This window comes from Actinomadura violacea (genome assembly GCF_017573465.1).
GTDB classification, from domain to species: domain Bacteria; phylum Actinomycetota; class Actinomycetes; order Streptosporangiales; family Streptosporangiaceae; genus Spirillospora; species Spirillospora violacea.
Genome location: NZ_JAGEPF010000009.1, coordinates 167,432 through 282,414, shown reverse-complemented (window position 1 = coordinate 282,414; position 114,983 = coordinate 167,432). Strand labels below are relative to the sequence as shown.

Genomic DNA, 114,983 nt, shown 5'->3' with positions numbered 1-114,983 from the left:
CGGGCACCTCGCCCGGCTCGCGCGCGCGGGCGTGCGCGGCGCGCGGCCCGAGAACTGGTACGCGATCACCGCGCTGTCGGACCAGGGCCCCGCGTTCGCCGACGACGAGCAGATCGCGATCTCGCCGTCGCAGGTCGAGGCGTTCACCACCTGCGGGCTGCGCTGGCTGCTGGCGTCGGCGGTCGGCGCGCAGGAGGGCGGCCCGAACGAGTACAGCACCATGGGCAAGGTCATCCACGCGGTCGCCGAGATGGCCGGCGCCGACGACGGCGTCACCGAGGTGCACGTCGCCGAGCGCCTCGACCAGATCTGGAACGACCTGGACTTCCGCAGCACCTGGTACTCGGAGAAGCAGCGCGAGCAGGCCACCGCGATGGTCGACAAGTTCCTCACCTGGCACCGCGACAACCCGAACGAGGTCGTCGCGCTGGAGGAGTCGTTCAAGGTCGACCTCGGCCGCGTCGTCATCAAGGGCCGCATCGACCGCGCCGAACGCGACGAGCAGGGCCGCGCCGTCATCATCGACATCAAGACCTCCTCCACCGCCGTCCCCAAGGACGACCTTGCCCGCCACCCCCAGCTCGGCGTCTACCAGTACGCGGTGATGCTCGGCGCGTTCGAGCGGCACGGGCTGATCGAGCCGGGCGGCGCGAAGCTGATCCAGGTCGGCAAGGCCGCGTTCACCGCGAAGGCGCGCGAGCAGGAGCAGCCGCCGCCCGCCGAGGACGAGGACCCGGAGTGGCCCAAGAAGCTGGTCGAGATCGTCGCGGCCGGGATGGCCGGCGACGTCTTCCAGGCGCGTGCGAACGACAAGTGTCGGACGTGTCCCGTACGCTCCTGCTGTCCCGTCCACGACGAGGGCGGGCAGGTAGGCGACTGATTGGCTCGGGGGGAGCGAGGTGATCACGCCGGGGGAGCTGGCGCGGCTGCTGGAGATCCCCGAGCCGACCGAGGAGCAGGCCCGGGTGATCGAGGCGCCGATGGCGCCGATGGCGGTGATCGCGGGCGCCGGGTCCGGCAAGAGCGAGACGATGGCCGCGCGGGTGGTGTGGCTGGTCGCGAACGGGTTCGTCCGGCCCGAGCGCGTCCTCGGCCTGACCTTCACCCGCAAGGCCGCCGCCGAGCTCGGCGTCCGGGTCCGCAAGCGGCTCGACAAGCTGCGCGAGGTGCTGCCGGCCGACGAGCTGGAGCGGCTCGGCGGCGAGGCGCTGTTCGACGGCGAGCCGATGGTGTCGACGTACCACTCGTACGCGGCGCGGCTGTTCGGCGACCACGCGCTGCGCGAGGCGCTCGAACCGACGATGCGGCTGATCTCCCCGGCGGTCGCGTGGCAGATCTGCTCCCGGGTCGTCGACGCCTACGACGGGCCGATGGACCGCATCGAATGGCAGCCCGACACCGTCACCAAGGCCGTCATGGAGCTGTCCGGCGACCTGTCGGAGCATCTGCGCACCGCCGACGACGTCCGCAAGGTCGGGGCGTGGCTGGACGAGCGGTTCGCCGCGCTGAAGAAGCCGCTGAAGGCGCAGCGCGACATCCTCGCCAGGCAGGCCGTCCGCGAGCAGATGATGCCGCTGATCGAGAAGTACGGCCGGGCGAAGGCCGACCGGGAGGTCATCGACCACGGCGACCAGATGGCGCTCGCCGCGCGCATCGCCTACAGGCATCCCGAGGTCGGGATGATCGAGCGGTCCCGGTTCTCGGTCGTGCTGCTCGACGAGTACCAGGACACCAGCCAGGCGCAGCTCGTCCTGCTGAAGTCGCTGTTCGCGGGCGGGCACCCGGTGACGGCGGTGGGCGACCCGTGCCAGTCGATCTACGGGTGGCGCGGCGCGAGCGCCGGGAACCTGCTGCGGTTCGCCTACGACTTCCCGGCGCAGCCCGCGGTGGGGTCCGGGCGGCCGGTGCCGGCGCCGGTCGTGCAGCTGAGCAGGTCGTTCCGCAACGGCGAGCAGATCCTCGAGGCCGCCGCCAGGATCCAGGAGGAGCTGCGGGCGGAGACCGAGGCCGTGCCGCGGCTGATCCCCGGCGCCGGGCGCGAGGGGCGCGGGCGCGTCGAGTGCGCGCTGTTCGAGACCGTCGAGGACGAGGCCGACAGGATCGCCGGGCGCATCGCCGGGCTGATGACCGGCGACCCCGGCGTCGCGCCGGACGGCGGCCCGCAGCCCGAGCCGCTGAAGTACTCCGACGTCGCCGTCCTCGCCCGGAAGCGGTCGCAGTTCCCACTGGTCAGGCGGGCCCTGGAGGCGCGCGGCATCCCGGTCGAGGTCGTCGGGCTCGGCGGGCTGCTGACCGTCCCCGAGGTGCAGGACGTCGTCGCGACCCTGCGCGTCATGCACGACCCGACGGCGGGCGCGTCGCTCGCCCGGCTGCTCACCGGCCCGCGCTGGCGGCTCGGCCCGCGCGACCTGGTCGCGCTCGGCCGGCGGGCGCGCGCGCTGGCGCAGGAGTCGGCGCGCGACGTCACCCCGCCCGAACGTCCCGCGGACGAGCCGTCCGAGACGGCCGGCGACGCCCCGGACGCCCCCGAGGCGCCGGACGACCCGCTCCGGCAGCTCGTCAGCGAGCTGAACCAGGAGACCGGCAGCCTCGTCGACGCGCTCGACGACCTCGGCGCGCCCGAGGCGTACTCGCCGGAGGGGTACGGGCGGCTGCGGCGGCTGCGCGACGAGCTGCGCGGGCTGCGGAGCCAGGTCGGGCTGCCGCTGCCCGACCTGGTCAACGAGGTCGAGCGGGCCCTCGGCCTGGACATCGAGGTCGCCGCCCGCTCCGGCCTCGACCCCGTCACCGCGCGCGCCGACCTCGACGCGTTCATCGACGCCGCCGCCACCTTCGCCGGCGACGCCGAGGACCCGACGCTCGGCGCGTTCCTCGCCTACCTCAAGGCCGCCGAGACCGAGGAGTTCGGGCTGGAGGCGGGCCGCGTCGGCGAGACCGACAGCGTCAAGCTGCTGACCGTCCACGCGTCCAAGGGCCTGGAGTGGCCGGTGGTCGTCGTGCCGGGCCTGTCGTACGTGCCGCAGAAGAACGGCGGGCCCGCGAAGGGGTCGATCTTCCCGTCGCCGCCGCAGAACGCGACCCGCTGGACGGCGAACCCGCGCGTCCTGCCGTTCATGCTGCGCGGCGACCGCGCCGACCTGCCGCCGCTGAACGGCCTGGAGAAGGACGACCTCGCCGCGTTCGACCAGGCGTGCTCCGAACGCGACCTGCGCGAGGAGCGGCGGCTCGCCTACGTCGCGGTGACGCGCGCGTCGAGCCTGCTCATCACCACCGGATACTGGTGGGGATCGTCCGGCCGCCCGCTCGGCCCCTCCCCGTTCCTGGAGGAGGTCCGGGCCGTGTGCCTCGCCGGCGCCGGGACGGTCGCGGTCTGGGCCGACCCGCCCGAGGAGGGCGAGACGAACCCGCTGCTCGCCGACCCCGAAGAGGCGCAGTGGCCCATCGCCCCCGGCGAGCGCGGCAGGACCGACGCGTCCGCCCGCGAACGGTACGAGGCCGTCGTCGAGGCCGCCCGCATGGTCGAGGACGCGATGGCCGGACGGAACCGGCTGTGGGCCGGCGACGACGGCCTGTCCGGCGCCGACCGCGGCCGCATGACCGCGTGGGCGCGCGACGTCGAGCTCCTGCTCGCCGAACGCGACCGGGGCCGCGGCGGCGACGGCCTCCTCGTCGAGCTGCCCGCGCACCTGTCGGTGTCGTCGCTGGTGTCGCTCGCCCGCGACCCGGCCGCGCTCGCCCGGCAGATCCGCCGCCCGATGCCGCGCCCGCCCGCCCCCTACGCGCGGCGCGGCACCGCGTTCCACACCTGGCTGGAGGGGCGTTGGGGGCAGCAGCGCCTCCTCGACCCCGACGAGCTGCCCGGCGCCGCCGACGAGGGCGCCGCCGACGACGCGCACCTGGTCCGCCTGCAGGAGCGGTTCGAGGAGTCGGAGTGGGCGGCCCGCGAACCCCTCGACATCGAGGTCCCGTTCGAGACCATCATCGGCGACCGGCTCGTCCGCGGCCGGATGGACGCGGTGTTCCGGCGGCGCGGCGGCGGCTACGAGGTCGTCGACTGGAAGACCGGCCGGCCGCCGTCCGGCGACGAGGCCCGCTTCGCGTCCGTGCAGCTCGCCGCGTACCGGCTCGCGTGGGCGGAGCTCGCGGGCGTCGACGTCGGCGAGGTCAGCGCCGCGTTCCACTACGTCGCCGCGAACACCACCGTCCGGCCCGCCGACCTCCTCGACGCCGCCGGCCTCACCGCCCTCCTGGAGTCCGTCCCCGCCGCCTGACGCGTGCTTACCGTCCGTCAGTGAAGAGTGTCACCACCCCTGGTCACCGCACCCCGTTTCAGGGATGATCCGTGGAACCGCATCGAGGGAGGCGACGTGACGGTGACCCACGGCGACAAGGTCGTACGCGAGTTCTCCAAGCAGGCGGCCGGGTTCACCGACCCGCGGCTGAACGTCGCGTTCACCCGGCACCTGGACGACCTCGTCCGCTTCATGGACCCCGAACTCGACCTGGAGGACAACGTCCTGGAGGTCGCCGCGGGCACCGCGATCGTGTCGCGCGCGATCGCCCGCCGCGTCCGGCACGTCACCGCCCTCGACCTCACCCCGGCGATGCTCGCCGAGGGCAAGCGGGAGGCCGACCGGCAGGGCGTCACCAACGTCACCTTCACCCGCGGCGACGCGACCGCGCTGCCCTACCTCGACCGGACGTTCACCCTGGTCGTGACCCGTTTCTCGCTGCACCAGGTGGCCGACCCGGAGGCGGTCGTGCGGGAGATGGCGCGGGTCAGCCGGCCCGGCGCCGCGCTGATCATCGCCGACCTCGTCCGGCCGGACGGCCTGGCGGGCGACCCCGACCGGATCGAGCGGCTCCGCGACCCCTCGCACGGCGCCATGCTCACCCGCGAGCGGATCGCGGACCTCGCCACCGCCGCCGGCGCCGAGGTGAAGCGCACGCAGTGGATCGACTTCACCCGCCCGCTCGAGCCCTGGCTGGAGCTGGCGCGGACGCCCGCCGACGAGGCCGCGCGGATCCGCCGCGAGCTGGAGGACGAGCTGTCCGGCGGCCCCGCGACCGGCATGCGGCCGAGCCGCGAGGACGGCGCGCTGCACTTCACGCACTCGTATCTGTTCCAGCACGCGATCGTCGGCTGAATCGCGGCGTTTTCGCCGGAATGTTTTCGAGCGAATGTTCGACTTGCATCGCTCATGTGTTCTATCTTATCGGCCATGGGTTCCAGCACCGTGCGCCCCCTCGACCGCGAGCCGGCCGCGCTGGCGATGCGCATCGGGGTGGTGGCCGCCGAGGCCGCGCTCGCCACCTTCGCCCGCAACCTCGACCTCGACGACCTGGAGGACGGCATCGACTTCCAGGGCGCCATCGGCCCCGCCGAATGGCCGGTGTTCTCCCTGGTCATCGACACCCTCGCGGAGGCGGGCCCGGGCGACCGCCGCAGCCTCGACGAGCGCCGCGCCGACGCCCTCAACGACCTCGCCCGCATCTGCATGGCCGCCAAGACCCGCGCCGGCGCCGCGTAGCCCGTCGCGATCGCGGCGCCGGGCCGGCCACGTCCGGGTTCGGCGGCCCTGAGCCCGGACGTGGCCTCAGCCCTGCAGCTGCTTCGACCGCACCTTGCCGGTGCTGGTGCGCGGCAGTTCGTCGACGAAATGGACGTCGCGCGGCACCTTGTAGCGGGCGAGGTGCCTCTTCACGTGGGCCTTCAGGTCGTCCTCGGTGACCTGTGAGTTCTCCTTGCGCACGACATAGGCGGCGAGGCGCTGGCCGAACTTGTCGTCCTCGACGCCCTTCACCGTCACCTCGGCGACCTCCGGGTGCTCGCCGAGCAGGTTCTCCACCTCGCCCGGGAACACGTTCTCCCCACCCGAGACGATCATGTCGTCGGCGCGGCCGTCGATGAACAGCCGCCCCTCCGCGTCGAAGTGGCCGAGGTCGCCGGTGCCGGTCAGGCCGTCGCGGACCTTCTTCCCGCCGCCCCCGGTGTACCCGGCGAACCGCAGGCCGCCGCCGGTGTAGATCTCGCCGGTCTCGCCGTCCGGCACCTCCTCGCCGTCCTCGTCGAGGATCTTGACGGTGAGGCGGAACGACGGCCGTCCGACCGTGCCGGGCGCCGCGCGCAGGTCCTCCGGCGTCGCGATCGTCGCCCAGCCCGTCTCCGTCGCGCCGTACACGTTGATCAGCACGTCGCCGAACTCGTCCATGAACGCCTCGGACAGGTGCGGGTGCAGCGCCGACCCGCCGCACACGACGACGCGCAGCGACGGCGTCCGCCGCCGCTCGCGCCGCGCGGCGTCCAGGATCCGCTGCAGCATCACCGGCACCGCGACCAGCGTCTCCGCCTCGCGATCGGCGATCGCCTTCAGCACCTCGTCCGGGTCGAAGCGCCGGAACAGCACGAGCGGCATCCCCATGCCGAGCCCCACCGACGTGTACGCGAACCCCAGAATGTGGAAAAGCGGCGGCGCCACCACAAGGGGCGCCCCCGACCGCACCGGGACCCGCATCAGATGGCTCAGCGCGGCGGGCAGCAGCGACGACACCGACAGGTCGTGCTGCGCGCCCTTCGGCGTCCCCGTCGTCCCGGACGTCATCACGATGACGTTGCTGGTCCGGTCGGGATTCAGCGGCTCGGCGCCCGTCGCCGCGACCAGCGCGTCGATCGACTCGCCTTCGCCGCCGCCGTCCGTCCAGCCGAGCACCCGCTCGCCCGCGAACCCGGACTCGTCCACCGCCGTGCCGAATTCCTCATCGTGGACGAGCAGCTCGACGCCTTCCCGCTCGGCGACCTGTCCCAATTGCGTCGCGGAGAAATCGGTGTTCAGCAGCACGACGTCGTTCCCGAGCCGCGACGCCGCAAGAACGGCCTCGACGAAGCCGCGGTGATTGCGGCACAGCACACCGATCTTCCCGTCGCCGACCCGCTCCTTCAACGCCGTCGCCAGCGCCGCCGCCCGCTCCTCCAGCTCCGCGTACGTCAGCGCGCCCCGCTCGTCGATCAGCGCCGTCCGCCCGGGGAACCGCAGCGCCGCCATCGCCCCGACCGTCGCCGGAACGGGCCCGAACCGCACGTACGGGAACAGCAGCCGCGCCGCCCGGTCGGGCCGCACCGGGTGCATGATCCCGGTATCGCGCACGGCCCGCGTCGCCCGCACGCCCAGACTCGCCACCGACCGCACCCGCTCGAGCACCGCAATCTCCTCACATCGCCCAGCACATACGTTGCCGCGACAAACACTTTGTAACGCATGCCGGGCCGCCGGCACGACGGCCGCGGTGTCGGACCCCGCCCTTAGGGTGCCGCCATGCTGTCCGTCTTCCTCGCATGCGAGGACCCGTACGCCACCGCGGATCTCTTCACCGGACGCCTCGGCTGGCGTCTGGTCTTCGCCACCCCGCGCGACTCCGCCGACCGTCTCGCCTGCGTGTCGCTCGGCGACGCGCAGGTCATGCTCGGCACCGACGACGAGGAGTTCCTGCCCGCGGCGTCCCGCGAGCACCGCGGCGCCGGCGTGACCGTCTACGTCCGCCTGCCGGACGCCGCCGACATCGCGGCCGTCCACGCCCGGCATGCCGAAGCGGGCGTGGCCACGGCTCCGCTCTCCACCCGGGAATGGGGCGAGGGCGCCTTCGACGCCCGCATCGCCGGCTACCGCTTCCTCATCACGCAGGAAGGTACGGTCGGCGGCATGCCCTCTACCATCACCGCCGACGACCTCGAGTCGGCCGTCCGACTCGCCGTGACCGTGCTGGAGAAGGCCCCCGACGGGGCGTGGGACGGCAAGGCGGGAGGGCTGGAGTGGACGTGCTGGGAGACCGTCGAGCACCTGAGCGATGACCTGTTCGCCTACGCGGCGCAGCTGGGCGCACGGCCCAAGAACCGCGAAGTGCCCTTCCTGTGGGAGAGCCGGCGTCCCGGCGGCCCCGCCAACGTCACCTACGCGGACCGCGACGCGGGGCCGAGCGGGCTGCTGGAGGTGCTGGAGGCATGCGGCGCGATGCTGGTCGCGCTGGTCCGGACGACACCGCCCGACGTCCGCGCGCACCATGTCTTCGGGGCGTCCGACCCCGAGGGCTTCGCGGCGATGGGGATCGTGGAGACGCTCGTCCACACCCACGACATCGCGCAGGGCCTCGGCCTCACCTGGGACCCGCCCGCCGACCTGGTCGCCAGGACGCTCGCGCGCCTGTTCCCGGACGCCCCGCGCGACACCGCCCCCTGGCCGACCCTCCTCTGGGCGACGGGCCGCGGCGACCTCCCCGGCCACGCCCGCGTCACCAAATGGCGCTGGACCGGCACCCCCCACCTCAACTGAGCAACCAAACCTCCGGATCATGCTCCACCGGCTGCCGCGAGGCGGACGGAACCGCCGGGACGTCCGGCCGGGGCGAGGCGGCGGAGCCGAGCTGGGCGGTGACGGCCTCGACGTCCTCCTCCGTCACCTCGAGATGGAGTTCGCCGCTGCGCCACTGCTCCTCATGCTCGGTCATGTCCGCGACGAGGGCCGTCTCCTCGTCGCGGAGACGGGCGGCCTCCTCGAAGTGCTGAGCTTCGATCTCGCGCTCCTTCACGGCGCGGACGTCGGCGAGCCTGCGCCGGAACTCGGTGAGCTGCGGGGCGCCGACCGCCCGTTCGACGCGCGCCCGCGAGCTTGCCTCGTCGATCAGCCAGATCGCCCCCTCCGGCAGGAAACGTCCTGGCAGGCGCGTCCCGGCACTGTCTGCGGCGGCCCGGACGGCGGCGTCGGTGATGGTGAGCCCGTAGTGCCGCTCCATGCTGCCGCGGAGGCCCTGGAGGATCTCCAAGGTCGTGGTGGCCGATGGTTCCGGGACGGTCACCGCCTCGAAGCACCGCATGAGCCCCGGGTGCTCGGCCACGGAGGGGAGCCCGCCGGGCGTGGCCTCGCCGATCAGCCGGAGCCGACCCTCGGCGAGCGCGACCCTCAGCAGGCCCCCGGCGCCCGCGATGCCGAGAAGTTCGGGCAGGTCGTCCACGTACAGGACGAGACTCCTGCGGGTGCCCGCTTCAGCGATCACCGTCGTCAGCCGCTCGGCGACCTGTGCCTCGTCGCGCGTCCCGGCCACCAGCCGGGGCAGGTCGAGCGCGAAGACGCGCGCCGCCTTGAGCCGCTGCGGAACGGCGCCCGACGCGATGCGCACGGCCAGCCCGGTCACGACGGACGTCTTCCCGACCCCCGGCGGCCCGACCAGCAGCGGGTTGCTCCGGGTCCGCCGTGACAGCACCCGCAGGACGGCGTCGATCTCCGCCCGGCGGTCGACGAGAGGCCCGAGGCCGTCCCGCGCTTCCTGCGTGAGGTCGCGGGCGTACCCGTGCAGAGGGGGCGGCGGAGCGGGCACGTCGGCCACGGTGCTCTCCATCGGATACCCCATCGCCCTCATGACGTGCCGCCGGATGCGGCGCGGCTCGGCGTCCAGTGCCGCCAGCACGCGCGTGGCGGTACAGGCCGGGTCCTCCACGACGTTGAGCAGGCCGAGGAGGATGTGTTCGGTGCCGATATAGGAAAGACCCCGCTGGAGCGACTCCTGGTTGCCGCTATTGAGCGCGTTCTTCGCCCGGGGCGTGAAGGGCAGGTGCTCGGGCGAGGACTCGGCACCCTCACCGACGAGTGCCGCGACCGTCCGGCGCAGGGACGGCAGGTCGGCCGCCTCGTCGGCGAGCACCTGGGCCGGGATGCTCTCGCCCTCCGCGACCAGCGCCAGAAGCAGGTGCTCGGTGCCCATGTGCTCGTGCCTCAGCAGCCGGGCCTCTTCCTGCGCAAGGACCACGACGCGCCGTGCCCTGTCGGTGAACTTCTCGAACATGTTCCGTCCTCTAGGCCGGCTAATTCGACAGGGCGTCGAGGTCGCGGCGGGTGCGGGTGGTGAGCGGGTGGTCGCCGCCGAGGAGGTGCTCGCGGGCTTCGAGCAGCTCGCGCAGCAGCGCCGCGGCTTCGTCGCGAGCGCCGGTGAGGGTGAGATTGCGGGCCAGCATGTGGCAGGTCCGGAGCGTGTCCGGATGCTGGTGGCCGAGGACGCGGCGCCGGTCGGGCAGCAGGACGCGGAGCAGGGCGATCGCGCGATGCCGGTCGCCCGCCTCGCCGAGGTTCACGGCGAGGTACTGGCGGGTCCGCAGGACGTCGTCGTGGTCGGCGGGCAGGGTGTGCGACTGCTCGATGAGCAGTCGGTCCAGATCCTCGGCGGCGCCGCGCGGGTCGCCGGCGTGGCCCCGGCCGTGCGCGATGTACTGCCGGGTCCGCAGCGTCGCCTCGTCGGTGTCGCCGAGGAAGCGCCGCTGGTCGTCCAGGATGGCACGCAGCAGGCCGGCGGCCTTCGTCCAGTCGCCGGACTCGGCGAGCGCGATGGCCTCCGCCTGCCGTTCGAGCAGGACCGGCTCGGCGGACAGGGCCCGGTTGCGGCCGAGGGTGAACTGCTCGGCGGTGCTCGTGCCGAACCGTTGCGGCTCCGGCAACCCGGCGCCGCGCATGATCGTCCGGAGCTGGCCGTAGAGGAAGTCGAGGGTGAGCAGCTCCGGCCCTTCCGGCACCCCGTCCGTGAGCAACCGCAGAAGCCGCCCCGTGAACGCGGTGTGCCGTTCGCCCTCCGGCGCGAGCGCGACCTGTTCTCGGTCGGCGGACACCAGGACGTAAGTGCCGTCGACGTCGAGCATGTCGGCGACGGACGTCACGTCGGAGAGCGTCTGGGCGAAGGCGCGTGCGGAGAAGCAGCAGTCGAGGATCACGATCTTCGTCTTCGCGGGGCTGTCCAGGATCGCGCTGCGGAGCTTGTCGTACTCCAGCGCGTTGAACAGCGGGTCCTCGGCGTCGGTGCCGGGCAGGGCGAGATAGAGGTCGTGGCGGCGCCCGGCGGTGAGGCCGTGGCCGCAGTAGTAGACGATCAGGGAGTCCTCGGCCTCCCGGAAGACGGACCGCAGGGTGGCGCCGAGCCGGGACAGGTCGCTCTCGTCGAGGATCTGGACACAGCCGTCCGCAGCGACGATGCCGTGGTCGGGGTCGGTGAAGACGGCGGCAAGGTCCGCAAGGTTGTCGCGGACCGCCGGGACGTCGGGCAGCCTCTCGTCGGCATAGGAACCGCTGCCGAGAAGCACCACTCTCGACTTGTGGGGGTGCGGCAGCCGCATGCTCAGTCGGGCCCTCCGTCCAGCGCCCGGTTCAGGATCGTCTCGACGCTGCGGTCCTTGACGTTCTTCGCGTCGATGGTGAGGGTCTCGCCCTTCTCCGTCTTGAGCTGGATCTTCACCGACGCGCGGCGCGGCTGCGCGAACCATCCGCGTAAGGAGGCGGCGAGGACGGAGACCGCCCCGCCGCTGCCGAGTGTGACCAGCAGGATGTTGGACAAGTCGCCGAGTTCGCCGGGCGCCGGCTGCGGCGCGGCCGGGCGGACCCGGCCCTGGAGTTCCCGCTCACCGGCGAGCCAGTCGTGCAGGTTCTCGAGGTCGGCGGACTGGCCCCGCAACGAGATGGTCGCGCTCACATGGCCCCCAGGCGCTTCGGCGTGACGAGCGAATACCGAATCCTTCCATGTCCACGCCCGAGAGCGGGACGTGTCTCGGGCCCGAGTCCATTAACGGACATGGGGGCGCTGTTTCCCGGGGGGCGGGGGTCAGCGGCGTAGGAGTTTGAAGTCGTCGATGACGAGGACGCGGTCGATGGTGTTGTCCTCGTACCAGCGTTCGTGGCCGACATAGTTGCCGGCGCCGCCGCTCTTCGTGGTGCCGTCCGGGGCCATGTAGTCGTAGTCGGCGCGGGCGGCGAGCCATTCGAGAAGCGGCTCCACATGGTCGTAGTAGTCGGGGTGGAGTTCCTGGCGGGCGGTGAGGGCCCAGCCGCCGTTCTCGCGAGGTTCGAGGGCGGCGAAGAGCGCGCCGCCGATCTTCCAGGCCGGGCCGCGTTGGGCGAGCTGCGGTTCGGGGGTCTGGACGGTGGTCGGTTCGCCGTCGTCGCCCGTGATGACCTCGGAGAAGTCGATCGGGATCGCCAGCTCCGCGGGCTGCGGGCCGAGGCCGAGATGCCAGCGGAGTTCGGCGGCCTCGGCGTCGGGGAGGGCACGGAGGTTGATCGCCAGGAAGAAGTCGTAGATGTCGGCCACGGGCGGTGACCTTAGCGGATGTAGTGGAACGCCGGTTCGGGATGCATGAGGAAGTCGTGGTGGGAGATGTTCCACGCGTAGGCGCCGGCCATGGCGAAGGCGATGACGTCGCCGGGGCGCAGTGGTGGGACGGGGACGTTGCGGGCGAAGACGTCCTTGGGAGTGCAGAGCTGGCCGACGAGGGTCGCCGGTGATTCGGGGCCGTTCGCGGTGAGGGCCTTGAAAGGCTGGTCATGGCCTTTCGTGACGGGAGTTCTCAGGTGGTGGGTGCCGCCTCGGAGAATGACGTAGGTCTCGCCTCGCGTCGTTTTCACGTCAAGGACGTCGGTGACGTACCAGCCGTGGTAGGCGGTCATGGACCGGCCCGGTTCGATGCGCAGGCGGGCGGGGATGTCGGCCAGTCCGTCGCCATAGGTCCGCCAGTCGAAGCGGGTCTCGGGGGAGGTGTAGTCGACGGCCATTCCGCCACCGATGTTCAGTTCGGGGTCGTCCACGCCGTGGGTTTTCAGCCAGGGGATCGCCCATTCGGCTATTCGGCGGGCGAGGTCGAGCATGGTGGGGGCGTCCAGGCCGGAGGCGAGGTGGGCGTGGACGCCGCGGAGGGCGATGTGCGGGTTCTCGGCGATGCGGTGGGCGCATTCGTTGAGGGCGTCCTCGTCCATGCCGAAAGGGCCGCTCATGGTGAGGGCGGCACCAGGGGCGTGGAGTGGGAGGTTGGCCCGGAGAAGGACGTCGGCGGGGCCGCGGAGGCGGTCGAGTTCTCGCGGGCTTTCCACATGGAGGCGGTCTATGCCGGTGGCGAGGGCCAGTTCTTCGTCGGTTTTGCCGGGGCCGCCGAAGGCGAGGCGGGCGTGGGGGAGGGTTTCGCGGACGTGGGTCAGTTCGCCGCCTGAGGAGACCTCGATGCCGTCCACGTGAGGGGCGATGGCGCGGAGGAGTTCGGCGTCGGGGTTGGCTTTGGCGGCGTAGAAGAGTTCGGTGCCGCCGAGCGCGGCGCGGATGGATTCCACATGCGTTTTCAGGCCGGGCAGGTCGTAGACGTAGGCGGGGAAACGGTCGAGGTCGCGGAGGTCGTCGAGGTTCACAGCGGAAGGGGCGCGGCAAGCGGGTTGGGGGCGGGGACGTAGGCGGCGCCGCGGTCGGCGGTACGGGACCAGCGGGTGCGCAGGTTCGCTTTCGCGGGAAGCGGGACGCCGGCGAGGAGCGCCCTGACCTGCGGGTGGTGGTCGAGACGCGCGAGATGCTCCCGGGCCGCCTTCCACAGATCCGGTTCGAGAGCGGGGTGCAGGTCGGCGACGGCGGCCGCCGTTTCGGTGAGGTGGTTGACGAGGAGGCAGTAGACGACGCGGTTCCAGCCGTGCGCGGGCGCGTAGGTGAGGCTTTCGGCGACGCGGGCGGGCAGGTGCGACAGGTCCCAGCGGCCGGCGGTGAGCTTGGTGCCTTCGAGGTCGCGGAACGCGGCGTGGACCGGCATGCCGTCCTCGTCGACGCAGATCAGGACGTTCTGCAGGTGCGGCTCAAGGACGACGCCGTGTTCGAGGAATGCGCGGAGCACCGGCGGCGCGACCTGCGCGACGTAGGCGGTCCACCAGGCGAGGGCTCCGTCGGTGGTGGACAGGGCGGGCAGGTCGTTCAGCAGGGTGTTGTAGGGGTCGGCCAGTGCCCCCGCCAAGAGCGGTGTACCGGGAAGGTGTTTCACGCCTTGGCGGACGATGACGCCTAGGCCCTCGTAGAGGCGGCGGTCGGCGAGGGCGACGCTGCGGTAGGCGGGCTCCGCGAGGAGCGTCGCGCCCAGGGACGTGAAGACCGGGCGCAGGAGGTCGTTAAGCGCCACCGCGCCGGACAACTCGTACCAGGCGTTCTTGCGGACGCAGTTGGTGATGCGCACGTCCAGGCTGAACTTGCAGAACAGGTCGGCGTCCGGCAGGTACACGGTGCGGACGGACGACGTCGGTACGGCCTCGACATCGGACGGCCCCAGATCGCGCACTAGCCCCCGCGCAAGTGCGTCCTGTAGCAGCGGGTTCCCGGCGAGCAGGGAGAACTGCCACGGATGCACCGGAAGCGTGCGGCAGCCGGGTACGGACGGCCCGCCCAGCGCCGCGAACGCCTGCGGGTCGCCCTCCTCCGCGACGACGTCGTCCCGCACGGCGAGCCAGTGCGGACGGAACCGGGCCCTGGTCTCGGGCGCGTACCGGAGCCAATCGGCGGGGGAGCCCTGCCGGGACTTCGGCGACGGGTGGAAGCGGTGGCCCGCCACGAGCGACTGCTCCGATTCGAGATACCGATCGTCCTGGGGGGTGTGCCTGGCGGCGATGATGGCGGCGAGCGCGCCGTGGCTGTCGCCGACCTGCGCGAGGAACTCCGGGTTGGGCTGCCCGGTCGCCAGTTCGAGTTCGCCGGCGACGAGGTCGGCGAGGCGGTCCCAGGAGGCGGGGATCCACGCGTCGCCGCGCCGCTCCTCGTACGGCGGCGCGAGGCGGTACGTGGGGCCGGCCGGCGGGCGGGCGAGGCCGGTGCGCAGCACGACGCCGGCGCGCGGCAGCCGGGCGACGAGGTGCGCGCCGTCCGGCCACACCTGCTGCTCGGGGCCGCAGACCTCGCGGATCAGGCAGTTGAGCAGCGCGGTGGAGGTGGCGTCGTCGGCCGTCAGGGCCCGTTCGGTCAGAAGCACGTCGCATCCCGTAGGTAGTTCGGCCCGGGCGGGCCGTAGTGCTTGTTGATGTCGGCGGCGCCGGTCCTGGCCTTGTCGACGAGGGTCCCGGCGGTGACCATCGCCTTGCCCGGCAGCGCGTCCGCGTCGAGCGTGCGCGAGCGCAGGAACGCGTCCTGCGGGCCGAGCGCCGCGTCGAGCCGGTCGCGGATCAGGGCGCGGCCGGTCCGCCAGGGCAGCAGGCCCCGCTCGGCGAGGCCGAGGGCGGGCGCCGCGGCGCACAGGTGCAGGGTGATCGTGACGAACACGCGGGCGAGCGCGTCGGGGTCGGCGGTGACCATCCGCCGGTCGACGAGGTCGCGGGGGTCGGCGCCGGGGGACGGGCCGAGGCGCGCGCGGAGCCGGGCGGGGTCGATGAGGGCGCCGTCGTTGTCCTTGATGAGCAGGCGCAGCGGCCCGTGCCCGTCCAGGACGAGCGAGACGTTCTGCTGGTGAGCCTCTAGCGCGATTCCATAGCGGAACAGCGTGACGTTCCATGCGAACAGTGCCGCCAGGTAGGCGTCGAAGAGCGCCTCGATGTCCCACCGCTCTATGACGTGGCCCTTGTCCGGGGCCTTCGCCACCAGGGCGGCGATGGGGACGACGTGCGCGCGCGCCGTCTCCGCTGGGAAGCGCCGCACGAGGTAGGCGAGGAGCGGATTGTCGGCGTGCCCGTAGGTCTGCTCATCGGCCAGCAGTACGGGAAGGTGCGGTTCGCGGTCGAGGACGCGCCGCAGGACGCGTTCGACGAGCGCGCCGTCCGGCAGCGTGCCGGGGACGATCGTACGGCGGTTGCGCAGCCCCAATGTGCTCGTCGGTAACGGGACCTTCACGTGCTCTAGCGGCGCCGCCGCGACGGTCCGCATCGACAGGGTCGGGGAGACCTGGAGGTACGGTTCCGGGGCCATCGTCGCGGCAGGTTGGTCGCGCACCAGCCGGACGGCCAGCGGGTGGACGGGGAACAGCGCGTCCGCCGACCGCAGCCCCACGTCGGCGGGGGAGGGCCACCACACCGGCGGCTCGCCCACCAGCGTCGCGCCGCGGACGGACGCCCAGCGCAGCGGGAACGACGGCGCGAACTCCGGGGCGTAGCGGCTCAGGTCCGCCATGCTGAGCCCGGTGCGGCTGCGGCTCGTCGGGTGGACGGGGTGGTCGTTGTAGGCGGCGAGGCTCTCGTAGAACGTCCCGGGGCCCGTCCTCAGCGCGTCCGGTATCCGCGCCAAGCGCCGGTGTACGGCGGGACGTGCGTCGTTATGGAGCTTCACCGTGGCGAGCGCGTCGAGGCACTCGCGCTCGAACGCCTCGGTGTCGTCCCTGGGATCGGCCAGGTGCCGTACCAGCGCGAAGACGTCCTGTAGCGCGAGGTTCTGTGACGGGTCGACGCGCAGTTCGGACAGGAAGGCGGGGTCGGCGTCCACCAGCCGTATGGGACGGCCCGGCACCGCGAGCGTCCGGTTCTCGACGAACCGCCGCACGCCCGCGTAGTCCTCGCGGATCAGGGCGTCCAGGACCCGGGCCGCCAGCGGCCCCTCGATGTCGGGATCGGTCACGTGATCGTCCACTCGTGGGCGGAACGGAAGCGCGCCAGCGCGGCCTCCACCTCGTCCTGGCCCGGGCCGATCGCGCGGACGGTCCCCAGGTAGTCGCGGTTCGTGCGGGTGAGGGCGACCGGGTCGCCGACGGCGCGCTGCGGGAGGTAGGCGAGCCGCACGGCGCCGTCGTCCAGCTCCATGGGGCCGGGTGCGGCGCGCAGGACGCCGGCGCGGTCCGCGATGACGGCCTCCGCGACCGCATGCCCGCGCACCGCCGGGACGTCCAACGCCGGCGGCTCCCCGAGGTGGACGCCCAGGATCCGCTCGAACAGCGGGATCCCGAGCAGGTCGGCCATCAGGAAGTCGCAGTGGTCGCCGATCAGCCGGTAGTTCACCTCGATGATGCGGGCGCGGCCCTCGTGGACGACGAACTCGGTGTGGCACGCGCCGAACCCGACGCCCAGCGCGTCGAGCTGCGCGAGGATCTGCGGCGTCTCCGGAGGCGGCGGCGCCCACTCCAGGCGCTCCTCCACGAAGAACGGCGGCGGCGACACGGTCGTCCGGTACGAGCCGAGGACGCGCAGCTCACGGCCGTCGCCGAGCGTCTCCAGCGTGTGCAGCTGCCCCGGCAGGTACTCCTCGGCGACCAGCGGGTCGCTGCGGCGCGCCGCGATGTCCTCGCGCCGCGTCTCCAGCTCCCGCGCGTCGTGGACGAGGAAGACGTCCTCGCTGGCCACGCCCTCGCGCGGCTTCACGACGAGCGGGTACGGCGCGTCCGGCGGCACGTGGAAGGCGTCCGCCGAGAAGACGGGGTCCAGCGCGGCGAGATGGCGGCGCATCAGGCCCTTGTTCTTCGCGCGCGCCGTGGCCCGCCAGTCCTTGCCGGGGAGCCCGAAGTAGGCGGCGGCGAGCGCGGCGGGCGCCTGCAGGAAGTCGCTGTTGGAGAAGATCCCGGCGGGCTCGCCCTCGACCCGGTCGATGATGTGCCGGAAGTCGGAGACGTCGCATTCGACGACCCGTCCGGCGGCGTGCGCGTGGGCGGCGGGACGGTCGGTGAGCAGCACCACGTCCAGCCCGAGGCGCGCGGCGGCGGGCAGGAACCCGTGCGTCACCGAGTCGGTCGCCTTGCCGGCGACCAGGTAGAAGGAGGCGGCCACGGTCGGCCTTTCCAGTGAGTATGTGAGGTAAGCCTTGCCTAACTCGCAACCGTCACCATAGTGGCCGGGCCGGTGCCCGCAGGCAAGAACGATGGCACCGCGTGTCCCGCCGCGTCCGGCGATCCGGGAGGATGGGCGCATGGATCTCGTCGAGCGGTGGGTCGCGCTGGCCGGCCCGCAGACCCGGCACATCGGAACGGAGCTGGACAAGCGGTACGGCGAGCCGCACCGCAAGTACCACACCCGCGACCACCTCGCCGCCGTCCTCGACCTCGTCGACGAGCTCGCCGCCGACGCCGCCGACCCCGAGGCCGTACGGCTCGCCGCCTGGTTCCACGACGCCGTCTACGACCCCGAGCGCGCCGACAACGAGGAGCGCAGCGCCCGTCTCGCCGCCCGCATGCTCGCCGACACCGACCTGCCCGCCGCGACCGTCGACGAGGTCGTCCGGCTCGTCGAGCTGACCGTCACCCACGCCCCCGAGCCCGGCGACCGCGACGGCCAGGTCCTCTGCGACGCCGACCTCGCAGTCCTCGGCGCCGACCCCGGCCGGTACGGCGCCTACGCCGCCGCCGTCCGCGAGGAGTACGCGTTCGTCCCCGAGGACCTCTTCCGCGCCGGACGCGCCGAAGTCCTCAACGGCCTCCTCGCGCTCCCGCACCTGTTCCACACCGCCACCGCCCGCGAACGCTACGAGGAGCGGGCGCGCCGCAACATCGAGACGGAGCTGATGCTCCTCAACGCCTAGACCTCAACGCCTGGACCTCAACGCCTGGACCTCAACGCCTGGACCGCCGTGGACCGGCGCCGGACCGCCTTCCGCCGCCGCAGCCCCGCGCGCGTCAGCCGCAGGAGCAGCTCCTGGCAGCCGACCGCCTCCGCGCCCTGCGCCACCGCCGCCTCGTACAGCTCGGACGGCACGTCGTAATGGTCCCGGTCGAACGCCCGCACCGGCATCCCGAGCTCCGCCGCGAACGCGTGCAGCTCCTCGTACGACACGTCGCTCACCATGTGAGACCACACGCGCCCGCGCGCCGGCCACAGCGGCGGATCGATGAGGACCAAAGCTCCTCCTGGAGGCCGAGCGAACAGGATCCCTTACCGCGCCTGACAGTACGACACAGTGCAAAGGGGCATGCAGTTGACTTCCCCCCTCGTTGTGAGGGGATTCCTACGGCTCGCGCCGTGGGTGTTCCTGCTTCACGGCCGACTGCGGAAGGGAGGTCCCTTGCCGTCTGACATCAGCTCCACAGACATCGCCGGGGGTGTCCCCGGCTACGGCTCGACCAGCCGCAAGGATGTTCTTGGCCGCGTTGACGTCCCGGTCGTGCCGGGTGCGGCAGCCCGGGCACGTCCAGCGCCGGGTGGAAAGGCTCAGCTCCGCGAGCAGGTGCCCGCAGTGCGAGCAGGTCTTGGACGAGGGGTACCAGCGGTCGATCACCACCAGGGTGCGCCCGGCGCGCTCGCACTTGTACTCCAGTTGGCGGCGGAACTCGCCCCATCCGCAGTCGGAGATGGCACGGGCGAGCCGGTGGTTGCGCACCATCCCGGAGACGTTCAGGTCTTCGATGACGATGGTGTCGGCCCGGCGGACGAGGCCGGTGGTGGTGCGGTGCAGGAAGTCGGCGCGGGCGTTGCGGACCTTGCGGTGGGCGCGGGCGACCTTGGCCTTGGCCTTGCGGCGGTTGTTGGACCCGGGCCGGCAGCGGGCCATGCGCCGCTGGTAGCGGGCGAGGTTCCGCTGCTTCTTCTCCAGATGCCTCGGGTTGGCGATGCGGTCTCCGTCGGAGGTCACCGCGAAGTCCTTGACCCCCAGGTCGACGCCGATCTGGTGTGCGGCGGCCGGCAGGGGGACGGGCTCGTCGGTGTCGACGGCGAAGGTGACGTACCAGCGGCCGTCGCAGTCGCGCGAGATCACGACCATCGTCGGGTTCAGCGTCACCAGGTCCACGTCGTCGAAGGACCACACGAACGCCAGGGGCGCGGTGGTCTTGGCCATCCGCAGTTCGCCGTCGCGCATGCGGAACGCCGAGCGGGTGTAGTGCGCGGACTGGCGGGAGCCCCGGGTTTTGAAACGCGGGTAGCGGGCGCGTCCGGCGAAAAAGTTGGCGAAGGCGGCATGCTGGTGGCGCAACGCCTGCTGCAGCGGCACCGAGGAAACCTCCGAGAGGAACGCCAGATCCTCGGTCTTCTTCCATGCCGTCAGCGCCGCGTCGGTCTCCTTGTAGGAGACGCGCCGCCCTTCGGCGTGCCAGGCTTGGTGCCGTTCGGCGAGCGTCTTGTTCCACACCAGGCGCACACATCCGAACGTACGGTTGAACACGGCCGCCTGCTCGGGGTCGGGGTAGGCCCGGCACTTGTACGCTGTCCGCACGACCGTAGATTTTACACGTCGGGCTTACGGCTGTAATAGGTTTCGGATCGGTGGACCCCGCCGCCAGTGGGTCCAAGCTGTACCGGGCCGCCTCGGACGGAGCACGAGTTCCTTCCCGTCCCGAAGGCCGGGGGCATCTTTCGGAGGACCAGTTGAACGAGGCAGTTCAGGAAATAGTCGATTACATCGAGGCCGGCCGCGACCGGTTCATCGCGGACCTCAAGGAGTGGCTGGCGATCCCGTCGGTCTCCGGGGACCCCGCTTACGCCACCGAGGTGCGGCGGTCCGCCGAGTGGCTCACCGAGTACCTGCGCGGCCAGGGCTTCCCGACCGTGGAGACGTGGGAGACGCCCGGCCTCCCGGCCGTCTACGCGGAATGGCCCGCCGCCGACCCGTCCGCCCCGACCGTCCTCGTCTACGGGCACCACGACGTCCAGCCCGTCGAACCGCTGGACGAATGGGACACCGCGCCGTTCGAGCCCGTCGAGAAGGACGGCCGGCTCATCGGGCGCGGCTCGTCCGACGACAAGGGCCAGGTGTTCTTCCACACCCTCGGCATCCGCGCCGGCCTCGCCGCGTCCGGCGCCGGCGCCCCGCCCGTCACCATCAAGCTGCTGGTCGAGGGCGAGGAGGAGTCCGGCTCCGTGCACTTCGCCGACCTGCTGCGCGAGCGCCGCGACCGGCTGCACTGCGACGCGATCGTCATCAGCGACACCACCATGTGGGCCGCCGACGTCCCGTCGATGTGCACCGGCATGCGCGGCCTCACCGAGGCCGAGGTCACCCTCCGGGGCCCGTCCTCCGACCTGCACTCCGGCTCGTTCGGCGGCGCCGTCCCGAACCCGCTGCACGCCATGGCGACGCTGATGGCCGCGCTGCACGACGCCGACGGACGCGTCACCCTCCCCGGCTTCTACGACGACGTCGTCCCGCTCACCGACGAGGAGCGCGCGCTGTTCGCCAAGCTCCCGTTCGACGAGGCGGAATGGCTGCGGACCGCCGGCGGCAGCCGCGCCGCCTACGGCGAGAAGGGCTACACCACCCTGGAGCGCGTCTGGGCGCGGCCCACCGCCGAGATCAACGGCATGTGGGGCGGCCACACCGGCCCCGGCGGCAAGACGATCGTCCCCCGCGAGGCGCACGCCAAGATCTCCTTCCGGCTCGTCGCCGGCCAGGACCCCGCCAAGGTGCAGCAGGCGTTCCGCGACTGGGTCGCCGCCAGCACCCCCTACGGCGTCGAGGCCGAGGTGCACATCCCCGGCGGCGGCGTCCGGCCCTGCTTCTCGCCCATCGACTCGCCCGGCGTCAAGGCCGCCCGCCGCGCCATGGAGCGCGCGTTCGGCCGCGAGGTCCTGTTCACCCGCGAGGGCGGCAGCGGCCCCGAGGCCGACCTCGCCGACGTCCTCGACGCGCCGCTCATCTTCGTCGCCGTCGGGCTCGACGACGACCGGATCCACGCGCCGAACGAGAAGGTCGAGATCCCCCTGCTGCTCAAGGGCGCCGAGGCCGCCGCCTACCTGTGGGAAGAACTCGCCACCGCACTCCGCTGAACAGGTAGTCGGGTACGACGGGAGAAAGGAGCCCGATGACGGTGACCGAAGGACCGCTCGAATGGCTCGCGCTCGCGCGCGGCACGCTCGACCGGGTCGCGCTGAAGCGGCGCGACGACGCGTGGCTCGCCGCCGCGTGGGCCGACCCGGCCACGCGGGTCCTGGTCGTCCAGGACGGGCGGACGCTCGTCACCTACGCGTCCGAGCCGGCGCTGGCGTTCGTCGCGCCGGACGAGGCGCCCGCCGGCGAGCGCTGGCTGCTCGGCGTCGACGACGCCGGCACCGCCTACTTCGGCGTGCCCGGCGAACTGCCCGCGGTGGACGGCGCCGAGCCGGCCGGCCTGCGCCGCGTCGGCGCGCTGCTCGCCGACCGCGACTCCGGCCTCCTCACGCACGCCGTCGCGCTGGAGCACTGGCACCGCACCAACCGGTTCTGCCCCCGCTGCGGCGCGGAGACCCGCGTCACCTCCGCCGGGCACGTCCGGGTCTGCCCCGAGGACGGCTCCCAGCACTTCCCGCGCGTCGACCCCGCCGTGATCATGCTGGTCACCGACGCCGACGACCGGATCCTGCTGGCCCGCGGCCCGCAGTGGCCCGCCGACCGCCGCTCGATCCTCGCCGGGTTCGTCGAGCCCGGCGAGTCCCTGGAGCAGGCCGTCGCGCGGGAGGTGGAGGAGGAGGTCGGGCTCGCCATCCGGGACGTTCGCTACCTCGGCAGCCAGCCTTGGCCGCTGCCGCAGAGCCTCATGCTCGGCTTCACCGCCACCGCCGACGGCACCCTCCCGCTGCGCCCCGACCCCGAGGAGATCCTCGACGCCGGCTGGTACACCCGCGACGAGCTGCGCGCCGCGATCGAGGCCGAGGAGATCGTCGCCCCCGGCCCGCTGTCCATCGCCGCCCAGCTCATCATGCGCTGGTACGGCGGCGAACTCCCCAATATGCCGGCGTTCTAGCCGGAACGGGACGAGCCCGGCGACTCGTGGGAGTCGCCGGGCTCGGTCGCGGAAAGATCAGGCGAGGGAGGCGAGCTTCGCCTTGACCGCCTTCGCGCTCGGGTTGGTCGCGGCGGAGCCGTCGGGGTAGACGATGGTCGGTACCGTCTGGTTGCCGCCGTTGACGCTCATCACGAACTCGGCGGCCTTCGGGTCGCGCTCGATGTCGATCTCCACCATCTCGATCCCGTCGCGGGCCAGCTGGCTCTTCAGCCGCCGGCAGAACCCGCACCAGGTCGTCGTGTACATGGTGAGCTGGCCGGTCGGGCCCTCGGCCCGGTCGGTCGTCGGCGTCGCCATCGGTACGTCGTCTCCCTCGTTCGTTCGGACGATCTGTGCTCTCGCCTCCCGAAGAACACTAGATACCCGTCCGGCATTCCGCGAGCGCCGGCCGGGCCGCCACCGGCGCGGCCGTCCGTCCGTCCACAATTCGTGTGGCGGGCGGATACGGTCGAGGCGGACTGGGAGTATGGATGCATGTTGGCTGAGTCGGTGCTGGAGGGGCTCGACCCCGAACAGCGGGAGGTCGCCGAGGCGGTGCAGGGCCCGGTGTGCGTCCTCGCGGGCGCCGGGACGGGCAAGACACGCGCCATCACGCACCGGATCGCGTACGCGACGCTCACGGGCGTGGTGACGCCGCAGCGGGTGCTGGCGGTGACGTTCACCACGCGCGCGGCGGGGGAGCTGCGCAGCCGGCTGCGGCAGCTCGGCGCGCCCGGCGTGCAGGCCCGCACGTTCCACGCGGCGGCGCTGCGCCAGCTCAGCTACTTCTGGCCGCGGGTCATCGGCGGCGACCCACCGAAGATCATCGACTCGAAGATCGGGCTGGTCGCGGACGCGGCGCGCGCCTGCGGGCTGTCGCTCGGCCGCACCGAGCTGCGCGACGTCGCCGGCGAGATCGAGTGGGCGAAGGTCACCCAGCACCGTCCCGAGGACTACCCGGCCGCGGTGGTGAAGGCGGGGCGCAAGCCGTCCACCGAGGTCGTGGACGTGGCGCGCGTCTACGCGATGTACGAGCAGCTGCGGCGCGAGCGCAACCTGCTCGACTTCGAGGGGATGCTGGAGCTGACCGCGGCGGTGCTCACCGAGCACCGGGAGGTCGCCAACCAGGTCCGCGAGCAGTACCGGTACTTCGTCGTGGACGAGTTCCAGGACGTCAACCCGCTGCAGAAGATGCTGCTGGACACCTGGCTCGGCGGCCGGCACGACCTGTGCGTCGTCGGCGACCCGAACCAGACGATCTACTCCTTCACCGGCGCCAGCCCGTCCCACCTGCTCGGCTTCACCCGCGAGCACCCGGACGCGAAGGTCGTGAGGCTGGTGCGCGACTACCGGTCGACGCCGCAGGTCGTGCGGCTGGCGAACGGGGTGATCGACCAGGCGAAGGGCGCCCGGCACCGGCTGGAGCTGGTCGCGCAGCGCGAGAACGGCCCCGAGCCGGTGTTCAACGAGTACGACGACGAGGTCGCCGAGGCCGACGACACGGCGCGGCGGGCCCGCAAGCTGATCGACGAGGGCGTCCCGGCCCGCGAGATCGCGGTCCTGTTCCGGATCAACGCGCAGTCGCAGACCTACGAGGCGGCGCTCGCCGCGGCCGGCGTCCCGTACGTCCTGCGCGGCGCGGAGCGGTTCTTCGAGCGGCCCGAGGTGCGGGAGGCGGTCGTGCGGCTGCGGGGCGCGGCCCGCGCGGGCGCCGACGCCGAGACCGACGGGACGGGCCTGATCATGACGGTCCGGCACGTGCTGTCGGGCGCGGGGTTCTCCGACCGGCCGCCGGAGGGCGCCGGCGCGGCCCGCGCGCGCTGGGAGTCGCTCGCGGCGCTGGCGCAGCTCGCCGAGGACATGGCCGCCGACGATCCGAAGGCGGGCCTGCCCGAGTTCGTCGCCGAGATCGAGGAGCGCGCCGCGGCGCAGCACGCGCCGCCGCTGGAGGGCGTCACGCTCGCGTCGCTGCACGCCGCCAAGGGCCTGGAGTGGGACGCGGTGTTCCTCGTCGGTCTCGCGGAGGGCACCTTGCCGATCATCTATGCCAAGACGCCCGAGCAGATCGAGGAGGAGCGCAGGCTGCTGTACGTCGGGGTCACGCGCGCGCGCGTCCATCTGACGCTGTCGTGGGCGCTGGCGCGCTCGCCTGGCGGGTCGCAGATGCGCCGCCCGTCCCGGTTCCTCGACGGCCTGACCGGCAAGACGACCACGCACATGCCCGCCCGCGTCGACCGCACGAAGCGGCGCGTCACCAAGGGCCCGCAGCCGTGCCGGGTGTGCGGCCGCCCGCTGACCGCCGCCGTCGAGCGCAAGCTCGGCCGCTGCGAGGACTGCCCGTCCGAGCTGAACGAGGAGCTGTTCGTCGCGCTGAAGGACTGGCGCGCGGAGGTGTCGGCGGAGCAGCGGATCCCCGCCTACGTGGTGTTCACCGACGCCACCCTCCAGGCCATCGCCGAGCACTGCCCCGACTCGATGGAGGATCTGGCCCGCATCCCCGGCGTCGGCAAGGTCAAGCTCGACCGCTACGGCGAAGCCGTCCTGAACCTCTGCGGCGTCTGACCCGCCCGCGCGGCGGGCCGCCGGGAAGGGGCGACCCCGGGGGTGAGACACCGCTCACACGGGTGTATAGGGAAGACTGGCGGCCGTGAGCGATTCCCTGAAGGCACTGCTCGATCTGCTGGATCTGGAGCAGATCGAGAACGACATCTTCCGCGGCCGCAGCCCCGAGGAGCGCCGGCAGCGGGTCTTCGGCGGCCAGGTGGCCGGGCAGGCGCTGGTCGCCGCCGGACGCACCGTCCCGGTGAACCGGCCGGTGCACTCGCTGCACGCCTACTTCATCCGGCCCGGCGACCCGCTCGTCCCGATCGTCTACACCGTCGACCGGGTCCGGGACGGGCGGTCGTTCACGACCCGCCGCGTCAGCGCCGTCCAGCACGGCAAGGTGATCTTCACGCTCTCGGCGTCGTTCCAGGTCGTCGAGGACGGTCCCGCGCACCACGCGCCGATGCCGGACGCCCCCGCGCCCGAGACGCTGCCGGACTCGCTGACCCGGCTGACCCCGCTGTTCGGCGAGGCGGGGGCCCGCGCGTTCGTCGAGCGGCGGCCGTTCGACGTGCGGCACGCGACCCCGCTGACCTGGGAGGCCGCCAAGGACCCGGCGCTGGCCTCGCCGGAGTCGGTGGTGTGGCTGAAGGTCATCGGGGACCTGCCCGACGACCCGCTGCTGCACGTGTGCCTGATGACCTACGCCTCGGACATGACCCTGCTCGACACCGTCCTGCTCAACCACGGGCTGGCCTGGGGCGACAAGCGGACGATGGGCGCGAGCCTGGACCACGCGATGTGGTTCCACCGGCCGTTCCGCGCCGACGACTGGCTGCTGTACTACCAGGACACCCCGTTCGCGGGCGGCGCGCGGGGCCTCGCCCGCGGGCAGGTGTTCAACCGCGCCGGTGAGCTCGTGGTGTCGGTGATGCAGGAGGGCCTCGTCCGGGTGTCGGACTCCGGCCGGGAAGGCTAGCGTCGGCGGGTGATCAGGGTTCTGCTGGCCGAGGACGTGCGGATCCTCCGCGAGGCGCTCGCCGGCCTGCTCGACCGCGAGGACGGCATCGAGGTCGTCGCGCAGGTCCCGGCCGGGGACGCGATCGTGCCCGCCGCGCTGCGCACCGCCCCGGACGTCGCGGTGCTCGACATCGAGCTGCCCGGCCTGGACGGGCTGAGCGCGGCGGCGGAACTGGCCCGGCACGCGCCCGGCTGCCGCACGCTGATCCTGACCGGCGTCGGCCGTCCCGGGATGCTGCGGCGGGCCCTGGCCGCCGGGGTCACCGGGTTCATGGTCAAGGACAGCGCGCCGGCGGAGCTGGTGGCGGCGGTCCGGACCGTCGCGGCGGGCGGCCGGGTGGTGGACCCGCAGCTCGCCTTCGCCGCGCTCGACGCCCCCGACTGCCCGCTGACCGAGCGGGAGTGCGAGGTGCTGCGGCTGACCGCGTCCGGCGCGGAGCCGCCGCAGATCGCCGCCCGGATCGGGCTGTCGTACGGGACCGTCCGCAACTACCTCGCGTCAGCGGTGACCAAGCTCGGCGCCCGCAACCGGGTCGACGCCATCCGCATCGCCGCCGAGGCCGGCTGGATCTGACAGCTCGACGCGGACGGTGAACCGGCCGCCGGCGTGCTCGGCGGTCAGCGTGCCGCCCGCCTCGGCCGCGCGCGACCGCAGGTTCGCCAGCCCCGATCCACCCGCTCCGCCCGGGCCGGGACGCGGGGCGCCGTCGTTGCGGACGCGCAGGGCGCCGGGCGTGACGGCGATCTCGCAGTGCCGGGCCCGCGCGTGCCGGACCACGTTCGTCACCGCCTCCCGCAGCACGACCGCGAACAGCGCGGCCGCCGGTTCCGGCGGCTCGGCCACCGTGATCGCGACCCGCACCCCCGCCGTCCGCAGCAGGTCGCGGGCGTTCTCGACCTCGGCGGCCAGCCGCAGCGGAGCGGGGCCGGCGCCGAGCGAGCCGACCGTGGCGAGGGCCTCGCGGGCGAGGCCGGCGAGGTGCGCGCCGTCCGCGGCGGTCTCGCCCCTGATGATGATCGCCGACAGCTGGGAGCCGAGCAGGTCGTGCACGTCGCGGGCGACCCGCAGCCGTTCGCGCAGCACGGCCGTGCGGGCGAGGTCGCGGCGGGCCAGGTCCAGCCGGGCGGCCGCGACCGGCAGCCGCTGCAGCGCGTAGACGGTGATCATGAAGGCGGTCGAGCCGGCCAGGTCGAGGACGACCATCATCGGCGGGTGCGTCCCGTACAGCAGCGGCAGCGGCGCCACGACCAGCCCGGCGGCGGCCGCCCACGACCAGGGCGGGCGGACGTTCAGCAGGACGACGCCGGCGACGAGGCCGCCGTACGTCACGGGCGGCCCGGCATAGCCCGGCGCGATGTGCGGCCCCGCCACCGCGAACACCAGCAGGAGCAGCAGGAGCTGGACGGGCAGCGCCCAGCGCCGCGGCCGGGCCTCGCCGCGCGGCAGCACGTGGTACAGCTGCAGGGCCGCGACCAGCAGCAGCATCACCGCCGTCGCGGCCAGTGCCGTCCGGTCCACGGCGACGCCCGACTCGCGCGCCTGGACCGCGTTGGTGGCGACCGTGGCGAGATGGTCGAGTTCGACGACCAGCAGGACGGCGAAGGCGAACCAGGGCGCGGTGCGGACCGGGCCGCCCGTCCAGGCCCGCGCCGGGGGGATCTCCGTTTCGACGGCGGGGCCGGTGCCGAGCCGTCCGCCGAGCGCGGCGATCTCGGTGGCCGAGGCGGCGAGCGGCTCGGCGAACGACGGCACCGGGCCGCGGAAGGCGACCCGCAGCAGCTCGGGCCCGCCCGGACCGGTGCGGCACTCGATCACGCAGCCGGCGGGACGCCCGTGCCGCAGCGCCGCCATCACCGTGCGGCGCAGCACGCCCGCCAGCGCCGCGTCCGCCTGCGGTGTCCGCGGCGCCGCGGCGTCCACGGCGACCCGGACCGGCACACCGGACGCCTCCAGCACCGTCCGGGCGGCGTCGATCTCGGCCGCCAGCGACCGGTCCCGGTAGTCGTCGGCGACCGAGCGGGCGCGGACCAGCGCCGCCCGCGCCGCCGCGACGATCTCGCGGGGGTCCGCCGCCGCGGCGGCGGCCGCGAGCCGTCCGAGCTCGGCGCGCAGGCCGCGGGTGATCCGCCGCCGTTCCGCGGCGGCGCGCCGGGCGGCCAGCTCGGTGCGGGTGGCCTCCAGCGCCCGGACCAGGTGCCCGAGCCGCGCCAGGGCGAGGAACTCCAGGCCGCCGGTGAACGTCACCACGGCGGCCCAGACGGCGTAGCCGGGGCCGCCGCCGGGCAGCCACAGCGTCCGGATCGCGAACTCGCCGGCCACGATGGCCAGCGCCGCCGCCCAGCGGGCCCATCCCGGCGCGGCGAGCAGCAGCACCGACGCCATCAGCAGCGGCGCCGCCGGACGCCAGCCGTCGGCGAGGACGAACAGGGGCGCGTAGGTCAGCGCCGCCTGCACCGCCAGATTGGCGAGCGTGGCACGGCGCGTCAGCGCCCGCGCCTGCACGACGCCGAGGGCGGCCGCGGTGCACGTCGCGGCGAGCAGTGCCGCCGAGGTCCGCTCGCCGGGCAGGGGCACGAGCCACAGCAGCAGGACCCGGTACGTCCAGAACAGGACGATCCCGGCGAGAAGCGGCAGGCGACTGTCGGCCATGGCCGCAATTATGCAGTTTGCATGTCCGCTACCTGCGGACAGCAGCCGGACCGGTGCGGTGGACACTACGCCCGGGCGCCGCGGCCCGGAAGGCTCGGAGCATCCGACGAGGAGGAAGCAGATGAGCTCCGAGATCACCCCGTTCCGCATCGACGTCCCGCAGGCCGACCTGGACGACCTGCGCGACCGGCTGGCCCGCACCCGGTTCGCCGACGAGCTGCCCGAGGAGGAGGTGACCGACGGCGTCCAGAAGGGCCCGATCCAGCCGGGCTGGGAGTACGGGGTGCCCGTCTCCTTCGTCCGCGGCTTGGTGAACCGCTGGATCGGCTTCGACTGGCGCGCCCAGGAGGCGCGGATCAACGCCTTCCCGCAGTTCACCACCGAGATCGACGGCCAGCTGATCCACTTCCTGCACGTCCGGTCGCCCGAGCCGGACGCGACGCCGCTGATCCTCACGCACGGCTGGCCGAACACGTTCGTGGAGTACCTGGACCTGATCGGCCCGCTCACCGACCCGGCCGCGCACGGCGGCGACCCCGCCGACGCGTTCCACGTCGTCGTCCCGTCGCTGCCCGGCTTCGGGTTCTCGGCGCTCACCCGCACCAAGGGCTGGGGCTCGGCGCGCACCGCCGACGCCTGGGCCGAGCTGATGACGCGCCTGGGTTACGAGCGCTTCGGCGCGCACGGCAACGACGCGGGCGCGATCGTCAGCCCCTGGCTCGGCCGCCGCCACCCGGACCGGATGATCGGCGTCCACGTCAATCAGATCTTCTCCTTCCCGACCGGCGACCCGGCCGAGCTGGCCGGGATCGGCCAGGAGGAGGCCCAGTACCTGCAGTTCCTCCAGGGGTTCGTCGAGCACTCGATCCACGACACCGCGCAGCAGGCCCAGCCCCAGACGCTCGCGCACGCCCTGTCGGACTCCCCGGCCGGCCAGCTGGCCTGGGTCGGCCAACTGCTGGCCGGGCTGCCCGACCCCGACACGCTGCTGACCATCGCCACCATCTACTGGCTGACGAACAGCTCGGCGTCCACGGCCCGCTTCTACTACGAGAACCACCACGAGCCGCAGGACACCGAACCGACCACGTTCCCGATCGGGCTGGCCTCGTTCGCCTACGACTTCCGGCCGCTGCGCCGCTTCGCCGAGCGCGACCACAAGAACATCGTCCACTGGCGCGAGTACGACCGCGGCGGCCACTGGGCCGCCCACGACGCCCCCGACCTGCTCCTGGACGACATCCGCGAGTTCTTCCGCGACCTGGGCGGGCGGCCCGCGGCCTGAGCCCGGCGCCGGTGCCGGTTCCCGCCGGCACCGGCGTCACGGCGCCGCCACCGCGGCGTCACCGGCGGTTCGCTGGCGGCGCGGCCGGACCCGTGAGATGATCGATTCCAGTGACTCCCCGGAGTCTTCGACGCTCGCCGAGAGCGGCGGGTTCGCCGGAGTCCGGGTGAGGTCACTGACAAAACCGCAGGTCAAAAATACCTTGATTGCTTCGGCGAAGTCCCCGTACGCTCGTCGCGAGCAATCAACCGGCCGACCGGTGTGGATCTTGAATCCGCCGGCCCCGGCCCGAGGAGCCAGAGAGGTGGTGTGCTGTCCGGTGATCAACACGTCGATGAAATCGCTGTCGTCCTGGACCGCGGCCTGCCCCGGCACCTCGACCGCGTATGCCGTCTCGTGCGTCCGGACCCCGCTCGGCGTGAAGCCCGGCGGACCGGCGCGTCCCGGCGACCTCTCCCCGGCCAATGCGGCCGGCGAGTGGCTCCGCGTCGACGGCACCCGTCTGCGCGATCTACGTGATCTGCGCTTCGAGCAGCGAATCCAGGACGAGCAGGGGCGGAGTGTCTTCGCATCCGAAGACATGAGCTCCAAGGCTCCGGCCACGGCCCACATGGGCGCCACCCCGGCGGGTGGCGTGTCGGGTCCGTATCCCTGGAGGCGACCGGTCTAGCAAGACACCGGCAAGCCCCCAGGCCGCGGATCCGACACCGGATCCGCGGCCTTCTCTTTTGCCCGGACGACCCAACCGACACGCCCGTTGAGATCCAACGAGAGGAACCAGGGTGACTGTGATGCAGGGGGCTCTCGCCATCAGCGAGGAGGACCTCACTCTTCCGTGCCGGACCGACCCCGAGCTGTTCTTCGCCGAGGCGCCCGCCGACGTCGAGCTCGCCAAGGCGCTGTGCCTGGAGTGCCCGCTCCGCAAGGAGTGCCTCGCCGGCGCGCTCGAGCGCAAGGAGCCGTGGGGGGTGTGGGGCGGCGAGCTGTTCGTCCGCGGCGTGATCGTCGCGCGCAAGCGGCCCCGCGGCCGCCCGCGCAAGCACCCGCTCCCGGACGAAGCGGCCGTGTGAGGCCCTGATGCCGACCGCACCGACGCTCAGCCGGATCGAACCCGCAGGCGCGGTCCCCGCGCGGGGACCCCGCCTGCGGGCGGCGAGGGAGAACGAGATGACATTGCTCAGCCAGGACCTGTCCCGGGAGCGAATACCCGCGACCGCGCCCGACGAGCTCGCCGCCCGCGTGCGCGCCCTGCGGCGCGCGCGGCGGGAGGCGCAGACGAGGGCGTCGCGGGTGCGGCGCGTGCTGCTCGCGCCGACCTCATCCCGCGACTGACGACCACCTCCGGTCCGCCGGTGGCAGGCCGTCCGCCCGCCGCTTCTTGGATGGTTTCGGCGGGCGCCACCGGAAAATTTCGGGACGCGCCTCCCGGCGGACACCGGTGCACCGGCCCCCCACTTGCCGGACGCACCGCGACGGGCCCCGCCCGCGCCTCATCAGCGCGGGCGGGGCCCCGTCGTTCTTCCAGCCTTTAGGCGCCCGTCAGCATTCCGGTGGGGGCCCCACGCCCCCTGGCAAAAGCGGCTGACCGTCGCCTTCCGTTCCGCTGGCGCTCCGCTCCAGGCGCCGGTCAGCCGGTGACGAGTTCGCCGTCCTCGTCGTCGGCGAAGCCGGGCACCCACTTCAGCGACTCGGCGCGGGCCGGGATCTCGCACTCCAGCTGGCACAGCACGCCGGTGCCCGCCGACAGCACCCGGTGGATGATCACGTACTCGGGCGGCAGGTTGAGCTGCCGGACGACGTTGGTCGGCCGCAGGTCGGTGACGCGGGCGGCCATGTCGCGCAGCCACTCGCGGTTGAACTTGAACGTCTCGGTGACGAACGGCTCGGTGATGGGCGCGAGGAACCCCTGCAGCGCCTCGGCGTCGACGTCCACGCCCTCGCGGATGAAGTCCTCGTCGCGCAGGGCGTCCTCGATCTCGTCGATGTCGGCCATCGTGCCGATCCGCAGCAGCAGCCCGAGCCGCTTCTGGAAGCCGCCGGGGATGCGGTCGACGGCGCCGAAGTCCAGGACGCCGAGCCGGCCGTCGTCCAGCAGCCGGAAGTTGCCGGGGTGCGGGTCGCCGTGCAGCATCCCGGACCGCTTCGGCCCCGACAGCAGGAACCGGCAGTACAGCAGCGCCGCGTGGTTGCGGGTCTCCTGGTCGCCGTCGCTGATGATCTTCGAGAGCGGGGTGCCCTCCATCCACTCGGTGACCAGCACGTCGCCGGACTGGGCGATCACCTCGGGGATGTAGAAGTCGGGGTCGTCGGCGTAGGCGTCCCGGATGATCGTCTGGGACTCGGCCTCGATGGTGTAGTCGAGCTCCTCGACGACCCGTTCCTTCAGCTCGGCCAGCATCGACTTGACGTCCAGGCCCGGCATGAGGATGCCGAACAGCCGGCCGAGTCGGGCGAGCTGGTTGAAGTCGCTGATCAGCGCCTTGCCGGCGCCGGGGTACTGCACCTTGACCGCGACCTCGCGGCCGTCGGACCACACGGCGCGGTGCACCTGGCCGATGGACGCGGCGGCGGCCGGCTTGTCGTCGAACGACTCGAAGCCGTCGCGCCAGTCCTCGCCGAGCGCCTCGGCGAGGACCTTGTGGACGGCCGAGGCGGGCAGCGGGGGAGCGGCCTCCTGCAGCCGGGTGAGGGTGGCGCGGTACGGCCCGGCGATCTCCGGCGGCAGCGCCGCCTCGAAGATCGACAGCATCTGGCCGAGCTTCATCGCGCCGCCCTTGAGCTCGCCGAGCACCTTGAACAGCTGCTCGGCGGTGCGCGTCTGGATCTCCATGGCGACGGCCTCGGCGGGCCGGCCGATGGTCCGCTTCCCGATGCCGAGGGCGGTGCGCCCCGCGAAGCCGAGGGGGAGGGACGCCAGCTTTGCTGACCGCGTCACCGCGCGGCGGGGAAGATCGCTCACGCGGACCATTGTCGGTGATCCGCTGTCGTTCGCGCCACAACGACCGGGAAGCAAATCCCGACTCGCGGCGGAACAGGACGCTGTGACCTGCACTTCCGTGGTAAGTGTGCGCTTTCTCACGCGTTTCGCGCGGCCCGGCACAGCCGAGATCCGGCCCCTGGAGGGGGCGCGTGGACGCGGCGGGGGCGCCGCACGGTACGGTGCGGAGCCATGTCCGGAGAACAGTCCGAGGTGCTGCGGGTCGAGCGCCGTCCCGACGGGGTCGCCGTCCTGACGCTGAACGACCCCGGCCGGCGCAACGCGATGTCCGACGAGATGACCGCCGCGTACAAGCAGGCCATCGCGGACCTGCGCGGCGACACCGGGCTGCGCTGCGTGGTGCTCACCGGCGCCGGCACCGCGTTCAGTTCCGGCGGCGACCTCTCCTGGCTGGCCGACACCAACGCCGTCGCCGTCCCCGCGCTCCGCGACCGCATGCTCGAGTTCTACCGGACGTGGCTGACGATCCGGAGCCTCGAAGTCCCCACCATCGCCGCCGTCAACGGGCACGCCGTCGGCGCCGGGCTGTGCCTCGCCCTCGCCTGCGACCTGCGCTACGCCGCCGACGACGCCAAGCTGCTCGCCCCGTTCACCGCGCTCGGCCTGCACCCCGGCATGGCCGCCACCTGGCTGTTCCCCGAGGTCGCCGGGTTGCCGCTGGCCCGCGAGATGCTGCTGGCCGGACGCGTCCTCACCGGCGCCGAGGCCGAACGGCACGGCCTGGTCAACCAGGCGTTCCCGCGCGCGGACGTGCTCGCCGAGACCCTGAAGACCGCCGAGCGGATCGCCGCCAACGCGCCCATCGCCACCCGGCTCACCAAGGTCGCCCTCGCCGGCGGCGGGCACGCCGACATGGACGCCGCGCTGCGCTGGGAATCGCTCGCCCAGCCCGTCACCATGGCGTCCGAGGACATGATCGAAGGGCTGACGGCCCAGCGGGAGAAGCGTCCCGCCCGCTTCACCGGCGCTTGAGCAGGTTGTGGAAAGCCCCTGACCGTCCACCAAAAGATGGGCTCTGACCTGCGCTGACGTCAAACACCCCCTGTGGAGGACGCAAAATTTTGGGTACGGTTGCGCCGTGCCCCCTAACGTTGAGGTCCGCCGCAGCACCAGGCGCCGCCGGACCGTGTCCGCCTACCGCGACGGGGACAAGGTGGTGGTGATGGTGCCCTCCAGGCTCAGCAAGGCCGAAGAGGAGCAGTGGATCGCCACCATCCTGGAACGGCTGGAGGAGCGCGAACGCCGCCGGCGCCCCTCCGACGCCGCCCTCCAGTCGCGCGCCCACGAGCTGTCCCGCCGCTACCTGGACGGCCGCGCCGACCCGGTCAGCGTCCGGTGGGTCGACAACCAGCGCACCCGCTGGGGCTCGTGCACCCCCGACGACGGCACCATCCGGCTGTCCACCCGGCTGCGGGGCATGCCGTCCTGGGTCGTCGACTACGTGCTGGTGCACGAGCTGGCCCACCTGCTGATCCCGGGGCACGGCAGCGACTTCTGGCAGCTCGTCGGCAACTACCCCAAGGCCGACCGGGCCCGCGGGTACCTCGAGGGCGTCGCCGCCGCCGCGCACCTGCCGATGGAGGCGGACGCACCCGACGAGGAGCCCGCCCTCGACGACGGCATGCACCACGGCGACGGCCTGCACGGCGACGGGTTCGCCCACGAGGCCGCCGGGTGACCTTGCCCGGGACCCCGGCCGGTGACCGCGTCGCCGCGGTCCTGCCGTTCGACCCGTCCGGCCCGTCCGCCGCTCCCCCCGGGGTGGACGACGCCGAGTTCCGGCTGGCCCTGCTCGAGGACGTCTACGAGGTCGCCGCCGGGCTGGAGTTCGTCACGGCCGCGCTCGTCGTCGCCCCGGACACCCCCGCCGCCGCCGAGACGATCACCTGGCCGGGCACCCCGATCGTCCACGAAGCCGCCCCCGCCGCCGCGTTCGCCGCCCTGCACGCGCTCGGCGCGCGCGAGGCCGCGCTGATCGCGCCGGACGCCCCCGACCTGCCGCCGCTGCTGATCGGCAAGCTGTTCCGCGCGCTCGGCAGCGCGCCCGCCGCCGCGTGCCAGGCCGCCGGCGGCCACGGGCTCGTCGCGCTCGCCGCCCGGCTGCCCCTGCCCGGCTGGCTCGCCGCCGCCCTCGACGACCTCGGCGCCCCGCTCGACGTCCCGGACGGGCTGGCGCGGCTGCGCGCCGCCGCGCCGCGACCCGGGCTCGTCCCGCAGGGACCCGGCTGGCACCGCCTCCGCACCCCCGCCGACCTGCGCCTTCTCGATCCCGGCCTGGAAGGCTGGGAGAACACGCGAGCCCTGCTGGAAGGCTCCCCGCTCCGCTAGTCCGGGCCCCGGACTAGCGGCCGACCGCGCGGGCGACCAGGCGGCGGAGGGCGTCGTCGGCGTCCGCGGGCAGAGCGTCCACGGGGAACCAGGCCAGATCGTCCGACTCGTCCGACACCACGTGCCGGGCGCCCTCCGGCGCGATCATCACGTACTGGACGTCCAGATGCCACGTGCCCTCCGGGTGGCAGCGCACCCGGTGCCGGTCCAGCTGGACGGGCCCCGGCAGCGGCCGCAGGCCCGGGATGCCGGACTCCTCCGTCGCCTCCCGCAGCGCCGCGCCCGCCAGCGTCGCGTCACCGGACTCGCAGTGCCCGCCGAGCTGCAGCCACGCCTTGACCTTGGAATGCAGCGTCAGCAGGACGCGGGACCGGGACGCGTCGAGCACCGCCGCGCTGGCCGTGATGTGCCCGTCGGCGCACTCCCGCCACACCCCGTCCGCCGGATGCCCCTCCAGATGCCGCAGGAACTCCCGCCGCAGCCGATCCTGCTCCGGATCCGGCGCCGTCCACGACGACAGCGCCTCGAAGGCGTCGGCGTACAGGGGCGCCGCCGCGGGCGGTGCCGTCACGTCCGGTTGGCGCGCGCGTAGGGCGAGCTGGCCGGATGCCGGCGGCGCCGCTCCTGGTCGACGGGCCGCTGCCAGCACAGGCTCTCCCGCGCGACCCGCCGCCGGATCACGTTCGTGGACGACCCCGGCTCGTACCGGCAGCCGTTCACCCGGGACGCGCCGTGCGGGACGCGCGTCCCGCTCACGACCGCGGCCCCTCGCCGCCCGGCCCGGCGCCGCCCTCGCCGGGGTCGTCGGGCTTGCCGTCCGGCTCGTCCCCGGGCTTGTCATCGGGCTTCTCGCCGGAGTCCGCGGGCGCGTCCTCCTCGGCCGCCGTGGTCAGGTTGGTCAGGTCGAGGTCGGACAGCCCCTCGATCTCCCGGCCGTGCACGAAGCCGTCCGGGTCGTCGAGGTCGTCGGCCGTCGGCAGCAGGTCGGGGTGCTCCCAGACCGCGTCGCGGCCCTCCGCGCCCCGCACCTCCGTCAGCGTCCGCCACAGCGCCGCCGCCTCGCGCAGCCGCCGCGGCCGCAGCTCCAGGCCGACCAGCGTCGCGAACGTCCGCTCCGCCGGGCCGCCCGTCGCGCGGCGCCGCCGCACCGCCTCGGCCAGCTTCACCGAGCCCGGGAGCCGGCCCTGCGCCACCTCGTTGACCACCGTGTCGACCCAGCCCTCGACCAGCGCGAGCGTGGTCTCCAGCCGGGCCAGCGCCGCCTTCTGCCGGGGCGTCTCCTCCGGCTGCAGCTGGATCTCGCCGCCCAGCGCCTCCTGGATCGCCTCCGGGTTGCTCAGGTCGAGCCCCTGCACGGCCTGCTCGATGCCCGACAGGTCGACGGTGATGCCCCGCGCGTACTCCTCGACGGCGCCGAGCAGGTGCGCGCGCAGCCACGGGACGTGCGCGAACAGCCGCTGGTGCGCGGCCTCCCGCAGCGCCAGGTACAGCCGGACCTCGTCGTCGGAGACCTCCAGGCCCGAGCCGAACGCCTCGACCCCGGCGGGCAGCAGCGCGCCGACGCCGTCGGGCGCCAGCGGCAGCCCCACGTCGGCCGAGCCGGTCACCTCGCGGGCCAGCGCGCCGAGCGCCTGCCCGGCCTGGCCGCCGACCATCGCGCCCGCCATCTGCTTGACCATCCCGATCAGCGGGCCGGCCATCGCCTGCATCTCGGCGGGCATCTCGCCGGCGCCGCCGAGCGCGCCGCCCATCGACTCGACCATGCGGGACGCGATCGGGTCGCAGACCTTCGCCCACACCGGCAGCGTCTGCTCGATCCACTCCGACCGGCTCCACGCCTTCGGCGACCGGATGCCGGCGGGCAGCGTCGTGCCCTCGTCCAGCCACAGGTCGGCGAGCCGCAGCGCCTCCTCGACCTGGCGCCGCTCGGCGTCCACGATCGACGGGTCGCCCTGCTCGACCACCTGGTGGCGGGCGATGTTCTTGGCCAGGTCCCAGTTCAGCGGGCCGCCGGACGCGCCGCCCTGCCCCTGCGCGCCGATCATGTCCGCGAACCGGTGCAGCATGTCGGCGAACTGCGCCATGTCGCCGCCCATGCCCTTGAATGGATCCTGGGGACGATCGTCGTCTCCGTCGCCGGGACGGTTGAAGCCGAAGGGAGTGTCACTCATCGGTTCGCCCCTGGGATGCATGATGGGCTCATATCCGCAACGTTAGCCGGTCCCGGCGAGGTCGCGTACTCAAGGAAGGGGGCACCTCCGTGGCAACGGGCAAGGTTCGCCCTCGGCGTAGCAAGGCTCCGGTCGTCGCCGTCACCGGCGCGGCCTCCGGGGCGGGACGGCTGCTGGCCGCCCGGCTCGCCGAACGGGAAGACATCCGCAAGGTCGTCGCCATCGACGGGCACCGCGGCGACGTGACCGGCGCCACGTGGCGTGTCGTCGACATCCGCGACCCGCTGCTGTCCAACCGGCTCTCCGACGTCGACGTGATCGTCAACCTGGACGTCGAGCACTCCCCGGACGTCGGCGCCAAGGAGCGCCGCACCCACAACGTGCGCGGCGCGCAGACCGTCGTCACCGCCGCCGCGGCGGCCCGGGTCCGCCGGGTGGTGCTGGTCACCAGCGCCATGGTGTACGGCGCCGGGCCCGGCAACGAGGTCCCGCTGCCCGAGGACGCGCCGCTGCTCGCCGAGGCCAACGTCAGCATCGCGGGCGACTACCTGGAGATGGAGGAGCTGGCCGCCACCGCGCCGCTCACCCACCCGGGCCTGGAGATCACCGTCGTGCGGCCCGCCGCGCTGGTCGGGCCCGGCGTGGACACGGTGGTCACCCGGCATTTCGAGGCGCCCCGGCTGCTGTCGGTGAAGGGCAGCACGCCCGGCTGGCAGTTCTGCCACATCGAGGACCTCGCGTCCGCGCTGGAGCTGGTCGTCGCCGACGAGATCACCGGGCCGGTCGCGGTCGGCTGCGAGGGCTGGCTCGGCCCCGAGGAGGTCACCGAGATCACCGGCAAGCGCAGCTTCGAGCTGCCCGCCGCGCTGACGTTCGGGATGGCGCAGCGGCTGCACCGCCTCGGCATGACCCCGGCGCCCGCCACCGAACTGCACTACGTCGCCTACCCGTGGGTGGTCGACTGCGCGCGGCTGCGCGCGGCGGGCTGGAAGCCGGGCCACGACAACGCCGCCGCGCTGCGCGCGGTGATGGAGGAGACCGCCGGGCGGCACGCCGTGGTCGGGCGCCGCGTCGGCGGCAAGGAGGCCACGATGGCGACCGCGGCCGGCGCGACCGTCGCCGCGATCGGCGCCGCCGCCGCGATCCGCCGCGCCCGCAAGCGCCGCCGCTGAACCGCGACTGGGCGGCCCGGACGTGATGCCGGACCGCCGCCGGGCGCGCGGGCGTCCGGCGGCGGGGGCGTCAGCCGGTGGAGACCTCGGCGGGGCCGGACGGGGACGGGGTCGCGGGCGGTGAGGCCGTCGCGTCCGGGGTCGGCGTCGCGGACGGCGCCGGCTTCTTGGCGTTGGCCTGCTGCGCCGCCGACAGCGCCTCCTGCGCCCGCTTGATCCGCTTCCAGGCGTCGCCCATGCCGGTGTAGTCGTTCTTCTGCTGGGCCTTCTCGTAGTCGGTCACGGCCTTCTGGAGGTCGTTGATCGCCTGCTGCTCCTGCGGGGTCAGCCGGCCGTCCCCCGAGCCGGACCCCGTCACCGCGGGCGCGCCCGTCCCGCCGAGGACCTGCTTCAGCGCGTCCTCGAACGTGCCCGCCGCCGCGATCCGGGTGCCGTACTGCACCAGCACCTTGCCGAGCAGCGGGTACGGCTGCTGCTCCTTCCCGCCGGACGCCTTGGTGTACATCGGCTCGACGTACAGCAGGCTCCCGCCGAACGGGATCGTCAGCAGGTTCCCCGCGACGGTCTTCGTCCCGCCCTGTCTCAGCGCGAACAGGTCGCCCTTCACCTGCCCGTCCGTCTCGAACGAGTTCTGCACCTGGCCCGGGCCGGGCGGCTGCGCGTCCCGCGGCATCTGCAGGATCTGGATCCGCCCGTAGTTCTTGCTGGACGGATCGGAGTCGACCGCCATGAACGCGGCCAGCTGCGGGTTGCCGCGCGGGTTGAACACGGTCGTGAGCGAGAAGGCGGCCGGGCCGCCGAACGGCGCCGGCATCTTCAGGCTCTGGTAGTACGGCGGCTGCAGCCGGCCTCGGGTCGTCGGGTCCTGCGGCACCTGCCAGAAGCCCTCGCCGTTGTAGAACGCGGACGGGTCCGTCACGTGGTACTTGGTGAGGATCTGCCGCTGGACCTTGAACAGGTCCTGCGGGTAGCGGAAGTGCGCCATCAGGTCGTTGTTGATGCTCGACTTCTTCTCGACGGTGTTCGGGAACACCTTCATCCACGTCTTGAGGATCGGGTCCTCGGTGTCCCACTGGTACAGGTGCACGGCGCCGCTGTAGGCGTCCACCGTCGCCTTCACCGAGTTCCGCATGTAGTTGATGTGGTCGTTGGCCTGCCGCGCCACCGACGAGCGCGTGTCGGTGATGGTGTCGCGGGTCGCCTCGCCCAGGCTCGTCTGCTCCGAGTACGGGTAGCCGCCGGACGTGGTGTAGCCGTCCACGATCCACAGGATGCGGCCCTGCACGACCGCCGGGTACGGGTCGCCGTCCAGCGTCAGCCACGGCGCCGCCTTGTGCACCCGGTCGCGCGGCGACCGGTCGTAGAGGAGCTGCGCGTCCTGCTTGATCGCGCCGGACAGCAGCAGGTTCTTGTCCTGGAACTTCGCCGAGTACAGCAGCTTGTGGAAGAACGAGTCGATCGGGACGCCGCCGTTGCCGTGGTAGGTGTTGCTCTGCTGGCCGTCGTCCGGGCTGTTGTCGGGGTAGTCCAGCTCCCGCTGGCCCTTCCCGCCGACCACCGAGTAGCGCGGCGACCGCTCGCCGAAGTAGATCTCCGGCTTGGCCACCTGGATCTGCCGGCCGGCGGAGGCCGGCATGTCGCGGGTGATGAAGTCGGGGTTGCCGCCCTGCGCCATCTGGTCGCCGTACGCCGACACGAACCCGTAGCCGTGCGTGTAGACCATCCGGTCCTTCACCCAGCTGCGCTGACCCGACGGCGCGCCCGACAGCTCCCGCAGCGCCACCACCGTGTCGGTGGTCTTGCCGTCCACCGGGTACCGGTCGACGTCCAGGGTGTCGGGGAACTTGTAGAACGGCCGGATCCGCTGCAGCTGCTCGAACGTCGGGCCCACCACGTTCGGGTCGAGGACGCGGACGCCGCCGAGGTCGTTAGCCTCGGCCTGCAGCTGCTTCGGGTCGCTCACCGGCGCCGACCCGTAGGGAACGACCTGGGCGCCGCCCACCCCGTACGCGCGCCGCGTGAAGTCGATGTTGCGCTCGATGTACCTGCGTTCCTTGGCCAGCTCGTCGGGCTTCACCTGGAACTGCTGGATCAGCAGCGGGTACACGCCGCCCAGCAGGATCGCCGACAGCACCAGCAGCGTGAAGCCCACGCCCGGCAGCATCATGCCGCGCCGCAGCAGGTTGCTGAAGAACATCACCGCGCACAGCAGCGCTATGACGGCCAGGATCGTCTTGGCCGGTAGCAGCGCGTTCACGTCCGTATAGGACGCGCCCGTCGTCACGCCCCGCTCCGAATGGACGAGCCCGTAGCGGTCCAGCCAGTACGCGACCGCCTTCAGCAGCACGAAAAGCCCCACCAGGACCGACAGATGCGCGCGCGCGGGCGGGCTCGCCTTGTCGCCCGGCCCCTGAAGCCGCAGCCCGCCGTACAGGTAATGCACCATCACCGCGGCCAGGAACGACAGGATCACCGTCGCGAACACCACGCCCAGTACCAGCCGCAGGAACGGATAGGTGAAGACGTAGAACGACACGTCCTTGTGGAACTGCGGGTCCTTCACACCGAACGGCGTGCGGTTCAGGAACGCCAGCCACACCTGCCATTGGCCCGCCACCGACGACCCCGTCAGCACGCCCAGCAGCGCCAGCAGCCCGGACGAGACCAGCCGCCTGCGCGGATCGATCACCGACCGGTACCGCTCCAGCCCCTGCTGCTCCACCGACAGCGGCCGGTACGCCGGGCGCAGCCGGTAGGCCACCACCACGTTCGCGCCCACGACCAGCGACATCACCAGCCCGGACCCGAAGAACAGCACGGCTTCGGCGCGCAACTGCGTCGTGTAGACCTTCGAGAAGCCCACCGAGCGGTACCACAGCAGATTCGTGTAGACCGCGGTGAAGACCAGGAAAGCGACCAGCAGGAACGCCAGCGCCAGCAGTACCGGCAGCATCAGCCGGGTGCGGCCGGCGCCGAACCGGCGCGCCGAACCGGGAGTCCGGAAGGCCAATTGCCCCTCCGATCGAGATCGCGGCCCACCGGCCGCCGGCCGGTGCTGTCTAAGCAACTTACCGACTACCCCCGGGGTTCCCGCATTTCCCGGGCCCCGGACGGGGAAAGATGGGGCCCGTGAGCCTTCTGGAAGAAGTCGTGCTGGACCTCGAACGCCACTCCGCGCAGGAGGGCTGGGACTCCGCGCCCCGCCTCTACGCCCTCGTCCGCAGCACCGAGCTGCGCCGCGCCGAGCCCGAACTCGCCGACCAGCTCGGCCTGCCCCCCGACGCCGACACCCTCGCCGCCCTGGAGCAGCCCGCCCTCCCCGACAAGGCGGCCGTCGAGGACGCCCTCGCCGCCATCGCCTGGCCCGACACCGTCGAGGGCTGCGCCCTGGTGATCGAGCGGGTCGTGCTGCCCCCCGAGGCCGAGGAGGAGATCCCCGAGGGCGAGGCGGAGGCCGCCGAGTACGCGGCGAACCACCCCGACCGCGAGGACGTCCGGATGATCGTCGGAGTGCTGCGGGACGGCGCCCGGCACTCCGCGCTGCGGCTGCGCCGCCACGCCGCCGACGACGAGGTCCTCGCCGGGCCCGACCTCGTCCCCGCTCTCGCCGAGGCCCTCGCCGCCACCTTCGACCCCGACGAGCCCGGCGCCGCGCACTAGCCCGGCGGACGGCGGCGGCGCGGCGGCGCCGCCCGGTGTGGCCGGTGCCGGCCCCGGCGGCCGGGTGCCCGGTCGGAATCGGCGGGACTCGGCACCGGCCGCGGCGCCGGAGAAAGGTAGATTGCAGGACGTGAGCGAAGACAGCGCCGCCGCCGGGAACGTCATCCGGCTCGCCGAGATCCGCGACACCCCCCTGTCCGTCGACGAGGTGTTCGCCGCCGTCGGCGACCCCGCCGCCGGCGGCGTCGCGCTGTTCGTCGGCACCGTCCGCGACCACGACCACGCCCGCGACGTCAGCGCCCTGTCCTACAGTGCCCACCCCACCGTCCAGCGCGAACTCCTCGCCGTCATGGAGAAGGTCGCCGCCGACTTCCCCGTCCGCGCCCTCGCCGCCGTCCACCGCGTCGGCGACCTGGCCATCGGCGACCTCGCCGTCGTCGTCGCCGCGTCCTGCCCCCACCGCGCCGAAGCCTTCGACGCCTGCCGCCGCCTGATCGACGACCTCAAGGCCCAGGTGCCCATCTGGAAGCACCAGACCTTCGCCGACGGCGCCGACGAGTGGGTCGGGGCCTGCTGAGCCCCCCGGTCCGCATAGAGTTCCGACCATGTCTCGTCGTGCCGCCACGCTCACCGTCGCGAGCGTCCTCGTCCTCGCGCTGGCCCTCGTCGGCTCCCTCATGCCGGTGCCCTACATCGCGCTGATGCCCGGCCCGACGAGCAACACCCTCGGCACCAACGAGAAGGGTCAGCAGGTCATCACCATCGACGGCCGCAAGACCTACCCCGACGAGGGACACCTCAACTTCACCACCGTCACCTACCGCGGCGGCCCCGGCGGGCGCATCGACCTCCTCACCGCCCTGCGCGGCTGGCTCGACCACGACACCGCGATCGTCCCCGAGGAGCTCTACTTCCCCAAGGACGAGAGCCAGAAGCAGGTCGACCAGGAGAACACCCGCCAGATGCAGGACTCCCAGCAGAGCGCCAAAGCCGCCGCCCTGCACGAACTCGGCGTCCCCCTGCAGACCCAGGTGCTCGTCCAGGGCGTCCAGAAGGGCCGCCCCGCCGACGGCAAGCTCCAGCCCGGCGACCAGGTCACCGCCCTCGACGGCACCAAGGTCACCAGCACCGCCCAGGTCACCGGCAGCATGGCCAAGCGCAAGATCGGCGACAAGGTCTCCCTCACCGTCCAGCGCGGCGGCAAGCAGACCACCGAGACCCTCACCACCGTCGCCGACCCCACCGGCAAGCGCGCCGTCGTCGGCGTCGTCCTCGGCGACCAGTACAAGTTCCCCTTCAAGATCGACATCAGCGTCGGCGACATCGGCGGCCCCAGCGCCGGCCTCATGTTCGCCCTCGCCATCTACGACAAGCTCACCCCCGGCCCCCTCAGCGCCGGCAAGTTCATCGCCGGCACCGGCGAGATCGACCCCGACGGCCAGGTCAGCCCCATCGGCGGCATCCAGCAGAAGATGATCGCCGCCCGCCGCGCCGGCGCCACCGTCTTCCTCACCCCCGCCAAGAACTGCTCCGAAGCCGCCGGCGCCCGCCCCGCCGGCCTCCGCCTCGTCCGCGCCGACACCCTCCACACCGCCATCCAGGCCGTCAACGCCATCACCACCGGCAAGGGCGCCGTCCCCGCCTGCACCAAGTGACCCGCCGATTTGGCCGAACCCCCGCCATGCAATACAGTTGAGTCATCACCGCGGGGTGGAGCAGTTCGGTAGCTCGCTGGGCTCATAACCCAGAGGTCGCAGGTTCAAATCCTGCCCCCGCTACGGGTCCTAGGGTCCGTGTGGTCGCGCCTTCGGCGCTTCCCCACGGGCCCTTCGCCGTTTTCCGGGGGGCGACCCCCCGAGCCCCCCGGTGTGGGGGCTCAGCCCCCACGCCCCCGGGCTCGGGCTTCGCCCATCGCTTTCGTTCGTGCGGGTTCTTGCTCTGCGCCCTCTTTTGGGGCTTCGCCCCTTGCCCCCTTGGGCTTTCGCCCCTGCTTGTGCGGGTTGGTGCTCTGCGCCCTGCTTGGCGGGCTCGCTGCTCTGGGGTGTTAGGCGAACTCCTTGCTGAAGTCGAAGGTGCGCCAGCGGGTGGGGCGGATGCTGATCGTGGTCCAGTGGGGGAGGGTCTCCTCGATCGCGGCGAAGAAGCGTTCGCCGTCGGCGGGGCCCAGGTAGCGGATCGACCAGCGGTGGTACTCGGCCGGGTCGGTGGGTTCGTAGCCGGTTATGGGGCCGTCCACGGAGACGAACTTGTAGGGCATCTCCTCCTGCTGGACGGCGAAGCCCGCCTGGCCGGCCTGCTTGATGAGGGTCAGCTTCCGGCTGGTGGACGGTGTGCTGATCCTGATGTCGCCGCCGGGTTCGTAGGCGTACCAGATCGGGACCAGGAGCGGCGCCCGGCCGTCGGGGACGCTGAGCATGCCGATGCGGGTGTCCGCCAGGAACGTCTCGCGTTCGGCCTTGGTCATGCTTGTGGTCATGGTGTCACCCCAGGTGGACGAGCATCTTGCCGGTGTTGGCGCCGCTGAGGACACCGAGGAGGGCGTCCGGGGCGCGGTCCAGGCCCTCCATGACCGTCTCCTCGGTGCGCAGGGTTCCGTCGGTCAGCCACGCGGCGGCCTTGGCGATGTGGTCGGGGAAGCGGTCGAGGTGGTCCGTCACCAGCACGCCGCGCAGGTTGAGCCGCTTGAGGGCCACGTCATAGATGTTGCGGGGGCCGGGGACCGGGCCGGTCGCGTTGTACTGGCTGATCATGCCGACGAGGGCGGCGCGGCCGTGCGCCTTGAGGGCGCCGATGGCGGCCTCGAGATGGTCGCCGCCGACGTTGTCGACGTAGACGTCGATGCCGTCGGGGGCGTGCTCGGCGAGGCGCTCGGGCAGCGAGCCCGCACGGTAGTCGATCGCGGCATCGAAGCCGAAGGTCTCGACGACCTTCGCGGCCTTGCGGGGGCCGCCCGCCGAGCCGATCACCTTGGCGGCGCCGAGCGCGCGGGCGATCTGGCCCGCGACGCTGCCGACCGCGCCGGCCGCGCCGGAGACGAAGACCACGTCGCCGGGCCGGACCGGCGCGATCTCGGTGACGGCGAGGTGGGCGGTCAGGCCGGTCGTGCCCAGCGCGCCTAGGTAGTCCTGCGGGCGGGCGATCGTGGTGTCGACGACGGTGGCGTCGGCGGCGTCCATGACGGCGTACTCCCGCCAGCCGAGGAAGTGCGACACGGTGGCGCCGGTGGGGACGGTCTCGCTTCGCGAGGCGACCACCTCGCCGATCGCGCTCCCCTCCAAGGCGGCGCCCAGCTGGAAGGGCGGAATGTAGGACGGGGCGTCGTCCATTCGGCCGCGCATGTACGGGTCCACTGACATCCAGGTGTTGCGGACCAGGATCTGACCTGGGGCGGGTTCTGGCGCGGAGGTCTCTGCCAGGGTGAAGTTCTCGCGGGCGGGCATGCCGGCGGGGCGGGAGGCCAGCCGGATCTCTCGGTTGGTGTTCATGGGTCTCAGGATGCGGTGGGCGCCTTCGGGTTTTCTGTTGATCCGCTTTAGGCTGGCGTGGTGCGTTTCGGGGTGCTGGGGCCGCTGGCCGTCTGGACGGACGACGGCGCACCGGTGCGGATCCCTGAGGCGAAGGTGCGGGCGGTGCTCGCTGCACTGCTCGCGCACGAGGGTCGCGTCGTGTCGGCCGACCGGCTGATCGATCTGGTGTGGGGCGAGCGGCTGCCCCGCAATCCCGCCGGGACCCTGCAGACGCGGATCTCCCAGTTGCGGCGGGCTTTGGAGGAGGCCGAGCCGGGCGGGAGGGGCCTGGTGGTGTCGCAGCCGCCGGGTTACCTGCTGCGGGTGGAACCGGAGGCCGTGGACGCCGCCCGGTTCGGGTCTTTGGTGGCGCGGGCGCGGGGTGGGGCTCGTGAGCGGGCGGGGCTGCTGGGCGACGCGCTGGCGCTGTGGCGGGGGCCGGCGTACGACGGGTTCGATTTCGCCGGGCCGGTCGCGGCCCGGTTGGAAGAGCAGCGGCTCCTGGCGGCGGAGGAGCACGCGGAGGCCCTTCTGGAGCTGGGCGAGCACGGCCGGGTGGTCGTCGAGCTGGAGGAGCTGGTGGCCCGGCATCCGCTGCGCGAGCGGCTGCGGGGCCTGCACATGCGTGCGCTCTACCAGGCCGGACGCCAGGGCGCGGCCCTGGAGAGCCATGCCGACCTGCGTGCGCGCCTCGCCGAGGAACTCGGTGTCGATCCGGGTCCCGAGATCGCGGGCCTGCACGAGGCGATGCTCAGGCAGGATCCGGCGCTGGAGGCGGCGCGTCCGCGCGGGAACCTGCCCGCGGCCGTGACCGAGCTCGTCGGGCGGGCGGAGGCGGTGGCGCAGGTGACCGCGCTGCTGGGGTCGGGACGGCTCGTCACGCTCACCGGCGCGGGCGGGGTGGGCAAGACGCAGCTCGCGCTCAAGGTCGCCCGCGGGTTCGGTGACGCCTGGCTGGTCGAGCTCGCCGGTCTGGACCGTGCCTCCGGTGACGCTCTGGCGGGGGTGGTCGCTTCGGCGCTCGGCATCCGGGGTGACGAGGGCGTCCCGCGCGATCCGCTCACGCGGCTGGCGGATGCGCTGAGCAGGAGGGACGTCCTGCTCGTCCTGGACAACTGCGAGCACGTGATCGAGTCCGCGGCGGCGGTGGTGGGGACGCTGCTGCGGGCGGCGCCGGGCCTGCGCGTCCTCGCGACGAGCCGGGAGCTCCTCGACATTCCCGGTGAGGTGCTGTGGACCGTGCCGCCTTTGGAGTTTCCGGGGGAGGAGGCGTCCGCCGCCGACCTGCCGCGGTTCGCGGCCGTGGAGCTCTTCGTGGCGCGGGCCGCGGCGGCTGCGCCGGGCTTCGCGCTCGATCCGGGCAACGCGGCGGCCGTGGCGTCCGTCTGCCGGCGCCTGGACGGGATCCCGCTCGCGCTGGAGCTCGCCGCGGCGCGGGTGCGGGTGCTGGGGGTGCACGAGCTGGCCGCCCGGCTCGACGACCGGTTCGGCGTGCTGGTCGCGGGCCGGCGCGACGCGCCGGCCCGCCAGCGCACGCTGCGGGCGATGATCGACTGGAGCTGGGAGCTGCTGTCCGAGCCGGAGCGGGCCGTCCTGCGCGGGCTCGGCGTGCACTCCGACGGGTTCACGCTCGCCGCGGCCCAGGACGTCGCCGGCCTGGACGGGATCGACGTGCTGGCCCGCCTGGTGGACCGCTCGCTCGTGGTCGTGGCGGACGGCCCCCGCTACCACCTGCTGGAGTCGGTCCGGGAGTACTGCCTCGAACGGCTGCGGGAGGCCGGCGAGCACGACCGGGCCGCCCGCCGCCACCTGCACCACTACACCGCGCTCGCCGAACGCGCCGCCGCGCACCTCCAGGGCCCGGACCAGCGGGAATGGCTGGAGCGCCTCGACCGGGAATGGGCCAACCTGCGCACCGCCCTCGACACGGCGGTCCGGACGGGCGGCGCCGCCCGTCTCGTCAACGCGCTCACCTGGTACTGGGTTCTGCGGTGCCGGCTGGCCGAGGCCCTGCGCGCGCTGGACCTGGCACTGGGCGCGGAGGACGACCCCCGCGCCGCCGTCTGGCGGACCGGGGTGGCGCTGCTGATGGGCGGGGGAGCGGACGCGTCCGTCCCGTACGGGGAGATCGCCGATCCGCGCGAGCGGGCGAGGGCCGTGTGGTTCCTCGCCTTCGCGCATCGCGGCTTCACCGACCCGAGCGTCACCTCCGGGTTGCTCGGTGAGGCTCTGGAGGGCTTCCGGGAGCTGGACGACCGCTGGGGCGTGGCCGCCGCGCTGGGTGTGCGGGCGACGATCGCCCGGGTCCGCGGGGACCTGGCCGCCGCGCGCCGCGACGCGGAGGAGAGCTATGCGGGCTTCCGGGCGCTCGGCGACCGCTGGGGGCAGGTAAGGGCCACCAACACCCTCGCCGAGCTGGCCGAGATCGCCGGCGACCACGCCGGCGCGTCCCGCCTGCACCGGGAGGGCCTGCGGATGGCCGAGGAGCTGTCGCTGTGGAGCGAGGCGTCGTTCCGGCACTCGGGGCTCGGCAGGATCGCCCTGCTGACGGGCGACCTCACGGCCGCCGACGCGCACCACGAGCGGGGGATGCGGCTGGCCGTCGAGCAGTCCGACCGGGCCGCGGAGCACTTCGCCGAGATGGGCCTGGCGCTGAGCGCGCGGCGCCGGGGCGAACCGGACGTGGCGGAAGCACGGCTGGCCGGGTGGGTGGACTGGCTGCGGGGGGTCGAGGGCGAGCCCGGCCTTGCGCTGGTGCTGTCCGAGCTGGGCTTCGCCGCCGAGCAGCGGGGCGATGTCGGGGCCGCCGAGAAACTGCATCGGGACGCTCTCGCCTCGGCCCGTGCGATCGGTGACCCGCGGGCCGAGGCGCTGGCCCTCGAAGGGCTCGCGGGGGCGTTCGCCGGCCGCGACGCGGAGCGCGCGGCGCGGCTGCTGGGCGCCGCGGCGGCTCTGCGGGCGTCGGTCGGCGCGCCGCTGCCCCCGGCCGAGCGGGGCGACGTGGACCGGATCACCGCAGCCGTGCGCGAGGCGCTGGGGGACGAGGCGTTCGCCGCCGGGTTCGAGGACGGCCGCCGCCGGGGCGCCGACGTGCCTCCCGTCCGCGACGGTGTGTGGTTATGATCCGGATCACTGGCTCTATCAGCGGGTTCGTCCGGAAGGGGAGGGTGGGCGATGTCCACGTCGGTGGTGCGGGCACGGCAGCACTCTTATGGGGATCTGCTGCATCGGACGGCCCGGCGGTATCCGGGGAAGCTCGCGGTGGTCAGCGGTGACCTGCGCGTCACGTACGCGGAGTTCGACGCGGCGGTGAACCGGGCGGCGAACGCGCTGGCGGAGCGGGGGCTGCGCAAGGGCGACCGGCTCGCCCTGCTGTCGCACAACTGCTTCCAGTACGCGGTGCTGGCGTTCGCGACGGCGAAGCTCGGCGTGGTGCTGGTGCCGGTGAACTTCATGCTGAACGCGGACGAGATCGCCTACATCCTCGGGCATTCGGGCGCGTCCGGGATCGTGGCCGAGGACGCGCTGGTGGCCACGGCCGAGAAGGCCCTGGTCGCGGCGGGCGTCCAGGGCGGGGTGCGGGGACGGATCGGCGGGGCGTCCGAGGGGTGGGAGGACGTCGACGGCTGGTGGCGGGAGGGTTCCGCGGCGGCGCCGGACGTGCTGGTCGGCGACGATGATCCGCTGCGGCTGATGTACACCTCGGGCACGGAGTCGCGGCCCAAGGGCGTGATGCTGACCAGCCGGTCGCTGATCAGCCAGTACGTGAGCTGCATCGTCGACGGGGAGATGTCCGCCGATGACGTCGAGGTGCACGCGCTGCCGATGTACCACTGCGCGCAGCTGGACTGCTTCTTCTCGGTCGATGTGTATCTGGGCGCGACCAGCGTGATCCTGCCGGGGCCCGATCCGGCGCTGCTGCTGGAGACGATCGAGCGGGAGAAGGTCACGAAGCTGTTCTGCCCGCCGACGGTGTGGATCGCGCTGCTGCGGCATCCCGATTTCGCGCGGCGGGACCTGTCCAGCCTGCGCAAGGGGTACTACGGGGCGTCCGCGATGCCGGTGGAGGTGCTGCGGGAGCTGCTGCGGCGGCTGCCGGACGTGCGGCTGTGGAACTTCTACGGGCAGACGGAGATGGCGCCGCTGGCGACGATCCTGCGTCCGGACGAGCAGCTGGAGCGGGCCGGGAGCGCCGGGCGGGCGGCGATCAACGTGGAGACGATGCTCGTCGACGACGACGGGAATCCCGTGGCGGCCGGCGAGGTCGGCGAGATCGTGCATCGGAGCCCGCACGCGGCTCTCGGCTACTACAACGACGAGGAGAAGACCGAGGACGCCTTCCGCGGCGGCTGGTTCCACTCGGGGGACCTCGGGGTCATGACCGAGGACGGCTACCTGTCGGTGGTCGACCGGAAGAAGGACATGATCAAGACGGGTGGGGAGAACGTCGCCAGCCGGGAGGTCGAGGAGGCGATCTACGAGCTGGACGGGGTCGCGGAGGTCGCCGTCTTCGGGATCGCCCATCCGCGCTGGATCGAGGCGGTCACGGCGGTCGTCGTCGCCAAGCCGGGGGCCGCGCTGGCCGTCGACGACGTGCACGCGCACGTGCGGGAGCGGCTCGCGGGGTACAAGCGGCCGAAGTACGTGGTGATGGCGGAGTCGCTGCCGAAGAACCCGAGCGGCAAGATCCTCAAGCGCGAGCTGCGGGGCCGGCACGCCGGGCTGGCGGAGTCCTGATCATTCCAGGTGCGGGGCGAGGGTGAGGGCGAGGTGGAGGGTCAGGCGGTCCTGGCCGTCGGTGAGGGTCAGGGCCGTCAGCTCCTCGATGCGGCGGAGGCGGTGGTAGAGGGTCTGCCGGTGGATGTTGAGGGCCTGGGCGGTCTTCTGGGCGTTGCCCGCCAGGTCCAGGTAGGTGCGGGCCGTCAGGGCCAGGTCGGGATGGCGGAGGAGGTTCTCCGTGCCGGGGGTTCGGGTGGTCTGCGTCAGCGCTTCGTCGCCCGCGGCGCGCAGGAGGCGCAGGACGCCGAGGGACGTCCAGTCGCGGGTCTCGCCGGCGGCGGCCGTGCGGGCGGCGACCCGGGCGCGGAGCCAGCCCTCGTGGACGGTCTCCAGGGTGGGGCAGGGGGAGTAGAAGCCCGCGTGGACGGGCGTGGTGCGCTCCTCCAGGAGGCGGCGGGCCCGGTCGACGACGGTACGCGGCGACGCCGACGCCGGGATCACCAGGACGTGGTCGCGCTGCCAGACCGTGGTGAGGACGGAGTGGGGGAGCAGCCACGGGTTGAGCGGGTCGGTGCTCGGGGTGCGCAGGACGGCGACGGCGAGCGGCGGGTCGGGGACGCCGGCCTCGGCGAGCTCGTTGGCGGCCTGGGCGCGGACGTCCGGCTGGGCCGACAGGAGGTCGGCGACCTTCCAGCCGAGGTCGTCGCGCTCACGGGCCTGGCGGGCCATGAGCAGGCCCGCGCGCTCGCAGAGCGGCATGGCGGGGGCGGCGTCGGTGATGCGCTCCTGGTCGTCCAGCAGCCAGAGGTAGCCGTAGGTGACGTTGTTCCAGCGGACGGGCAGGCAGAGCCGGCCGAGCTGGCCGAGGGAGTGGTCGGCGGGGATGCGGACGGGCCCGGCGGCGCGGGCGATGCCGTAGGACTCGAAGCGGGTGCGGACGGCCTCGGTCGCGCGCCGGTGCAGGATCGAGTCCATCCGGACGGGGTCGATCGTGTCGCCGTGCGCGGCGTAGGCGACGAGGTGGAAGTCGCGGTCCTCCAGGGTCGCCGGGGCGCCGAGGAGGTCGGCGGCGAGTTCCACGATCTCTTGAAGGTCAGGGGCCATTGGACATCTGTATGAAGACTCTGCTGGTTGAAAGTGGCATCTGACTATACGCGGTGCGGGGCTGGGGTTCCTACCTTCGAGGTGTCGTTAGGAGGCGCCTCATGCTCGGTCCCGTTCTGCTTGCCGCCGCGCGCAGCGATCGCATGCGCGGGCTGGTCACCTCCGTACCGCTGACGCGGCGGGTCGTCGACCGGTTCGTCGCCGGGGAGGACCTGGACGCCGCCGTCCGGGCCGTGCGGGAGCTGACCGGCGGCGGGCTGCGCGTCACGCTGGACCACCTGGGCGAGTACACGCGCGAGCGGGCGCAGGCGGAGGCCACGCGGGACGCCTACCTGGCGATGTTCGAGGTCTTCGCCGAGCAGGGGCTCGCGGCGGGCGCGGACGCGTCGGTGAAGCTGTCCGCGCTGGGGCAGGCGCTGCCCGGTGATCTCGCGCTGGACAACGCGCGGGAGATCTGCGCGGCGGCGGCTCGGGCCGGCATGACGGTCACGCTGGACATGGAGGACCACACCACCGTGGACTCCACGCTGGAGGTCCTCGGCAAGCTGCGCGCCGACTTCCCGTGGGCGGGCGTCGCGATCCAGGCGATGCTGCGCCGGACGGAGGGCGACCTGCGCGACCTGGCGCACGAGGGGTCGCGCGTCCGGCTCGTCAAGGGCGCCTACGCGGAGCCCGCGTCGGTGGCGTTCGACGGCAAGGCCGAGATCGACCGGGCTTACGTGCGCGGGCTGCGGGTGCTGATGGCGGGCGACGGGTACCCGATGGTCGGCAGCCACGACCCGCGGCTGATCGACATCGCGCGGACGCTGGCCGTCGTGAACGACCGGTCCGCCGGCTCGTACGAGTTCCAGATGCTGTACGGCATCCGGGCCGGTGAGCAGCGGCGGCTCGCGCAGGACCACCGGATGCGCGTCTACGTGCCGTACGGGAGCGACTGGTACGGCTACTTCATGCGCCGCCTGGCCGAACGGCCCGCCAACCTCGTGTTCTTCCTTCGTTCGTTCGTCTCTCGCTGATGAGGAGGCCCCCTTCCATGGACGCCGTGACCACCGTTCCGACGCCCGCGAACGAGCCGGTGCGCGGGTACGCGCCCGGCAGCGCCGAGCGGGCCCGGCTGGAGGCGAGGCTCGCCGAGCTGACCGCCGAGGCCCCGATCGACCTGCCCATGACGATCGGCGGCGAGCGGCGGCTCGGCGCGGGCGCGAAGGTCGCCGTCGTGCAGCCGCACGACCACGCGTCGGTGCTCGGGACGTTCGGGACCGCGACGGCCGATGACGCCCGCGACGCGATCGGCGCCGCGCTGGAGGCCGCGCCGGCGTGGCGGGCGCTGCCGTTCGACGAGCGCGCCGCCGTCTTCCTGCGCGCCGCCGACCTGCTCGCCGGGCCGTGGCGTGAGACGATCCTGGCCGCGACGATGCTCGGGCAGTCCAAGACCGTCCAGCAGGCGGAGATCGACAGCCCGTGCGAGCTGGTCGACTTCTGGCGGTTCAACGTGAGCTACGCGCGGCGGCTGCTCGCCGAGCAGCCGATCAGCAGCCCCGGCGTGTGGAACCGGTCCGACCTGCGGCCGCTGGAGGGGTTCGTCTACGCGATCACTCCGTTCAACTTCACCGCGATCGCCGCGAACCTGCCGACCGCGCCCGCGCTGATGGGCAACGTCGTGGTGTGGAAGCCGTCGCCGACGCAGACCTACGCGGCCGTGCTGACCATGCGGCTGCTGGAGGAGGCGGGACTGCCGCCGGGCGTCATCAACCTCGTGACCGGGGACGGGGTCGCGGTCTCCGAGGTCGCGCTGGCCCATCCGGAGCTCGCCGGCATCCACTTCACGGGGTCGACCGCGACGTTCCAGCACCTGTGGAAGACGGTCGGGAACAACATCGAGAAGTTCCGGAGCTACCCGCGGCTCGTCGGCGAGACCGGCGGCAAGGATTTCGTGGTCGCGCACCCGTCGGCCGACCCGGACGTGCTGAAGACCGTGCTGGTGCGCGGCGCGTTCGAGTACCAGGGGCAGAAGTGCTCCGCCGCGTCCCGCGCCTACATCCCGCGCTCGATCTGGGAGAACGGGTTCAAGGAGCGGCTCGCGGACGAGGTCGAGGGCCTCACCATGGGCGACGTGTCCGACCTGTCCAACTTCATCGGCGCGGTGATCGACGAGCGGGCGTTCGCGAAGAACAAGGCCGCGATCGACCGGGCGAAGGACGACCCGGCGGTCGAGGTCGTCGCGGGCGGCACCTACGACGACTCGGTCGGGTACTTCGTCCGGCCGACGGTGCTGGTGTCCGGCGACCCCGACAACGAGATCTTCTCCAAGGAGTACTTCGGGCCGATCCTCGGCGTACACGTCTACGACGACGCCCGGTACGAGGAGATGCTCGCGCAGATGGAGTCGGTCGCCGACTACGCGCTGACCGGCGCCGTCATCGCGACGGACCGCGCCGCGGTCGCGCACGCCGCCGAGGTGCTGCGCTACGCCGCCGGCAACTTCTACGTCAACGACAAGCCGACCGGCGCCGTCGTGGGGCAGCAGCCGTTCGGCGGGGCGCGCGCGTCCGGCACCAACGACAAGGCGGGGTCGGTGTTCAACCTGCTGCGCTGGACGTCCCCGCGCTCGATCAAGGAGACGTTCGTCCCGCCGACGGACTACCGCTACCCGCACATGGGCTGACCGCCGGCGGCGCCGCGGCCGGGGCACCACCCGGCCGCGGCGCCGGTGCGGCCGGGCGCCGCGAGTCAGATGGACAACTGCGTTCTTCTGCTCGCATAATCATGGCTCGTGACCGCACAGGCCGCCGGGAGGCGTGCATGACGGACGGGCCGCGGCTCGCCGCCGGAACCGAGCTCGACGACCGGTACCGCCTGGAGGGCCTGATCGGCCGCGGCGGCATGGGCGAGGTCTGGCGCGCGGTCGACACCAGGCTGCGCCGGCCGGTCGCGATCAAGGTGCTGCCCGCCGAGCCGGCCGCCGTGCCGGGCGCGATGGAGCGGTTCGAGCGCGAGGCGGAGGCCGCCGCCGCGCTCCAGCACCCCGGCATCACCGTCGTGTTCGACATCGGCCGCACCGAGGACGGCCTCGCCTACCTGGTCATGGAGCTCCTCGAAGGCGAGGACCTCCAGACGGTCATGCGCCGCAGCCCGGGCGGGCTGCCGGTCGGCGAGGCCGTCGCCCTCGCCGTCCAGCTCGCGGACGCCCTCGCCGCGGCCCACTCGCGCGGGATCGTGCACCGCGACATCAAGCCCGCGAACCTCTTCGTGCTCGCCGACGGGCGCCTCAAGCTGTGCGACTTCGGCATCGCCGGCCTCGCCGACGCCGCGACGCGGCTGACCCAGGACGGCGGGTCCGTCGGCACCCCCCTCTACATGGCCCCCGAGCAGTTCCGCGGGGAGGCCGCCGACTCCCGGTCCGACCTCTACGCGTTCGGGTGCGTCCTCCACGAACTCCTCACCGGCGGCCCCCCGTTCCGCTCCGGCACCGGACTGCCCGGCCTGCTGTACGCACACCTGAACGAGCCCCCGCCGCGCGTCGGCGCCGTCCGCCCGGACGTGCCGCCGCACCTGGAACGGCTCGTCCTCGACCTCCTCGCGAAGGAGGTGGACCGGCGCCCCGCGAGCGCGGCCGCCGTCGCCTCGTTCCTCCGGGCGGAGGGCCAGGGGACTGCACCGCAGCCGGTGGCCCCGCAGCCGGTCGCGCCGCCTCCCGGCCCGCCTCCCGCCGGGCTTCTGGCGCCGGGGCTCCCGGGCCCGGGGACGAACCCCGGCACGGCGATGACCCCCGGTACGACGATGAACCCCGGTACGACGATGAACCCCGGCACGGTGGTGATGCCCGGCCGGGCGGCCGCCGGCCGGCCCGCCGTGCGGGTGATGCTCGCGGCGGGCGCGGCGCTCGTCCTCGCCGCCCTCGTGATCGGCGGCACCGTCGTCTTCCTCGCCTCCCCGCCGGACGGCGGGGCGAGCGCGGCGAGCGCGACCAGCGGGTCGACCCCGCCGACCGTCCCGCCCACGACCGCACCCTCGGCGACCCCCTCCACGCCGACGGTCCACAAGATCGTCTACAAGGTGAGCGGCAGCGTCTCGCCCGTCTCGGTCATGATCTTCCCTCCCGGCGGCGGCATGACCAACCAGACGGTCAAGCCGCCGTGGAGCGCCAAGTACGAGGCGTCGCGCTTCACCTTCCTGAGCGTCGGCGGCAACACCGGGATCAAGACCGGGCGCATCCACTGCAGCATCTCGCTGGACGGCAAGGTCGTCCAGGAACGTTCCGCCGAGGGGCAGTTCGCCAGCGTGAGCTGCCAGTACCAGGACCCCTTCGGCTACGGCTTCGGGTTCGGCTCGCCCGCGCCGTAGGCCGCCCGGGCGGCGGGCGCCGCGTCCGGCTCAGCCGAGCCCGGTCGCCGGGAGCGAGACCCAGCCGCGGGTGAACGGCGACGCGATGCGCTGCGCGTTCTCCAGGTCCACCCCCACATCGGGGTGGGCCCGGAGCAGCTCCTCCAGCGCGACGCGCGCCTGCAGCTTCGCCAGGTGCGAGCCGATGCAGAAGTGCACGCCGCTGGAGAACCCCAGGTGGCGCGGGATCTCCCGGGTGATGTCGAGGTCGCCGGCGGACGGGCCGAACTCCCGCTCGTCCCGGTTCGCGGACCCGAACAGCATCATCACCTTCTGGCCCTCGGGGATCTCCGCCCCGCCGATCGCGACCGGCCGCGTCGTCGTCCGGCCGAGCGCCTGCACCGAGCCCTCCAGCCGCAGGAACTCCAGCAGCGCGTTCGGGATCAGCGAGAAGTCGGACGCGAGCCGCTCGCGCTGCGCGTGATCGGTGTCCAGCAGCATGACCCCGTGCGAGATCAGGTTGCCGGTCGTGTCGTTGCCGCCCGCGACCATGACGAAGCAGAACCCGAGGATGTCCCAGTCGGTGAGGCGCTCCCCGTCCACCTCGGCCGCGGTCAGCGCGCTGATCAGATCCTCGGACGGATCGGCCCGGCGGGCCTCGATCACGCCGGTGAAGTACTCGAACATCTCCGCGACGGCCGCGACCGCGTCGTCCTTCAGCGCCTTCAGATCGAACCCGTCGTCCTGGAGCGTCGTCAGCGCCCGCACCCACGGGTCGAACCGCGCCCGGTCCGCCTCCGGGACGCCGAGCAGGTGCGCCAGCGCGAACGTCGGCAGCGGCGAGGAGAAGTCCCGGTGCAGGTCGGGGACCTCGCCGTCGGCCGCCTTGCGCTCCATCCGCCCGATGTTCTCCCGGACGAACCCGCGCAGCATGTCCTCCAGCGCCGCGATCCGCCGTGGCGTGAACCCGTGGCTCACCAGCCTGCGCAGGACGGTGTGGCGCGGCGGATCCAGCATCACGATCGTCGGCGCCAGGCCCAGCGTGCCGATCTCGTCCGGGTAGAACGTCAGCCCCTGCGCGGACGAGAACGCCCCCGCGTCGCGCGTCGCCGCCCAGATGTCCTCGAACCGCGACAGCGCCCAGAACGGCGGGTCGTCGTGGCGGTGGACGGGGTCCTCGTCGCGGAGCCGCCGGTACGCGGGGTACGGGTCGGCCTGGAAGCCGGGATCGAACGGGTCGTAGACGTCCACCATGGCGCGGGCCCTCCGGGAGGTTGTAACGAGCACCGTTATTAACGCCCCCTGTTAGTATCACCGCGTGCCGAGAGACGCAAGCGCCACCCGAGACCGCCTCATCCGCGCCGGCGCCCGCCTCTTCGCCGCCGAAGGCATCGACGCCGCCCGCACCCGCGACATCGTCGCCCTCGCCGGCCAGGGCAACGACTCCGCCATCACCTACCACTTCGGCTCCCGCGCCGGCCTCCTCGACGCCATCCTCCGCGCCGGCGTCCAGCGCATGGAACCCGCCCGCGCCGCCACCCTCCCCGCCCTCGACCCCGCCGACCTGCACGCCATCGTCGCCGCCATCGTCGAACCCACCGCCGCCGAACTCCGCACCCCGCACGGCCGCGACTTCCTGCGCATCACCGCCCAGCTCGCCGGCCGCGCCGGCATCCGCGGCCACCGCGTCCCGCCCGTCATCGCCGGCACCGCCCTCACCCGCCAGCTCGACCTCCTCCAGACCGCCTGCCGCGCCCGCCTCCCCGAACCCCGCGCCCTCGAACGCATCGCCGTCGCCATCGCCTTCCTCACCGCCGCCCTCGCCGACCGCACCGGCCGCATCGAACCCGGCCACCCCGACCCCACCCTCCTCGACCACGACGCCTTCGTCACCGACCTCACCGCCATGCTCACCGCCGCCCTGCAAGCCCCCGTCCACACCCCCGCCGCCCCCCGCGCCTAACCGGTTTGCGCAAGCACCCCCAGCCCCATAGAGTTAAGACATCACCGCGGGGTGGAGCAGTTCGGTAGCTCGCTGGGCTCATAACCCAGAGGTCGCAGGTTCAAATCCTGCCCCCGCTACGGGTCCTAGGGTCCTCCTGGTCAGCGCCTTCGGCGCTTTCCCCAGGGGGACCCTTCGCCGTTTATCGGGGGGGCGACCCCCCGAGCCCCCCGGTGTGGGGGCTCCGCCCCCACGCCCCCGGGCTCGGGCTTCGCCCATCGCTTTCGTTCGTGCGGGTTCTTGCTCTGCGCCCTCTTTGGGGCTTCGCCCCTTGTGTTTTGTGCGGGTTCTGCTCTGCGCTCTGTTCTGGGGCTTCGCCCCTTGCCCCCCTTGGGCTTCGCCCGTTGTTTCGTGCGGGTTGGTGCTCTGCGCTCTGTCTTGGGGGCGGGGCTTGCAATTGGTGATTTTCGGGGGACCTGAATTCGGGATATGGGGGGCGGTTGTCGGCGTGGTGATCAACTGTTACTGATACGTTGCGGTCGGTGCGGGGCGGGGTGCCTAGACTGGGGGGTGCACGCGGGGGGATGTGCATTCTTGCTCATCCGATGGGAGTGGGATGTCGGAGGATCCCTCTGGTCGGCGGGATGCGAGGGTCCAGCAATTCACCGCGGTCTGCGGACTTCTGCTGACCCTTCTCACCCTCTATGAGGGGCCGCTTCTGCGAATGCCGTGGTGGGGGCAGGCGCTCGTCATCCTCGGCATCGTGGTGCTGGGCATCGCCATCGTCGCCGTCACCACTTCCGCCGGGGCGGGGCCGGGGATCTGGACGAAGATCAAGGCCGTCGCGGGGCGGGCCGTCGAGGTGGCGCGGTGGGCGCTGGGGCTCCTCCGGCTCGGGATCGCGGGGATCGCGGCCGCCGTCGTCGTTCTGCTGGCGATCATGTTCGTGCCGCCGCTCTGGTCGGTGATCACGTCCGGCGGGGCCTGCGGGGAGCCGATCGACCTGCGGGTCGTCACCGACGCGGAGAACGTCGGGCCGCTCGGGGCGGCGGCGCGCAGGTACATGGCGGACAGGTCCGGCGGCGGCTGCCGGACGGTCACCGTCGACGTCACCGCGGACGCGCCGGCCGAGCAGGCCGAGGCGGGCTTCGCGCACGGATGGACGAGCCCCGGCACCGGCCTGAGCCCCGACGACTGCTCGTCGCGGCCCCCACGGGCGACGCTGCTCGGCGCGCAGCCGGACGTCTGGATACCCGCCAGCTCGATCATCGCGCGGGGCGTGCGGGACTACGTCGAAGGGCTGCGGACGTGCTCGGGGAAGGCGAGCCCCGTGCTGGTGCGGGCCCACCTCGACGTGCAGGGGTCGGTGGCCTCGTCGCCGCTGGTCCTCGGCGTCTTCCCCCGGTCCGACCAGCCGAGCCTGGTGTCCGGGAAGCAGGGGCTGAAGTCGCTGCTGGACGCGTTCTACCAGGACGACCTCGTCCGGTCCCTCGCCCGCCCGTCCCCGGACGCCTCCACCTCCGGGCTGCTCGCGACGCCGCTGCTGTACCAGGTCATGCCGGGATCGGGTGGGGACCCGGCGAAGGTGGAGGAGGCCCTCGCGCAGACCGAGGCGCCCGCGGGCGACGCGGTCTCGATGCTCTGCGAATTGCAGAAGGGCGCTGCGGCTCCGCCCGATCGGATGGCCGTCATCGTGCCGGAGAGCGTCCTTGCCAGGTATGACCACGGCGATGCGCCGGGATGCCCGAGCGGGCGGCCTCCGCAGCAATGGCGGCTCTCCGCCTACTACGCCAATGACCTCCCCGTTCTCGACTTCCCGTTTGTGCACGTCCGCTGGCCTGGCCAGGACGACGGGCGGCGTGATGAGGCCGTGGCGGATTTCCGGAAATGGCTCCAGCGTGACGCGCTCACGCGGGACGGGCTGCGCACCCCGTCGGGACGGCTGACGGCCGACGACCACGCGGTCGGGGGACTGCGGAACGGGGACCACTCCGTTCCCGACCTCGTGCCGCCCCGTCCGCTGGCGGGCGGCGCGAACTGCGCCGGGCCGATGGAAGAGCTGTTCCATTGCTTCCAGAACGCCCGGCCGCCGCTTCCGCTGAGCGTGATGCTCGACGTCTCCGGCTCGATGGCGAATCCCTCGGGGCCGCAGAGCGAACCGCGCCTCGGGTTCGCGCAGGAAATGGCGCTGCGCATCATGGGCGGCATCCGGCCGAGCGCCCCGACGTCGCTGTTCCAGTTCTCGCGCCCGCCCAGGTCGAAACCCGACTACCGGATGGCGAACGGCGGGCTGGTCGCCGCCTCGGGCGGCGAGTCGGACCGGCTCGACGTGGAGACCGCCGTCCAGAAGGCCACCACGACGGGCTGGGACCTGGCGCTCACGTCGGCCATCGCCCAGGCGGCTCCGCACCTGCCGCTCGGCAAGCAGACGCTGGTGCTGGTGACCGACGGGCAGGCCGCGTCCACCAACTCCGGCGCCGGCGGCCAGGCCGCGGCGCTCGCCCGGCAGATCAAGAAGGACTATCCCGAACTGACCCTGCTGATCGCGCTCACCCCGCAGTCGGACTGCCGCGCCGAACCCGTCGCCTCGATCGCCGCGGCGTTCGGCCCGGACACCTGCAAGTCCGCGGACACCGTCGATGAGATCACGAGCCTGGTGGCGGCCCAGATCTACCGGAGCGCCGGGTGATGGGCGCGCGGCGGAGGCGCGTCGTCGCGTCGGTCGTGGCGTTCGCGGTGACGCTGGTGCTGCTGCAGGGCATCCGGTGGTCGCTGTCCTATCACCCGCTGTTCCACGGCTGCGGCGAGCACCGGGGTCTGACGATCGCCGCGGACGTCGACGTCAGCCCGGACTTCCGGCGGCGTGCCCTCGTCGAGGACTGGAACCAGCATCATCCCCGTGACCCGGCGACGCTGATCGAGGTGGCGCGGTCCACGGACACCACGCGCAGCCAGCTCGCGTCCACGCTGGAGTCGGGGAGCTGCGCTTACGACGTACTGCTCGTCGACGTGGCGTGGCTGCCGGAGTACGCGCATCGTGGCTTCCTCGCGCCGGTCAAGGGCGACTGGATGGAGGACCGGTCCGACTTCCTGCGACCCACGCTGGACACGGGCAAGTGGAAGGGCACGCAGTACGCGGTGCCGTGGTTCACCGACGCCGGGCTGCTGTACGTGCGGAAGGGCACGAAGGCCCCGGAGTCGTTCGACGCGCTGCTCAAGGCCGGATATGCGACGCAGCTGGCGGACTACGAGGGGCTCACCGCGAACGCGCTGGAGGTCATCTGGAACGCCTCGCAGAAGGTGGTGCTCAGCGGCGACCACGTCGACAAGGTGGACGAGGGGACGGCGCAGGTCGTTCTCAACGGCCTCGACCACCTCGTGGGCGGCGGGTCCGCCCTGGCGGCGTCCCGGGACTCCATGGAGGACGGCTCCCTGAAGGCGTTCGCGTCGGGGCAGCCGCTCATGCGCAACTGGCCGTACGCGTTCAGGACGCTCACCGCCGACCCGCGCATCCGCAACGGCTTCGACGTCCGGCCCCTGCCGTATCCGGGCATCGCGGTGCTCGGCGGCTGGGACCTCGCGGTGTCGGCGCGGTCCAAGCACCAGGCCGAGGCGGGGCTACTGGTCAAAACCCTGACCGGCAGGGAAGCGCAGGGCACCCTCTTTGCGTGCGGCGGGTTCACGCCGACGCGGAACTCCACGTTGAGGGACACGGACAAGTGCAAGGATCCCAAGTTCCGCGACGACGAGCTGCCTTCGCCTGAGCGGTTCAAGGAGTTCGCCAACACGCTGCGGACCGCGCTGTTCCAGGCGCAGCCGCGTCCGATCACGCCGTACTACGCGCAGTTCAGCGAGACCTTCCGCGGGTGCGTCGAGGACGTGCTCGATGCCGGGAACCACGTGCCCGGGGCGCGGCGGCCGGACGCCGCGACGCTTGCGAAGGTGCTCACCGCGGCGTTGAAGGGCAAGCACAGCAGCTGCTAGTGCGCGTTGTTGATGATCTCCGCCAGGCGGGTCGGGTGGGAGAGGAACGCGGAGTGGCTGGAAGGCAGTTCGTGTGCGTGGGTGGCGCGGGTGCTCAGGGTTCGCTGGACGCCCACGGCGGTCGCGCGGTCCTGCGTGCAGACCACGTAGGTGGAGGGGATCGTTTTCCAGGCGACGGCATTGGGTGACTGCTGGGCGAAGGGCGGGGCCATGGGGCGGAGATGGCTTGCGGCCTCGCTGGGGTTCGGGCAGTCGTGGAAGAGGACGTGCTCGGCGCGGTCGGGCTTGAAGGCGAGCAGGCCGTCCTCGGTGAAGTCGCAGTCGACCTGGGGGTTGACGTTGGGTTCGGCGCCGGCCTGGGCGCCGAAGCCCATGAGGGTCTCGCCCTCGTCGGCGTTGTAGGCGGCGACATAGACGAGGTGCCGGACGGCGGGGTGGCCGGCGGCCGCCTCGGTCGCCGGGATGCCGCCGTAGGAGTGGGCGACAAGGGTGACGTCGGTGTGGGCGTCCAGCACCTGTTTGATCGCCTGGGCGTCGTCGTGGGCGTCTCCGCGGGCGGGGCCGCAGCTGGGCAGGTCGACGGTGACGGCCGGGGCGTTCAGGAGGGGCGTCACCTCCCGCCAGTACCAGGGGCTGTGCCAGGCTCCGTGCACCAGGACGTACGTCATGCCTGTCCTCTCGTGGGCGACGGGGTCATCGTAGGGCGGTCCGGCAGCGGACATAACCTGGTGGCATGAGGAATCTGGTGGCGGGTGTGCTCGATGTCTGCTGCGTGCTCGTGTTCGTGGCGATCGGGCGCAGCTCGCATGACGAGGCGGGGAGCGTGACCGGGTTCCTCACGACCGCGTGGCCGTTCCTGGCGGGCACCGGGGCCGGCTGGGTCGCGCTGCGGGCGTGGCGGCGGCGGGCCGATGCGGTGGTGCCGGTGGGGATCGGGGTCTGGCTGTCGACGGTCGCCGTCGGCATGGTGCTGCGGGTCGTCTCCGGGCAGGGGATCGCGTTCACGTTCGTGCTGGTCGCGCTCGTGTTCCTGGGGTTGGTGCTGCTCGGGTGGCGGGGCGTCGCGCGGGGTGCGGTGGCGATCCGGGGTGACAAACCCGAGCGTGTCTGAGTTGTCGGATGTCTCCAAATGACCGGGCGGTCTGTTTGCCGGTCGGGCCGGTTGACGCCGGACGCGCGGTGCTGGTGAAGTTACCCGCGAGTCACGTGGGTGACCGAGCAAGCATGTCGAAGGGGACACGATGGCATCTGCGCTGCGGGACTGGCTGGACAAGCCGAACACCGGACGCGGCGTCCACCTGGCGGCCGACGACGGCGGGTGGGAGTTCCGCGGGTACGGTGAGCTGGCCTCCGCCGCGCGCCGCACGGCCGGTGCGCTGATCGAGGAGGGCGTCCGCCCGGGCGACGTCGTCTGCCTCGTCCTGCCCACGGACTTCACTTGCATCGAGACCTACTTCGCCGTCTGGGCCGCCGGCGCCACCGTCTGCCTGATCACGCCGCCGCTGTTCCAGGACGGGGACGACTACGTCGCGCACGTCGCGGCGATCCTTTCGCAGGCCGAGCCGGTGCTCGTCGTCGCGTCCGAGGACCTGTCGGACTATGCCGGACGGGCGATGGCGCAGGCCGGCCTGCAGGGCGAGCCGTGGCTGCCGCGGCAGGCCGCCACGGAGGCCCCGGTGCAGCCCGCCGGCGAGCTGGCGCTGCTGCAGTTCACCTCCGGGTCCAGCGGCGCGCCGCGCGGAGTCATGGTCACCTGGGACAACCTCGAGGCCAACTGCGAGCTGATCGCCCGGTCGGCGGGGTTCGAGGAGGGCGACGTCGTCGCGTCCTGGCTGCCGCTGTACCACGACATGGGGCTGATCGGCTGCTTCATCACCCCGATCGCCCGGCAGGGCGCGCTGCGGCTGATGCGGCCCGACCACTTCATCCGCGACCCGGCACGCTGGATCCGGTGCTTCGCCGACGCGCAGCACACGGCCGCGCCCCCGTTCGCGTACGCGTACTGCGCGCGGCGGGTGAAGCCGGAGCAGCTGGTGGGCCTCGACCTGTCCGGCTGGAAGATGGCGCTGATCGGCGCGGAGCCGATCGACCCGCACTCGCTGGAGGTGTTCGCGGAACTGCTGGAGCCGTTCGGGTTCTCGCGGACGGCGTTCCGCCCGGCGTACGGGATGGCGGAGACGACGCTGCTCGTCACCATGGACAAGGAGCTGCGCGACCCGGTGGCCGTGCGGCCCGACCCGGAGTCGCTGTCGTTCGGCAAGCCGGTGCGGATTCTGGAGCAGCATTCGCTGGGCGCGCAGTCGCTCGGCGCGAAGGCCGGCTGGATCGTCGGCTGCGGGACGCCCGAGGAGGACGTGCCGGTCCGGATCGTCGACGACGGCGGCCGGGAGGTGCCCGAGGGCGTGCTCGGCGAGATCGTCGTCGGCGGCGCGTCGGCGTGCCCCGGGTACTACGCGGGCGCGGAGGCCAAGTCGACGCGGTTCATCGACGGCGAGGTCCACACCGGCGACGCGGGCTTCTTCCACGAGGGCCAGCTGTTCGTGCTGGGCCGGATGGGCGACAGCATCAAGGTGCGCGGCCGGTCCGTCTACGTGGAGGACCTGGAGTCCAAGATCGCCGAGGTGAGCGGGCTCGGCAAGGGCCGCATCGTGGTCGTCGGCGTGCCGGGCGCCGGGCAGAAGGGCCTCGCGCTGTTCGCCGAGACCCTCGACGACGCGTGGGTGCCCGAGGTGCGCGAGACGCTGCGCCGGCGGGTCGGCGAGGACGTCGAGGTGACGATCGTGGTCGGCACCGGGCTGATCCAGCGCACGTCCAGCGGCAAGCCCCGCCGCCGGTACATGTGGGAGCGGCTGAAGGACGGCAAGATGGACGGCGCCCGCGTCGTGGACTGAGCCCGTGCGGGCGGGCGGGGAGCCCCGTTGTGAGGTGAGCCTCTGTACGGGGCGTCCAATTGCTAAAGCCGGTGATAACGGACAACATGGGTTGACGCTCTGAGAGGTCGACGATGCCGTCTGTTGCCACGACGCTTTTTCGCCTGGGTTCCCGCCTGGGTTCCACCGCCCAGAACGCCCTTGAGGTCGCCCGTTTCGGCGGCCTCGACACCGAGGAGGACGCCTCCCCGTTCGAGGTGGCGGCCGAGCAGCGCGTGTACCGGCTCCGGCACTACTTCCCGGAGTCGGCGGGCGGGCCGGTGATGCTGCTCGTCCCGCCGCTGATGATCACCTCGGAGGTGTACGACATCTCCTCGCGGGTCAGCGCGGTGGGGGTGCTGCGGGACCTCGGCGTGGACCCGTGGGTGGTCGACTTCGGCGCGCCCGAGCGCGAACCCGGCGGGCTGGAGCGGACCGTCACCGACCACGTCGTGGCGGTCAGCGACGCGGTCGACCGGGTCCGCGCGGCCACCGGGCGGGACGTGCACCTCGCCGGGTACTCGCAGGGCGGCATGTTCGTCTACCAGGCGGCGGCGTACCGGCGCAGCGAGGGCGTCGCGTCGATCGTGACGTTCGGCAGCCCGTCCGACACCAGCGTCGGGCTGCCGTTCGGGCTGCCGAGCTGGATCGCGACGGAGGGCGCCGAGCGGATCCCGGACTGGATGCTCGGCGGGTTCGCTGTGCCCGGCTGGGTGACGCGGCTGGGGTTCCAGCTGCTCAGCCCGGTGAAGTCGGTGCGGTCGCGGGCCGAGTTCATCATGCAGCTGCACGACCGGGAGCGGCTCGCGCCGCGCGAGCGGCAGCGCCGGTTCCTGGAGCGGGAGGGCTGGGTGTCGTGGCCCGGCCCGGCGCTCGCGGAGTTCATCCGGCAGTTCATCCAGCACAACCGGATGCTCACGGGCGGGTTCGTCATCGGCGACCGGCTGGTCACGCTGGCCGACATCACCTGCCCGGTGCTGACGTTCGTCGGCGAGGTGGACGAGATCGCGGCGCCGCCGATGGTGCGCGGGATCCGGCGGGCCGCGCCGCGCGCCCAGGTGTACGAGGCGTGCCTGCGGGCCGGGCACTTCGGGCTCGTGGTGGGGAGCATGGCGATCTCGCGGACGTGGCCGTCGGTCGCGGCGTGGGTGCGCTGGCGCGAGGGCGACGGGGAGCTGCCCGAGATCGTCGCGCCGGTGACCGGCGACGACGAGGTGCCGCCGGCGTCCCTGCCCGGCGGGCCCGCGGGCTACGGGCTCCAGCTGGCGATGGGCATCGGGACGAGCGCGGCGCGCTCGGCGCTGCGGACGGCGGCGCGGGCCGTCCAGGGGACGCGGCAGCTGGGCGGGGAGGCCGCGCAGAACCTGCCGCGGCTGGCCCGGCTGGAACGCATCCACTCCAACACGCGGATGTCGATGGGCCTGCTCCTGGACGAGCAGGCCCGGCACATGCCCGACGAGGTGTTCTTCCTCTACCAGGGGCGTGCGCACACCCACGACGCGGCGAAGCGGCGCATCGACGCGGTCGTGCGCGGGCTGATCCACATCGGCGTCCGGCACGGGGACGCGGTGGGCGTGCTGATGGGGACGCGGCCGACGGCGCTGGCGCTGGTCGCGGCGCTGAGCCGGCTCGGCGCCGTCGCGGTGCTGCTGCGCCCGGACGGCGACCCGGCGGCGGAGGCCCGGCTCGGCGGCGTCACCCGGGTGATCGCCGACCCCGAGCACGCGGCGCGGGCCGCCCGGCTGGACGGGATCGACGGCTACCTGCTCGGCGGCGCGGGACGCGGCGACCGGCAGCAGGGTGGGCGGCAGCAGGGTGGGCGGCAGCAGGATGGGCGGCAGCAGGATGGGCGGCAGGGCGCGCGCGGGCCGCTGACCGACATGGAGCTGATCGACCCCGACACGGTGGAGCTGCCGCGCTGGTACCGGCCGAACCCCGGACGGGCCGGCGACCTCGCGTTCGTGATCTTCAGCGGGGACGGCGAGCACCTGCGCGCGAACCGGATCACCAACCGGCGCTGGGCGCTGTCGGCGTTCGGCACGGCCTCGTCCGCCGCGCTGTCCCCGGCCGACACCGTCTACAGCATCACGCCGCTGCAGCACCCGTCCGCGCTGCTGATGAGCCTCGGCGGCGCCGTCGCGGGCGGCGCGCGGCTCGCGCTCGCCAGCGGCTACGACCCCGAGACGTTCTGGGACGAGGCGCGCCGCTACGGCGTGACCGTCGCGTCCTACACCTGGACGCTGCTGCGCGACCTGGTGAACGCGCCGCCCGACCCGGCCGAGCGGCACCACGCGGTGCGGCTGTTCATCGGGTCGGGGATGCCGCGCAACCTGTGGCGGCGGGTCGAGGACCGGTTCGCGCCCGCGCGCGTGCTGGAGTTCTACGCCTCGACCGAGGGTGCGGCGGTCCTGGTCAACCTGAGCGGCAAGAAGCCCGGCTCGCTGGGGCGCCCGCTGCCCGGCAGCGCCGAGGTCCGGCTGGTCCGCTACGACCTGGAGAGCGGCGGCCTCGTGCAGGGCCCGGACGGCCTCGGGGTCGAGTGCGAGCCCGGCGAGATCGGCATGCTGCTCGCGCGGGTCCGGCCGTCGGCGCTCGGGTCGGCGGCGCGGCCGGTGCGCGGGGTGTTCCGTCCAGAGGACGCGTGGACGATCACCGGCGACCTGTTCCGGCGCGACGCCGACGGCGACTTCTGGCTGGTCGGGCGGGACGCGGAGCTGATCCGCACGGCGGAGGGGATCGTCCCGCCGGGGCCGATCCGGGACGCGCTCGGCGACCTGCCGTACATCGACACCGTCGCGGTCTACGGCGTCCCGGTCGGCGACACCGAGCTGGCGGCGGCGGCCGTGAGCCTGCGGGGCGTGGCCGAGCTGAAGCCGGTGGACCTGTCGGAGGCGCTGCTGCGGGTCGAGCCGGGGCTGCGGCCGTCGATCGTCCGGGTGGTGGACGAGGTGCCCGTCACGGCGGGGCGGCGGCTGCGGACGGCGCCGCTGCGCGCGGAGGGCGTCCCGCCGGCGGCGGGCGGGCGGACGTACTACCGGGACCGGGTGGGCGCGTACCGGCCGCTGACGGAGGCGGCGCGGCGGCGGCTGCTGCGCGCGCCCGCGGCCGGCGGCGTAACTCACCTGCCGTAAGCCTGGACTTACGGGCGCCCGTTGCGTTACAACAAAGCGACAGAAACTGCGCTTTTGTTGCACGCCGCCCGGAACCGGTCCGGGCGGCGGCGTCCGGAGGGTTCATGACGAGCGTGCTCGCGCCGCCGCCGGAGGGCAGCGGACTCAAGGCGGTCCCCGGCGTCCCCGGGATCCCGTACGTCGGCAACACCCTCAGCGTGATGCGCGACCCGATCGGGATGGCCCGCCGCCGCTACGAGGAGTACGGCCCCATCGCCTGGGGCTGGCTGCTCGGCATGCGGACCTGCACCGTCCAGGGCCCGGAGGCCGCCGAGGCCGTCCTGGTCAACCGGGACAAGGCGTTCGCCAACGGGCCCGCCTGGAGCTACTTCATCGGGCCGTTCTTCCGCCGCGGCATCATGCTCCTGGACTTCGAGGAGCACCTGCACCACCGCCGCATCATGCAGCAGGCCTTCACCCGGCCCCGGCTGCAGGCGTACATGGAGGCGATGGCGCCCGGCATCGTCCGGGGCGTCGAGGCGTGGGACCCGCGGTCCGGCTTCAAGGTCTACGACCACGTCAAGCAGCTCACCCTCGACCTCGCCACGGACGTCTTCATGGGCGTCGGGCTGGACCGCGCCGAGGCCGACCGGGTCAACGGCGCGTTCATCGACGCCGTCCGCGCCGGCACCGCCTACGTCCGGTTCAACGTCCGCGGCCTGCGCTGGAACAAGGGCCTGCGGGCGCGCAGGGAGCTGGAGGCGTTCTTCTACCACCACCTCCCCGACAAGCGCCGGAACGGCGGCGACGACCTGTTCGCGGCCCTGTGCGAGGCGGAGACCGACGACGGGCAGCGCTTCACCGACGAGGACGTCGTCAACCACATGATCTTCGCGCTGATGGCGGCGCACGACACCACCACCATCACGCTCACCACGATGGCGTACTACCTCGCCAAGTACCCCGAATGGCAGGAGCGGCTCCGCGACGAGACGTTCGCGCTGGCGGAGCGGCTCGGCCGGCCGTCGCTGGAGTACGCCGACCTGGACGAGCTGACCGGCATCGACATGGTGATGAAGGAGTCGCTGCGGATGGTGCCGCCCGTCCCCGCGCTGCCGCGCCGGGTCGTCAAGGACACCTCGATCCTCGGCTACCACATCCCCGCCGGCACGACCGTCGTCGTCCCGATGCTCAGCAACCACCACATGGCCGACTGGTGGAAGGACCCCGACACGTTCGACCCGGAGCGGTTCTCGCCCGAGCGCCGCGAGGACAAGGTGCACAAGTACGCGTGGTCCCCGTTCGGCGGCGGCGCGCACAAGTGCATCGGCATGTACTTCGCGGGGATGCAGGTGAAGACGATCCTGCACCAGGTGCTGCAGCGGTACCGGTGGAGCGTGCCCGCACGGTACGAATGGCCGCTGGACACCACGTCCCTGCCGTCCCCTAAGGACGGCCTGCCCGTCCGCATCGACCGCCTCTAGGAGGCCCCGTGAGCAAGGTCATCGCGATCACAGGGGCGGCGCGCGGCATCGGCCTGGCGTCCGCGCGCGCGCTGAAGGCCCGCGGCGCCGCCGTCGTGATCGGCGACATCGACGAGTCCGCCGCGAAGGAGGCGGGCGAGTCCCTGGGCGTCCCCGCGCTCCCGCTGGACGTGACGTCGCGCGAGTCGTTCGAGGCGTTCCTGGAGGCCGCCGAGGACGCGGCCGGGCCGCTGGACGTCCTGGTGAACAACGCCGGGATCATGCCGATCGGGTCCGTCACCGGCGAGAGCGACGCCGACGCCCGCCGCTGCCTGGACATCAACGTCCACGGCGTCATGCTCGGCACGAAGCTCGCGCTGGCACGGATGCTCCCGCGCGGCCGCGGCCACGTGATCAACGTCGCGTCCGTCGCCGGGGTCCTGCCGACTCCGGGGCTCGCGCTCTACAACGCCAGCAAGTCCGCGGTCGTGGCGTTCACCGAGGCGGCGCGGCTGGAGGTCCAGGGCAAGGGCGTGCACGTCAGCGCGGTGCTGCCGACGTTCACCAACACCGAGCTGATCGCCGGTACGCGCAGCCCGAAGGGGATGCGCAACTGCGAACCGGAGGAGATCGCCGCCGCCGTCGCGGACGTGATCGGACGCCCGCGCCCGCAGGTCGTCGTGCCGAAGGCGCTGGGCCGGCAGATCAGGCTCGGCGCCCTGCTGCCGGACCGGCTGCGCCAGGCCGTCTCCCGCCGCTACGGCCTGGACACCCTCTTCCTCGACTTCGACCCCGACGCCCGCAAGTCCTACGACGCCCGCATCCGCTCATGACTTTCGTTGACTTGCGGCGTGTCGGCCTTAAGAGGCGCCCTTTAAGGCCGACACGCCGCAAGTCAACGTGGGGGGCGGGTGGCGCGGGCGCGGCGGAAGGCCTTGCGGGCCTGCGGGAGGTAGCGGACGGCCTCGGGGAGCAGCGGCCACAGCCGGTTCCCGGCGCGGACGGCCGCGGCGAACCGGCGGTAGCGGCGCTCGTCGGCCGCGCTCCAGGGCAGCTCCAGCAGCTCGCGCATCCGGGGGTGCAGGCCGCCGACCGTGACGAACCGGGCGACCGCGTTCAGCGGCGGCGACAGCGCCCGCCACACCGGCGCCGGGACCTTCGGCGGCGCGGGCAGGCCCTTGGTGACGTAGCCGACGCCGTACCGGGCGGTCTTGTGCGCGACGATCTCCTCGTCCAGCATCCGCTTCCAGTACGCCTGGAACGCCTCCCAGTCCTCCGGCATGGCCCGGTCGCTGACCCCGTACATCCGGAACCAGGTCTTGGACTCCTCGTAGATGCGGCGCTTGTCCGCCTCGCCGAGGGGCCGGACGAACGTCTCGATCCCGTAGAGCATGTTGTCGAGGAAGGTCGCGTGCGCCCAGTAGTAGGTCTCGGGGTCGAGCGCGTGGTAGCGGGAGCCGTCCGGCATCGTCCCCTTGATGTCGACGTGGAAGTCGCGGACGCCGCGTCCCGTCTCCGCGGACCGGTCGCCGCCGTAGACGGTGTTGAGGATCGGCCCGGCGGAGCGCTTGAGTCGCGCGAACGTCTCGGAGAAGAACACCGAGTGGTCCAGGACGCCCTGGCCGAGCGCCGGGAGCATGTTCTGCAGCACGGCGGCGCGCGGGCCGACCAGCAGCATCCGGGTGTCGCCGAAGTACCGCCAGGTCAGCGAGCCGGGGCCGAGGGGGGTGGGCGCGGAGTCGGGCATGGGCACCGCCGAGGGGGAACGAGGATGGAACAGAACGACGATAATTGTAGCTGTGTTGCGCGGATTGTCGCGGAACGGCCCTCCGGGGCGGTTAGGGTGCGTCCATGACCACGGACGCCTCCTCCCTGACCGGTGCCGGGCCGGCCGGCCGCGGCGACGGCGGGCTGCTCGCCCGGCTGTCGGACCCCGCCGCCGACGGCGACGGCCTGGACGCGCGGATCCTGGACGCCGCGCTCGCCGAGTTCGAGACCTACGGGCTGCGCCGGGTCAGCGTCGAGGACGTCGCGAAGCGGGCCGGGGTCGCCCGCACCACCATCTACCGGCGGTTCACCAACAAGGAGCAGCTGCTCCAGGCGGTGATCCTGCGCGAGTGCCGCCGCTTCCTGACCGGCCTCGCCCGCGCGACCGAGGGCCTGGCGTCCCCCGAGGACGCGGTGGTCGAGGGGTTCGTCGCCGGCCTGCAGAGCGCCCGCACGCACCCGCTGATGACGCGCGTCCTGCAGAGCGAGCCGGAGGCGTTCCTGCCGCAGCTCAGCATGAACGGCGGCGCGGTGATGCTCGCCGCCCGCGACATCCTGGCCGACCGGCTGCGCCGCGCCCGCCCCGACCGGGCCGACGAGCACAACGCGGTCGCCGAGGTGCTGCTGCGCGTTGCGGTGTCGCTGCTGCTCGTCCCCGGCGGCGGGCTCGCGCTGGACGACGAGGACGGCATCCGCGCGTTCGCCCGCGGCTACCTCACCCGCATGCTGCGGCCCGGGGACGAGACCGGCTGAATCGCCCATTCCGCCCACGGGGCCCGTCCCGTACCCTCTGATTGTCGAATTTCGTTCTAGAATCGGAGGCGCGGCATGGCGGCGGTCGTTCGGACGGCGTACGGCGAGGTTCGCGGCACCACCAGAGACGGCGTCACCGCCTTCCTGGGCATTCCCTACGCGGCGCCGCCGTTCGGCCCGAACAGGTTCCGGGCGCCGCAGCCGCACGAGCCGTGGGACGGCGTCCGCGACGCCACCGAGTACGGCCCCACCGTCCCCAAGCCTCCCTACCCGCGCCCCTATGACCGGCTCCTGCCCGACCCGGTCGTGCCTGGCGACGACTGCCTCAACCTGAACGTCTGGACGCCCGAGCCCGGCGCGTCAGGACTGCCGGTCATGGTGTGGATCCACGGCGGCGCGTTCCGCAACGGGTCCGGCGGCGTCGACGTCTACAACGGCCACAACTTCGCCCGCGACGGCGTCGTCTGCGTGAGCATCAACTACCGGCTCGGCGTCGAGGGCTTCGCGTATCTGCCCGGCGCCCCGTCCAACCGGGGCCTGCTCGACCAGATCTTCGCGCTGGAATGGGTCCGCGACAACATCGCCGCGTTCGGCGGCGACCCCGCCCGCGTCACGGTGTTCGGGGAGTCCGCGGGCGCGATGAGCGTCAGCACGCTGCTCTCCCTCGACCTCGGCCTGTTCCACCGCGCGATCGCGCAGAGCGGCGCCGGCGCCATCGTGCAGGACCCGGCGGACGCCCTGCTCGTCACCAAGGAGATGGCCGCGCGGCTCGGCGTCGAACCGACCGCCGAGGGGTTCGCCGCGCTCGACCCCGCCGCGATCATGCCCGTGCAGTCCGCGGTGGCCGCCGAGGTCACCGCGCTGCCCGACCCGGGCCGCTGGGGCGTCACCACCGCCGCGGGCGGCATGTCCCTCACTCCGGTGCTGGACGGCGAACTGCTCAAGCGGCGGCCCGAGGACGCCGTCGGCGCCGGCGCCGGACGCGGCGTCGACCTGCTCACCGGCTACACCTCCGAGGAGTTCCGGCTGTTCCTGATGCCGACCGGCATCGCCGCCGCCCTCACCGACGATCTGGTGTTCGCCGCGACCGCCGGGATGGGCGTGCCCACCGCGGTGTCGGCCGCCTACCGGGACCGGCACCCCGGCCTCACGCCCGGCGAGCTGATGGCGACGATCATCACCGACAGCCTGTTCCGCATCCCGGCGAACCGGCTTGCCGAGCGGCACGCCGCGTCCGGCGGCACCGGCGGGACGTGGATGTACGAGTTCGGCTGGCGGTCCCCGAACCACGACCTCGGCGCCTGCCACGCGCTCGAACTCGGCTTCGTCTTCGACAACCTGGCCAGCGAGCCCGATGGCCTCGCCGGCCCGAACCCGCCGCAGGATCTCGCCGGCCGCATGCACCGCGCCTGGGTGTCGTTCGCGGTGGACGGCGACCCCGGCTGGGACCGCTTCGACGCGTCCGCCCGCACGGTGAAGCTCTTCGGCCACCCGTCCGACGAGATCGTCCACGACCCGCGCGGCGACGACCGCAAGCTCTGGCCCTGACGGTTCAAAGGTGCGCGGTGACGTGTTCCGCGATCGCCAGCGAGGAGGTCGCGGCGGGGGAGGGGGCGTTGCGGACCGTCACGACGGGGCCGGCGCGGCCGATGCGGAAGTCGTCGACGAGCGAGCCGTCCGGGTCCACCGCCTGGGCCCGGACGCCCGCGGGCGCGGCGACGACGTCGTCCGCGGTCAGCTCCGGCACGAACCCGCGCGCCTGCGCGACGAACGCCCGCTTGACCGCCGACCCGTACAGCTCCTTCGCGCCCGTCCGCCAGTGCCGCCGGGCGAGGTGCCGGAAGCCGGGGAAGCGCAGCGTCTCCCACAGGTCGGCGGGACGGACGTCGCGGCGCCGGTAGCCCTCCCGGGCGAGCGCCAGCACGGCGTTCGGGCCGACGTCGACGCCGCCGTCCACGCGGCGCGTGAAGTGGACGCCGAGGAACGGGTACCGCGGGTCGGGCACCGGGTAGATCAGCCCGCGGACCAGGTCCGTCCGCGACGGGACGAGCCGGTAGTACTCGCCGCGGAAAGGGACGATCGCCGGCCCGGACGCGTCGCCCGCCAGCCGCGCGACCCGGTCGGACTGCAGGCCCGCGCACACGATCAACCGGTCGAAGAGCAGTTCCTCGTCCGGTGAGCCGACCCGGACGCGGTCGCCCGCCCGGCCCAGCCGGACGACCTCGAAGCCCAGCCGCACCTCGCCGCCCGCGGCGGTGACGTCGGCGGCGAACGCGCGCGCCACCGCCGGAAAGTCGACGATGGCGGTGGTGGGGGAGTGCAGCGCCGCGACCCCGGCGGCGTGCGGCTCGATCTCGCGCAGCTCCGAGCCGGTCAGCCGCCGCAGCCCGGGCACCCCGTTGGCGGTGGCGCGGCGCTCGATCTCGTCCAGCGGACCCAGCTCGCCCGCGTCCCGCGCCACGACGACCTTGCCGCACTCCTCGTACGGCAGGCCCTTCTCCGCGCAGTAGTCCTTCAGCAGCCCGATGCCGCGGCGGCACAGGGTCGCCTTCAGCGAACCGGGCGCGTAGTAGAGGCCCGCGTGGGCGACACCGCTGTTGTGGCCCGTCTGATGGGCCGCGACGCGGGCCTCCTTGTCGAGCACGGTCACCTGCGCGCCGGGCCGCGTCTCCGCCAGCCGCCGCGCGATGGCCAGCCCCAGGATCCCGGCCCCGACGACGCCGATCCGCATCTCCGCCACAGGCGAATGCTAGGGCGTACGGGACGCGCGGAGCCGGACGGGGATCGATCCGATCAGCTGCCCAGGCGCTTGCGGCCCTGCGCGCGGACCCGCTTGCGCTGCGACGGGTCGAGCATGAGGTAGCCGGCGAGCGGCGCGCCGAGCACGCCCAGGATGATCAGCGCGCTCAGCCACCACGGGAACACGAACAGGGTCAGGAAGCCGACGACGACTCCACCGATCACTACCTTGGTCTTGGTCGACATCAGTTACCTCCGTTTACGGGCCGCCCACCTGTACAACGGCCGTCCCGCGACCGCTGTTCCACGATATGTCGCGAGTCGGGTGCGAGGCCAGCCATCGGAGGCCCCGGACGCCGCCGGAGGCGCCCTCAGACGCGCGGCGGCGCCGTCAGACGCGCAGGGACAGCTGCCCGCCGCCGAGGGTGCGCAGCACCTCGGCGTGCAGCAGGCCGTTGGTGCACACCACGCTGCCGCCGTCCGGCCCCGGCACCCCGGACAGGTCGGTGAACATCCCGCCCGCCTCCTCCACGATCACCTGGAGCGCCGCGAGGTCCCACAGCGACACCTCGGGCTCGGTGGAGATGTCGATAGCGCCCTCGGCCACCATCATGTGCGACCAGAAGTCGCCGAACGCCCGCGTCCGCCACACCTGCCGCGTCAGGTCGAGGAAGTGCGGCAGCCGGCCCTGCTCCTCCCAGCCGCTCAGGCTGGAGAACGACAGCGACGCGTCCGACATCTCCGCCACCGCCGACACCGTCATCCGGCTCGCCCGGGTCAGGCTCCGGCCTGACCAGGCACCGCCGCCGCGCGCCGCCCACCAGCGCCGGTTCAGCGACGGCGCCGACACCACCCCGACGACGATCTCGTCGTTCTCCATCAGCGCGATCAGCGTCGCCCACACCGGGACGCCGCGCACGAAGTTCTTCGTGGCGTCGATCGGGTCGATGATCCAGCACCGGTTGCCGTACCCGGTCCGGCCGTACTCCTCGCCGAGCACCGCGTCCCGCGGCCGGGCCCGCTTCAGCGTGCCGCGGATCTGCTCCTCCACGCTGCGGTCGGCGTCGCTGACCGGCGTCAGGTCCGGCTTGGTCTCGATGTCCAGATCGAGGGCGCGGAAACGCCTGGTCGTGATGTCGTCGGCCCCGTCCGCCAGCACATGCGCGAGACGCAGGTCATCGGAATAGCCCGCCACGGCGTGCCACGCTACCGCGATCACGGCCCGCACCGACACACTCACCCCGGGCCGTTACGGCTTTTCGGCCCGCCCGTGAGGCGCGGCGGCCGGTGCCGGGCGCGGGCGCCTGGCAGCATGGGCGCATGGCCCACGAACTGCCCGAGTGGGTCGCCGAGCTGACCGATCCGCGCCGCGCGCGGACGCTCGACGAGCTCGCCGACCGCCTCGTCCCCCTGGCCGAGCACGCCATCGACGTCTCCCGCCGCCTCCAGGCGCAGCTGAACGAGCTGAACGACCCGTTCAAACGGGAGGCCCTGTACGGGCGGGTGGAGCGGCTGAAGGCCCGGGCCGGGGAGGCGATGGAGGAGATCACCGCGGAGATCGCCGCGTCCGGCGACGAGCGCCTTGACCGGCTCTGGGCGGACTGGGCGGAGCGCACCGGCCCGGACGGCCGCGCCGCCCGCGAGGAGGAGCTGCGCCGCCGGCTGGACAGCGACGTCGTCCCGGTGCTGTCGCGCAGCCGCCGGGACGTGGCCGAACGCGTCGCCGCGCGCACCTCCGCCGCGCTGGAGCAGGCGACGCAGACCCTGCTCACCCGGGTGGAGGAGCTGGCCCGGGCCGTCACCGACCTGATCACCGAGGTGCTGCCGCTGGCCCGCGAGGGCCTGGCGCTCGCCAGCCGCATCTCCGCGCTGTCCGCGCAGGCCCGCAGGTCCGGCCGCGGCCCGATTCCGGACGAGCTGAAGGACGCGGGCGCCGGGACGGCCCGCGCGTTCGAGGAGGCCGTCGCCCGGCTGGAGCTGGAGTGGGCCGCGCTCGGCGCCCGGTCCGCGAGCGTGCGGGCCGCGCTGCGCGCCGCCGAGGAGAGCGCGTTCAGCCACGTCACCGAGGAGATGACCCGGTGCGTGGAGGAGCTGGCGCCCGAGCACGTCCGCGCCCTGAACGAGGCGGAGACCCGCGCCCGCGGCCTGTTCGGCGAGCCGCCGGCCGGCTGAGCCCGGGACCGGCCGCGGTCGCTCAGCTGGAGGCGCGGAAGGTGCCGAGGAGCGTCTCGTAGGCGGGCACCGTCTCGTTCCAGTGCGCCTGGTCGGCGGCCAGGACCACCTGGTACAGCACGCCGTCGAACGGGAACACGCGCACCCGCGCCCGGGCGGGCTTGCCGTTCTCGGTGAACGTGAACTCGAGCTCGGCCGCCTTCCCGCCCCGGTAGGACACGTTCCGGTCGAATCCCACCTGGCGGTAGTCGGTGTAGCCGGAGTCCTTGCCGGCGAAGGACTTCGCCGCCTCGGCGAGCGCGTCCCCGGGGTCGGTGGTGTCGAACGGGCCGGGCTTCGCGCGCGTCACGGCCACGCCGCGCGTCGCGCCCTGCTCGGGGGCGGTGAAGGTGACCGCGTCGCCCTCGCCGTCGGCCTTCCACCCGTCCGGCACCGCCGCCAGGAACGCCGACCCCCGGTACAGCCGGTAGCCCGCCGGTACTCCTGAACCCGCGCCGGCCGACGGGCGGGCGCTCGGCGTGCGGCCGGGCCCGCCGTTCCCGCCGCCGTCGAGGAACACCGCGAGCACCACGGCCGCCGCGACCAGCGCCGCCGCGAAGATCCCGGCCGGAACGATCAGCTCCCACCGCCGCCGCCGAGGTCCGGGCTCGGGTCCAGGGGCGGGCGGTACGGGGGACGGTGAAGGCCCCGGCCCCGGATCAGGACGCGGCGGGACGGGGTGCGGCGGCAGGGTCCTCTGGTCGCTCGGCTCGATGGTGCTGTCGGGCCGCCACGGCCCCGGGTTCGGATGCGGGCCCGCAGGGGGCGGTCCCGGGGGCTCGGGAGCCGGAGGCACCGGCGCCGGGGACGGGTTCGGCGACGGGTCGACCGTCGGATCGTGGCCCTCATGCCGCGGCTCCGGGGGAGCCGCCGCGGCGCGCAGCAGCCGCTCCGCCTCGTCGTGGGAGAGCCGCTCGCGCGGGTCCCGGCGGAGCAGGCCGTGCAGGACCGGCCGCAGCGGTCCGGCGCGGCGCGGCGGGTCCGGCTCGTCCTGGAGCAGCGCCCCCATCAGGCCGTAGATGTCGGGGCGCTCGTACGGGCGGCGGCCCTCGACCGCCGCGTAGAGGGTGGCGCCGAGCGACCACAGGTCCGACGCCGGGGTGGCGTCCTCCCGGCGCGCCTGCTCGGGCGACAGGTAGGCGGGGGAGCCGACGATCGCGCCGGTCTGCGTGAGCGTGTCCTCGCCGGTCATCGTGGCGACGCCGAAGTCGGTGAGGACGGCGTGCTCCGCGCCCAGCAGGACGTTCGCCGGCTTGACGTCGCGGTGCACCACGTCGGCCTTGTGCGCCGCCCGCAGCGCGTCCAGCAGGTCCAGCCCGATCCGCGCGACCCGGTCCGGGGGCAGCGGGCCGTCCCGCCTGATCACGGCGTCCAGGCCGGGCGCCTGCACCAGGTCCATCACGATCCAGGGCCGGCCGTCCTCCAGGACGACGTCGTGCACCGTCACGATGCCGGCGTGGCGGAGCCGGGCCGCCGCCCGCGCCTCCCGGATCGTCCGCGCGTTCACGTGCTCGGCCTGCGTCCCGTCCAGGCCGCGCGGCGGGGTCACCTCCTTGACCGCGACCTCGCGGCCCAGCAGCGTGTCGAGGGCGCGCCAGACCACGCCCATGCCGCCGCGGCCGAGCTCGTCCAGGAGCTCGTAGCGGCCATCGTGGATCGTGCGCGGCATGCAGGCGACGATACCGACGTCTCACGCGGAGTGAAGGGCCATTTCGCCCCGGTTCGCCGGGCCGGCGGCTACTCCGGCTCGCCCTCGCGGGCGGCGAGCAGCCGGCGCAGCGAGTCCAGCCGGGCCCGGCTGGCGTGCCCGTCCTCGACCCAGCCGTCCAGGCCGCAGGACTCCTGCAGGTGGTCGCAGAGCGGCGGGCAGCGCTCCGCCGCGCCCTCCGCCAGGTCCTCGAACGCGTTGATCACGTTCTCCGGCTCGACGTGCGCGAGCCCGAAGCTGCGCACCCCCGGGGTGTCGATGATCCAGCCGTCGCCGCCGGGCAGCTCCAGCGCGATCGCCGACGACGAGGTGTGCCGGCCCCGGCCGGTCACCGCGTTCACGTGGCTGACGGCCCGCTCCGCGTCCGGGACCAGCGCGTTGACCAGCGTCGACTTCCCGACGCCGGAGTGCCCGACGAGCACGCTCATCCGGCCGGACAGGTGCCCGCGCAGCTCGTCGAGGTCGCCGCCGCGCCGGGTCACCACGTACGGGACGCCGAGCGGCGCGTACTCGGCGACCAGGCCCGCCGGGTCGGCGAGGTCGGCCTTGGTGAGGACGAGCAGCGGGTCCATCCCCGCGTCGTAGCCGGCGACGAGCTGCCGGTCGATCATCCGGGGCCGCGGCTCCGGGTCGGCCAGCGCCGTCACGATCACCAGCTGGTCGGCGTTCGCGACGATGATCCGCTCGAACGGGTCGGTGTCGTCGGCGGTGCGGCGCAGCGACGACGCCCGCGGCTCCACCCGGACGATCCGGGCGAGCGTGTCCTGCGCGCCGGACACGTCCCCGACCAGCGCGACCCGGTCGCCGACCACCACGCCCTTGCGGCCGAGCTCGCGCGCCCGCATCGCGGTGACGGCCCGCTCGCCGCCGCTCCCGGCGCCCACCAGGCAGCGGTAGCGGCCGCGGTCGACCGCCGTCACGAACCCGGCCGAGGCGTCCTCGTGCGCCGGGCGGCGGCGGGTGCGCGGCCGCGACCCGCGGCGCCCGGGCCGCACCCGGACGTCGTCCTCGTCGTAGTCCTGTACTCGTCGTGCCAGTGGTCCGATCTCCGTTCTTGAGCAGGCGCTGCTCTCAGGCGGGCGCCGCTCTCAGGCGGACGCCCGCATCGACGCCCACAGCTCGGTGAAGCCTGGAAGTGTCTTGCCCACCGTGGCGGGATTCTCCACCTCGACGCCCGGGACGGCCAGCCCCAGCACCGCCGCGGCCATCACCATCCGGTGGTCGTCGTAGGTGCGGAAGACGCCGCCGTGCAGCGGGCGCGGCCGGATCTCCAGGCCGTCCGGCAGCTCCCGGACGTCCCCGCCGAGCCCGTTGATCTCCGTGACGAGCGCCGCCAGCCGGTCGGTCTCGTGGCCGCGCAGGTGCGCGATGCCGGTCAGCCGGGACGGGGAGTCCGCGAGCGCGGCGAGCGCCGCGAGCACCGGGGTCAGCTCCCCGACGTCGTGCAGGTCGGCCTCCAGCCCGCCGAACCCGCCGGGCCCGCGGACGGTCAGCCCGTCCGGGCCGAGCTCGACGCCCGCGCCCATCCGGGCGAGCAGGCCGCGCAGCGCGTCGCCGGGCTGCGCGGTGTCGGCCGGCCAGTCCGGGACCGTGACGCGCCCGCCGGTGACGAGCGCAGCGCCGAGGAACTGGGCGGCGTTCGACAGGTCGGGCTCGATCGTCCACTCGCCGCCGCGGACGGGCCCCGGCGCGACCCGCCACACGTCCCGTTCGGTCTCGACCGCGACGCCACGGTCGCGGAGCATCCGGACGGTCATCTCCAGGTGCGGCGCGGACGGCACCGGCGGCCCCTCGTGCCGCACCTCCACGCCCTTGCCGAACCGCGGCGCGGCCAGCAGCAGCCCGGACACCAGCTGCGACGACCCGGACGCGTCGATCGTCACGGGCCCGCCGTCGACGGCGCCGGTGCCGTGCACGGTGAACGGCAGCGCGCCGCGCCCGCCGTCGTCGATCGCGACGCCGAGCGCGCGCAGCGCGGCGATGATCGGGCCCATCGGCCGCTTGCGGGCGTAGGGGTCGCCGTCGATCGCGACGTCGCCGGCGGCGAGCGCCGCGACGGGCGGCACGAACCGCATCACCGTCCCGGCGAGCCCGGTGTCCACGCGCGCGGGCCCGCGCAGCCCGCCCGGCACGGTCCGCCAGTCGCTCTCCGCCGCCGAGGACGCCCCCTCGGCCTCCTCGATGCTCGCGCCGAGCGCGCGCAGCGCGTCCGCCATCAGCTCGGTGTCGCGGCTGTGCAGCGGCCGGGCGATGCGCACCGGCTCCTCGGCGAGCGCCGCCAGGATCAGCGCCCGGTTCGTCATCGACTTGGAGCCGGGCAGCCGGACGGTGGCGTCGACCGGGCCGTCGGCGACCGGGGCGTTCCAGTGCGGAGAGGGCATGCCCCAAGGTTATCGGGCGGCCCGGTGGGCGGCGCGAACGGTTTCGGCGGTCAGACGGGGATGGTGAGCAGCGTCCCGCCGCCGTCCACGACCACCTGGAAGCTGGTGATCTCGCCACGGGAGAGCTCGGTCGCGCCCTGCATGTCGAGCGGCTTCGGGGACCCTGGGACGCCGTATCCCGGCTCGGGCACGCGCCATCCGCCGACGACCGACCGCGCCCCCGACTTCGACACCGCCTCCAGATGGCATTTGAGCGGGCCCTTCACACCGGTGAGCTCGAAGCTCACCTGCGTGCCCCACTTCTTGTCCACCAGGCCGACGGTGCCGGACGCGCCGGTCCGCGCGTCCGCCGCCTGATGCCGCTCGCCGACGATCGCCTGCGCCGGAGGCTGCTGTGGCTTCCCGCCGTCGCCGCCGAGCGCCGTCCCGACGCCCACGCCGACCGCCACCAGCGCGGCTGCCGCCGCCGCGCCCGCCGCGTACGCGACGCGTCGCCTGCGCCGGTCCGCCGCCCGCCTGCGCCGCACCATGTCGATCACCGGAGCGGGCGGCGCCGCGGGTTCGCCGGGCGGCTCGGCCTCCGCCGGGTCGAGCCCGGAGAGCGCCTCGGCCATCGAGCCCATCTCCCGCAGCTCGGCCTGGCAGAACCCGCACCCCCGCAGATGCGCCTCGAAGGCCCGCCGGTCACCGGCTTCGAGAAGCCCCAGCGCGTAGGCGCCGACATCGGTGTGCTCGACCTGGGAACTCATGAGGTCACCCCCCTCTCCGCCAAGGCGACGCGCAGGGCGCGCAGCGCGTAGTACACCCGGGACTTCACCGTCCCCACCGGGATCCCGAGATGCTCGGCCGCCTGGTTGACCGTCCGGTCGCGCAGCACCGTCTCGGTCAGCGCCTGCCGGTGCGCGGGTGACAGCGAGGCCAGCGCCTCGGCCACGACGACCTTGCGCAGCAGGGCGTCCATCTCGTCCGCCATCGGGAGGTTCTCCAGGGGGGCGTCGCCGACCTCGGGGGGCCGCACGTCGCGGTGCCGCCGGTCGTCGATCACGATACGCCGCGCCACGGTGGCCAGCCAGGGCATCAGCGAGGCCGTCCGGACGTCCAGCCGGTCGGCGCTGCGCCACGCCCGGATCATCGTCTCCTGCGCCACGTCCTCCGCCCACTGCCGGTCGCCGCCGGTCAGCCGCAGGACGAACGACATCAGCGGCCGCTGGTACTCCCGGTACAGCTGCGCGACCAGTTCCTCGCCGCCGGGCGCGGGGCGCGGGCGCGGAACGGCGGCCGGGCCGGGCCTGCGGAGCAGGCTCCGCAGGCCGCCCGTCCGGCCGGTCGATCCGGGTGCTGCCATGGCCGGGCGTCTCCGTGTCGGTCGAAGGACCCAGGTGTGCGGGCGGTCACCAGGCAGTACGCGGCCGGCCCGGCGCGCGGTTCAACGGATTTGAGGCCGCGTTAAGGCCCGCTTCGGGAAACCGGCCGCCCGGCCGCGCCCGCGGCGGCTCAGTGCTTGACGGCCTGCAGCACCTTGCCCGCCTGCACCGCCGTGCCGGCCTGCACCGTCCGGCCGGCCTTCGCGGCGCGGGCGGCCTGCGCGGCGGTCTGCGCCTTCATGGTCCGGCCGGCCTGTGACGCCATCCCGGACGCCTTGCCGGCCTTCCCCGCGGCCTTGCCGCCCATGAGCCCGGCCTTGCCGCCCATCAGCCCCAGCCTGCCGCCCTTGCGGGACGCCTTGCCGAGCTTCAGCCCGCCCAGCAGCGCGCCGCCGCGCCCGGACGCCTTGCCGGAGGCCCGGCCGAGCCTCATGCCGAGCTTCGCGCCGCCGCCCCGGCCCGTCTTCGCGGCCTTCGCGGCCTGCGTCGCGGCGCCCGCCTTGATGGACTTGCCGGCCTGCGCCATCATCCCGGACGCCTTGCCCGACGCCTTGCCCGCCTTCGCGGACGCCTTGCCCAGCTTCGCGCCGAGCACGGCACCGCCGCCGCTGCCGGCCTTCGCGGCCCGCGCGGCCTGCCGGGCCGCCTTCCGGCCGCCCTCGGCGCGGGCCACCCGGGCCTGCCGGGCCGCCTCGCGGCGCGCCTCGCGCAGCGTCGCCGCCGCCTCCCGGCGCATCGCCTTGGCCTCGGCGCCCGTCCTGATCTGGGACTCGCGCGCGACGCGGCGCAGCTCGGCGAGGCGCGGGGGGCGCCGCGGCTCGGTCGCCGAGATCAGCAGCGCGCCGAACAGCGCGGCGTTCTTCAGCAGGTGGGAGCGCTCTTCGGCGCGGCGGTCCGGGTCGTCCTCGCTCCAGTAGCGGTGCTCGGTCGCCAGCGCGGGCAGCATCTGCGCGGCGAGCAGCAGCGTCGTCAGCCGCCGGAACCTGCCCATGACGAGCAGGGCGCCGGTGCCGACGCTGATCGCGCCCTCGATGCGGACGAGGGTCTCGGGGTCCTTCGGCATCCAGTCGATCCGGTCGGCGATCGGCTTCACCGACGGCCCGACCTGCTCGGCGCGCGGGCGCGGATCGCGGACCGCCTCCAGACCGGTCATGATGAACGGGGCCGCCACCATGGGGCGGGCCAGGGTCTCGATGGGTCGCATGACCCGCTACATGCCCGCCACGATGCGCCTCAAGCGCGGCAGGATGGGGACCATGTGCGGTCGATATGCCACCACCCGCGCGCGTCAGGAGCTGCTGGACGAGTTCCAGGTGCAGGTCGACGCGGCCGGCGGGGAGATCCAGCCCGACTACAACGTCGCCCCGACGAAACAGGTCCCGGCGGTCCTCGCCCGGGCCCCGAAGGACGCCCCGGACGGCGAGGAGGCGGTGCGGCAGCTCCGCACGCTGCGCTGGGGGCTCGTCCCGTCGTGGGCCAAGGACCTGTCGATCGGCTCCCGGATGATCAACGCGCGGGCCGAGACCGTCCACGAGAAGCCGTCCTACCGGCGGGCGTTCGCGAAGCGGCGCTGCCTGCTGCCCGCCGACGGCTACTTCGAGTGGTACGTGCTCCAGGAGTCCGACGATCCGGCGGAGGGCGAGAAGAAGGCGAAGAGGAAGCCGCAGAAGCAGCCGTTCTTCATCCGCCCGAAGGGCGGCGCCGTCATGGCGATGGCGGGGCTCTACGAATTGTGGAAGCCGCGCGACGACGAGGACGCCGACTGGCTCTGGACGTGCACGGTGATCACCACGGACGCGCCCGACGACCTCGGCCGCATCCACGACCGGATGCCGATGGTGGTGCGCCCGGACCAGTGGGACGCCTGGCTCGACCCCGGGCTGACCGACCCGGACGAGGTGCGCGGCCTGCTCGTCCCGGCGATGGCGGGGACGATGGACGCCTATCCGGTGTCGAAGGCGGTCAACAGCGTGAAAAACAACGGCCCGGAACTCATAGAACCCGCCAGTGATGGGGATAATCCGGGCAATCATTCCGGCTCGCTGTTCTGACCGCGTTCCGGCCGCCGCCGCTTCCGGCCCCTCCCGGCACCGGCGGCCGGGACCGGCCCTCCCGCGCGCCGGACGGCTTTGCCCGGAGACCCCCACCGGGAGGAGTTCGGACCTCGTGGACGCAGCCGCAGCCCGTTCCCGACTGGAGGCGATGATCGAGGATTTGGATCGGTCCATCGCCATTCTGCGGGGAGAGAGCCCGGAGCGCGAGAACGCGCCGGCGGACGCGGGGTCGGGCCTTTCCGAGCACCACCGCGTCGAGGCCGCGCTCGACGCCCTGCGCCGGCACCGCGGCGCCGTCCGGGCCGCGCTCGACCGCCTCGCCGCCGGCACCTACGGCCGCTGCGTCGGCTGCGGCGGCCCGGTCCCCGAAGGGCGGCTGGAGGCCCGTCCCGACGCCGCTCGCTGCGTCCCCTGCCAGGCCCGGCACGACCGCCGCGGACGGTGAGGCGCGGGCCCCGGCGGCCGTCCTAGAGCCGTTTGGCGCTGGCGAGGAGATGGAAGCCCAGGGACTCGTCCCCGGGCGGGGCGTTCAGCTCCGTCCGGACCAGCCGCGGCAGCGCGTCCGGCGACGAGGCCAGCACGTGCTCCACCGTCGACGGCGACAGCGCCGTGCGCGGCCTGATCCACGCCACCTCCAGGCCGACCTCGGCGAGCAGCTCGCGCAGCTGGTCGGCGCCGAAGCAGCGGGTGATCGTCCCGTCCGGCCACGGCACCAGCACGACCTCCGCGGCCGGCACGTCCGACAGGTGCGCCCAGTGGCTCTGCTCGGCCAGCAGCGCCATCCCGAGCGTCAGGGAGTCCACGCACAGCAGGACCCGCCCGCCGGGCCGCAGCACCCGCGCGATCTCCGCGATCGTCTCCTCGGTGGCCAGGTGCCGCGACAGCACCCGGTTCTCGGCGAGGACGGCGTCCATCGACGCGGCGCCGAGGAACGCCAGCGAGCCCGAGTCGCCGAGGACCTTGGTCGTCGCGGGCCCGGCCGCCGCGGACCCGTCGCCGGACGCGCCCGCGGCGAGCGCTCCGCGCGTGCGGCGCTCCAGCAGGGGGTCGCGGACCTCGACGACGGTGTGGCCGGCCTCGGCGGCGCGCTCCGCGCAGCGGCCGTGGTCGCCGGATATGTCGAGGACGCGCGACGGCCTGCGCGGCAGCCAGCGCGTCAGCTGCGCGTCGGCCACCGCCCAGTAGAACCTCCAGTAGCGCGCCAAAGCGTCGCCCTCCGTGGGGGAGTCGCGCAGGCTGGCGATGGTGGGCTCGGGAGGTCGCGCCGGCACCGGTAGCAACGGTTTGCTCCTGTTCTCGCCGTGTATGTGAGTTCTTTCCCCGTCAGGGCCCGGTCATCACCCTCCGTGCAGGCCGGGCGGGGTGACCCGGGCCGCACGGGGACGTCCGGAATCTTTTCCGCGCGCGGCTCCCGGTCGGGGAATCGGCGGGCACGTCCCGGCGTTGCACCGTCTCATAACCGTCCGCATACGTGGAGTCGCACGACCGGACGGGCCGCACTCCCCGCGCTCGCGGGCGGTGCGACGGACGATTACAGCGGAGGTGCAGGCCGATGACCACAGCCGTTGCCGATTACCCGCGCGGCGCGGGGGTAGTGTCCCCGCCCGGCGGCGCGCGCGCCCCCGGGGGCGTGATCAGGCAGCGCGGCCCGATATCGTCTGTGGGATACGACGCCACCAGGCCGGCCAAGGCCAAGGGCGCCACAGTCAAGGGGGTGGGTCAGGTACCGGGCACCACGGAGACCGTTGAGCAGCGCCAGGAGCGGTTCCAGCGCGACGTGCTCCCGTTCTTGGACCAGCTGTACTCGGCCGCGCTGCGCATGACGCGCAACCCGGCGGACGCCGAGGATCTCGTACAGGAGACCTTCGCCAAGGCGTTCGCGTCCTTCCACCAGTTCAAGGAAGGCACCAACCTCAAGGCGTGGCTGTACCGCATCCTGACCAACACGTTCATCAACTCCTACCGCAAACGGCAGCGCCAGCCGCAGCAGTCCGCGGCCGAGGAGATCGAGGACTGGCAGCTCGCGCGCGCCGAGTCGCACACCTCCAGCGGGCTGAAGTCCGCTGAGGCGGAGGCGCTGGAGCACCTGCCCGACTCCGACGTGAAGCGGGCGCTGCAGGAGCTGCCCGAGGAGTTCCGCATCGCCGTCTACCTCGCCGACGTCGAGGGCTTCGCCTACAAGGAGATCGCCGACATCATGGGCACGCCCATCGGCACGGTGATGTCGCGGCTGCACCGGGGACGGCGGCAGCTGCGCGGGATGCTGGAGGACTACGCTCAGGACCGCGGCCTGACGCGCGCCACCGGGGGGCCGGCATGAGCCGGGGACGCGCCGGACGCGCAGCACGGAGCGACATGCCGGACACCGCGGCCGGGCGCGGCGCGGTGAGCGAGAGGGGTGCGTGAGCCATGAGCTGTGGCGACCACCACGAGACGTCCTGCGAAGAGGTCCTCGCGCGCGTCTACACCTACCTTGACGGCGAACTCGACCAGGGCGGCTGCGGCGAGGTGCGCGAGCACCTCGACGAGTGCGGGCCCTGCCTGCGCGAGTACGGCCTGGAAGAGGCCGTCAAGAAGATCGTGAACAAGTCCTGCGGATGCGAGCAGGCGCCGGCCGAGCTGCGCTCCAAGGTGCTCGGCCGGATCGAGGAGATCTGCGGCGAGATCAAGTCGACCGGCGGCGGCGTCGCGGCGGGCGGCGGCACCGGCGCGTCCGAGTCCGCCTGACCGCGGATTCCGCTTGACCGCGGAGTCCGGGTAGGGCCCGCGTCCGCCTGACGCCGGCCCCCGCGTGTCCGGGGCCGGACGGCGCGGGCGCCGGTCGGCGGGGCCCCGGCTGGGTATCGTGCTGGGGTGCTCGCTCTCGTCACCGGCGCGGCCGGCTTCATCGGGTCCCATCTCGTCGACCGGCTGCTCGCCGACGGCCATGAGGTCGTCGGCGTGGACGACCTGTCGTCGGGCGCCAACCAGAACCCGGCCATCGAGCTGTGGCGGATGGACGTGGCCGATCCGGCGCTCGCCGAGCGGATGGCGGCGCGCCGCCCCGAGGTCGTCTGCCATCTGGCGGCGCAGGTGAGCGTGCGTGCGAGCGTGGCCGACCCGCTGCACGACGCGCGGGTGAACGTGACGGGCACCGCGAACGTGCTGGAGGCGGCGCGCGCGGCGGGCAGCCGCAAGGTCGTCTTCACCTCCAGTTGCGCGGTGTACGGGGTGCCGGACGCGCTGCCGGTCCCGCCGGACGCGCCGCTGCGGCCCGCGTCGCCGTACGCGGCGTCCAAGGTGTCGGGCGAGGTGTACGCCGGGATGTACCGGGCGCTGCACGGCCTCGACTTCACGACGCTGACGCTGGCGAACGTGTACGGGCCGCGGCAGACGCCGGAGGGCGAGGCCGGCGTGATCTCGATCTTCACCGACGCGCTGCTGGCGGGCCGTCCGACCCGGGTGTTCGGGGACGGCAAGCAGACCCGCGACTACGTGTACGTCCTGGACGTCGTGGACGCGTTCGCGCGCGCCACGGGCGAGGCGGGGGGCGGCGGCCGGTTCAACGTCGGCACGGGCCTGCAGACGACCGACCGGGACCTGCACGCGCTCGTGGCGGCCGCGGTGGGCGCGCCGGACGAGCCGGAGTTCGCGCCGCCGCGGCTGGGCGACCTGCCGGCGATGGCGGTGGATCCGGGGCCGACGCGGGAGGCGCTCGGCTGGGAGCCGCGGGTGGGCCTCGCCGACGGGCTGGCCGAGACGGCCGCGTGGGCGCGCGGGCGCACCGCCTGAGCGCGGCCGCCCGGGAGGGCCGGTTCCGTGCCGGAGAGCCGGGGAATGCGGCTTGGTGCCATTGATGGGTTGATTCTGCCCGGTTTAGGAATGCCATTTGCGGATGCACGTGCATTGAGATTGTGCAGCGGCATTGTGCGGGTACGCTCGGTGCATTATCCCCGGCAATTGATCACTTAAAGTGACCCTTGCTTCACGCTTTGCTCACGATTCCCGCCATGCCTGTGTGACCTGGGCAGTTCGCGTTAGGCTTGGGCCGAAATCAGCGACGGGAACGCGTGCATGCCCGGGAATTCGGGGTATGTGGGGACCTGGAGATCGGGGCCGTGCGGTTCCGGTGAGTCGGCCGCGAGGCCGGCGGGCCCGGTCAACGGGGGGAGGCGGAAGCCATGCTCAAGTGCGAGAGTCCGGCCGGACGCGGCCGGTGCCAGGGCGCCACGGGGTCGTCGTCGCTGATGATGCCCGAGGGCGTTTCCTGGGTCTAGGTGCCGGCAGGCACGGTCGATCCCGGCGGCGGCCCGCTCGTTCGTCACTCCCTAAGGGGCGGCAATGCGTGGACTACCTCTCGCTGCCTGGGCGTACGTGTGCGGGGTGGTCGCGCTAGCGGCCGCGCTGATCGCCACGTCGTCCTTCACGGGGGTGGACTGGACGAAACTGGCCGTGCTGGCCCTGCTGTTCCTGATCTGCGACTCGGCGCCCGCCCGGCTGAACGTCGAGCGGGCCCGGGTCTCGCTCAGCTTCGCCGCCAGCCTGGCGGGGGTCGTGCTGCTCGGCCCGGCCGGCGCGGCGCTGCTCGGGCTCAGCGCGCTGGTCACCGGCCAGCGGTTCTTCGCGCCCGAGAAGCGCGCCTTCAACGGCGCGCAGTTCGCGCTCAGCGGCTTCTGCGCCGGCACGGTCTTCGACCTGCTCGGCGGTGACCGCTTCCACCCCGAGCAGTCCCGCTGGGTGGAGAACGTCATCGGCCCGTTCCTCGGCGCCCTGGTCACCTTCGTCCTGGTCAACCTGCTGCTGATGGCCGGGGTGCTGCTGCTGTCCCGGCAGGCCGCGCCCCGCGAGCTGCTGCACGAGAGCGGCCAGCTCGCCGTCGGCTGCCTCGGCTACGGCATGGTCGGGCTGCTGATCGCCGGGCTCTGGCCGCGGATCGGCGCCTTCGCCGCCGTGCTGGTGCTGCTGCCGCTGTTCATCGCCCGCTGGGCGATGGACCAGGCGTACGCGCAGCAGCAGGCGCACGCCGCCACCCTCGCCGCGCTCTGCCAGGCCGTCGAGACCAAGGACTACTACACCCGCGGCCACTCCGAGCGGGTCTCCCGCGGCTCGGTGATGATCGCGCAGGAGATCGGCATGCGCGCCGACCGGGTCGAGGCGATCCGGTACGCGGGGATGCTGCACGACGTCGGCAAGCTCGGCGTCCCGACGAAGGTGCTGCAGAAGTCCGGCTCGCTCACCGAGGAGGAGTTCGCCGCGATCCAGCTGCACCCGATGCGCGGGCTGGAGATCGTCCGGGAGATCGGGTTCCTGGACGAGGCGCTCGCCGGGATCATGCACCACCACGAGAAGGTGAACGGCCGCGGCTACCCGATGGGCCTGGCCGGCGACGAGATCCCCGAGTTCGCCCGGGTCATCTCCGTCGCGGACGCGTTCGACTCGATGACCTCCACCCGCTCCTACCGGGCGGCCCGCACCGTGGCGGAGGCCGTGGCGGAGCTGCGCCGCGGCATGGGCGACCACTTCGACCCGGTGATCGTGGAGGCGTTCCTGCGCGCGCTGGACCGGGACGGCTGGGAGCCGCCGCGGCCCGTCGTGCTGCCGGACGACGACGTCGTCGAGACCACCCAGCAGGACCATGACGACCCGAGCGCCCCGCTGCGGGTCGCCGGAGACGAAGCACGGCGGTGACCGGACCCCCCATGAGCAGCACCCAGATCCGGGCCCGCCGCGAGCGGGCCGCATGGCAGACCATCGACTCCGGCCAGCTGCTGCTGATCGCGACCGCCGGGCTGTTCGTCGTCGTCGCGATCGCCGAGGTCGCCGCGGCCGGGCTCCGGCAGCCCAACGTCGCGATCATCTTCGGCGTGCTGATCGCGCTCGGCGAGCTGTTCCGGATGGTCATGCCGGGCAACCGCGAGGTCGCGCCGATCGCCAGCGCCGGCGCGATGGGCTACGCGCTGCTGGTCGGCATCGGCCCCGAGGGCGCCCCGCCGGACGCGCCGCTCGGCGTCGTCCCCGCCGAGCACTCGCCGCTGCAGGTCGTCGCGGTGACGTCGGTCGGGATGCTGGTCGGCTCGCTGCCGCACATCATGGTCGGCCGGTCGCCGCGCCCGGACGCGATGGCGCGCCGGCTGTTCACCGTCGCGGTCGTGGCGCTGTGCTTCCGGCCGATGCTGTCGCTCGGGCTGCCCTGGCAGCTGCTGCTGGCGGTGATGGGCCTGGTCGTCGTGCTGTCCTGCTTCACCGACGTGCTGATCGCCGCGATGATCCGGGCGGAGGCGGTGCGGGCCCGGTTCGGGATCGCGCTGCGCGACGAGATCGACGCGAAGATGGCGCTGTGCGCGGCGACCAGCGCCACCGCGATGCTGATCGCGGTCGCGACCACGGCGATGGGCGAGGCCGCGCTGCTGATCTTCACGGTGCCGATCCTGGTCACCCAGTTCGCGTTCCGCCGGTACGCGGGGATCCGCGCGACGTACCTGCAGACCGTCCGGGCGCTGTCGCGGGTCACCGAGGTCGGCGGGTACGTCGAGACCGGGCACTCGCGGCGGGTGTCGCGGCTGTCGGTGGCGATGGGCCGCGAGCTCGGCATGTCCGAGGAGGAGCTGCTGGAGCTGGAGTACGCGGCGCTGATGCACGACATCGGGCAGCTGTCGCTCGGCGACCCGATCCCCGGCGGCGCGACGGTGCTCGCCTCGCCCGCCGAGCAGCGCCGCATCGCCGAGCTCGGCGCCGAGGTCATCAAGCAGACCGGCGTGCTGGACCGGGTCGCGCACATCGTCCAGCTGTCGTCGCACCCGTACCGGACGGGCCCGGAGACGCTCGCCGGGCCCGGGGAGGCCGGGCAGCCGGTCCCGGCGCCGCCGCTGGCCGGCCGCATCATCAAGGTCGCCAACGCCTACGACGACCTGGTCGGCGACTCCGCCGACCGGGACCGCGGCGCCGCCGTGCTGGAGCGGCTGCGGCTGGACTCCGCCGCCGAGTACGACCCGACGGTCGTGGAGGCGCTCAGCCGCGTCGTCGACCGCCGCCCCCGCCCCTGACCACGCCCCCGGCCGCGCCCCCGGCCGGGCCCGCGGCCGGGATTTGTCGGCCGTACCGCCGGACCGGGGGCGGTACGGGCACTAGTGTCGGCCTGGTCAGGACCGCCGGGGCAGCCGGCGGACCGCAGCTCGCCGAGGGAGTCCGCAGGTGTTCGAGTCCGTGCTGGTGGCGAACCGGGGTGAGATCGCCGGCCGGGTCGTGCGCACCGCGCAGGCCATGGGCCTGAAGGCGATCGCGGTGTACTCCGAGGCCGACGCCGGCCTGCCCTACGTCGCCGAGGCGGACGAGGCGGTGCTGATCGGCCCGGCCGACCCGGCGCGCAGCTACCTCAACGCGGCGGCGGTGCTGGAGGCCGCGCAGCGCACGAACGCGCAGGCCGTCCACCCCGGCTACGGGTTCCTCGCCGAGAGCGCCCCGTTCGCGCGGGCCGTCGCCGCGCGGGACCTGGTCTGGGTCGGCCCGCCGCCGCTGGTCGTCGCCCGGATGGGCGACAAGATCAACGCCCGGAACCTGATGAAGGAGGCGGGCGTCCCGGTGTCGCCGGGCGCGTGGGAGCCCGTCCCGGACGCGGCGACCGCGCTGGAGGAGGCCGAGCGGATCGGCTACCCGGTGATGGTGAAGCCCGCCGCGGGCGGGGGCGGAGCCGGGCTGGGCTCGGCCTACGACGCGGAGACGCTGCGCACCGCGTTCGAGGCGGCCCACACGGCCGCGACGCGGCTGTTCGGGCACGGCGACGTGCTGCTGGAGCGGTACGTGGAGGGCGTCCGGCACGTCGAGGTGCAGATCCTCGGCCTGGTGGACGGCACCGTCGTGGCGCTGGGGGAGCGGGAGTGCTCCGTCCAGCGGCGGTACCAGAAGGTCGCCGAGGAGACGCCGTCGCCGGGCGTCGGCGCGGCGCTGCGGGAGCGGATGCTCGCCGCGGCGGTCCGCGCGGGGGAGGCCGTCGGGTACCGGGGCGCGGGGACGGTCGAGTTCCTGGTCGACCCGGTCGCGCAGGAGTTCTTCTTCCTGGAGCTGACGGCCCGGCTGCAGATCGAGCATCCCGTCACCGAGATGGTCACCGGCGTCGACCTCGTCGAGCAGCAGTTCCGGATCGCGGCCGGGGAGCGGGTCGCGCCGCCCGCCGCCGCGCCGCGCGGCCACGCGATCGAGTTCCGCGTGCACGCCGAGGACCCGCAGGGCTTCCGGCCGGGGGCCGGCGAGATCAAGGTGTGGGAGGAGCCGGTCGGCGACGGCATCCGCATCGACGCCGGCTACTACGAGGGCAACACCGTCACGCCGTACTACGACTCGCTGCTCGCCAAGCTCTGCGTGCACGGCGACGACCGCGCGCACGCGCTGGCCCGCGCGCGCGCCGCGCTGGGCGCGTTCCGCATCGAGGGCATCGCGACGAACCTGCCGTTCCTGGCGGAGCTGCTCGAACACCGCGAGTTCGTCGACGGCACGTACGACTCCGGCGTGGTGGCGCGCATGCGCATCCGCTGAGCCCGGCTTCCACCTGCTCAGCGGGCGGGATTTGCTCCGGCCGACTCCGCCCGCTGCAGGAGCGCGCGGAACCGCGGGGCCGTGTCCGCGCCGCCCGCCGCCAGCACGGTCCCGGCGGCGTCGGTGACGACGACGTACGGCGGCCACGGGATGCCGTTGGCGTCGTACACGTCGGGGTCGGTCACCAGCGGCAGGCCGGCGGCGCCATGCTCGTCCAGGTGCCGCCGGACGGCGTCCTCGCCCGCCGCGCTCACCAGCACCACCCGCCGTCCGGACGCGGCCTCGGCGAACACCGGCAGCATGGTCCGGCAGAGGCCGCACGCCGGCGAGACCAGCGCGAACACCGTCGGGGCCCCGATCGCGGAGTTCAGCGCGAACTGCGTCCCGGGCCGCGGGCCCGCCGGCGGCGGCGCCTCCGGCTCGGCGACCCCGGGACGCGGCCGGGGCACCGCCGCGACCGCGCCGAGGAGGACCACCGCGAGCACCGCCCGCACCGGCGAGTACGCCGCGGGCCCGGCGACCGCCGCCATGGCGGCCAGCAGCAGGAGCAGCGCCGTCCGCGTCATCGACGCGGCGCCGACCGGCGCGGGACGGCGCGCCGACCCGAAGCAGCCGCAGTCGATCACCATGCCGCGCCGCAGCACCGAGGCCATCGCGCCGAGGAACGCCGCGAACAGCGCCGCCGCGGCCAGCGCCCCCCACCGCCGGGTGGCGGGCACGGCCAGCAGCACGGCCGCCGCCGCCTCCGCGGACAGCACCGCCACCGCCGCGGCGCCGGTCAGCCGGGCGGGCAGCACCCGGTAGGCGCCGATCGCCGCCGCGAACCCGCGCACGTCGCGGACCTTGCCGCCGGCCGCGACGAGCAGCACCGCGATCAGCGCCGGCCACGCCGACGCCAGGACGGTCACGCGACCTCCTGCGGGTCCGGCTGGAACGCCGACGCCTGCAGCCGGTACAGCTCGGCGTACAGCCCGTCCGCGGCGAGCAGGTCGGCGTGCGCGCCGCTCTCGGCGACGCGGCCGTGGTCCAGCACGTAGATGCGGTCGGCGAAGCGGACGCTGGCCAGCCGGTGGGTGATCAGCACCACCGTGCGGCCGTCCGCGTGCCGCCGGATCCGCTCGAACAGGGCGTGCTCGGCGCGGGCGTCGAGCGCGGAGGTCGGCTCGTCGAAGATGACCAGCGCGGCGTCCCGGTAGAAGCCGCGCGCGGCGGCGACCCGCTGCCACTGCCCTCCCGACAGGTCGTGGCCGCCGCGGAAGCGCCGGTCCAGCAGCGCGTCGTACCCGCCCGGCAGCTCGTCGACCACCCGGTCCGCGCCCGCCGCGGCGGCGGCGCCGGCGAGCCGGTCCTCGTCGAGGGGGCGGCCCATCACGATGTTCTCCCGGACGGTGAGCGGCCAGCGCGTGTGGTCCTGGGCGATCACCGCGACGCGGCGGCGGAGCGCGTCGCCGTCCAGGCCGGCGAGGTCGGCGTCGTCCCAGCGGATCGTCCCGGAGTCGGGCCGGTACAGCCCGGCGAGCAGCTTGGCCAGGGTGGTCTTGCCCGAGCCGTTCTCGCCGACCAGGGCGATCACCTCGCCGCGCCGCACCGTGACGCTGACGTCGGTGAGCGCCGGCGCGGCGGCGCCCGGGTACCGGAACGTCACCCCTTCGGCGGTGACGCGGCCGAAGTCCCCGGCGGGCGGGGCGGCGCCGTCCGGCGGCGGGAGCCGTTCCGCGGCGAGCGCGCGGAAGTTCAGGTAGTCGCCGAAGTACAGGCCCGCCTCGTACAGCTTGTTCAGGCTCAGCACGCACGCCGCCAGCGACGACTGCCCGGCCCTGATCGCCAGCACGGCCGCGCCCGCGACCGACAGCGGGATCACGCCGCCGGCGAGCAGCCCGCCGAGCGCGGCGTAGACGGCCACGGTCGCGGCGCCGGTGAGCAGGTCGCCGGCCGCCTTGGCGCCGGTCTGCCGGCGCGCGACGTCCAGCTGGACGCGCTGCTCGAGCTCCGCGACCCGGTCGTACTCGCCGAGCAGGAACCCGCGCAGGGTGAACGCGCGGACCTCGGCGGCGGGCTGCCGCTCGGCCATCAGGTCCGACAGCATGAACTTGCGCCGCCGCGCCGCCGACAGCCGGTAGAACGCCGCGTACCGCAGCCGCGCGGTGCGCAGCGCGGCCCAGCCCGCGGGCACGGCCGTGACCAGCAGCAGCGGCATCAGCGCCGGGTGCAGCAGGCCGAGCGCGACGGCGGGCGCCGCCAGCCCGACCGCGCCGGTCAGCGCGCTGACCGTCATCTCGACGACGGTGGCGGTGTCGGGCACGCCGTTGTCGCGGGCCCGCCGCATCGCGTTGTGGAACTCGTGGTCGTCGAACGCGGTCAGCTCCACCCGGGTGGTCAGCTCGAACAGCCGCGTCTCCGCCTGCCGCTCGACCTGCGGCTTCAGCCGGGCCTGCGCCCAGCCGGCGGCGGCCAGCAGCGCGCCGCGCAGCGCCGCCGCCGCGCCCACCAGCGCCAGCGCGGGCAGCGCGGCGCGGACCCGGCCGGGCGTCGGCCCGGCCGCGAACAGCGACGCCAGCACGTCGGAGGTGGCCAGCAGCCCGAACGCGGTGAAGACCCCGGCCGCGAGGTTGCCGCCGAGCGCGACCGCCGTGTCCGCCCGGCTCGCCCGCCAGGCCAGCCGGACCGCCGCCGTGACCAGCATCGGAAACCGCCGCAGCATCGCCGGAAGGCCGGCTTTCAGCAGTTCCTCGTCGCGGCTTTCCCAATAGGTGATTTCGAGCCCCGACCTGTCGTCGGCGAGGGCCGGGGAGCGTCGGAACACAGAGCCAACCTAGATCATCGATTGGCGGCTGTAAATGCCTCGTTCCAGCGCCGCGTTCGCGCTGCCGTACCGGTGACGAATGAGTGTCTGGACAGCCCGCTGATCATCTGCTCATAATGCGTCCGTTTGCTCTGGAGAGCCCGGCGGCACCCGATGCCGGCTCTCCGGGCTCAGATCCCGAGCGGCCGCCCGAACGGCGGCCAAGGAAGGAGCCCCCATGTCCGTGCTGGCCCTGGAGCCCCGCGACGCCGGCGTCATCGACCCGGAAGACCTCGACGTGGACTTCGAGATGGAACTGCTGGAACTGCTGCACGGCCCGCAGGCCTGCGTGAACACCTGCAAGCGCACGGTGTGCAGCAGCTACCCGTGCTGCCCGTCCATCGTCTGACCCTCTCCGAACGCACGCGGGAAAGGCCATTGGCTCCCACCGGTGGCCTCTTCCTGCGCGTTCGCCATTGCCGGATACGGGCCGCGACCGAAGGGCGACAATGGAGTCATCGATATTCGGGCTCATTTCTGCGATCGTCCGTGAGCGCGGCCGGGAAATCCGGTCGGACGACACCTGGATCAGCGTGCGCGATCCCGGCTTCGACATGCCCCGGCAGGGTTGGAAACTGCATGTCTCCGCGCGGCCCGGCACGTTCGCGGAGACGCTCGAACGCATCCTGCCGCTGCTGCTGGCCACCCCGTGCGACTTCAAGGCGGCGCGCTCCGCCGAGATGCTGCGCGAGCTCAACTCCGGCGACCTCGACGCGGCCTCCGTCGGCAAGGCCGTCACCGTCTACCCGCCGCAGGACGAGGTCGTCCGGCTGGGGCACGCGCTCGCGGGCGCCCTCGCCGGCATGGCCGGGCCGCGCGTGGTCAGCGACCGCCGCGTCCGCCCCGACGCCCCCGTCCACTACCGCTACGCCCCGTTCGTTCCGCAGTACAAGGTGGACGACAACGGCGACTTCGAGCTCGTCGTCGTCGGCCCGGACGGCACGGCGGAGCCCGGCGCGGCGGGCGTCGAGTTCAGCTGCCCGCCGTGGGCGGCCGACCCGTTCCGCCCGCCCGCCCCGGAAGGCGGCGCCGCGCCCTCCACGCCCTCGACCGCGAGCGCGCAGGCGCCGCGCGTCCGGACGATCGGCGGCCGCTACCGGGTGACCACCGGCGTGATGCGCGGCCCGCGCGGCAACGTCTACCGGGCCGAGGACCCCGCCGGGCGGCCCGTCGTCGTCAAGGAGGGCCGCGCCTACGTCGGGGAGCACCCCGAGGGCTATGACCTGCGGATGTACCTGCGCAACGAGCTGCGCATCCTGACCGTCCTCGCCGGGGTCGGCGGCGTCCCGGAGGCGCTCGACCACTTCCGGCACGGCGAGGACGAGTTCCTCGTGATGAGCGACGCCGGCGCCACCGACCTCAACCGGCACGTGGCCGAGCACGGCGCGCTCACCGGCCCCGAGCTCGCGGACCTGGCGTCCCGGCTGCTCGCGGTCCTCGACGCGGTGCACGCGCGCGGCGTGGTCGTCCGCGACCTGTCGCCGAAGAACGTGGTGCTCGGCGAGGACGGCGGCTGCACGCTCATCGACTTCGGCACCAGCCGCCACGGCGACCTGCAGATGCCGGGCTGGAGCCGCGGCTTCAGCGTGCCCGACCAGCGCACCGGCCGCCCGTCGGAGCCGTCCGACGACCTGTTCTCGCTCGGCGCGACGCTGTTCTTCGCCGCCACCGGCATGAACCCCGTCATCATCGACCCCGACCCGGAGCGCGGCGTCGAGCGGACGCTGCAGTGCCTGGCGCGGACGTCGCCGGGGGGCGGCACCGTCGCGCTCGTGCCGCGGCTGCTCAGCCTCGACCCCGGCGTCCGGGCGGGCGCCGCCGCCGAGATCCGCGCCGGGCGGCACGCGACCGCGAAGGCCGCGGCCCCGGTGCCCGTCCCGCGCCTGACCGGCGACCTGCTGTCGTCCGTCCTCACGCACACGGTGCGCGAGTGTGTCCGGTTCGCCGAAAGGCTGATGGACGAGCCGCCGGACCACCGGACGAGCCCGCCGGTGACGAACGTCTACGCCGGTTCGGCGGGCGTCGGGGCGGAGCTCCTCCGGCATCCCGAGGGCAAGGCCGCGGGCACCGACCTCGCCCGCTGGACGGCGGAGAACCTGCCGGACGCGAACCTGCCCGCCTCGCTCTACTTCGGCCTCACCGGGACGGCGGTTTTCCTGGCCGCCGCCGGGGTCGCGATGCCGCGGCCCGTCCGGATGTCCGGCGGCGAGCGCGCGGACCAGGCGCACGGCGTCGCCGGCATCGGCACCGGCCACCTCCTCCTCGACGCCCTCGCCCCCGATCCGGCCAACGCGGAGATGGCGGCCGAGTGCGCGAGGCGGCTGCTGGCGGGCGACGTCGCCGCGCCGGACGCGGCGGTGTCGGTCGAGCAGCCGGGTTCGGGCGTCGCCGTCGACACCGCGTTCGCGCACGGTGACGCGGGCGTCGCCGACTTCCTGCTGGCCTACCACCGCGCCACCGGCGACGCCGCCGCAGGCGCCGCGGCCCGCGAGGCGTTCACCGCCCTCGCCGACCGGACGGCAGCGCTGATCGGCGAGCTGGACGGCCCGGCCGCGCGCCCGATGGGCGCCTCGTGGTGCCAGGGCATGTCCGGCGTCGTCGGCGCGCTGCTGCGCGCGGCCCGCGCCTACGACGACGCGCACTACCTCGACCTCGCCGAACGGGGCGCCCGCGCCTGCCTGGCGATCGCGCCGCGCGCGTGGGTGTCGTCCCAGTGCTGCGGACTGGCGGGCATGGGGGAGGCGCTCATCGACGTCGCCCTGGTCACGGGCGACGACGCGTACTGGAAGGGCGCCGAGGAGATCGTCGAGCTGATGCTCGTGCGCAGCGGGGGCGAGCCCGCACGGCCGGTCTTTCCCGGCAACGACCTCGACACCCAGGCGTTCACCTGGGGCACCGGCACCGCGGGGATCCTGTCGTTCCTGCGCCGCCTGGACGCCCGGTCCGGGCCCCGGCTCTGGGCGTCCCCCGCCGTTTGAACGGCTAGAACGTCAGCGAGTAGGTGAGCAGGCGCAGGCCGGGCACGGGGGACCAGTCGCGGTCCGGGGTGCGGACGAAGCCGAGCCGCTCGTACATGCGGTGCGCGGCCTCCATGTTCGCCTGCGTGGACAGCCGCAGCCCGGTCAGGCCCGCGGCGCGGGCGCGCGCCACGCACTCGCCGACCAGGGCGCGCCCGGCGCCGGACCGCCGGGCCTTCGGCAGGACGGCGAGCATGCGGAACTCGGCCTCGTCCGGGGCCGCCAGCTCGGCGTACGGGCTGCCGGGCGGGCAGTAGGCGACGGCGCCCGCGATCTCGCCGGCGACCTCGGCGACGAGCAGCTGCGACTTGGCGGCCCGGTCGGCGGCGTCGCGGAGCTTGCCGACGTAGGTCGACTCGGGCGAGACGAGCCCGCCGTGCACGTACACCTCGACGGTCAGGTCGCCGATCAGGTCGTACTCGTGGGGGCGCGCGTCGCGGACGGTGACGGGCTGCATCGGGTGCTTCTCCAGGCGGGGGAGCCGGTGGTGCGGGATCGACGCGGCCGGGGCCGCGACATATCAGGCTATCCGCCCCGGGACAGGCGGGCGACCGGCGGCCCGCCCGCGCGCGGTCCGCTAGTCGTTAGCAGCTTGACGACTAGCGCCCGAGGCGTGTTGATTGGCGGGAGGCAACGGGCGGCAGCCCGCCGGACCCCAGGAGGCGCCATGCCGGTCCCCCGCTCGATCCTCGGCACGCAGGACGTCGGCGACCTGGAGCTGGAGGTCGTCGCCGGCGCGTGGCCGGACGACGTCCGCGGTCACTTCGTCGTCAGCACCTCCGACCAGCGCACCCACCCCGTGCACGCGTTCTTCGGCGACGGGATCATCGCGCGGCTGCCGCTCCGGCCGGACGCCGGCGGCCGGTTCCGCTGGCGCGCCCGAGTGATCGGCACCCCGTCGGTCCGGCTGCGCCGCCGGCGCCCCGACCTGTTCACCGCCGGGCCGGTCGGCACCAGCTCGCCGTGGGGCTTCGTGAACGCGGCCAACACCGCGCCGCTGCCGTGGGGCGACCGGCTGTTCGCCACCTGGGACGCCGGGCGGCCCGTCGAGGTCGACCCGGTCACGCTGGGGTTCGTCGCCGAGGTCGGGCACCGCGACGACTGGAAGCCCGCGATCGACCAAGCCGTGCTGCCGCTGGTCTCCACGTCCGCGCACCCGGTGATCGACCCCGAGCGCGGCTGCATGTGGACGGTCAGCCGCGACGTGCTGACCGGCACGGTGTCGGTGATCCGGTACGCGGGGGAGGGCGCCCGGGTCGAGCGCTGGGAGGTGGCGGACGCCGTCCTGCCGCAGGCCACGCACACCATCACCCAGACCCGCGACTGGCTCGTCCTCGCCGACACCGCCTACAAGATCGACACCGACGAGGTCTTCGGCGCGGAGCGCACCGTCGCCAACAACCCCGACGGGCCCGTCCTGCTGATCCGCAAGGACGACCTGCGCCCCGGCGGCGGCACCGTCGCGTGCAAGGAGTTCCGGGTCGCGCCCGAGGTCAACCACTTCTACGCCAAGTACGACGACTCCGACGGCGTCCAGGTGGTCATGGAGCACACGCCCGGCGTCGACATCGGCATGTACCTGCGCGAGGACGACCTCGACGCGTTCGGCCGCCCCGTCGACCCGGCGCTGCGCGGCATGTACTGCCACGGCATGACGCCCGCGCTCACCACCGTCCTGGTGTTCGACCCGGAGACGGGGAAGGTGAGCGAGCGTGCCCGGGCCGGCGACCCGGCGCGCTGGTGGCAGGCGGAGCTGTCGGCCATCGACTGGAGCATCGAGGGGCAGACCGCCCCGACCCGGCACCACCTCGTCTACCTGGGCTTCCACCCCGAGGCGATCAACCAGCGGGCGCTGCGCAACTACACCGGCCGCATCGACGCCGACCTGTTCCCGCCGGAGGAGACCCCGGCCGTCCTGGTCAGCCACGACCGCGACGACCTGAAACCGCTCGCCGAGTGGACGTTCGCGCTGGACGACTACCCGACGTCGCCGTCGTTCGTGCCGCGCGGGCGGGGCGGCAGCCGGTACGCGGGCGCCGACCCGGGCGGGCACGACGGCTACCTCGTCGTCGCCGTCCACAACGACGACCGGTTCCGCGTCGAGCTGTTCGACGCCGCCGACGTCGGGCGCGGGCCGCTCGCCGTGCTGGCGCCGCCGCCCGGCACCACCGTCCCGTTCCTCATCCACTCCGCGTGGATGCCGGAGGCCGCCTCCGCGCCCGAGCTGGAGCGGCTGGCCTTCGCCGACGACCTCGACGACCGCCTCGACCAGCTCGCCCCCGACCTGCGGGCGATCACCCGGGAGGTCGCCGCCGAACTCGCCGCCGGACGCTGACCGGCGGCGCGCCGCCGGTGAACGCGGATCAGCGGAGGTCGGCGCAGGAGCGCTCGTCGGGAAGGAGGGGGCGCACGCGGACGGTGTAGGTCGCGCCGCCGCTGCGCCAGGCGGTGTTCGGGCCGGCCGCCGGGATCTTCGCGGGCGCGGCGACCGTGCACACGGCCGCTCCGACCTGCGCGCCCTTGCCGAGCGGCGCCAGCGGCCACGTCTTGACCGGGCCGTCCGCCACCGCGCCCTGCGACGCGAGCACCGCCACCTTCGACGGCTTGAACGGGGCCGGCCCCGACGCCAGGTCGGACGTCGCCCAGGTGCTCGGATCCAGCCGCTTCTGGAACGTCAGCGCGGGGTCCGGCCGCGACCCCGGCTGGGCGATGCTGCTGTGCGCGCCGCCCATGGTGAACTCCAGGATGAACGCGTCGGAGACCTTCCCCGGCCCGACCGTGTGCGAGCGGCCGAGGCCCGCGGCGCGCGCCTCGGCCAGCAGGCGGTTCACCGCCGCCGGTTTCAACCGGTACTCGGTGAGCTTCCCCTGGGACGCGACCAGGGCGCGGCCCGTCGAGTAGAGCGAGAAGTCGGGCAGGCCGCCCGGGCCGCCCAGCCCGGCCATGCCGCCGGACTTGCGCATCCGCAGGACGAGGTGCTCGCCGCGCGGGGAGTCCTTCGCGGGGGTCGTGGTGGAGCCGCCGGGCTTCAGCGAGTGCGGTGGCTCGGCGACGCCGGACGCGTCGCCGCATGCCGTCAGCGTGCCCGCGCACGCGAGCGCCACGACCACGCTGGTACGTGTGTGCGAACCGGCCATGGGCCTTGGACGCGCCGCCGCGCCCGCCGGTTCCCCTGATGAGAGTCCGGCGCCGATACAAATTCCGCGCCGGAAGACTGTGGGAATCTGCGACCGACCAGGCCCTGCTCCCCGCGCTAGTGTGCCGGGCGTGAGCGTGCTCGTAGTGACCGGAACCTGTACGGGCGTCGGCAAGACCGTCGTCACCGCGGCGCTGGCCGCCGTCGCCGCCGCGCGCGGCGCGTCGGTCGCCGTGGTCAAGCCCGGCCAGACCGGGATGGCCGGCGGCGAGCCCGGCGACCTCGACGAGGTGCGGCGGCTCGCCGGCGTCGAGGACGTGCACGAGGCCGCGCGCTTCCCCGACCCGCTGTCGCCCGCCGCCGCGGCCCGCCGCGCCGGGGTCCCGCCCGTCCGGCTGCCGGACGTCGCCAAGCACGTCCAGGAACTCGCCGCGACCCGCCGGCTCGTGCTCGTGGAGGGCGCGGGCGGGCTGCTCGTCCGCTACGACGAGGAGGGCACCACCATCGCCGACCTGGCGCGCTGGCTCGGCGCCGCGGTCGTCGTGGCGACCCGACCGGACCTCGGCACGCTCAACCACACCGCGCTGACGCTGGAGGCGATGGCGCACCGCGGTGTGCAGCTCGCGGGGGTGGTCATCGGGTCCTGGCCGGACGAGCCGGACCTGGCGATGCGCAGCAACATCCGGGACCTGGAGACCATCGCGGCGCGCCCGCTGTCCGGCGCGCTCCCGGCCGGCGCGTCGGCGCTCGACCCGGCCGAGTTCCTCGTCGCCGCGCACCGCGGCCTGGCCCCGGCGTTCGGCGGCTCCTTCGACCCTGCGGTCTTCCGCGAGGCGCACGCCCCCGAGGCGCAGTAGAGGATCTGGCAGGCTTCGCCGGGTCAGGTGTCGCGGCGCAGCCGGGTGATGAACTTGTACCGGTCGCCGCGGTAGAGGGACTGCGCCCATTCGACGGGCTGGCCCGTCGTGTCGAACGCGTGCCGGGACAGCAGCAGCATCGGCAGGCCGACGTCGACGCCGAGCAGCTGCGCGTCGTGCGGCGTCGCCAGCACCGTCTCGATCGTCTCCTCCGCCTCCGTCAGGTGGACGTCGTAGGCGGTCGCGAGGGTCTCGTACAGGGAGCGGTGCCGGGGCAGCTCGCGGCGCAGCCCGGGGAAGCGGCGGGCCGGCAGGTGCGAGGTGTCGACCGACATCGGCTCCCCGTCGGCGAGCCGGAGCCGGTGGACGCGCAGCACGCGCCCGCCCGGCCGGATGCACAGCAGCGCGGCGAGGCGCTCGTCGGCGCTGACGTACCCGGCGTCCAGGATGCGGGTCTCGGGCCGCAGCCCGTGGTGCCGCATGTCCTCGGTGTAGGAGACGAGCTGCAGCTCCTGCGACACCTTCGGCTTGGCGACGAACGTGCCCTTGCCCTGGATGCGCTGCAGGCGCCCCTCGACGACGAGCTCGGCGAGGGCCTGCCGTACGGTGGTCCGGGACGTCTCGTACTTCTCCGCCAGCGCCCGCTCAGGGGGCAGCGGGCTGCCGGGCGGCAGCGACTGGATGAGCTCGACGAGGAGTTCTTTGAGCTTGTAGTACTTCGGGATGCGCGGCGCCTGGTTGGTGTGGTGCTTGCCCAGGTCGCCGAGCGCCGCCCGGTCGAATCCGCGCTCGAAGCCGTCCCCGTGCCGGGGCCCGCCCCTGACCTCCGTCACGGCATCTCCTCACGTTCATCATCGGTTTCCCCCGATGTTATGCGTGAAGACTACGGCCGGTAGAGCCCGCGATCTCCGCCAGGGCGGCCCGCAGCCTTGTGAGGTCGGACTCGTCGACCGTCGCCCGCGCGGTGAGCCGCAGGCAGGCCCGGCCCTTCGGGACGGACGGGGGCCGGAAGCAGCCGACGCGCAGTCCGTGCTCAGCGCAGATCGCGGCGGCGCGCAGCGCGTCGTCGGGTTCGCCGAGGAACACCGGGACGACGGCGGCGGCCGGATCGGCGGTCTCCAGTCCGGAACCGGCCGCGAGGTTTGCCATCGCGCGGGCCGTGGCACGCGCGCGGGCGGGCAGCCCGGGGTCGGCCTCCAGGACGTCGAGGGCGGCGAGCGCGGCGCCCACGGCGGGCGGGTTCAGACCGGTGTCGAAGATGAACGCGCGGCCGGTGTCCAGCAGCGCCTGGACCACCTCGGGGGCGCCGAGCACGGCGCCGCCTTGCGAGGCCAGCGACTTCGACAGGGTGAGGGTGAGGACGACGTCGGGTTCGCCGGCCAGGCCGGCGGCGTGCGCGGCGCCCCGCCCGCCGTCGCCGACGACGCCGAGCGCGTGCGCCTCGTCGATCACCAGCAGCGCGCCGTGCGCCCGCGCCGCGCGGTGCAGCCCGGCGAGCGGCGCGAGGTCGCCGTCCACGGAGAACACCGCGTCGGTGACGACGATCGCGTGGTCTTCGTCACGTTCGGCGAGGGCCTGCTCGACGGCCGCCGGGTCGCGGTGCGGGACGATCACCACGCGGGACCGCGACAGCCGGCACGCGTCCACGATCGAGGCGTGGTTGAGCTGGTCCGACACCACCAGCGTGCCGGGCCCGGACAGCGCGGTCACGGCGCCGAGGTTGGCCAGGAAGCCGGAGGAGAACACCAGCCCGGCGGCGCTGCCGGTGAACGCGGCGAGCCGCCGGTCCAGCTCGGCGTGCAGCGCGGTCGTGCCGGTGACCAGCCGGGACCCCGACGAGCCGGTGCCCCACGCGCGGGCCGCGGCGACCGCGCCGTCCACCAGCCGCGGGTCGCGGGACAGGCCGAGGTAGTCGTTGGAGGCGAGGTCGGCGAGCCCGCCGTGGCCGGCGTCGCGGGGGCGGAGCGCCCGCCGCAGGCCCGCCTCGGCGCGCCGGTCCGCGGCGTCCCGGAACCTGGCGAGGGGGTCGTCGCTCATGTCCGAATCCTGCCAGGTGGCGAGGGTCGGGGACGGCGGCGGGGCACCAGATCCGATGGGCGATGATTGTGGTGTGCCTACCTTGACCGATCTGGTCCGCGACCACACCGACCTCACCGAGACCGATGTGGAGTGGCTGCACGCGCTGGTGTCGGACTGGCAGCTCCTCGCCGACCTGTCGTTCGCCGACCTGCTGCTGTGGGTGCCGCTGCGGTCCGGCGCGGTGGTCCCCGCCGAGGGCCCGGGCGCCCGCGGCGGGCGGCGCGGCGGCGGCACGATCGACACCGGCGCGGCCGTGCAGGGCTGGGTCGCGATCGCGCAGATGCGGCCGACGACCGGTCCCACCGCCTACCCCGAGGACCTGGTCGGCAAGGTCGTCCGGACGGGCCGCCGCGGGCTGATCGACGTGGCGTGGCGGGAGCGGCGGATCGTCCGGGAGGGCGACCCGGAGTGGGGCAGCGGCATCCCCGTCCGGGAGGAGTCGATCCCGGTGCGGCGCGGCGCGAAGGTCCTCGGGGTGATCCAGCGCAGCACCAACCTCAGCTCGGCGCGCACCCCGTCCCGGCTGGAGCTGACCTACCTGCAGAGCGCCAGCGACCTCGCCAAGATGATCTCCGAGGGCCGGTTCCCGGTGCCGGGCGAGGAGCCGAACATGGTCCGCTCGCCGCGCGTCGGCGACGGGCTGATGCGGCTGGACCGGGGCGGCTCGGTCACCTACGCCAGCCCGAACGCCCAGTCCGCCTACCGGCGCCTCGGCCTGCCGTCCGACCTGGCCGGCGAGGCGCTCGGCAAGGTCACCGCGGACCTGTGCGACACCGGCGAGCCGCTGGAGGAGGCGCTCAGCGTCGTGCTCAGCGGCCGCGCCCCGCGCGAGGTGGAGGTCGAGGCGAACGGCTCGGTCATGCAGCTGCGGACGATCCCGCTGGTCGTCGGCGGCACCCGGATCGGCGCGATCGTGCTGTGCCGGGACGTCACCGAGCTGCGCTGGCGCGACCGGGAGCTGATGACCAAGGACGCCACCATCCGGGAGATCCACCACCGGGTGAAGAACAACCTGCAGACCGTCGCCGCGCTGCTGCGGCTGCAGGCCCGCCGGCTGCGGGTGCCGGAGGGGCGGGCGGCGCTGGACGAGGCGGTCCGCCGGGTCGGGTCGATCGCGATCGTGCACGAGACTCTGTCGCACACCCCCGACGAGCTGATCGACTTCGACGACATCGCGGACCGGGTGATCATGATGGCGGGGGAGGTGTCGACGCCGGAGACCAAGGTCGCGCCGAAGCGGACCGGCAGCTTCGGGGTGCTGCCCGCCGAGATCGCGACGCCGCTGGCGATGGCGCTCACCGAGCTGCTGCAGAACGCGCTGGAGCACGGCCTCACGAACCGGTTCGGCACCCTGGAGGTCGTCGCGCACCGCTACGGCGAGGGGACCCCGCCCCGCGAGCCGGAAGGGGTGCCGGTCTGGGGCGAGTGGCCCGGCTCCGACGCGCACGACCCGCGCGCCCGGAAGGAGCCTTCCGCCGCGCGCCCGGCCGCCACCGGCCCGCGGCTCGTCGCGGTCGTCGCTGACGACGGCGTCGGCCTGCCCGCCGACTTCGACGTGGAGAGCAGCAACAGCCTCGGGCTGCAGATCGTCCGCACCCTGATCGTCGGCGAGCTCGGCGGCAGCCTCGACTTCCGCGACCGGCCGGGCGGCGGCACCGAGGTCATCGTGGACGTCCCGCTCGACCACACCAACCGGCCCCACGGGCCCCGCTAGGTCCGGCCTGCCGGGCCCGGCCGCGCGAGCCCGGAGACACCGAGTGCCCGCATGCCTGGTCTCTAGGCAGCGGGCACTTCGAAGTGCGATGCGGGCGGCGCCGGGGCTTCCGGCCCTGGGGGTTCGGAGGCGGCGCCGCGCGTCGGTGCGAGCGGTTTGCGAGTGGGGTTACAGACCGGCGTTGGCCCGGGCCCGGGCGCGGCTGGCGCGGCGCTTGAGGGCGCGGCGCTCGTCCTCGCCCATCCCGCCCCAGACGCCCGAGTCCTGGCCGGACTCCAGCGCCCAGCGCAGGCACGCGTCGGTGACGTCGCAGCGCCGGCAGACCTGCTTGGCCTCTTCGATCTGCAGGATCGCGGGCCCGGTGTTGCCGATCGGGAAGAACAGCTCGGGGTCCACGTCACGGCAGGCAGCGCGGTGGCGCCAGTCCATGCGGTCCACTCCTTCGTCAGGTGGTGTGAGACACTCCACGTTTGTGAACGGTTTCACATGTCGCGAACGCCCGGAGCGGCGGTGGCCGGCGATCCAGGGGTGATTGTTCCGCGGCGCTGCGATCAGGAGGCGGACGTCGTTGGGGCCCCTGTCGGCTGGCGCACTTTGAGCGTGTCAGCCGGGCGCGGGCAGACGCAAGACCTTTGAGAAAGGATTCTCAAAGTATGGGTGTCGCATGTGTCACACCAGTGGGTCGGCCGTGTTACTTGGCTCTCAGCAGGGCGTGACGGCGGTCTCAGATGAGGATGCGGACCGCCTTCGGCACCGACCGGAACGTCACGCTGCGCTGTTCTCCGAGGTAGTCGCCGTCCAGCTGAAAGGCGATCGGACGGTCCGCGCGCAACGTGACCTCCGTCGCGTCGTGCACGTTCAGCACGTGGCGGCCCTGCACCGGGCGCGTCCGCACCAGCATCATCTGCGCGAGCGCCCCGAGGATCGGCCCGGCGGCCATCGTGCGCATCCCGAACACGTCCAGCCCGCGCGCGAAGTTCGACTTCGGACTCGGATTCACCGGCAGCCGGCCCGCGAAAGTCCACGGCGCGGTATTGGAGACGAACGCCAGGAACAGGCCCGCTTTCGGCGGGCGCCCCGGCACTTCCAGCGTGAGCGCCGGATGGCGCCGATCCGTGCCCGCGAAGAAATGGCGGACCGCCGCCCGCACGTACAGCGACGGATCGGCCTTCGCGCCCGCCCCGCGCCGCCGCTCCACCTCCCGGACGACCTCCGCGTCCAGCCCCACGCCCGCGTTGAAGGTGAAATAGCGCTGCACGCCGTCCGGCAGGCACGCCGCCCCGAGCCCGACCGTCCGGTACCGCCCGGCGCGCAGCGCCTCCAGCACCGCCTTCGTCGCGCCGACCGGGTCGTTCGGCAGGCCGAGCGCGCGGGCGAACACGTTCGCGCTCCCCGACGGCAGCACCGCGAGGGCGGGCAGGTCCGGCGACGGGCCGTCCGCGAGCAGGCCGTTCACCGTCTCGTTGACCGTGCCGTCGCCGCCGAGCGCGATCACCGCGTCGTAGCCCTCGATGGCGGCCCGCCGGGCCAGCTCGGTCGCGTGCCCGCGGTGGGCGGTATCGGCGATCTCGAGGTCGAGATCGCCGGTGAAGGCCCGCACCAGGATGTCGCGGGCCCGCCGGGAGGTCGAGGTCGCCTTGGGGTTGGCGATGAGCATGGCGCGCACGGCGCCAGCGTATCGAGCGTTTCCCGTGCGTTTCCCCACGCATCGGCCGCTGCGGCGGGCGAGTAGGGTTTCGTTGTGACCGACCGTCCCATCACCGTGCGCGCCGCCGCCGCCCTGGAGGGCGCGGAGGGCCTCGGCGCCGTCGCGTTCGGCGCCTACACCGGCGTCGAGACCGCCGCCGGCGCCGCCGTCGACCCGGTGAGCGCGATCGGGGTGACCGTCCTCGCCCTCGCCGGCGGCCTCGGCATGCTCGCCTGCGCCCGCGGCCTGCTCCGCGGCGCCCAGGGCAGCCGCGCCCCGACGGTCCTGACCCAGCTGTTCGCGCTGCCCGTCGCCTGGTCGCTGTGGCAGAGCGAGCGGCCCGCCGTCGCCGTGCCGATGGGGATCGTCGCCGTGCTCGCGCTGGTCGCCGTGCTGAGCCCGGCGAGCACCGCCTGGCTCGTCCACGACCACGACGAGGACGACGAGGACGCTCCGGAGGACGACGCGAAGCCCGCGTCCCGCGCCGCGGAGCCGCGTCCCGAGGACGGCCGGTCCCTCGGCCAGAGGCTCATGGACCGCCTGAAGGAGCAGCCCGCCAAGGACGCGCCCGCCAAGGGGACGTCCGCGAAGAACTGACCGGGCGTCCCGGCCGGACACGGCCGGGACGCCACCGGGAACGCCGAGGGGCCCAGGGGAACATGCGTCCCCGGGCCCCTCGGCGTTCGGCGTCACTCGTCGGCGGTGAGGCCCTCGCGCAGCTGCGCGAGCGTGCGGGCCAGCAGCCGCGACACGTGCATCTGCGAGATGCCGAGCTCCGCGGCGATCTGCGACTGCGTCATGTTCCCGAAGAACCGCAGCAGCAGGATCTTCTTCTCCCGCGCGGGCAGCTTCTCCAGCAGCGGCTTCAGCGACTCGCGGTACTCCACGCCCTCCAGCGACTCGTCGATCATGCCGAGCGAGTCCGCCACGGCGGGCGCGTCCTCGTCGCCGGAGTCGGGCGCGTCGAGGGACACCGTGGAGTAGGCGTTCGCCGACTCCAGGCCCTCCAGCACCTCCTCCTCGCTCATCTGCAGGTGCGCGGCCAGCTCGCTGACCGTCGGCGCCCGGCCCTCGCGCTGCGCGAGGTCGCTGATCGCCTTGGTCAGCGACAGCTTCAGCTCCTGGAGCCGGCGCGGCACCCGCACCGCCCAGCCCTTGTCGCGGAAGTGCCGCTTGATCTCCCCGACGATCGTCGGCGTGGCGTAGGTGGAGAACTCCACGCCGCGCTCCAGGTCGAACCGGTCGATCGACTTGATCAGCCCGATGGTGGCGACCTGGATCAGGTCGTCCAGCCATTCGCCGCGGTTGCGGAAGCGGCGCGCCAGGTACTCCACCAGGGGCAGGTGCAGCTCGACGAGCTGGTCGCGGATGCGCTGCCGCTCCGGGTCGCCCTCGGGCAGCTCCGCGAGGCGCTCGAACAGCGCGCGGGCCCGTGCGCGGTCCGGTACGCCGCTGCTCTCGGACCGCTCGTTGCTCGCGCCGGCGATGGTCGTCTTCTCTGTCACGGGGCCCCCGCCGTACCGCGCCGCTTCTGCAGCGTCACGGTCACCCGGTCGTCGGAGCCGATCTGCGCGTCGACCTCCCCGGCCAGCGACGACAGCACGGTCCAGGCGAAGGTGTCGCGGTTGGGCACCTCGCCGTCCACGGTGATCACCGACACCGAGATGCGCATCGCCTCCCCGGTCAGCTCGAACTCGCACGACAGGTCCGTCCCGGGGACGGCCTGGGAGAGCAGCATCGCGCACGCCTCGTCGACCGCGATGCGCAGGTCTTCTATCTCGTCCAGCGTGAAGTCCAGCCTGGCCGCCAGACCCGCGGTCGCGGTTCTGAGCACGGACAGGTAGGCGCTCGCGGCGGGCAGCTTCACTGTCACCACGTCGCGCACGGACAACTGTGTACTGGCAGGCATGGCAGCGGTTTCCTCGGTCACGTCACTCCCTCGCAGGATGGTCCCGCTGCTTCCGAAACTACCGCCTGCGGGGCCCACTGCGAGACTTCGCCGCGCACAGGTTTCGACCGGTTGTCCGAGTATTGACTAAATGACTTGGTCGGCGAGCGGTGTTCCGGCCGGGTCGCCGGGGGCCGTCACGGCCCGGGGCGGCGGCCCGGAAGCGGCGGCAGGAGCGCGCCGGGAGCGCCGATCACCTCGGCCGCGAGCCGGGCGCCGGCCTCGGCGGCGGCGCGCCGGTCCCCGCCGGCCAGGCGGGCGGCCAGATAGGCGCCGTTGAATGCGTCACCCGCCGACGTGGTGTCCACCACGTGGACGTCCGGGACGGCGGGAACGGCCTCCATCGAGTCGCGGTCGGCGATCACGCAGCCCTCGGCGCCGAGCTTGACGACGATCTCCGGCACGCCCGCGTCGCGGAGCCGCTCGACGCAGGCCCGCGCGGACGCGTCGCCGTGCACGAGCCGGTCGTCGTCCAGGGACGGCAGCGCGATGGAGGTGTGCGCCAGGACCGCGCCCGCCGCCCCGGCCGCCTCGCCGGGGGAGGGCCAGCCGCTCGGCCGGTGGTTGCCGTCGTAGGCGACGAGGCCGCCGCGCCGCCGGGTCTCCGCGAGCACCTCCGCCAGCCGGGCCCGGGCGGTCTCCGTCATGATCGAGAGGGTGATCCCGGACAGGTAGACCAGGTCGTGGCCGGTGATCGCCTCGTCGACCGAGGCGGGCTGGTCCGGCCCGAACAGGTCGCGGGCGGGCGACTCGCCCCGGTAGTGCTGGAACGTCCGCTCGCCGTGCTCGTCGGTGCGGATCAGGTAGAGGCCGGCGCGGCCGCCGGGACGCACCCGCGCGTACCGGCCGCCGACGCCGTGGGCCCGCCAGAGCGCGCGCATCTCGCCGCTGTACGGGTCGTCGCCGGTGACCGTGACGAACTGCACGTCCAGCGTGCCGGGGGCGGCGCTGCGCGCGAGGTAGGCGGCGGTGTTGAGGACGTCCCCGGCGTAGCCGAGGGCGAGCCGGTCCGGGGCCAGATGCCGCAGTTCGATCATGCATTCGCCGATGAGGGCGACCCGGGGAACGTTCACGGGCAGCACGATACATCTAGACAACAAGTCATCTGATGACCAGACTTCTGGCCGTGCGCAGAAGATCCCCCTGGCGCGGCCTCGCCGCCGGCGTTCTCACCCTGGCCCTGTCCGCGACGACCTTCACCGCCCCCGCCCGTGCCGCCGCGACCGCCGCCCAGGCGTGCGGCGGCACCCCGACCCCCGCCTTCCGGGGCTCGGCGCCCGACGCCGGGCTGAACACCCTGTTCACCCGGTACGGCAACGACAACCGCCGGACCGACGACTGGACCGGCGCGGACGGTACGTTCTCCACCACCCTGCCCGGCGGGAAGGTGGCGTTCGTGTTCTCCGACACCTTCCTCGGCAAGGTCGGCGCCGACGGCACGCGCTCGCCGGTCGTCGAGGAGGGCGGCACCACGCCGTTCATCAACAACTCGTTCGTGGTCAAGTCCGGCGACCGGCTGAGCACCGCGCACGGCGGGACCCGCGAGCAGCCGAAGGCGGTGATGCCGCCCCGCGACGACAAGCACTGGTACTGGGCCGGCGACGCGATCACCGCGGGCGGCAAGGTCCAGGTCACCTACCAGGAGTACGAGCGGTTCGGGCCCGGCATCTGGGACTGGCGCTGGCTCCGCAACGTCGTCGCGAAGTTCCGGCCGGACCGGCTGTCCGCACCCGTCAGCGTGACCCCGATCGCGTCGTCCCAGAAGATCTCCTGGGCGTCCTGGCTGGAGCGGCGGGACGGCATGATCTACGTCTACGGCGTGGAGGACCTCGGCGACACCAAGTACATGCACCTGGCCCGCGTCCGCGGCGCTGACCTGACCCGGCCGTGGGAGTTCTACGCCGGCGACGGCACCTGGTCGCGGAACGAGGCCGACTCCGCGCGGATCATGAACGGCGTCGCCAACGAGTACAGCGTCACCCGCATGGGCAACGCCTACATGCTCATCACCCAGGACACCACCGAGAAGTTCAGCACGAGCATCGTCGCGTACTTCTCCTGCTCGCCGCAGGGCCCGTTCACCGGCAAGACCGCCGTCTACTCGACCCCCGAGACGGGCGCGAACGGCAGCTACGGCAACCCGAACATCTTCACCTACAACGCGCACGCCCACCCGGAGCTGAGCCGCCCCGGCAGCCTCGTCGTCTCCTACAACGTCAACAGCTTCGTCAACACCGACCACTACAAGGACGTCACCATCTACCGGCCCCGCTTCGTCGACCTGAAGTTCGGCTGACCGATGGCGTACCGACGGCACCGCCCGGTCCGCAACTGGGGCGCGCGCCTGCACGAGATCACCTGGTTCGGGATGCGCGCCGTCGTGCTGGAGAACGAGCTGCTGCGCGTCACCGTCCTGGCGGACAAGGGCGGTGACGTCGCCGAGTTCTGCTACAAGCCGCGCGACATGGACTTCGTCTGGCTCGCCCCGGACGGGATCCGCAACCCGCGCGACGTGGCGGGCGGCGCGAGCGACGACGTGGCGGCGTTCCTCGACCACTACGAGGGCGGCTGGCAGGAGGTGCTGCCCAACGGCGGCGAGCCGAGCGCCTACCGCGGCGCCGCGCTCGCGCAGCACGGCGAGGTCGCCGGGCTGCCCTGGGACGTCGAGATCGCGGCCGACGACCCGTCCGAGGTCGCCGTGCGGCTGACCGTGCGGGCGCGGCGCATGCCGCTGCGCGTGGTGAAGACGTTCCGGCTCCTGTCCGGCGAAGCGGAACTGCGCGTCGACGAGGAGCTGACCAACGAGTCGGACGTCGAACTGGAGGCGATGTGGGGCCACCACATCGTCTTCGGCGCCCCGTTCCTGCGTCCCGGCCACCGGATCCGGCTGCCGGACGGTGTCGCCGCCGACCCCGGGCTGACGGTCGTCCCCGAGCGCGGCGCGCCGAGCGACATCCACTACCTGTCCGGGTTCCGGGACGGCCGCTACGAGATCATCGACCCGGACGCGGCCCTCGGCCTGCGGGTCCGCTGGGACGCCGCCGTCCTGCCGGACCTGTGGCTGTGGCGGGAGCTCGGCGCCACCCGCGAGGCGCCCTGGTGGGGCCGCGCGTACGTGGTGGGGCTGGAGCCCTTCGCGGGGCGGCCGACCGAGGGCCTCGCCGAGGCCGTCCGGAACGGGTCGGCGCTCGCCCTGCGGCCGCGCGAGACCAGGCCGCTGTGGCTGCGCGCGGCCGTGATCGAGGGGGAGGAAGCGCGATGAAGGAGTTCGCCGGCAAGGTCGCCGTGGTCACCGGAGGGTCGCTCGGCATCGGCCGGGCGGTCGTGCGGCGGCTCGCGCGGGACGGCGCGGCGGTCGTCTTCTGCGGCATCGACGAGGACGGCGTCCGCGCCACCGAGACCGAGCTGCGCGGCGACGGCCTGGACGTGACCGGCGCCGTCGCCGACGTCACCGACGCCGGGCAGATGCGCCGGCTCGTCCGCCGCGCCGTCGACGCGCACGGCGGGCTCGACACCGTCGTCACCTGCGCCGGGATCCAGCGGTACGGGACCGTCGAGGACACCGCCGAGGAGCTGTGGGACGAGGTCCTGGACGTCAACCTCAAGGGCGTCTTCCTGGTCTGCAAGGCGGCGGTGCCGGAGCTGCGGCGGCGCGGCGGCGGCACGATCGTCACGGTCTCGTCGGTCCAGGCGTTCGCGTCGCAGGACCGGGTCGCCGCCTACACCGCGAGCAAGTCCGCGATCAACGGGCTCACCCGGGCGATGGCGCTCGACCACGCGGCCGACGGGATCCGCGCCAACGTCGTGTGCCCCGGCTCCGTCGACACCCCGATGCTGCGCTGGGCCGCCGACCTGTTCCGCGGTGACACGAGCCAGGAGGACCAGGTCGCCGAGTGGGGCCGCGCGCACCCGCTGGGCCGCGTCGCGCGGGCGGAGGAGGTCGCCGAGGTGGTGGCGTTCCTCGCCGGCCCGCGCTCCTCGTTCATCACCGGGGCCGAGCACCGCGTCGACGGCGGCCTGCTCGCCCGCAACCCCGCCGCACTCCCGGAGGTCTGAATGCCCGACGCCCGCGTCTTCTTCGACGGCCTGTTCAGCAGCCCGCGCCTCGACCATCCCGAGTGCGTGGCGGTCCATCCCGACGGCAGCGTCTGGTGCGGCGGGGAGGCGGGCCAGATCTTCCGCGTCGACCCGGCGGGCGAGAGCATCGAGCAGGTCGCCACGACCCACGGGTTCGTGCTCGGCATCGCGTTCGACGCGTCCGCCTCCCACCTGTACATCTGCGACATCAAGTATCCGGGGGTGTTCCGCCTCGAACTGGCGACCGGCGAGGTGTCGCTGTTCGCCGACGGCGCGGACGGCCACCGCTTCGTCAACCCGAACTACCCGGTGATCGACGCGGCGGGCCGGATCTACGTCTCCGACAGCCGGCAGATCGACGCCCCCGGCCCGTCGGTGTTCCGCTACGCGCCGGACGGCGCAGGCGAGGTCTGGGACGAGCGGCCGATGGCGTTCGCCAACGGCCTCGCGCTGGCGCCGGACGGGTCGGCCCTGTACGTCGCCGAGTCGTTCTTGCCCGGCGTCACCCGCGTCGAGATCCGGGCGGACGGCACCGCGGGCGACCGCTCGACGGTCGCCGAGCTGCCCGGCACGGTTCCCGACGGCATCGCGTTCGGTCCCGACGGCCTGCTCTACGTCGGCCTCTACGAGCCCAGCGAGGTGCTGCGGCTGACCCCGGACGGGCGGCCGGAGACGGTCGTCCGCGACCCCACCGCCCACCTGCTCTGCCATCCGACCAACCTGGCGTTCCGGGGGACCACGGCGTTCGTGGCGAACCTGGGCCGCTGGCACATCAGCGCGTTCGACCTCTGACCGTTATCCGAACTGGGAGCGAATGTGAGCATCCGCTGTCCGGACAGCCCCCGCTTGCGCGGCGGCGG

The 114,983-nt window shown here is 73.6% G+C and carries 102 protein-coding genes and 2 tRNA genes (2 of these 104 running past the window's edge); 58 read left to right on the top strand and 46 right to left on the bottom strand.

The genetic code is table 11. The features are described from left to right. The 4 genes from J4709_RS16170 to J4709_RS16155 form a co-directional block, all read left to right on the top strand. A protein-coding gene (locus J4709_RS16170) for an ATP-dependent helicase (protein WP_307801285.1) crosses the window boundary here: on the top strand, positions 1-880 show its 3' portion. It extends 2,339 nt beyond the left edge of the window; 880 of the gene's 3,219 nt are visible here — the last part of the coding sequence; its start codon lies beyond the left edge, outside the window; the stop codon is at positions 878-880. 19 nt (positions 881-899) lie between these two features. Further along, the gene (locus J4709_RS16165) at positions 900-4,271 is read left to right on the top strand and encodes an ATP-dependent helicase (RefSeq protein ID WP_208241459.1); all 3,372 of its coding nucleotides are present in this window, start codon (positions 900-902) and stop codon (positions 4,269-4,271) included. A gap of 96 nt (positions 4,272-4,367) precedes the next feature. After that, on the top strand, positions 4,368-5,147 hold the full coding sequence (locus J4709_RS16160) for a class I SAM-dependent methyltransferase (RefSeq protein WP_208241457.1): 780 nt from the start codon (positions 4,368-4,370) through the stop codon (positions 5,145-5,147). 75 nt (positions 5,148-5,222) lie between these two features. Continuing rightward, positions 5,223-5,531 (top strand): hypothetical protein, encoded by a 309-nt coding sequence (locus J4709_RS16155; RefSeq protein WP_173099205.1) that lies wholly within the window; start codon positions 5,223-5,225, stop codon positions 5,529-5,531. A 66-nt stretch (positions 5,532-5,597) separates the two neighbouring features. Here J4709_RS16155 and J4709_RS16150 read toward each other — a convergent pair whose 3' ends face one another. Next, entirely contained in the window at positions 5,598-7,199 is a 1,602-nt protein-coding gene (locus J4709_RS16150; RefSeq protein WP_307801284.1) for an AMP-binding protein, read from the bottom strand. 114 nt (positions 7,200-7,313) lie between these two features. On the opposite strand from J4709_RS16150, the gene J4709_RS53340 reads away from it, so the two are divergent. Then, positions 7,314-8,324: a DinB family protein gene (locus J4709_RS53340; RefSeq protein WP_232383536.1), complete on the top strand. Its 1,011-nt coding sequence runs from the start codon at positions 7,314-7,316 to the stop codon at positions 8,322-8,324. On the opposite strand, the gene J4709_RS16140 is transcribed toward J4709_RS53340, so the two are convergent. The 8 genes from J4709_RS16140 to J4709_RS16105 all read right to left on the bottom strand — a co-directional run bounded on the left by J4709_RS16140 (position 8,317) and on the right by J4709_RS16105 (position 17,495). Continuing rightward, a complete protein-coding gene (locus J4709_RS16140) occupies positions 8,317-9,831 on the bottom strand; it encodes a Clp protease N-terminal domain-containing protein (RefSeq protein WP_208241455.1) in 1,515 nt (504 codons plus the stop codon). The two genes, J4709_RS53340 and J4709_RS16140, sit on opposite strands and share 8 nt — an antisense overlap. 19 nt (positions 9,832-9,850) lie before the next feature. Next, positions 9,851-11,146: a caspase family protein gene (locus J4709_RS16135; protein WP_208241453.1), complete on the bottom strand. Its 1,296-nt coding sequence runs from the start codon at positions 11,144-11,146 to the stop codon at positions 9,851-9,853. A gap of 2 nt (positions 11,147-11,148) precedes the next feature. Then, positions 11,149-11,499, bottom strand: a complete 351-nt coding sequence (locus tag J4709_RS16130; protein WP_208241451.1) for an effector-associated constant component EACC1 — start codon at positions 11,497-11,499, stop codon at positions 11,149-11,151. Positions 11,500-11,628: 129 nt separating this feature from the next. Continuing rightward, complete coding sequence (locus J4709_RS16125) at positions 11,629-12,114, bottom strand: hypothetical protein (protein WP_208241449.1); 486 nt, start codon at positions 12,112-12,114, stop codon at positions 11,629-11,631. A gap of 11 nt (positions 12,115-12,125) precedes the next feature. Continuing rightward, complete coding sequence (locus J4709_RS16120; protein ID WP_208241447.1) at positions 12,126-13,199, bottom strand: alanine racemase; 1,074 nt, start codon at positions 13,197-13,199, stop codon at positions 12,126-12,128. Next, entirely contained in the window at positions 13,196-14,788 is a 1,593-nt protein-coding gene (locus tag J4709_RS16115; protein ID WP_208241446.1) for an IucA/IucC family protein, read from the bottom strand. The genes J4709_RS16120 and J4709_RS16115 overlap by 4 nt, the downstream gene beginning before the upstream one ends. Then, a complete protein-coding gene (locus J4709_RS16110) occupies positions 14,779-16,356 on the bottom strand; it encodes an IucA/IucC family protein (RefSeq protein WP_208241444.1) in 1,578 nt (525 codons plus the stop codon). The genes J4709_RS16115 and J4709_RS16110 overlap by 10 nt, the downstream gene beginning before the upstream one ends. After that, entirely contained in the window at positions 16,353-17,495 is a 1,143-nt protein-coding gene (locus tag J4709_RS16105) for an ATP-grasp domain-containing protein (RefSeq protein ID WP_307801282.1), read from the bottom strand. The genes J4709_RS16110 and J4709_RS16105 overlap by 4 nt, the downstream gene beginning before the upstream one ends. A gap of 139 nt (positions 17,496-17,634) precedes the next feature. Here J4709_RS16105 and J4709_RS16100 point away from each other — a divergent pair, with 139 nt between their 5' ends. After that, complete coding sequence (locus J4709_RS16100; RefSeq protein WP_208241440.1) at positions 17,635-18,243, top strand: HD domain-containing protein; 609 nt, start codon at positions 17,635-17,637, stop codon at positions 18,241-18,243. A 17-nt stretch (positions 18,244-18,260) separates the two neighbouring features. Here J4709_RS16100 and J4709_RS16095 read toward each other — a convergent pair whose 3' ends face one another. Continuing rightward, on the bottom strand, positions 18,261-18,560 hold the full coding sequence (locus J4709_RS16095; RefSeq protein ID WP_208241438.1) for a DUF4031 domain-containing protein: 300 nt from the start codon (positions 18,558-18,560) through the stop codon (positions 18,261-18,263). A gap of 106 nt (positions 18,561-18,666) precedes the next feature. Next, positions 18,667-19,869, bottom strand: a complete 1,203-nt coding sequence (locus tag J4709_RS16090) for an RNA-guided endonuclease InsQ/TnpB family protein (RefSeq protein ID WP_208241436.1) — start codon at positions 19,867-19,869, stop codon at positions 18,667-18,669. Positions 19,870-20,021: 152 nt separating this feature from the next. Here J4709_RS16090 and J4709_RS16085 point away from each other — a divergent pair, with 152 nt between their 5' ends. Further along, positions 20,022-21,419, top strand: coding sequence for a dipeptidase (locus J4709_RS16085; RefSeq protein ID WP_208241434.1), 1,398 nt, complete (start codon positions 20,022-20,024; stop codon positions 21,417-21,419). Positions 21,420-21,454: 35 nt separating this feature from the next. Further along, positions 21,455-22,372, top strand: coding sequence for an NAD(+) diphosphatase (nudC, locus tag J4709_RS16080; RefSeq protein ID WP_208241432.1), 918 nt, complete (start codon positions 21,455-21,457; stop codon positions 22,370-22,372). A 57-nt stretch (positions 22,373-22,429) separates the two neighbouring features. Here the strand turns inward: nudC and J4709_RS16075 are convergent, their stop codons facing one another. Continuing rightward, positions 22,430-22,711, bottom strand: a complete 282-nt coding sequence (locus tag J4709_RS16075) for a mycoredoxin (protein ID WP_208241430.1) — start codon at positions 22,709-22,711, stop codon at positions 22,430-22,432. Positions 22,712-22,888: 177 nt separating this feature from the next. Between J4709_RS16075 and J4709_RS16070 the strand changes: the two genes are divergently transcribed. The 3 genes from J4709_RS16070 (at position 22,889) to J4709_RS16060 (ending at position 26,531) form a co-directional block, all read left to right on the top strand. After that, complete coding sequence (locus J4709_RS16070; protein ID WP_208241428.1) at positions 22,889-24,955, top strand: ATP-dependent DNA helicase UvrD2; 2,067 nt, start codon at positions 22,889-22,891, stop codon at positions 24,953-24,955. Between the two features lie 85 nt (positions 24,956-25,040). Then, positions 25,041-25,916, top strand: a complete 876-nt coding sequence (tesB, locus tag J4709_RS16065) for an acyl-CoA thioesterase II (protein ID WP_208241426.1) — start codon at positions 25,041-25,043, stop codon at positions 25,914-25,916. A gap of 9 nt (positions 25,917-25,925) precedes the next feature. Then, complete coding sequence (locus J4709_RS16060; protein WP_208241424.1) at positions 25,926-26,531, top strand: response regulator transcription factor; 606 nt, start codon at positions 25,926-25,928, stop codon at positions 26,529-26,531. On the opposite strand, the gene J4709_RS16055 is transcribed toward J4709_RS16060, so the two are convergent. After that, positions 26,457-28,607, bottom strand: coding sequence for a sensor histidine kinase (locus tag J4709_RS16055; protein WP_208241423.1), 2,151 nt, complete (start codon positions 28,605-28,607; stop codon positions 26,457-26,459). The genes J4709_RS16060 and J4709_RS16055 overlap by 75 nt on opposite strands. A 121-nt stretch (positions 28,608-28,728) precedes the next feature. Between J4709_RS16055 and J4709_RS16050 the strand changes: the two genes are divergently transcribed. The 4 genes from J4709_RS16050 (at position 28,729) to J4709_RS16035 (ending at position 31,224) form a co-directional block, all read left to right on the top strand. Continuing rightward, positions 28,729-29,892, top strand: a complete 1,164-nt coding sequence (locus J4709_RS16050) for an epoxide hydrolase family protein (RefSeq protein WP_208241421.1) — start codon at positions 28,729-28,731, stop codon at positions 29,890-29,892. Between the two features lie 97 nt (positions 29,893-29,989). Further along, positions 29,990-30,562: a hypothetical protein gene (locus J4709_RS16045; RefSeq protein ID WP_208241419.1), complete on the top strand. Its 573-nt coding sequence runs from the start codon at positions 29,990-29,992 to the stop codon at positions 30,560-30,562. Positions 30,563-30,683: 121 nt separating this feature from the next. Next, positions 30,684-30,962 (top strand): WhiB family transcriptional regulator, encoded by a 279-nt coding sequence (locus J4709_RS16040; protein WP_173099222.1) that lies wholly within the window; start codon positions 30,684-30,686, stop codon positions 30,960-30,962. A 97-nt stretch (positions 30,963-31,059) separates the two neighbouring features. Next, complete coding sequence (locus tag J4709_RS16035; RefSeq protein WP_208241417.1) at positions 31,060-31,224, top strand: hypothetical protein; 165 nt, start codon at positions 31,060-31,062, stop codon at positions 31,222-31,224. A gap of 295 nt (positions 31,225-31,519) precedes the next feature. On the opposite strand, the gene J4709_RS16030 is transcribed toward J4709_RS16035, so the two are convergent. Further along, positions 31,520-32,851 (bottom strand): ABC1 kinase family protein, encoded by a 1,332-nt coding sequence (locus J4709_RS16030; protein ID WP_307801276.1) that lies wholly within the window; start codon positions 32,849-32,851, stop codon positions 31,520-31,522. Positions 32,852-33,061: 210 nt separating this feature from the next. On the opposite strand from J4709_RS16030, the gene J4709_RS16025 reads away from it, so the two are divergent. The 3 genes from J4709_RS16025 to J4709_RS16015 all read left to right on the top strand — a co-directional run bounded on the left by J4709_RS16025 (position 33,062) and on the right by J4709_RS16015 (position 35,218). Continuing rightward, positions 33,062-33,862 (top strand): enoyl-CoA hydratase/isomerase family protein, encoded by an 801-nt coding sequence (locus tag J4709_RS16025; RefSeq protein ID WP_208241413.1) that lies wholly within the window; start codon positions 33,062-33,064, stop codon positions 33,860-33,862. A 154-nt stretch (positions 33,863-34,016) separates the two neighbouring features. Further along, on the top strand, positions 34,017-34,568 hold the full coding sequence (locus J4709_RS16020) for a M48 metallopeptidase family protein (RefSeq protein ID WP_173101657.1): 552 nt from the start codon (positions 34,017-34,019) through the stop codon (positions 34,566-34,568). Beyond that, positions 34,565-35,218, top strand: a complete 654-nt coding sequence (locus tag J4709_RS16015; RefSeq protein ID WP_307801275.1) for a hypothetical protein — start codon at positions 34,565-34,567, stop codon at positions 35,216-35,218. Before J4709_RS16020 ends, J4709_RS16015 begins: the two co-directional genes overlap by 4 nt. Before the next feature lie 13 nt (positions 35,219-35,231). Here the strand turns inward: J4709_RS16015 and J4709_RS53335 are convergent, their stop codons facing one another. From J4709_RS53335 to J4709_RS16005, 3 genes are read right to left on the bottom strand one after another with little or no spacing between them, the layout of a single operon-like run. Continuing rightward, the gene (locus J4709_RS53335) at positions 35,232-35,789 is read right to left on the bottom strand and encodes an NUDIX hydrolase (RefSeq protein ID WP_307801274.1); all 558 of its coding nucleotides are present in this window, start codon (positions 35,787-35,789) and stop codon (positions 35,232-35,234) included. Further along, positions 35,786-35,974: a hypothetical protein gene (locus J4709_RS53330; protein WP_173099227.1), complete on the bottom strand. Its 189-nt coding sequence runs from the start codon at positions 35,972-35,974 to the stop codon at positions 35,786-35,788. The genes J4709_RS53335 and J4709_RS53330 overlap by 4 nt, the downstream gene beginning before the upstream one ends. Continuing rightward, positions 35,971-37,389 carry a zinc-dependent metalloprotease gene (locus J4709_RS16005; protein ID WP_208241409.1) on the bottom strand — a complete coding sequence of 473 codons (1,419 nt, stop codon included), beginning with the start codon at positions 37,387-37,389 and terminating at the stop codon, positions 35,971-35,973. The genes J4709_RS53330 and J4709_RS16005 overlap by 4 nt, the downstream gene beginning before the upstream one ends. 89 nt (positions 37,390-37,478) lie before the next feature. Here J4709_RS16005 and J4709_RS16000 point away from each other — a divergent pair, with 89 nt between their 5' ends. Continuing rightward, positions 37,479-38,561 (top strand): NAD-dependent epimerase/dehydratase family protein, encoded by a 1,083-nt coding sequence (locus J4709_RS16000; protein ID WP_208241407.1) that lies wholly within the window; start codon positions 37,479-37,481, stop codon positions 38,559-38,561. A gap of 70 nt (positions 38,562-38,631) precedes the next feature. Here J4709_RS16000 and J4709_RS15995 read toward each other — a convergent pair whose 3' ends face one another. Continuing rightward, a complete protein-coding gene (locus tag J4709_RS15995) occupies positions 38,632-41,571 on the bottom strand; it encodes a UPF0182 family membrane protein (RefSeq protein ID WP_208241405.1) in 2,940 nt (979 codons plus the stop codon). Between the two features lie 110 nt (positions 41,572-41,681). Between J4709_RS15995 and J4709_RS15990 the strand changes: the two genes are divergently transcribed. From J4709_RS15990 to J4709_RS15975, 4 genes are all read left to right on the top strand, one after another. Then, positions 41,682-42,221, top strand: a complete 540-nt coding sequence (locus J4709_RS15990; protein WP_208241403.1) for a PPA1309 family protein — start codon at positions 41,682-41,684, stop codon at positions 42,219-42,221. 130 nt (positions 42,222-42,351) lie between these two features. Next, entirely contained in the window at positions 42,352-42,798 is a 447-nt protein-coding gene (locus tag J4709_RS15985; RefSeq protein WP_208241401.1) for a molybdenum cofactor biosynthesis protein MoaE, read from the top strand. Positions 42,799-42,826: 28 nt separating this feature from the next. Next, positions 42,827-43,876 (top strand): YlbL family protein, encoded by a 1,050-nt coding sequence (locus J4709_RS15980; protein WP_208241400.1) that lies wholly within the window; start codon positions 42,827-42,829, stop codon positions 43,874-43,876. 49 nt (positions 43,877-43,925) lie between these two features. Beyond that, positions 43,926-43,999: transfer RNA gene (locus J4709_RS15975), tRNA-Met, on the top strand. Between the two features lie 266 nt (positions 44,000-44,265). On the opposite strand, the gene J4709_RS15970 is transcribed toward J4709_RS15975, so the two are convergent. Together J4709_RS15970 and J4709_RS15965 are read right to left on the bottom strand one after the other, a co-directional pair. Next, the gene (locus J4709_RS15970; RefSeq protein ID WP_208241398.1) at positions 44,266-44,697 is read right to left on the bottom strand and encodes a pyridoxamine 5'-phosphate oxidase family protein; all 432 of its coding nucleotides are present in this window, start codon (positions 44,695-44,697) and stop codon (positions 44,266-44,268) included. Positions 44,698-44,701: 4 nt separating this feature from the next. Next, positions 44,702-45,706: an NADP-dependent oxidoreductase gene (locus J4709_RS15965; protein WP_208241396.1), complete on the bottom strand. Its 1,005-nt coding sequence runs from the start codon at positions 45,704-45,706 to the stop codon at positions 44,702-44,704. Between the two features lie 60 nt (positions 45,707-45,766). Here J4709_RS15965 and J4709_RS15960 point away from each other — a divergent pair, with 60 nt between their 5' ends. Together J4709_RS15960 and J4709_RS15955 are read left to right on the top strand one after the other, a co-directional pair. Then, positions 45,767-48,850 (top strand): ATP-binding protein, encoded by a 3,084-nt coding sequence (locus tag J4709_RS15960; protein ID WP_208241394.1) that lies wholly within the window; start codon positions 45,767-45,769, stop codon positions 48,848-48,850. A 51-nt stretch (positions 48,851-48,901) separates the two neighbouring features. Next, entirely contained in the window at positions 48,902-50,464 is a 1,563-nt protein-coding gene (locus J4709_RS15955; RefSeq protein ID WP_208241392.1) for an acyl-CoA synthetase, read from the top strand. Here the strand turns inward: J4709_RS15955 and J4709_RS15950 are convergent, their stop codons facing one another. Beyond that, positions 50,465-51,550, bottom strand: a complete 1,086-nt coding sequence (locus J4709_RS15950; RefSeq protein ID WP_208241390.1) for a PucR family transcriptional regulator — start codon at positions 51,548-51,550, stop codon at positions 50,465-50,467. Between the two features lie 101 nt (positions 51,551-51,651). On the opposite strand from J4709_RS15950, the gene J4709_RS15945 reads away from it, so the two are divergent. From J4709_RS15945 to J4709_RS15935, 3 genes are all read left to right on the top strand, one after another. After that, a complete protein-coding gene (locus tag J4709_RS15945) occupies positions 51,652-52,566 on the top strand; it encodes a proline dehydrogenase family protein (protein WP_208241388.1) in 915 nt (304 codons plus the stop codon). A gap of 17 nt (positions 52,567-52,583) precedes the next feature. Beyond that, complete coding sequence (gene pruA, locus J4709_RS15940; protein WP_208241386.1) at positions 52,584-54,215, top strand: L-glutamate gamma-semialdehyde dehydrogenase; 1,632 nt, start codon at positions 52,584-52,586, stop codon at positions 54,213-54,215. 137 nt (positions 54,216-54,352) lie between these two features. After that, positions 54,353-55,894 carry a serine/threonine-protein kinase gene (locus J4709_RS15935; RefSeq protein WP_208241384.1) on the top strand — a complete coding sequence of 514 codons (1,542 nt, stop codon included), beginning with the start codon at positions 54,353-54,355 and terminating at the stop codon, positions 55,892-55,894. Positions 55,895-55,924: 30 nt separating this feature from the next. Here the strand turns inward: J4709_RS15935 and J4709_RS15930 are convergent, their stop codons facing one another. Next, a complete protein-coding gene (locus J4709_RS15930) occupies positions 55,925-57,127 on the bottom strand; it encodes a cytochrome P450 (protein ID WP_208241382.1) in 1,203 nt (400 codons plus the stop codon). 64 nt (positions 57,128-57,191) lie between these two features. On the opposite strand from J4709_RS15930, the gene J4709_RS15925 reads away from it, so the two are divergent. The 4 genes from J4709_RS15925 (at position 57,192) to J4709_RS15910 (ending at position 61,799) form a co-directional block, all read left to right on the top strand. Then, the gene (locus J4709_RS15925) at positions 57,192-57,836 is read left to right on the top strand and encodes a TetR/AcrR family transcriptional regulator (protein ID WP_208241380.1); all 645 of its coding nucleotides are present in this window, start codon (positions 57,192-57,194) and stop codon (positions 57,834-57,836) included. A gap of 45 nt (positions 57,837-57,881) precedes the next feature. Continuing rightward, positions 57,882-57,955, top strand: a tRNA-Met gene (locus J4709_RS15920). Positions 57,956-58,539: 584 nt separating this feature from the next. Continuing rightward, complete coding sequence (locus tag J4709_RS15915; protein WP_208241378.1) at positions 58,540-60,504, top strand: substrate-binding domain-containing protein; 1,965 nt, start codon at positions 58,540-58,542, stop codon at positions 60,502-60,504. Beyond that, complete coding sequence (locus J4709_RS15910; protein WP_208241375.1) at positions 60,504-61,799, top strand: extracellular solute-binding protein; 1,296 nt, start codon at positions 60,504-60,506, stop codon at positions 61,797-61,799. Before J4709_RS15915 ends, J4709_RS15910 begins: the two co-directional genes overlap by 1 nt. Here J4709_RS15910 and J4709_RS15905 read toward each other — a convergent pair. After that, the gene (locus J4709_RS15905) at positions 61,796-62,467 is read right to left on the bottom strand and encodes an alpha/beta fold hydrolase (protein ID WP_208241364.1); all 672 of its coding nucleotides are present in this window, start codon (positions 62,465-62,467) and stop codon (positions 61,796-61,798) included. The two genes, J4709_RS15910 and J4709_RS15905, sit on opposite strands and share 4 nt — an antisense overlap. A 65-nt stretch (positions 62,468-62,532) precedes the next feature. Here J4709_RS15905 and J4709_RS15900 point away from each other — a divergent pair, with 65 nt between their 5' ends. From J4709_RS15900 to J4709_RS15880, 5 genes are all read left to right on the top strand, one after another. Next, positions 62,533-62,910, top strand: coding sequence for a DUF3054 domain-containing protein (locus J4709_RS15900; RefSeq protein ID WP_208241362.1), 378 nt, complete (start codon positions 62,533-62,535; stop codon positions 62,908-62,910). Positions 62,911-63,040: 130 nt separating this feature from the next. Beyond that, on the top strand, positions 63,041-64,690 hold the full coding sequence (locus tag J4709_RS15895) for an AMP-binding protein (RefSeq protein ID WP_208241360.1): 1,650 nt from the start codon (positions 63,041-63,043) through the stop codon (positions 64,688-64,690). Positions 64,691-64,803: 113 nt separating this feature from the next. Beyond that, positions 64,804-67,839, top strand: a complete 3,036-nt coding sequence (locus J4709_RS15890; RefSeq protein WP_232383535.1) for an AMP-binding protein — start codon at positions 64,804-64,806, stop codon at positions 67,837-67,839. A gap of 104 nt (positions 67,840-67,943) precedes the next feature. Beyond that, positions 67,944-69,302: a cytochrome P450 gene (locus tag J4709_RS15885; RefSeq protein WP_208241358.1), complete on the top strand. Its 1,359-nt coding sequence runs from the start codon at positions 67,944-67,946 to the stop codon at positions 69,300-69,302. An 8-nt stretch (positions 69,303-69,310) separates the two neighbouring features. Beyond that, positions 69,311-70,114, top strand: coding sequence for an SDR family oxidoreductase (locus J4709_RS15880; RefSeq protein WP_208241346.1), 804 nt, complete (start codon positions 69,311-69,313; stop codon positions 70,112-70,114). A 62-nt stretch (positions 70,115-70,176) separates the two neighbouring features. On the opposite strand, the gene J4709_RS15875 is transcribed toward J4709_RS15880, so the two are convergent. Continuing rightward, complete coding sequence (locus J4709_RS15875) at positions 70,177-71,028, bottom strand: oxygenase MpaB family protein (protein WP_208241344.1); 852 nt, start codon at positions 71,026-71,028, stop codon at positions 70,177-70,179. A gap of 104 nt (positions 71,029-71,132) precedes the next feature. Between J4709_RS15875 and J4709_RS15870 the strand changes: the two genes are divergently transcribed. Both J4709_RS15870 and J4709_RS15865 read left to right on the top strand, forming a co-directional pair. Next, positions 71,133-71,801, top strand: a complete 669-nt coding sequence (locus J4709_RS15870; protein ID WP_173099254.1) for a TetR/AcrR family transcriptional regulator — start codon at positions 71,133-71,135, stop codon at positions 71,799-71,801. 75 nt (positions 71,802-71,876) lie between these two features. Then, positions 71,877-73,349, top strand: a complete 1,473-nt coding sequence (locus tag J4709_RS15865) for a carboxylesterase/lipase family protein (RefSeq protein WP_208241342.1) — start codon at positions 71,877-71,879, stop codon at positions 73,347-73,349. Between the two features lie 4 nt (positions 73,350-73,353). Here the strand turns inward: J4709_RS15865 and lhgD are convergent, their stop codons facing one another. The 3 genes from lhgD to hisN form a co-directional block, all read right to left on the bottom strand. Beyond that, positions 73,354-74,532, bottom strand: coding sequence for an L-2-hydroxyglutarate dehydrogenase (gene lhgD / locus J4709_RS15860; RefSeq protein ID WP_208241589.1), 1,179 nt, complete (start codon positions 74,530-74,532; stop codon positions 73,354-73,356). A gap of 62 nt (positions 74,533-74,594) precedes the next feature. Further along, entirely contained in the window at positions 74,595-74,786 is a 192-nt protein-coding gene (locus tag J4709_RS15855; protein ID WP_151541353.1) for a tail-anchor membrane protein, read from the bottom strand. 145 nt (positions 74,787-74,931) lie between these two features. Beyond that, positions 74,932-75,735, bottom strand: coding sequence for a histidinol-phosphatase (hisN, locus tag J4709_RS15850; protein ID WP_208241340.1), 804 nt, complete (start codon positions 75,733-75,735; stop codon positions 74,932-74,934). Between the two features lie 125 nt (positions 75,736-75,860). Between hisN and J4709_RS15845 the strand changes: the two genes are divergently transcribed. After that, the gene (locus J4709_RS15845; RefSeq protein ID WP_208241338.1) at positions 75,861-76,712 is read left to right on the top strand and encodes a hypothetical protein; all 852 of its coding nucleotides are present in this window, start codon (positions 75,861-75,863) and stop codon (positions 76,710-76,712) included. Positions 76,713-76,734: 22 nt separating this feature from the next. Here the strand turns inward: J4709_RS15845 and J4709_RS15840 are convergent, their stop codons facing one another. The 6 genes from J4709_RS15840 to J4709_RS15815 all read right to left on the bottom strand — a co-directional run bounded on the left by J4709_RS15840 (position 76,735) and on the right by J4709_RS15815 (position 83,408). After that, a complete protein-coding gene (locus J4709_RS15840) occupies positions 76,735-78,420 on the bottom strand; it encodes a serine/threonine-protein kinase (RefSeq protein WP_208241336.1) in 1,686 nt (561 codons plus the stop codon). 68 nt (positions 78,421-78,488) lie between these two features. Beyond that, entirely contained in the window at positions 78,489-79,454 is a 966-nt protein-coding gene (gene rsgA, locus J4709_RS15835; RefSeq protein WP_307801271.1) for a ribosome small subunit-dependent GTPase A, read from the bottom strand. A 93-nt stretch (positions 79,455-79,547) separates the two neighbouring features. Beyond that, the gene (gene aroA / locus J4709_RS15830) at positions 79,548-80,840 is read right to left on the bottom strand and encodes a 3-phosphoshikimate 1-carboxyvinyltransferase (RefSeq protein WP_208241334.1); all 1,293 of its coding nucleotides are present in this window, start codon (positions 80,838-80,840) and stop codon (positions 79,548-79,550) included. Positions 80,841-80,890: 50 nt separating this feature from the next. Beyond that, the gene (locus tag J4709_RS15825) at positions 80,891-81,589 is read right to left on the bottom strand and encodes an anti-sigma factor family protein (RefSeq protein WP_208241332.1); all 699 of its coding nucleotides are present in this window, start codon (positions 81,587-81,589) and stop codon (positions 80,891-80,893) included. Next, positions 81,586-82,185, bottom strand: a complete 600-nt coding sequence (locus tag J4709_RS15820) for a sigma-70 family RNA polymerase sigma factor (RefSeq protein WP_208241330.1) — start codon at positions 82,183-82,185, stop codon at positions 81,586-81,588. Before J4709_RS15820 ends, J4709_RS15825 begins: the two co-directional genes overlap by 4 nt. Before the next feature lie 149 nt (positions 82,186-82,334). Continuing rightward, positions 82,335-83,408: a DoxX family protein gene (locus J4709_RS15815; RefSeq protein ID WP_208241328.1), complete on the bottom strand. Its 1,074-nt coding sequence runs from the start codon at positions 83,406-83,408 to the stop codon at positions 82,335-82,337. Here J4709_RS15815 and J4709_RS15810 point away from each other — a divergent pair. Continuing rightward, positions 83,407-84,255 carry an SOS response-associated peptidase gene (locus J4709_RS15810; RefSeq protein ID WP_232383534.1) on the top strand — a complete coding sequence of 283 codons (849 nt, stop codon included), beginning with the start codon at positions 83,407-83,409 and terminating at the stop codon, positions 84,253-84,255. The genes J4709_RS15815 and J4709_RS15810 overlap by 2 nt on opposite strands. Positions 84,256-84,370: 115 nt before the next feature. After that, entirely contained in the window at positions 84,371-84,703 is a 333-nt protein-coding gene (locus tag J4709_RS15805; protein ID WP_208241326.1) for a TraR/DksA family transcriptional regulator, read from the top strand. A gap of 22 nt (positions 84,704-84,725) precedes the next feature. Here J4709_RS15805 and J4709_RS15800 read toward each other — a convergent pair whose 3' ends face one another. Then, positions 84,726-85,529: a class I SAM-dependent methyltransferase gene (locus J4709_RS15800; RefSeq protein WP_208241325.1), complete on the bottom strand. Its 804-nt coding sequence runs from the start codon at positions 85,527-85,529 to the stop codon at positions 84,726-84,728. Between the two features lie 443 nt (positions 85,530-85,972). Between J4709_RS15800 and J4709_RS15795 the strand changes: the two genes are divergently transcribed. The 6 genes from J4709_RS15795 (at position 85,973) to J4709_RS15770 (ending at position 92,766) form a co-directional block, all read left to right on the top strand. Next, the gene (locus J4709_RS15795; protein WP_173099264.1) at positions 85,973-86,578 is read left to right on the top strand and encodes a sigma-70 family RNA polymerase sigma factor; all 606 of its coding nucleotides are present in this window, start codon (positions 85,973-85,975) and stop codon (positions 86,576-86,578) included. 89 nt (positions 86,579-86,667) lie between these two features. Next, positions 86,668-86,985: a mycothiol system anti-sigma-R factor gene (gene rsrA, locus J4709_RS15790; RefSeq protein ID WP_208241323.1), complete on the top strand. Its 318-nt coding sequence runs from the start codon at positions 86,668-86,670 to the stop codon at positions 86,983-86,985. 126 nt (positions 86,986-87,111) lie between these two features. Continuing rightward, positions 87,112-88,029: an NAD-dependent epimerase/dehydratase family protein gene (locus J4709_RS15785; protein ID WP_208241321.1), complete on the top strand. Its 918-nt coding sequence runs from the start codon at positions 87,112-87,114 to the stop codon at positions 88,027-88,029. 549 nt (positions 88,030-88,578) lie between these two features. Then, the gene (locus J4709_RS15780) at positions 88,579-89,925 is read left to right on the top strand and encodes an HD-GYP domain-containing protein (RefSeq protein ID WP_208241319.1); all 1,347 of its coding nucleotides are present in this window, start codon (positions 88,579-88,581) and stop codon (positions 89,923-89,925) included. Positions 89,926-89,936: 11 nt separating this feature from the next. Beyond that, positions 89,937-91,280, top strand: coding sequence for an HD-GYP domain-containing protein (locus J4709_RS15775; protein WP_208241317.1), 1,344 nt, complete (start codon positions 89,937-89,939; stop codon positions 91,278-91,280). A 148-nt stretch (positions 91,281-91,428) separates the two neighbouring features. Beyond that, complete coding sequence (locus tag J4709_RS15770) at positions 91,429-92,766, top strand: acetyl-CoA carboxylase biotin carboxylase subunit (protein ID WP_208241315.1); 1,338 nt, start codon at positions 91,429-91,431, stop codon at positions 92,764-92,766. 17 nt (positions 92,767-92,783) lie between these two features. Here J4709_RS15770 and J4709_RS15765 read toward each other — a convergent pair whose 3' ends face one another. Together J4709_RS15765 and J4709_RS15760 are read right to left on the bottom strand one after the other, a co-directional pair. After that, positions 92,784-93,674 (bottom strand): MauE/DoxX family redox-associated membrane protein, encoded by an 891-nt coding sequence (locus J4709_RS15765; RefSeq protein ID WP_208241314.1) that lies wholly within the window; start codon positions 93,672-93,674, stop codon positions 92,784-92,786. After that, positions 93,671-95,569, bottom strand: coding sequence for an ABC transporter ATP-binding protein (locus tag J4709_RS15760; protein ID WP_307801269.1), 1,899 nt, complete (start codon positions 95,567-95,569; stop codon positions 93,671-93,673). Before J4709_RS15760 ends, J4709_RS15765 begins: the two co-directional genes overlap by 4 nt. A 217-nt stretch (positions 95,570-95,786) precedes the next feature. On the opposite strand from J4709_RS15760, the gene J4709_RS15755 reads away from it, so the two are divergent. Next, positions 95,787-95,957: a hypothetical protein gene (locus J4709_RS15755; RefSeq protein WP_173099271.1), complete on the top strand. Its 171-nt coding sequence runs from the start codon at positions 95,787-95,789 to the stop codon at positions 95,955-95,957. Between the two features lie 100 nt (positions 95,958-96,057). Continuing rightward, positions 96,058-98,586, top strand: coding sequence for a class IV lanthionine synthetase LanL (gene lanL, locus J4709_RS15750; protein WP_208241312.1), 2,529 nt, complete (start codon positions 96,058-96,060; stop codon positions 98,584-98,586). A gap of 4 nt (positions 98,587-98,590) precedes the next feature. On the opposite strand, the gene J4709_RS15745 is transcribed toward lanL, so the two are convergent. Further along, the gene (locus J4709_RS15745) at positions 98,591-99,082 is read right to left on the bottom strand and encodes a GNAT family N-acetyltransferase (RefSeq protein ID WP_208241310.1); all 492 of its coding nucleotides are present in this window, start codon (positions 99,080-99,082) and stop codon (positions 98,591-98,593) included. 210 nt (positions 99,083-99,292) lie between these two features. Between J4709_RS15745 and J4709_RS15740 the strand changes: the two genes are divergently transcribed. Continuing rightward, positions 99,293-100,960: a carotenoid oxygenase family protein gene (locus J4709_RS15740; RefSeq protein ID WP_208241307.1), complete on the top strand. Its 1,668-nt coding sequence runs from the start codon at positions 99,293-99,295 to the stop codon at positions 100,958-100,960. A gap of 28 nt (positions 100,961-100,988) precedes the next feature. Here the strand turns inward: J4709_RS15740 and J4709_RS15735 are convergent, their stop codons facing one another. After that, a complete protein-coding gene (locus J4709_RS15735; protein ID WP_208241305.1) occupies positions 100,989-101,735 on the bottom strand; it encodes a hypothetical protein in 747 nt (248 codons plus the stop codon). A 157-nt stretch (positions 101,736-101,892) separates the two neighbouring features. Between J4709_RS15735 and bioD the strand changes: the two genes are divergently transcribed. Then, positions 101,893-102,618: a dethiobiotin synthase gene (gene bioD / locus J4709_RS15730; protein ID WP_208241303.1), complete on the top strand. Its 726-nt coding sequence runs from the start codon at positions 101,893-101,895 to the stop codon at positions 102,616-102,618. A gap of 23 nt (positions 102,619-102,641) precedes the next feature. Here the strand turns inward: bioD and J4709_RS15725 are convergent, their stop codons facing one another. Further along, the gene (locus tag J4709_RS15725; RefSeq protein WP_372442086.1) at positions 102,642-103,451 is read right to left on the bottom strand and encodes a GntR family transcriptional regulator; all 810 of its coding nucleotides are present in this window, start codon (positions 103,449-103,451) and stop codon (positions 102,642-102,644) included. A 37-nt stretch (positions 103,452-103,488) separates the two neighbouring features. After that, positions 103,489-104,655 carry an 8-amino-7-oxononanoate synthase gene (locus J4709_RS15720; RefSeq protein WP_208241300.1) on the bottom strand — a complete coding sequence of 389 codons (1,167 nt, stop codon included), beginning with the start codon at positions 104,653-104,655 and terminating at the stop codon, positions 103,489-103,491. Positions 104,656-104,728: 73 nt separating this feature from the next. Here J4709_RS15720 and J4709_RS15715 point away from each other — a divergent pair, with 73 nt between their 5' ends. Beyond that, positions 104,729-106,411 carry a GAF domain-containing sensor histidine kinase gene (locus tag J4709_RS15715; protein ID WP_208241298.1) on the top strand — a complete coding sequence of 561 codons (1,683 nt, stop codon included), beginning with the start codon at positions 104,729-104,731 and terminating at the stop codon, positions 106,409-106,411. 168 nt (positions 106,412-106,579) lie between these two features. Here J4709_RS15715 and J4709_RS15710 read toward each other — a convergent pair whose 3' ends face one another. Together J4709_RS15710 and J4709_RS15705 are read right to left on the bottom strand one after the other, a co-directional pair. Next, positions 106,580-106,840, bottom strand: a complete 261-nt coding sequence (locus J4709_RS15710; protein WP_151541468.1) for a WhiB family transcriptional regulator — start codon at positions 106,838-106,840, stop codon at positions 106,580-106,582. Between the two features lie 295 nt (positions 106,841-107,135). After that, the gene (locus J4709_RS15705; protein WP_208241296.1) at positions 107,136-108,077 is read right to left on the bottom strand and encodes a diacylglycerol/lipid kinase family protein; all 942 of its coding nucleotides are present in this window, start codon (positions 108,075-108,077) and stop codon (positions 107,136-107,138) included. Positions 108,078-108,152: 75 nt separating this feature from the next. Here J4709_RS15705 and J4709_RS15700 point away from each other — a divergent pair, with 75 nt between their 5' ends. Next, entirely contained in the window at positions 108,153-108,695 is a 543-nt protein-coding gene (locus tag J4709_RS15700; RefSeq protein WP_208241294.1) for a hypothetical protein, read from the top strand. Between the two features lie 92 nt (positions 108,696-108,787). On the opposite strand, the gene J4709_RS15695 is transcribed toward J4709_RS15700, so the two are convergent. From J4709_RS15695 to J4709_RS15685, 3 genes are all read right to left on the bottom strand, one after another. Beyond that, positions 108,788-109,603 (bottom strand): RNA polymerase sigma factor SigF, encoded by an 816-nt coding sequence (locus J4709_RS15695; protein WP_173099279.1) that lies wholly within the window; start codon positions 109,601-109,603, stop codon positions 108,788-108,790. After that, on the bottom strand, positions 109,600-110,028 hold the full coding sequence (locus J4709_RS15690) for an ATP-binding protein (protein ID WP_173099280.1): 429 nt from the start codon (positions 110,026-110,028) through the stop codon (positions 109,600-109,602). Before J4709_RS15690 ends, J4709_RS15695 begins: the two co-directional genes overlap by 4 nt. Before the next feature lie 155 nt (positions 110,029-110,183). Further along, on the bottom strand, positions 110,184-111,119 hold the full coding sequence (locus J4709_RS15685; protein WP_208241292.1) for a sugar kinase: 936 nt from the start codon (positions 111,117-111,119) through the stop codon (positions 110,184-110,186). Positions 111,120-111,154: 35 nt separating this feature from the next. On the opposite strand from J4709_RS15685, the gene J4709_RS15680 reads away from it, so the two are divergent. Genes J4709_RS15680 through J4709_RS15665 form a run of 4 tightly spaced genes read left to right on the top strand, consistent with a single transcriptional unit; the run spans position 111,155 to position 114,915 of the window. After that, positions 111,155-112,342 (top strand): DUF5005 domain-containing protein, encoded by a 1,188-nt coding sequence (locus J4709_RS15680; protein WP_208241290.1) that lies wholly within the window; start codon positions 111,155-111,157, stop codon positions 112,340-112,342. 3 nt (positions 112,343-112,345) lie between these two features. Beyond that, positions 112,346-113,308, top strand: a complete 963-nt coding sequence (locus tag J4709_RS15675; protein ID WP_208241288.1) for a DUF4432 family protein — start codon at positions 112,346-112,348, stop codon at positions 113,306-113,308. Beyond that, positions 113,305-114,102, top strand: a complete 798-nt coding sequence (locus J4709_RS15670; protein WP_208241286.1) for an SDR family NAD(P)-dependent oxidoreductase — start codon at positions 113,305-113,307, stop codon at positions 114,100-114,102. Before J4709_RS15675 ends, J4709_RS15670 begins: the two co-directional genes overlap by 4 nt. Beyond that, positions 114,103-114,915, top strand: a complete 813-nt coding sequence (locus tag J4709_RS15665) for an SMP-30/gluconolactonase/LRE family protein (protein WP_208241283.1) — start codon at positions 114,103-114,105, stop codon at positions 114,913-114,915. It begins immediately after the preceding gene. Positions 114,916-114,918: 3 nt separating this feature from the next. Here J4709_RS15665 and tnpB read toward each other — a convergent pair whose 3' ends face one another. Then, positions 114,919-114,983, bottom strand: the final stretch of a protein-coding gene (tnpB, locus tag J4709_RS15660; protein ID WP_208241281.1) for an IS607 family element RNA-guided endonuclease TnpB. It continues 1,261 nt past the right edge of the window; 65 of the gene's 1,326 nt are visible here — the last part of the coding sequence; the start codon falls outside the window, past its right edge — the gene reads right to left on this strand; it ends in the stop codon at positions 114,919-114,921.

Coding starts and splice junctions, on each gene's coding strand:
- lhgD (WP_208241589.1), bottom strand. CDS start 74,532: ATGCGGATCGGCGTCGTCGGGGCCGGGATCCTGGGGCTGGCCATCGCG.
- pruA (WP_208241386.1), top strand. CDS start 52,584: ATGGACGCCGTGACCACCGTTCCGACGCCCGCGAACGAGCCGGTGCGC.
- J4709_RS15710 (WP_151541468.1), bottom strand. CDS start 106,840: ATGGACTGGCGCCACCGCGCTGCCTGCCGTGACGTGGACCCCGAGCTG.
- J4709_RS15825 (WP_208241332.1), bottom strand. CDS start 81,589: ATGAGTTCCCAGGTCGAGCACACCGATGTCGGCGCCTACGCGCTGGGG.
- J4709_RS15675 (WP_208241288.1), top strand. CDS start 112,346: ATGGCGTACCGACGGCACCGCCCGGTCCGCAACTGGGGCGCGCGCCTG.
- J4709_RS15780 (WP_208241319.1), top strand. CDS start 88,579: ATGCGTGGACTACCTCTCGCTGCCTGGGCGTACGTGTGCGGGGTGGTC.
- J4709_RS15840 (WP_208241336.1), bottom strand. CDS start 78,420: ATGCCGCGCACGATCCACGATGGCCGCTACGAGCTCCTGGACGAGCTC.
- J4709_RS15955 (WP_208241392.1), top strand. CDS start 48,902: ATGTCCACGTCGGTGGTGCGGGCACGGCAGCACTCTTATGGGGATCTG.
- J4709_RS15900 (WP_208241362.1), top strand. CDS start 62,533: ATGAGGAATCTGGTGGCGGGTGTGCTCGATGTCTGCTGCGTGCTCGTG.
- J4709_RS15740 (WP_208241307.1), top strand. CDS start 99,293: ATGCCGGTCCCCCGCTCGATCCTCGGCACGCAGGACGTCGGCGACCTG.
- J4709_RS16140 (WP_208241455.1), bottom strand. CDS start 9,831: ATGTTCGAGAAGTTCACCGACAGGGCACGGCGCGTCGTGGTCCTTGCG.
- J4709_RS15855 (WP_151541353.1), bottom strand. CDS start 74,786: ATGTCGACCAAGACCAAGGTAGTGATCGGTGGAGTCGTCGTCGGCTTC.
- J4709_RS15680 (WP_208241290.1), top strand. CDS start 111,155: ATGACCAGACTTCTGGCCGTGCGCAGAAGATCCCCCTGGCGCGGCCTC.
- J4709_RS15870 (WP_173099254.1), top strand. CDS start 71,133: ATGACCACGGACGCCTCCTCCCTGACCGGTGCCGGGCCGGCCGGCCGC.
- J4709_RS15915 (WP_208241378.1), top strand. CDS start 58,540: ATGCCGTGGTGGGGGCAGGCGCTCGTCATCCTCGGCATCGTGGTGCTG.
- J4709_RS15775 (WP_208241317.1), top strand. CDS start 89,937: ATGAGCAGCACCCAGATCCGGGCCCGCCGCGAGCGGGCCGCATGGCAG.
- J4709_RS15965 (WP_208241396.1), bottom strand. CDS start 45,706: ATGAACACCAACCGAGAGATCCGGCTGGCCTCCCGCCCCGCCGGCATG.
- J4709_RS15945 (WP_208241388.1), top strand. CDS start 51,652: ATGCTCGGTCCCGTTCTGCTTGCCGCCGCGCGCAGCGATCGCATGCGC.
- J4709_RS16135 (WP_208241453.1), bottom strand. CDS start 11,146: ATGCGGCTGCCGCACCCCCACAAGTCGAGAGTGGTGCTTCTCGGCAGC.
- J4709_RS15980 (WP_208241400.1), top strand. CDS start 42,827: ATGTCTCGTCGTGCCGCCACGCTCACCGTCGCGAGCGTCCTCGTCCTC.
- J4709_RS16070 (WP_208241428.1), top strand. CDS start 22,889: ATGTTGGCTGAGTCGGTGCTGGAGGGGCTCGACCCCGAACAGCGGGAG.
- J4709_RS15845 (WP_208241338.1), top strand. CDS start 75,861: ATGGCCCACGAACTGCCCGAGTGGGTCGCCGAGCTGACCGATCCGCGC.
- J4709_RS16025 (WP_208241413.1), top strand. CDS start 33,062: ATGTCCGGAGAACAGTCCGAGGTGCTGCGGGTCGAGCGCCGTCCCGAC.
- J4709_RS16155 (WP_173099205.1), top strand. CDS start 5,223: ATGGGTTCCAGCACCGTGCGCCCCCTCGACCGCGAGCCGGCCGCGCTG.
- J4709_RS16005 (WP_208241409.1), bottom strand. CDS start 37,389: ATGAGTGACACTCCCTTCGGCTTCAACCGTCCCGGCGACGGAGACGAC.
- J4709_RS15720 (WP_208241300.1), bottom strand. CDS start 104,655: ATGAGCGACGACCCCCTCGCCAGGTTCCGGGACGCCGCGGACCGGCGC.
- J4709_RS15935 (WP_208241384.1), top strand. CDS start 54,353: ATGACGGACGGGCCGCGGCTCGCCGCCGGAACCGAGCTCGACGACCGG.
- rsrA (WP_208241323.1), top strand. CDS start 86,668: ATGAGCTGTGGCGACCACCACGAGACGTCCTGCGAAGAGGTCCTCGCG.
- J4709_RS15820 (WP_208241330.1), bottom strand. CDS start 82,185: ATGGCAGCACCCGGATCGACCGGCCGGACGGGCGGCCTGCGGAGCCTG.
- J4709_RS15910 (WP_208241375.1), top strand. CDS start 60,504: ATGGGCGCGCGGCGGAGGCGCGTCGTCGCGTCGGTCGTGGCGTTCGCG.
- J4709_RS16045 (WP_208241419.1), top strand. CDS start 29,990: ATGATCGATTCCAGTGACTCCCCGGAGTCTTCGACGCTCGCCGAGAGC.
- J4709_RS15895 (WP_208241360.1), top strand. CDS start 63,041: ATGGCATCTGCGCTGCGGGACTGGCTGGACAAGCCGAACACCGGACGC.
- J4709_RS16035 (WP_208241417.1), top strand. CDS start 31,060: ATGACATTGCTCAGCCAGGACCTGTCCCGGGAGCGAATACCCGCGACC.
- J4709_RS16050 (WP_208241421.1), top strand. CDS start 28,729: ATGAGCTCCGAGATCACCCCGTTCCGCATCGACGTCCCGCAGGCCGAC.
- J4709_RS15950 (WP_208241390.1), bottom strand. CDS start 51,550: ATGGCCCCTGACCTTCAAGAGATCGTGGAACTCGCCGCCGACCTCCTC.
- J4709_RS15865 (WP_208241342.1), top strand. CDS start 71,877: ATGGCGGCGGTCGTTCGGACGGCGTACGGCGAGGTTCGCGGCACCACC.
- J4709_RS16055 (WP_208241423.1), bottom strand. CDS start 28,607: ATGGCCGACAGTCGCCTGCCGCTTCTCGCCGGGATCGTCCTGTTCTGG.
- J4709_RS15930 (WP_208241382.1), bottom strand. CDS start 57,127: ATGGTGGACGTCTACGACCCGTTCGATCCCGGCTTCCAGGCCGACCCG.
- J4709_RS15745 (WP_208241310.1), bottom strand. CDS start 99,082: ATGCAGCCCGTCACCGTCCGCGACGCGCGCCCCCACGAGTACGACCTG.
- J4709_RS15890 (WP_232383535.1), top strand. CDS start 64,804: ATGCCGTCTGTTGCCACGACGCTTTTTCGCCTGGGTTCCCGCCTGGGT.
- J4709_RS16040 (WP_173099222.1), top strand. CDS start 30,684: ATGCAGGGGGCTCTCGCCATCAGCGAGGAGGACCTCACTCTTCCGTGC.
- aroA (WP_208241334.1), bottom strand. CDS start 80,840: ATGCCCTCTCCGCACTGGAACGCCCCGGTCGCCGACGGCCCGGTCGAC.
- J4709_RS15815 (WP_208241328.1), bottom strand. CDS start 83,408: ATGCGACCCATCGAGACCCTGGCCCGCCCCATGGTGGCGGCCCCGTTC.
- J4709_RS15885 (WP_208241358.1), top strand. CDS start 67,944: ATGACGAGCGTGCTCGCGCCGCCGCCGGAGGGCAGCGGACTCAAGGCG.
- J4709_RS15810 (WP_232383534.1), top strand. CDS start 83,407: ATGACCCGCTACATGCCCGCCACGATGCGCCTCAAGCGCGGCAGGATG.
- J4709_RS15670 (WP_208241286.1), top strand. CDS start 113,305: ATGAAGGAGTTCGCCGGCAAGGTCGCCGTGGTCACCGGAGGGTCGCTC.
- J4709_RS15755 (WP_173099271.1), top strand. CDS start 95,787: ATGTCCGTGCTGGCCCTGGAGCCCCGCGACGCCGGCGTCATCGACCCG.
- lanL (WP_208241312.1), top strand. CDS start 96,058: ATGGAGTCATCGATATTCGGGCTCATTTCTGCGATCGTCCGTGAGCGC.
- J4709_RS15665 (WP_208241283.1), top strand. CDS start 114,103: ATGCCCGACGCCCGCGTCTTCTTCGACGGCCTGTTCAGCAGCCCGCGC.
- J4709_RS15905 (WP_208241364.1), bottom strand. CDS start 62,467: ATGACGTACGTCCTGGTGCACGGAGCCTGGCACAGCCCCTGGTACTGG.
- J4709_RS15990 (WP_208241403.1), top strand. CDS start 41,682: ATGGGGCCCGTGAGCCTTCTGGAAGAAGTCGTGCTGGACCTCGAACGC.
- J4709_RS15970 (WP_208241398.1), bottom strand. CDS start 44,697: ATGACCACAAGCATGACCAAGGCCGAACGCGAGACGTTCCTGGCGGAC.
- J4709_RS16075 (WP_208241430.1), bottom strand. CDS start 22,711: ATGGCGACGCCGACGACCGACCGGGCCGAGGGCCCGACCGGCCAGCTC.
- J4709_RS15875 (WP_208241344.1), bottom strand. CDS start 71,028: ATGCCCGACTCCGCGCCCACCCCCCTCGGCCCCGGCTCGCTGACCTGG.
- nudC (WP_208241432.1), top strand. CDS start 21,455: ATGACGGTGACCGAAGGACCGCTCGAATGGCTCGCGCTCGCGCGCGGC.
- J4709_RS16100 (WP_208241440.1), top strand. CDS start 17,635: ATGGATCTCGTCGAGCGGTGGGTCGCGCTGGCCGGCCCGCAGACCCGG.
- J4709_RS53340 (WP_232383536.1), top strand. CDS start 7,314: ATGCTGTCCGTCTTCCTCGCATGCGAGGACCCGTACGCCACCGCGGAT.